A 113728-nucleotide genomic window follows, 5' to 3' on the forward strand; every position below is an offset into this window, starting at 1 on the left:
CCGTGTCCCCCCCCCCCCCCCCCGCCGGCGGGCGCGCCCCCCCCCCCCGCCCCCCCGCGGGCGGGCCCCCCCCCCCGGGGGGGGGGGGGGCCCCCCCCCCCCGCGGCGGCGATGCCCGGCGGGAACGAGCCCGTCGGACGCGTCAGCCGCGGGCGAGGAGCCCCCGGCGCAGGCGGGTGAGGATGCGGGTCAGCAGCCGGGAGACATGCATCTGGGAGATGCCCAGCTCGCCCGCGATCTGAGACTGGGTCATCTCACGGCCGAACCGCATGTGCAGGATCCGGCGGTCCCGCTCCTCCAGTTCGTGCAGCAGGCCGCCCAGTGCGTGGATGTTCTCCACCAGCTCCAGGGCGGGGTCCGTCTCGCCGAGGACGTCCGTGAGGCTGCGGCCCTCGCCGTCCGAGTCGGGACCGTCGTCCGGGGCGTCGAGGGGACCGGCGGTGTAGCCGTTGCTCGCGACGAGCCCCTCGATGACCTCCTCCTCGCTGATGTTCAGCTCGGCCGCGAGCTCGGCGACCGTGGGGTCCCGGTCCAGCGCGTTGACGAGGCGCTCCTTGGCCTGGGCCAGCTCCACGCGCAGTTCCTGAAGGCGCCGCGGGACGTGCACGGCCCACGTCGCGTCGCGGAAGAACCGCTTGATCTCGCCCATGATGTAGGGCACGGCGAAGGTGGGGAACTCCGTGCCCCGCGAGAGGTCGAACCGGTCGATGGCCTTGATCAGACCGATCGTGCCGACCTGGACGATGTCCTCCATCTGCCCGGTGTCCCCGGCGCGGTTGCGGAAGCGCCCCGCCACGAAGCGCACCAGCGCGAGATTCATCTCGATCAAGGTGTTGCGCGCGTACTGGTACTCGCTGGTGCCCTCTTCGAGCTGGGTCAGCCGCTCGAAGAACAGCTTCGACAGTGCCCTGGCGTCCTGCGGCGCCACCTTGGCGGCTTCCTCGACCCACGGCAGTCCGGCGTCCATGGCCAGGGACTCGCCCTCGGCTCCCGCGGTCACCTGTTCCTCGGTATCCATCACCGCCGGCGACGTCGTCATGCTTCCACCCTCCCGAATGTTCATCCTGACCTCAGGTCTCAGCGTCGTCTGCCCGGGCTCAAGGATTCTATGCATCCCTTCGCGAATTCCGATGCACGAATCTGAGTACAGGTATCCGAGGGTGCCCGTCGGCAGCGAGTACGGGTGGTACATGAGATATCTCGTGCGATCGGGGTACAGGTGTGACACCCGCCCGCTCATGACTGAACAGAGGTGCTGTAGTGCTGCTGCCGTCTCCCGAGACACTGCGCAATCTCGTCGCCCGGTACGAGGAACTCCAGGTCCTCCACTCCGAGCAGGGCTCCTACGAGGCGGCCCGGCGCCTGGAGGACATCACCTACACGTTGTGCGTGTCGACCGGCACGCGGACGCCGGAGGACGCCCTCGCCGTGGCCGAACGTCACCTGGCCCGTGCCGAGGTCGCGGCGGCCACGCCCTCCGATGTGGCGCTCACGGCCTGAGTGGTGAGGAGCGGCCGCTCAAGGTGCTACAGTTGATCTTGAGCGCGCCGCAGCGAAACCTCAGGCGGCACGCCTCGCGTCGGTAGTCCAAGGAAAGACGCCCCGCTTCCTGCGGGGAGATGCAGGTGCAAGGCCTGCCCGGCGCTCCGGAACAGCCCGGCCCCCGCCTGAGAGGCGGGGGCCGGCTTCGTTTGCGTGCGGGTTCCGGTCAGTTGCCGCGGTCCGCCGGGCCGCCGTGCTCGACGGTCAGCGGCGCGAAGGCGACCCGGGTGACCGACCCGTCGTCGGCCCACCGGAACGTGATCGCCTCGCCGTCGGAGTCCGCCGACACCACCGACACGACCTCGGCCAACGGCACACCTTCGGCCTGTGCGGACCCGGCTGTCCCGGACAGTGACGCGACGGCCGCCACGACCACCGTCGCGTCCGCCTGCTCGACAGGAGCCGTGCTGAGCCGGGGGATCACCGCCCAGCGCGTGAACGCCGTGCCCTGCGGTGCGCGCGCCTCGTCCCGCTCCGCCCAGCCGTACACACCGTGCAGCTCCGAGACCAACTCCGGTGCCTGCTCCGGGCCCGTCGCCCAGCCCGTCTGGCGTATCCGCGCCCCGTACGGCACTCCCGCGGCCCGGTGCACCCGCAGCTCGTACCGGCCACGCACCACCGTCACGCTGCGGACTTCCAGCCCCGGCACCATCGGCGGCCCTGCCGCGAACACCGGGCGGTGCCAGGAGGCGGCCCAGCCCCACCCGTCGCCGCTGCCGGCGCCCAGCGGCTGGATCCGGCAGCGCAGCGACGCCCGCCCGCCGGCCTCGACCGACAGATGGTTGTCGGGCACGTTCCCGGGAGCGGCGGGCCCGGTGCCCGTCGAGTAGGCGAACCGTCCGTAGAGCACGTCGTGCACGGCGGCGGTGTCGCCCTCGTGCGGACGGACGTGGTCGCTGCCGTGATTGTGCAGCCGCGCGATGCCGTCGGCGCCGGTGGTCTGGATGAGCAGGCCCGGCGCGGGAAGCGCGAGTACCCGGTCCGCACCTTCGGCGGGCGCCGCTTCCTCCGTGGCCGTCCACAGCGGATCGCCGGCCGGCGCGAGGAGTGCCACGAACGCCTTGGACGCCCAGTACGGCGAGCCGGGCCCGGAGTACGTCTGGAGGGAGGCGTCGTGCGGTCCGTGCCAGCCCAGGCTGAGCAGTCCGTCATCGGCCCCGACCCCGCCCCGGGTGACGAAGTAGCGCAGCGCACCGCTCAGCAGCCGACGGGAGACGCCGGGGGCGAGGGGAGTGTGTCCGGTCAGTGCGCCCAGGCCCACCGCGGCCCCGGCGGCGAAGCGGTACGTCAGCGAGCGGCCGAAGTGGATCGGGGCCCCGTCGCCGCCGAAGAGGAGCGAGTAGCCCGCCAGGTGTTCGCCGAGCCGGGGCCCGTAGAGGTCCAGCATGGCCTTGTCGTTCGCGAGGTGGGCGTGCAGCACCGGATAGAGGTGCAGTGCCCAGCCGTTGTAGTGGTCGAATGCGCGGCCGTCGCCGTCCGCGTACCAGCCGTCGCCGCGGTACCACGTCTCCAGCAGGCGCAGGCCGCGCTCGATGGCCCGCCGGGTCTCGGCGTCACCGCGGCCGACCGACTCCAGGAACCCGGCCACGGTGACGGCGAAGAGGTACCAGTTGTTGGGCGCCGGGGTGTGCCGCAGGGCGCCGCGCAGCCATTCCTCGGCACGGTCCTGCACGGTGCTGTCGAGCCGGTCCCAGAGCCACGGCCGGGTCAGCCGCAGGCCGAGCGCGACGGAGGCCGACTCCACCATCGGCTGGCCCTGGACGTGGTGGTCGAGGATCAGCGGCCAGGACTCGGCGTCGGCGCGGCCCGGCGTGCGGGTGCCGGCGGTGAGCCCGTCCGCGTACCTACCGAGGAAGCCGTGCGGATCGGCGCCGCCCGCGCCCGCGACGCGGAACGCCGCTGCCAGGAAGGTACGGGCGTATCCCTCCAGGCCGTCGGAGCGCACCCCGGACCTGGACGGCCGGCCCGGCAGGTCCAGCAGCGCCCCGCCGGGCGTGGCCCAGCGCCAGGCGGCGTCGACCAGCCCGTCGGCGGCGGCCTCCCAGTGGGCGCGGGTGTAACCGGTGTGCGGGCTGAGCGTGCGGTCCTCGGGCGGCAGGTGCGGAAAGTGGCCGGTACGGGCGGATGCGGGGGTGCCGGGAACATCGTTCATGCCAGGAACGCCAGCCTTTCGCGGTGTACGGGATGGGCGAAGCCGTCGCCCGCGGCCCAGCGCGCCACCTCACTCACCGTCAGTTCGGCGAGGCGGCGCCATTCGTTGCCCTGGGAGCCGGCCAGATGCGGGGTCAGCAGGGCGTTCTCGCAGTCCCACAGCGGATGGTCACCGGGCAGGGGATCGGGCTCGGTGACATCCAGGACCGCGTGGACGCGGCCCGAGGCCACCGCGTCGGTCAGTGCGTCCTGGTCGACGACGGCACCCCGCGAGGTGTTGATCAGTGTCGCGCCGGGGCGGAGCCGGTCGATCAGCTCGCGGCTGACCAGACCCCGGGTGGCGGGCAGCAGCGGTGTGTGCACGCTGACGACGTCACTCGCCGCGAACAGCTGCTCAAGATTCACGGTCGGCACGCCCAGCTCCGCGGCCTCGGCCCCGGTGACGTACGGGTCGTAGAGCAGGACCTGGAGGTCGTACGGGCGCAGCAGCTCGATCACCCGCCGCCCGATCAGTGAGGCGGAGCAGATCCCCACCGTCCTGCGGTAGTTGCCGATCGAGCGGTCGGTGTGCAGCCAGTTGTCGCGGCTGCGGGTGGCACGGTAGTCGCGGGCGCGCTCCAGGACGCGCTTGTTCGCCAGCAGGGTCATCGCCACGGTGTACTCGGCCACCGGCAGGGCGTTGGCCGCCGCTGCCGAGGACACCTCGATGCCGCGTTCCCAGCAGGCCTCGGTGAGGTGGTTGCGGACGCTGCCCGCCGAGTGCGCGATGGCCCGCAGCCGGGGCGCGGCGGCGAGCACCGCGTCGTCCACGGGCGGACAGCCCCACCCGGTGACCAGCACCTCCGTCGTGGCGAGGACCGCGCGGGCCCGTTCGGTCGTCAGGTCGTCCAGTACGGGGAAGGGCGCCGGCTCGCACACGGCGGCGAGGGCCGCCGTCTCGTCCGGGCCGAAGACGGCCGTGGCGGCGTCCTGGCTCATGGCGAGCGCGGCACGCGGCCGGCGACGGGCGTCGGGCATGGAACTCCTTCGACTTGTCGTACGCGGGCTTACTTCACCGCTCCGGCGGTCAGCCCCGAGCGCCAGAAGCGCTGCAGCATCATGAAGGCGAGGATCAGCGGCAGTACCGCGAGCAGCGAGCCCATGACGACGACGGGGTAGTACTCGGGGGAGACGGTCGCCGAGCTGTTCCACGTGTACAGCCCCAGGCTCACCGGATACAGATTCTGGTCGGACAGCATGACCATCGGCAGGAAGAAGTTGTTCCAGATGGCGGTGAGCTGAAAGAGGAAGACGGTCACCAGGCCGGGCCCGAGCATGCGCAGGGCGACCTTGAAGTACGTGGCCAGTTCGCCGGCGCCGTCGATGCGGGCCGCCTCCAGCACCTCGTCGGGCACGTACCCCTGGCTGAAGATGCGGCCGAGGTAGACGCCGAAGGGGTTGAAGAGGACGGGGATGAAGACCGCCCAGAAGGTGTTCACCAGCCCCACGCCGGACGCCATCAGGTACAGCGGCAGGGCGAGGACGGTCTGCGGCACCATGACGGCGGCCAGCACCAGGCCGAACAGCTTCTCCTTGTGCCGGAAGCGGTACTTGTCGAAGGCGTAGCCGCAGGCCGTGCTGATCAGCGCGCCGAGCGCCGCGCCCACCACCGCGTACAGCAGGCTGTTGCCGTACCAGCGGCTGTAGAGCCCGCCGTCCATGGAGAACACATCGCCCAGATTGGCGAACAGCGAGAAGTCCCCGAGGGACAGCAGATCGCTGCTGAAGAGCGCCTCACGGTTCTTCGCGGCGGCCAGCACCAGCCACAGCACGGGCAGCAGGGTGTAGAGCACGCACACGCCGACGACGACGTGCACGGCGGTCCGGCCGAGCATCCGGGGACGCAGGGCGGTGGAGGTGGTGGTCATCGGGCAGCCTCCTCCGTGCCGCCGGACCGGTTGGTCCAGCGGGTCACGCCGTAGGACAGGGCGATGGTGCAGATGAGCAGGATCACGGAGGCGGCCGCCGCCAGGCTGTAGTTGTTGCGGTTGAAGGCGGCGTCGTAGATGTACATGCTCGGGGTGAACCGTGAGTTGATCATCGGCGTCTGCTGGCCCAGCAGCATCGGCTCGGTGAACAACTGCAGGCCCCAGATCAGCGTGAACATCGCGACCATGAGGACCGAGGACCGTACGAGCGGGGTCTTGACCTGCAACGCGGTGCGCACCGGCCCCGCCCCGTCGACCACCGACGCCTCGATCACCTCGCGCGGCACCGCCTGGAGCGCGGCGTAGAAAATGATGGTGTTGTAGCCGAGGTTGCTCCACACCGCGATGTTCACGATGGAGGGCAGGACGGTGTGGACACCGAGGAAGTCGACGGTGATGTCACCACGGGCCAGCAGTTCGATCACCGGGCTGATGCCGGGGGTGTAGAGGTACAGCCAGATGATCGCGGCGATGATGCCGGGCACCGCGTGCGGCAGGAACAGCGCCAGCTGCGCCCAGGACCGCAGCCGCACCACCCCCGAGTCCAGCAGCAGTGCGAGACCCAGGGCGCACACCACCATCAGCGGGATGTAGACCAGGCAGTACGCGGCGACGGTGCCGAGGCCGCCGAGGAAGGTCGGGTCGGTGAGGACGGCTGCGTAGCTGCGCAGCCCGACGAACACCGTCCGCTCCGGGCCGAACCCGAGTCCCGGCTGGTCGGCGCCGAAGAAGCTCAGCCATACGGCGGTGCCGACGGGGATGAGGAAGACCGTCACGAGCAGGACGAAGAACGGCGTCATCAGCACGCCGCACGCGCCGAGCCGCCGTCTTCGTGCCCCGCGCCGCTGAGCGGCGGCGGACGGGGCAGCGGCCCGGTCCGGTAGTGCGACGGTGTCCGTGGTGGTTGTGGTCGTGGTCATGGTGTCACCTGCCTCTCTGACGGTCGTCAGCTGCTGCGTGCGGTGGTGGCCAGGCCGAGGGCCTTGAGGTCGGGCATGGTGCCGCGCTGGGCTTCGCGTACGGCGTCGATGATCGTGCCCTGGCCGCCGGCGGCACGGGCGAACCCGTCCTGCATGACTTTCTGTGTCGATGTCATCCGCGGACCCCACGTCCACCGGTCGTCTATCAGCCGGGCCTGGTCGCGGAAGAGCGCGTAGATGTCCTGGCCGGAGTAGTAGCGGCGGTCGAATGCCTTGCGTCCCACCTCGATCAGCCCGGGAGCCGCGGGGAGCTGACTGCTGGTCCCGCTGGAGAGCCGGGCGCGCAGCGCCTCGGGGTGAGTGACCTGCCAGCTGATGAACTCCAGCGCGGCCTCGGGGTTCCGGCAGTCCTTGGTGATGGCGAAGGTGGAACCACCGTGGGTGGCGCTCACCGGTCGTTTGGTGTCCCACTGGGGGAGGGGTGCGATGGCCCACTTGCCCGCCTGCTGCGGGTGGGCGTTCATCTGCGCGCCGGCGTCCCAGGCGCCGCTGAGCCGGGCGAGCAGCCGGCCCTGGCCGACCTGGGCGGTGCCGCGCGTGCCCTCGGTGGGATTCATGAAGATCAGGTCCTGGTCGTACAGCCGCTGCCAGTAGTCGGCCACCCGCCGGCTGGGTGCGTCCGCCATGGAGACGTTCCAGGCGCCGCGCGAGGTGTCGAACCAGCGGCTGCCCGCCTGCCAGGACCAGGCAGCGAACTGCGTCATGCCGTCGGTGGGGAACAGCGCCAGCCTGCGGTCCGGTGCGCGCTTCCGCACCACCCGCGCCGCCTCCTCGAAGTCGTCCCACGTGGCGGGGACGTCCAGGCCGTACTCACGGAAGAGGTCCGTCCGGTAGTGCAGCACCATCGGCTCGACGTCCAGCGGGACGCTGAAGACCCGGCGGTCGAAGGTGGTCAGCCGGAGCGCCTGCGGCAGCAGCTTGCCGCGCAGCTCGTCGTCGACGAGGTCGGTGATGTCGCGGGTGACGCCGTCGATCGCGAAACCCGGGACCTGGGGGTACTCGATGGTGGCGACGTCCGGGGCGTTCCCGGCCCGCGCGGCGTTGCTGAGTTTGGCGTATCCGCCCTGCGCGCCGGACGGGACCTGCTGGAAGTCCACTTGGATGTGATCGTGTGTGCGGTTGAACGCGTCCACCACTTCCTGGCTGCCGCGCAGCGCGGACCAGAAGGTGACGCGAGTGGTGCTCTTGCCAGTGGTGCGCGGCTGTCTGCCGCCGCTGCCGGTGCAGGCGCTCACACCGGACACGGACAGGGCGGCGAGCACAGCGAGTACGGATCTACGGCTCTGTTGACCCGGCATGCGTGCCTCCCGCGGCTCGTTTCGGGACACGGGAATAGTGATCGGCGCAACAGAACCCGGTCAATAGAGCGATCAGAAGGAAATGAAGCGGTCAAACGCTCACTGAGGGAGAGTCAGCGATCACGAAGCCTGACGGCCACTCACTCACCTGCACCGGCCCGTCGCGTGGTCGAGCCGCGGACCTGCAGATCCGGCAGCAGCTCGATCCGCCGTACGGGTGCCGGACGTCCCCCGGAAGACGGCTTCAGCCGGTGCAGCAACAACTCGGCCGCCGCCCGCCCGACCTCCGTCTTGGGTGGTGACACCGCGGTCAGCGGCGTACTGCCCAGCGCCGCGACCACATCGTCGTACGCCACCACCGAGAAGTCCTCCGGCACCCGTATCCCGTCCTCCTGGAACCGCTGGACCAGCATCAACGCGTCCACGTCCCCGTGCAGCAGCGCCGCCGTGGCACCACGGTCACGCACCAGCTCCAGAACATCGGGCGGCTCCTGACCGCCCTGCACCCGGCCATCGTCCCCCGCCCCGGCCCGCTCGCGCTCCGCCGCCTCCGGCACCGCGGTCGGCGAACTCAGCGTCACCGCCCAGTCCTCGACCTCCGTCCGCTCCGCCGCGATCGCGGTGAACGCCGCACGCACCGCCCGGGCCGTCGGGCTGTCGTCCCGCGCGGCCAGAATGATCCTCCGGTGGCCCAGCGCCACCAGATGCTCGACGGCGAGGTGCACGCCGTACCAGTGGTCGGAGCAGACCGAGTCCAGCGCGTGCAGCGCACTGCCCGGCAGCGGACGGCGCTCCATCAGCACGGTCGGTACGTCCAGGGCCCCGAGCCAGCCGTAGTCGGCCTCCTCCGCGCCCCGCCCGCGCCACCGCGGCGCGATCAGCAGCCCCCGCACACCGCTCGCCAACGCCCGCTCCACCATGGGCCGTTCACCACCGGAAACGGCAGGCGCGATGTGCAGCGCGATGCGCATGCCGGCTTCCTCCAGCACCGTTCGGGCACCGTGCAGGGTCTCGAAGAGGTACGAATGCCGCTCGGGCACCACCAGACCGATCGCCGGGGCCGTGTCCTCGCCCGGCCGCCCGCCCGTCGCCACCGCCGCGGCGGCACCCGTACCCGCTTCGTCGACCGGCGCGAGGGAACGTGCCACCCCGTGCCCGCGCCGCAGCTTCCCGGCACGCTCCAGCTCCTCGACGTCCCGGCGGACGGTGACCACCGAGACCTCCAGCTCGGCCGCGAGGTCGGCGACGCGAGCCGAGCCGCGCGACCTCAGAACGGCCAGTATGCGCTGCCGCCGCAGTTCCACCGGTTCCCGCATGCCCCGCCCCCCTGTGTGTGCGTTTGAGCGTTCGGCGGCAGCATAACGATCAGCACCGCTGCGCACGAGACAATCATCGACTCGGCGGCTCGTGCTGTCTCGCCTCGGCCTACCGCGTGCGCCGCTTCAGCATCGCTTTGATGGCGTACACATCGCTGTAGTTGGACGGCCCGCTCCGCGTGTCGTTGTAGAGCGCGTTGGCGGAGAAGTAGCTCATGTTGACCGCCAGCGGATCCTGGACGAGCTCGACGCGGTACGTCCGCCCCTCGCGCAGCCGCGCCGCGGCGTAGGTGGAGCCGCGTACGGCCGTCCAGCTGCCCGTGTTGGGCAGGGCGATGACCTGCTCGGTGACCGGGCGACCGGTGGCGTCGTCGATGACCCGCAGCAACTTCATGCCGCCGGCCACCCCCGTGTTGATCGCGCCGCCGACCGCCGCGTCCGCCTGCAGCAGGTACTCACCACTGGCCTCGGGCCTGATGCGGGCAGTGATCCGGTCGCCCGGCGCGGTGCCCCAGTCCGCGTAGTACACACCGTGCTCACTGTGGGCCCGGCGCCCGCCGACGACGTCGAAGTCCGCGCCGGTGACCTTGATGACCCGCTCGTCGTCCGGCCCCCGGTAACACCGCGGTTCCGCGTGTTGCGAGGTGTTGCCGCTGGAGGTGTAGCGCAGCCGGACGCTGTAGCAGTGCGAGACGTCCGCCGCATCCATGGCGGTGCGATCGGTCCACGTCTGCGTTCCGCCGGTGACGGGCCGGTCCTCGGCGATCACCTTGCCGTCCCGCAACACGTCCATGGTGACGCGGGAAGCGTCCTCCGCACCGATGTCCACGGACAGCCGCATCCGGCCGTCCCCATCGGCCTCCACACCGTCCACGGCCGGTGTCTTCGGCCCGTACAGTGCCTCCTTCGAAGCGGTGTTCACCGGCTCGGGAGCAGGCGTCGCGGAACCTGCCCGCGGCGGACCCAGCTCGATCACGAGCTTCGAGGTGCCCTCACCGAGCATCTTCTCGGTGATCGGAGCGCCGGGGGGCAGCCGCTTCCCGTTCAGCCTCAGCGACCTGACCCGGTACGCACCCTCGGCGGCGGCTCCCTTCGGCAGGTCCAGCGCGATGTCCAGCCGGTGCCCGCGGTAGTTCACGTTCCGCAGCGCGGCCCGGTCACTGTCACGGAAGTACTGGTTGCGCACCTGCGCCGGCAGGAAGGGACGCACATGCAGCCCGTCCGGCCGCGCATCCATGCCAAAAAGACTCTGCTGCACCATCGACAGCATCCCCGAGATGCTCCACAGCTGCCGGTCGGAGTTGATCTCCGTCTTGGTGCCGCCGTCCAGGAGGTTGATGTTCTCCTTGTTCGTGCCGAAGAGTGCGGCTCCGCGCACCAGCGACCGCGCCTGGAGCGCGGCCACCCCGTCGTTCCCGGTCTTCGCGGCCGCGCGCATCAGATACGCGGTGACGAAGGGCCAGATGCCGTTGTTGTGGTACGCCGGTACGCCCTGCTGCTGCGGCCACAGCACGGACGGCCCGTACGGCGTCTGCGGGTAGTTGGCGACGGCCTCCCGGGCCTGCCGCGGCGTGGCGACACCGGTGAGCACGGCCAGCGAGGTGCCCAGTGCGTCGTACCGGTCGGCCGGCGCGGTGTCGAGCTCGGTGGTGAGCATCTGGGAGAACTGTCCCCGCTCCGGCAGCCAGAACTTGCTCCGGATCGCCGAGGCGAGCCGGCCGGCCCAACCGCGGTACTTCGCGGCGGCCGCGGCATCGCCCGCGCCGGCCGCGAGACGCGCCGCGGCGTCGATGGCCGCCCAGTGGGCGACGTTGGTCGACAGCGAGCGCGAGGTGGCGATGGTGGCCACATCGTCCTTCGTCCAGTCCGGGTAGCTCTGCTCGCGCCAGTCGAGGAAGGAGTGCTCGCCCTTGTAGAGCCCGACCGACGGGTCGTAGACGACCTTGCGGTCGTGCTCGACGGTGTTGCGGATCGCGTCGTACGCCTTGGCCGCGAAGGCCGTGCGTTCGCCGTCCGCGTCCGGCAGCCAGTCCAGGATCTCGCTCGCGCCCAGCGCCCACACCACCCGGTCGGTGGAGCTCGGATAGCTGCCGCCGGTACCGGTGTCCTGGATGATCTGCGTGTCCCCGGAACCGTCCCGGCGGTCGCTGAGCTTGAACGCCAGCGTGTTGCGCATCCGCTCCGGATCGGCGGCCGTCAGCCCCAGATCCGCGGAGTAGGAGACATCGCGCGTCCACACGTACGTCCACGACTTGCCGGTGATGTAACAGCCACCCGGGCAGTCGACCGGCTTGCCGTTGTTGTACGAGCCGTCGGTGAGCCGGTCGGTCGCGTTCCGCGCCGCCTCGTCGTGCGCCATCGCGTACAGCCCGTCCAGCAACACCGAACCGGATCGCAGCGTCGGCCGGTCCGCCCGCTCACGGAACGTCCGCTCGGTCCGTCCCTCTTCCGTCTCGTTCGTCGCCCCCGCGCTGACCAGCTTGTACGTCCGCAGGCAGGCGTCCCCCGAACCGGCGACATCGACGATCGTGAGCGTCGCCTTCCCGGTCCCGTCCGCGAACCGACCACTGTCCCCGACCTCCCCGCACCCCTCTGCACCTCCACCGGAGGCCGCCGATGCGGCCCGGTTTGCCGACCCCGCCGCACCGGCCGGGGACACGATGACACCGGAGGACGCCACCACGGCCAAAGCGATCAGCCCGCCGCCGATCGGTCCCGTTCTCATACGCTTTCGCCCACGTATTCGCCCACGCACCATGTATTCACCTTTTGAAGAGAGGGGAGGGGTCGGAGGATCATTCCCCTACGAGAATTTCGGCGAAGTTAGCCCTCGCATGCAGGCCAGTCAAGGGTGTTGACAGCCGTCGATGAATGTCGACTTCAACTTCCGAATCATTAGGGAGGTCAATGCGACACACGACGTACCGAGTACGCTTGCGGCGTGACGATGCACAACGCCGTCGATGTGAATGTCGACGCCATGCTCGAGGACCTCAGGACGCTCGTCGAGATCGAGTCTCCATCGCGTGACGCCAACGCCCTGACGGCATCGGCGAACGCGGTCGCCGCATTCATCGAGAACCGCCTCGGTGGCCGGGCCCGCCTCGTGGAGAGTGACGCCGGACCCCACGTCCACTGGTCGGGTGGCGGCGACCCCAAGGTACTGATCCTCGGACACCACGACACGGTGTTTCCGCTCGGCACCCTCGCCCGTCGCCCCTTCAAGGTCGAGGACGGCCATGCGACGGGGCCCGGGGTCTTCGACATGCTGGGCGGCCTGGTGCAGGCCGTTCACGGCGTGGCATCGCTCGGCGACCGGTCCGGTGTCGAGATCCTGGTGACCGCCGATGAGGAAGTCGGGTCCCACGCCTCGCGCGCGCTCATCGAAGAACGCGCGCTCGCTTGCGGTGCGGTGCTCGTGGCCGAGGGCGCGGCCGACGACGGTGGCCTGAAGACCGGACGCAAGGGCTGCGGCACGTTCCGGGTGACCATCACGGGCCGCGCGTCGCACGCCGGGCTGGAGCCGGCGGCCGGTGTCAACGCCCTGGTCGAGGCGGCACACCAGGTACTGGACATCGCGGCACTCGGCCGCCCCGGCATCGGCACGACGGTGACCCCGACCGTCGCCTCCGCCGGCACCCTGGACAACGTCGTACCTGCGGAGGCCACCGTCATCGTCGACGTGCGGGTCGAGTCGGCCGACGAGAAGGACCGCATCGAGTCGGCCTTCGCGGCACTGGCTCCGCACCTCCCCGAGGCGAAGCTCGCGGTAGAGGGGTCCGTAGGCCGTCCTCCGATGCCCGAGTCGGCATCGGCCGACCTGTTCGCCGTGGCCCAGCGACTCGTACCCGGCCTGCCGGGCAAGGCGGTCGGCGGCGGCAGCGACGGAAACTTCACGGCCGCCCTGGGCGTACCGACGCTCGACGGTCTCGGCGCGGTGGGGGGCGGTGCACACGCCGACCACGAGTACCTGGTGGTCGCGGCCATGACCGAGCGGGCGCAGCTCATCGCCGGCCTGGTGGACGCGATCCAGCAGGCTTGAGCACTGTTTCCACCGTCAGTGCCACGGTGCGGGCCCTTCGCCGACGGACCAGTCAATCAGTTCCGTACCACTGAAGCAGAGGATGCCGCACTGCTCGGCGTACTCCAGGGCGGGATCGGTGAACGTACTGGTGGTGACGAGCGCCGCGACATCCGCACCGTGGACGGTGTAGCAGGTACCGCCGAAGCGCTGGAGGTCCTGCGAGCCGACCCTGTGGGTCTCGGCGTAGCGCTTGCACTGAATGACCACGGTGCGGCCGTCCGGCGCCCTGGCCACGATGTCCGCGCCGAGGTCGTTGGCGCCACCGACGATCTGGACGTCGAAACAGCCGTCCCGCTCGCACAGTGCGGCTACCGCGCTCTCGAACTCGTCGGCGCCCATGGCCGCGTAGTCCATCACGCGCCCGGCTTCTTCGGCTTGGACTTCGGCTTCGGTCTCGCTGTCGGCCTCGTCCACTGCGAGCCCCTCTTCGCCCGATGCACCGCTGCGAGGGACGCGGCCTCCGCGAGGACGGAAGCGCAGCACCCCGAAGACCAGCGCCCCGATTAGCAACACCACGCCGAGGCTCGCCACAGGATGGCGAGCCGCACCGTCGAGGCCTGTTCTCAGCATCAGGCCGATACCGACGATGCCGATGGCGATCAGCCCGAAGCAGACGGTGAGTTGGCGCAGGCTGAAGGCAGGGCGGCGGGTGACGGGGCGGGGCCGGCGAATAGGTGTGACCATGAGGCGCTCTCCAGGGCTGGATGAAGATCGTTTTCTTCAAGTGCCCTGGATGAGCCGAGTTACTGCTGCACTTTCAGTTTCCCGTGGGACGACCGGTGTTCGGACTGCCCACCCTCGCTACCTGTCACCTGCCACCTGCTGTGTCCCCGGGTCGGCGGCCCCGCATCACCGTTGGGGCCGCCGTACGGCGTGGGCCGGGCGTCAGGCCACCGGGGCCGGCGCCGGGTAGGTCGGGTACTCCACCCCGGAGACGTGCTGGACGACGCGGATGACCTGGCAGGAGTAGCCGAACTCGTTGTCGTACCAGAGGTAGAGGATCGCGTTGTCACCGTCGACCTTGGTGGCACCGGCGTCGACGATCGACGCGTGGCGCGAGCCGACGAAGTCCATCGAGACGGCGTCGGGGGCCGTGGTGAAGTCGATCTGGCGCTTCAGCGGCGAGTTGAGCGAGACATCGCGCAGGTAGTCGAGGACCTCGTCGCGGGTGGTCTCGCGGCCCAGGCGCAGGCTGAGGATCGCGATCGAGACGTCCGGGACCGGCACACGGATCGAGCTGCCGGTGATCGGCGCCTTGAGGTCCGGCAGGGCCTTGGCGACGGCCGAGGCGGCACCGGTCTCGGTGATCACCATGTTCAGCGGCGCGGAACGGCCACGGCGGTCGGCCTTGTGGTAGTTGTCCAGCAGGTTCTGGTCGTTGGTGAACGAGTGGACGGTCTCCACGTGACCGCGCTGCACGCCGAACTCGTCGTCCATCGCCTTCAGCGGCGGCACGATCGCGTTGGTGGTGCAGGAGGCGCAGGACAGGACGCGCTCGTCCGGCTTGATCGTGTCGTGGTTGACGCCGTGCACGATGTTGGGCACGTCGCCCTTGCCGGGCGCGGTCAGGACGACCTTGTCGATGCCGGGGCGCAGGTGCTGGGACAGGCCCTCGCGGTCGCGCCACTTGCCGGTGTTGTCGATGAGGATGGCGTCGTTGATGCCGTACGCCGTGTAGTCGATCTCGGAGGGGTCGTTGGCGTAGATCACCTTGATGGTGTTGCCGTTGGCGACGATCGCGCCGTTCTCCTCGTCGACCGTGATCGTGCCCTGGAACTGGCCGTGGATCGAGTCGCGGCGCAGCAGCGAGGCGCGCTTGACGAGGTCCTGGTCGCCGCCGCCGCGTACGACGATGGCGCGCAGCCGCAGGCCGTTGCCGGAGCCGGCCTTCTCGATCAGGAGGCGGGCGACCAGGCGGCCGATGCGCCCGAAGCCGTACAGGACGACGTCACGGCCCTCGCCGCGCTCGATCTTGTTGGCACCGGTGGCCCCGGCGACTGCCTCGGCGGTGAACTGCTCGACGGACAGACCCCGGTCGTCGGCCTTGTAGGTCTCGGCGAGCCTCGCGAGATCGATCTGCGAAGGGCCGAGATCGAGCGTGGTGAGAGCCTGCAGGAACGGCATCGTCTCGGTGACCGAGAGTTCCACACCCGCGATCTGCCGGGCGAACCGGTGCGTCTTGAGGATGCTGACCACCGACTTGTTCACCAAGGAGCGGCTGTGAAGCAGGACGGTGACGTCCCGCTCCCTCTGCAGCTTCCCGATGATCGGGATCATCGACTCCGCGATCTCCTCGCGAGTCTTCCAGTTGGTGAACGAGTCATCGTTGACAGTCACAGGATTTATCTTTCGAGCTAGGCGGTGCTCATATGGTAACCCGACCCCCATTCGATCATCACGCCGGTCCCGTGTGAGAGGCGGGGTGGCTGGTCACCGCGGCTGCGGCCTCCTGCCTCCCGCCTCCTGCGCCTATGCGTTCCTGCCTCCTGCGTCTACTTCTGCTGTGTTCCAGGGGTGAGCCGCTTTTCGAACCAGTGGTGCGCATAGGGCTCGTCGTTGAAGGCGGGGACCTCGGTGTACCCGCTGGAGCGGTAGAGGCGCGTGGCCGCTTCGAGGGCCTTGTTGGTGTCGAGCCGCACCAGGTCGCTGCCGTGCTGGGCAGCGCGTTTCTCAACCTCGGACAGGAGGCGCCGGGCCAGGCCGAGCCCTCGGGCGCGGGGCGAGACCCACAGTCGCTTGATCTCGGCCGGCGCTCCGGCCGGCAGCTTCAGCCCCGCGCAGCCCACCGGCTCGCCGTGCAGCCGGGCGACGAGGAACAGACCGCGAGGCGCGCGCAGCTCGCCCGGGTCGGGCAGCAGGCTGCCTGCCGGGTCGAAGCCGCCTTCGAAGAGCTCTTGCAGCTCGGCGGCGTAGGGCCGCAGGCAGTGCGCGGCGTCCGGGTGGTCGGGGTCGAGCACTTCCACGGTGACCACCGAAGCGGTCAGCAGCCGCTCGACCTCCGCCATGGCCGAGGCCAGCCGGTTCCGCTGCCGGGCGTCGAGCGGGGCGAGGAGCGATGCGGCGAGCGCGTCGCTGCGGTCGTCGAGAAGGGCGCGCTCCGCCCGCCCGGCCTCGGTCAGCCGTACGGTACGTACCCGCCGGTCGCGGGGGTGAGGCTCGACGGCGACGAGGCCGTCACGTTCCAGCGCCCGCAGCAGTCGGCTCAGGTAACCGGAGTCGAGGCCGAGCCGGGCCCGTACGCTGCGGATGTCGTGCGTGCCCGCGCCGTCGATCTCCCAGAGCAGCCGCGCCTGGCCGTAGGGGCGAGCGCCGCCGAGATAGTGGTCGTGCAGTACGCCTACGCGCTCGGCGACCGTCCGATTGAAGCGCCGTACCTGCTCTTTTTGCTCTACCTGCTCTACCTGCTCTGCGTGCTCTACCTGCTCCTGCATATTCTCTGACCTTAGTCAGGTAATGGTGGCGGGACAAGAAACGCTGGCCTCACGTTTCGGTTCTCTCCGCCCCGGCCCTCTCCTCGGCCTCCTCGGTCTCCTCGGCGTTCGCCAGCCAGAAGAACAGGAGCGGCAGCACCAGCTCGATGACCGTCAATACCACCTGGAACCAGTGCGGCCATCCGTGCACGGTGAGTGACAGCAGGCGCCCGATCGCGCCCAGCAGGAACACCCCGGACAGCCATCGCACCGCCGTCGCGGGGATCGGCGACTGCCGCGCCACCCAGAGCCGGGCGAGCCCGTACCCGGCGAAGATCGCGCCGAAGAACCGCCCGAGGCCGTCGACCGTCGGGCCGAGCAGCTCACCGAGGGCCTGGACGCCCATATCGCGTGCTTCGCCGAGAACCGCAACACCGTGCTCGCGGCGAACCGGGTACTGGCCGGCGACCGCCTGATCCAGACGATCATCGCCGGTGAACTCGACGCCCTGCGGGAGCGGTTGGTCAGTGCCCTCGCGCTCACGGATGACCACACCCGAGCGGCGGTGTCGGGCGTACTGAAGAGCTGGCTGGTGTTCGTTCAGGTGCTGTGCGTGGACTGGCTCACCGAGGAGACCTGCACCCGCGCCGAACTGCGCGACGTATGCGTCGGCGCCGTGCTGGACGCCATCCGCCCGCTCCTGGACGAGGACCCCGCCCCGGACTGGCCGCACTGACACTCCATGGACGCGGGGCATGCTGGGCCCGGGGCAGCGGTGCGGTATCGGCGGCCTGTCGGTGGGGGCACCGAGCCGTAGGGAATCTGTCGGCGACTACTGCGATGTTCAGAGCAGATCTTGCTGCCCATTCTTTCCATCGCTATCCCGCTTTTCCCACTCCGAAGTCCCGCACGCGAGGAGCCGCCACATGTCGTCCGTAACCCCATCCCCAGCTCCATCCCAGTCCCAGCAGTGGGACGTCCATCGACTCCCGCGGGCGGAAGGGCGCAACATCCTCGTCACCGGGGGCAACGCGGGTATCGGGTATTTCGTCGCGGAGCAGCTCGCCGGGGCGGGGGCCACGGTCGTCCTCGGCAGCCGGAACACGGACAAGGCCCGGGCCGCCATGGACTCGATTCGCGCCCGCGTACCCGGTGCGCGGCTGCGCCACCTGCGGCTGGACCTGGCGGAGTTGACGTCCTTGCGCAGCTCTGCCGAAGCGCTGGAGCTGGACCGCCTGGACGCGGTGGTGCTCAACGCCGGAGTGGCGCTCGACGACCCGCCGCGGAAGGTCACCGAGGACGGCCACGAGTTCATGTTCGGCATCAACCACCTCGGTCATTTCGCCCTGACCGGATGGCTGGCACCGCTGCTGGCGGCCGCGCCGGCGGGCCGCATCGTGACCGTCGGCAGCTTCGCGGCCAGGTCGGAGCGACTGGACCTGGAAGACTTGCAGTCCACTCGGGACTACCGGCCGAAACGCACCTATGGGCGGTCGAAGCTGGCCCAGATGCACTTCGCCTTCGAGCTCGACCGGCGGCTGCGGGCGGCCGGCAGCACGGTACTGAGCGTGGTGGCCCACCCGGGCGGTGCGCTGGATTCCCTGACACCTTCACGCCCGCCGGTGCACGAGAGGAGCGCCGGCGACCGGCTGCGCGGCCTGCCCGCCGGCCTGCTGGTCCAAGGCAAGGACGCCGGTGCATGGCCCATGGTGCGTGCCGTCCTCGACCCGGAGGTCAGGGGAGGGCAGCTGTGGGAGCCGAGAGTGTTCGGCCTGCGCGGCCGCCCCCGCCTTGCGCCCGTCCAGGGCCACTACACCGACACTGAGGTGGCGGCCCGCCTCTGGGAGGCCAGTCGCGAACTGGTCGGATCGGAGCCGCACTTCGCGGCTCAGGAATCGAGCACGGCGGCGACGGCCTCGATCTCCACGAGCTGATCCGTGTAGCCGAGCACGGTGACGCCCATCAACGTACTGGGGACGTCGTGCGCGCCGAACGCGTCCCGCACCACCTCCCACGCCGTCACGAGGTCTTCCTGCCGGTGGGAGGCGACGAGTACCCGCGTGCTGATGACATCGTCCAGTGCGGCGCCGGCGTCCACCAGGGCGGTCCGCATGTTTTCCACGGCCTTGGCCGCCTGGCCTGCGTAGTCCCCGACGGCCGCCGTGGAGCCGTCCTCGTTCAGCGGGCACGCTCCGGCGAGAAAGATCAGCCGGGACTCGGCGGGAGCGGTGGCCGCGTAGGCGTACTCGGCGACATCGGACAGTGCGGCGGAGCGGATCAACGTCACGGCACGAGGCATGGACATTCCTTTGTCGTCGACATTCCCATGGCGTCTGGTGTCTGTCGTCTTTGGCAGGGCGTGCACGACCCTGCCAAAGACGCGCTCGGCAATCGATGCATTTTCCCCCGGGCCGGCTGCCTCTGCCGGGGCTCGCACCGGCTGCTACGCCGGGGCCGCCAGCAGTGCGCCGTGGTCGGCCAGGGGCCGGTTGCGGCGTGCGGAGGGGCTCAGGCGAAGGCGGTGCGGGTCCCACCACCAGGAGGTGGCGCTGATGTCGAGCGGTTCGGCCCGTGCATCGGTGGGCATCGACGCGAACGTATGCGGCAGTGCCGCCGGATCGTGCGGTGTGGTGTAACGGTGGCTGCTGATGCCCCAGTCCAGCGAGGCGCGTACGAAGTGCCCCAGGCTGTCGAGGTACTGCCGCAGCTGCGGGCCGGCCTGGGCAGTCAGGGCGGTGCACACGCGCTGGAAGTGCACCATCACGCGGTCGCGCTGGGCGATGGCCTCGGTGACGGCCTGCGTGGGGGACAGGCCGTGATGCTGCGTCAGGACCCGGAGTACGTTGAGGTAGTAATCCCCGGTCTGCCCGGCTTCCTGTACTTCCTTGTGCGCCGAGAGCAGGTCGTTGTCCCAGGTGATGATGAAGGAGGCCATCTGGGCCGCGGCGCGAACCGCGGGGTGCGCCCGCTCCTGGGGCGACAGCTCGTACCCGTAGCCCATTTCGAGCAGTGGCAGTACGACGGTGGTGGCGCCGTCGTACAGCCGCATCAGCGTGTAGTCCTCCAGGTCGGGCACGCTGCCGGCCGCGCGGTGCCCGGCCTCCCAGGCCACCGACAGGGCGTACTCCCGCAGTGCGTTGACCCACAGTGCGAGCTGCCCCGCCGTGCCGTATTGCGCCACCCTGGACCGCAGGTCCCGCAGTCCTGCGGCCAGCGGATCATCGGTCAGCAGATCCGCTTCCGGATTCTCGGCCACCCACAACAGGCGCTGCAGCGCGGCGGTGAGCGCGCCCGGCGCCTTGCCGAGCTCTCCCTCCTCGATGACGCCGTCGTCCACCAGGAACAGCCACAGCACGAAATCGCCCAGGAGTTGCGCCACGTCCTCACGGCCGGCCGGGAGGATGCGCGCGGCGAAGACGCCGATGTCCTGCTCGGCGAGCCGCTCGCTCAGCCGGGTGCCGGCCCCGTATTGGCGTGCCCAGGCGGCGGTCCGTGCGTCGATGGCCGAGTGGCGAGGGTGGACGGCGGCCGGGATCGGGGCGTAGAGCGGGGGTATTTCGGGGGTCGGGGTGCTGGCCGGTGGGTCTATCAGCGGACTCATCTGGCGGGCCCTCCTGAGGCGGTTCGGTCACTCCCCCGGGGTGCTTCGCAGGCACCCAGTGTGATCAACAGACCGCATATTATGCGCCACCGCACATTGATCCAATAGGGGAAAGGTCACGCGTAAGCGCCACGTAAACTGGGCAGACCGCCCGGTAGGAAAACGGTGTTGACCGGCAGATTTCCCCCAGGAGGGCAGAGTTGAGCGACCGCCCTAGAACTACTGTTCGTTGAATGAGGTCCTCGACGCAAGTGGCCGATAGGCCAGTTCCTCCTTTTTGCGCCAACCCGAGGGCCGGCCCTCCTGACCTCTCCCGGCCTCTTCAGGCCTCTCTTGACCTCTGTCCTCTATTGGCCTCGCCAGATGTTGTCGAAGGCGGCTGCTTCGATGGTGCGGCGCTGCCGTACGGCTTCCAGTTCCGTCACTGCCCCGTTGACGGCCGCGAGTACGGTCACGATCGCTTCGTTGTCAAAACTCGGGGAGTCGTCCGCCGGAACCGGCACATCGTGGACCCCGGCAGCGGCCGCGAGGGCGGCGAGGACGGGCTCACCGGACGCCAGACGATCGGCTGCGTGGCGGCGAGCGGGCGAGTCGGCCGCCAGCTCCGATCGGCGGTGCCGGAAGGGGAGCCAGCGGCGGCGCTGCCGAGTGACGCCCTCCGGCGCTCCTGCCGCCCCGGTTCCTCCCACTCCTCCCGCTCCAACCGTTCCCTCCGAGCCTCCCGGTTCCGCGGTCCCGTCGGGGCTCTCCATGGCCAGCTCGGCCAGCGCGGTCATATAGGCCGCTGACAGGCCACGGCCCCGGCGCCACAGCCAGTCGTCGACCGACTCGTAGGGCATCTGGCGGACGAGCAGCGAAGCGGCCTCGTTGAGCTGACGGTCTGCCAGGTGTCCCGCGCTGCCCGGCACGATGCGCTCGCCGTCCAGTACGAGCAGCTCGGCGGCGAGCAGGTCGATCAACTCGGCGCCCGCGAGGGCGAGCGACAGGTCGCCCGGATCCACCGGATGGTCGGAAGCCACGTCGAAGGCGACGATCAACAAGTCCCGCGGTGTGGTCATGAACGGCTCCGTGTAAGAGGCGCGGCACCGGCGGCGACACGCTGCCGAGTGGCCGAGTAACCGACGATGAGAATTTCCGCTGATCAGGAGCTGCACTTACGTGCCGACTGTACTCCGGGGCGAGTGCGTGGCGGGGGGAGCGGTGTGCCTTGCGATCGCGGGCGGCGGCGCGCAGTGGTGAACTGGACGATGTCGATCATTCGCGGGCGGCGGGGAGAGCGGAGCGGTCCATGGCCTGGGTGGTACTCATCGTGTCGGGCGTCCTGGAGACGGTCTGGGCGACAGCCCTTGAGGCGTCCAAGAACTTCTCCCGGCTGTGGCCATCCCTCCTCTTCATCGGCGCGCTCGCCCTCAGCATGGGCGGACTGTCGTACGCGGTGAATCACATTCCGCTCGGTACTGCTTACGGCGTGTGGGTGGGCATCGGCGCCGTGGGAACCGCCGTCTACGGGATGGTGGCGCTCGGCGACCCGGCGACGGCCGCGCGCCTGGTCTGCCTGCTGCTGATCATCGGCGGTGTGGTCGGGCTCAAGCTGCTGCACTGACCAACGCCGACCAAGGACCAACGCACCGACCAGTGACGTCCGCGCCTTGTGCCGGTCATCCGGCCTGTCCGTCCGGACGCAAATCCCGGACACCCGGACCTGCCTTTGCATGGAAATGCGTAATCGTGCATACTCTTCCTATGTCTAAGGTCCTCACCTCCCTCCCCGCCGGCGAGCGCGTCGGCATCGCCTTCTCGGGCGGCCTCGACACCTCCGTCGCGGTCGCGTGGATGCGCGACAAGGGTGCGATCCCCTGCACCTACACCGCCGACATCGGCCAGTACGACGAGCCCGACATTGCCTCGGTGCCCGGCCGTGCGAAGACCTACGGTGCCGAGATCGCGCGCCTGGTCGACTGCCGCGAGGCGCTGGTCGAGGAGGGCCTGGCGGCGCTCACCTGCGGCGCGTTCCACATCCGCTCGGGCGGGCGTGCTTACTTCAACACCACGCCGCTCGGCCGTGCCGTCACCGGCACCCTCCTGGTCCGGGCGATGCTGGAGGACAACGTCCAGATCTGGGGCGACGGCTCGACCTTCAAGGGCAACGACATCGAGCGGTTCTACCGCTACGGTCTGCTCGCCAACCCGAACCTGCGGATCTACAAGCCGTGGCTGGACGCGAACTTCGTGACCGAGCTCGGCGGCCGCAAGGAGATGTCGGAGTGGCTGCTCGCCCACGACCTGCCTTACCGCGACAGCACGGAGAAGGCGTACTCCACCGACGCCAACATCTGGGGCGCCACCCACGAGGCGAAGACGCTGGAGCATCTGGACACGGGCGTGGAGACCGTTGAGCCCATCATGGGCGTGCGGTTCTGGGACCCCGAGGTCGAGATCGCCACCGAGGACGTCACCATCGGCTTCGAGCAGGGCCGCCCGGTGAGCATCAACGGCAAGGAGTTCGCCTCCGCCGTCGACCTGGTGATGGAGGCCAACGCCATCGGCGGCCGCCACGGCATGGGCATGTCGGACCAGATCGAGAACCGGATCATCGAGGCCAAGAGCCGCGGCATCTACGAGGCGCCCGGCATGGCCCTCCTGCACGTCGCCTACGAGCGTCTGGTCAACGCGATCCACAACGAGGACACCCTCGCCCAGTACCACAACGAGGGCCGGCGCCTCGGCCGTCTGATGTACGAGGGCCGCTGGCTCGACCCGCAGGCGCTGATGGTGCGCGAGTCGCTGCAGCGCTGGGTCGGCGCGGCCATCACCGGTGAGGTGACGCTGCGGCTGCGGCGCGGTGAGGACTACTCGATCCTGGACACCACGGGCCCGGCGTTCAGCTACCACCCGGACAAGCTGTCCATGGAGCGCACCGAGGACTCGGCCTTCGGCCCGGTGGACCGGATCGGCCAGCTTACGATGCGTAACCTCGACATCGCCGACTCGCGCGCCAAGCTGGAGCAGTACGCGGGTATCGGCCTGATCGGCACCGGCAGCCCCGCCATCGGCGCTGCTCAGGCGGCCGCGACCGGGCTGATCGGCACCATGCCGGAGGGCGGCGCCGAGGCCATCGCCTCCCGCGGCGAGGTCTCCAGCGAGGACGAGGCGCTGGACCGCGCCGCGATGGAGTTCGGCACGGACTGACCATCGCTCTCGGCGAGGTGCCGTCGCTCTCCGCGAGGGCCTGGCGCGTACGCGGAGAACGAGCCATCGGAAGGCCGGCTCGACGTCGAGGACGTCGGGCCGGCTTTTCCGATGCCCGGGATCTCGGACTTCCGAAGTCCGGGGGCGGGTCGTCGCCGCCCGCCGATGCTGGTGGCGGCAGCCGGCCGGTCACTCACAGCTATGCGCTATGAGGTAGAGTTCCAGAGTCCTGTTGTCTCCGATAGAGGTGGACGTTGCGCATCTGAGGTTCGCGATCATCACGCGGTACGGCATCGGCCGTACGCCCGTCACGTCGTATCCGGCCATTCCGCCGTCCGTGACCCCCGCGTGCATGCGACCTCGGTGCCTGAGCTGTCCCTCGCCCTTCGGAGAGCCGCACCCCCTTTTTCCGCCGGTTCGGTCGCCGCGTGGTGTTCGCACACGTAGTCCCCACCCACCGCGTACGACTGCGAGAACACCATGTCAGGACCGACGCCCCACGCTTCTGTGACCTGCTCCGCCCTGTCCTTCCAGTGGCCGGACGGCACCACCGTCTTCGACGGGCTCTCCTTCACCGTCGGCAAGGGCCGCACGGGCCTCGTCGGAGCCAACGGCGCCGGCAAGTCCACTCTCCTCCGCCTGCTGGCCGGCGACCTGCAACCCGCCCGGGGAGCGGTGACCATCGGCGGCCGCCTTGCCTACCTCCCGCAGAACATCACCCTGGACACCTCGCTCCGCGTCGACCAGGCGCTGGGTATCGCCGAACGGCGCACCGCCCTGCGTGCCATCGAGGCGGGCGAGGTGGCCGAGGAACACTTCGAAACGCTCGGAGACGACTGGGACGTCGAAGAGCGAGCCCTGGCCACACTGGGCTCCCTCGGCCTCGGCGACCTCGGCCTCGACCGCACCGTGGGCGAGATGTCCGGCGGCGAGACCGTACTGCTGCGCCTGGCCGCGCTGTTGCTGGAGCGCCCCGACGTCCTGCTGCTCGACGAACCGACCAACAACCTCGACCTGTTCGCGCGCCGCCGTCTGTACGAGGCGGTGGACTCCTGGCGTTCCGGGACCCTTGTCGTCGTCAGCCACGACCGTGACCTGCTGGAACGGGTGGACCGTACCGCCGAGCTGCGGTCGGGGTCGGTGAGTTGGTACGGAGGCGGATGGTCCGCGTACCAGGAGGCACTGACCACACAACAGGAGGCGGCGGGCCGCACACTGCGGGCGGCCGAGGCCGACGTACGCCGACAGCAGCGCGAACTGGAAGAGACCCGCATCAAGGTGGCCCGCCGGCAGCGGCAGAGCAAGAAGCTGGACGCCCAGCGGCGCGCCCCGAGGATCGTCGCCGGCGAACGCAAGCGGTCGGCGCAGGAGTCCGGCGACAAGCTGCGCGGCCTGCATGAAGAACGCCTTCAGGAAGCGCGCGAGCGCCGGGAGGCGGCCGCGGACGCGATCCGTGACGATGCCGAGATCCGGGTGAGCCTGCCCCACACCGCGGTACCGGCCGGCCGCACCGTCCTGAGCCTGCACGAACTGCAACCGTCGTTCGGCAGGCTGCGCGCCGCCACCCTCGATGTGCGGGGGCCCGAGCGCGTCGCACTGGTCGGCCGCAACGGAGCCGGAAAGACAACACTCCTGCGTACCCTCACCGGTGAACTCGCCCCACTGTCCGGTACGGCCACGGCACACGTGCCACTGCGGTTCCTGCCGCAGCGCCTGGACGTACTGGACGACGAATTGAGCGTCGCAGAGAACGTGGCCCGCACCGCTCCGGGCGTCACCGACAACCACATCCGCTCGCAGCTCGCCCGCTTCCTGTTCAAGGGGGCGCGTGCCGAACAGCAGGCGGGCACCCTGTCGGGCGGCGAGCGCTTCCGGGCCGCCCTCGCGGCGACCATGCTCGCCGCACCGGCTCCGCAGCTTCTCCTGCTCGACGAGCCGACCAACAACCTCGACGTGGCGAGCGTACGGCAGCTGACGAGCGCCCTTGAGTCATTCGAGGGGGCCCTGTTGATCGCCAGCCACGACCTGCCGTTCCTGGAAGCGGCCGGCATCACCCGCTGGCTGCTGGTCGACGAAGAACTGCGGGAGACCAGCGAGGACGAGGTCCGTGCCGGCCTGGAATCGCCGCCGATCGACTGAGCCCGTACCACTCTCGTCTTTCATCGGTTTCGAGACAACAGACGAGACAACAGACGAGACAACAGACGAGAAGACACACGAGAAATCCTGCGGGAAGACACAGGAGATACGTACATGAGCAACACACCGTCGTCCGTGCGGAGCGAGGAGAGCGGGTCGAGCGGGGCGGCGGAACTCCGTCCGGTGCGCTTCGCCCCTGAACTGGCTTCCGTGCTGAGCGGCATGGACGACTTGCGGGACGCGTTCCCGTCGGATCCCGCCATGGTTCCCCAATGGCGGAAGCGGCTGGCCGAGATGGTCCCGGACCCCACCCTGGATGAGCTGCGCGCCGATGGAGCCTTCCAGGTGCACGAGAGGAGCGTGCCCGGCCCCGCCGGGGCCCCGGAGGTCTCCCTCCTCGTCGCCCGCCCGGCCGGCCTGGCGGCGGACGCACCGGTGGTCTACCACGTGCACGGCGGTGGGATGATCAGCGGCAGCAACCGTGCCGGACTGGACGTGATCCTGCGCGAATGGGCGGAGCCGCTGGGGCTCATCGTCGTGTCCGTCGCCTATCGCCTCGCGCCCGAACACCCCTACCCGTCAGGCGTCGAGGACTGTTATGCCGGTCTGCGGTGGGTTGCCGGGAATGCCACGCAGCTCGGTGGCGATCCGGCGCGCATCGTCGTCGCCGGTGGCAGTGCGGGCGGCGGCCTCACCGCCGCGCTGGCGCTGATGACACGCGACCGCAACGGCCCCCGTATCCTCGGCCAACTGGCGATGTGTCCGATGCTCGACGACCGCAACGACACGGTCTCCGCCCGGCAGATGGCGGGACATGGGCTGTGGGACCGTCATGACAACGGCGTCGGGTGGGCGGCGCTGCTGGGTACGGCGTACGGTACCCCGGACGTACCGGCGTACGCGGCACCCGCACGGGCGACGGACCTGTCGGGGCTGGCGCCCGCGTACATCGACGCGGGCGCGGCCGAGACCTTCCGCGACGAGGCCGTCACGTACGCCACCCGCATCTGGCAGGCGGGCGGCGATGCCGAACTGCACATCTGGCCGGGCGGCTTCCATGGCTTCGACCAGCTGGCCCCTGATGCCACCATTTCCCGCGACGCCCGCCACGCCCGCGTCCGCTGGCTGCGCCGCATCCTGAACGGATGACATCGGGTGGTGGGGGAGCGGGGGTTCTTCGACGCACGGGCTGGCGAGAGCGAGTCGCTTGCGCCCCCACCACCCGCCCGAACGGTTCCGGCTCAGGCCGCCATCCAAGGCACACGACACACATGAGCCGTCATACCCACTGGACACAAGGACCTGATCACGGTCTTGCGGATCGCGCGCCACGTCCGCAGGGAACACACCAAACGGACGCTCAGCTCGACCGGTTCCCGCGCGCCACTGTCCTGACCGGGGTGTTCCCAGCCCCACTGCTCCGCCAGAAAGTCGTAGGCGTCAGCGGTCGCCATCTTGCTCCCGAAGACCGTTCGCGCAACGGTCCCCTCAACGACCCGAGCGCTCCGGGAAGCCACAGCATCGTCGACGAGCCCCCTGACCCACGCCAGCCCCTCCCCCTCCGCATACAAACCGAACCTCAGGGTCCGCGTCCTCATCACATCGCCTTCCGCACCGCGCACTGCCCAGTGCGCCACACGATAGTTGCCGCATGTCCGTAGGTCCGTAGGGTTACCGCATGGCGGACGAGGAGAACGAGCGGGCGGTGCGAGCGGCCATCGAGGGGGGAACTGCGACTTCTCGACCCCGAGGTGCGAGCTTCACCGGACCGAGTTCTGGCCCTGCTGGACCCGGAGTTCACCGAGATCGGGGTTCCACCAGGGCACCTTGCCGGCTCGGTCGGCTGACAGCCCGGTGACAAGCTCACCGTTACGCCAACGCGGCGAAGTTGCTGGGTGAGGGGTTCGGTTCGAGAAGAGTCCCAGAGGGCGCGGCCGCTGTGGTGGCCGTGCCCGTCAGGAACCGCGTACTGTCACGAATCCGCGTACCGCTTCGCTGCCGCGAGAGTGAGGTGCCGCGATGGCCGAGTCCACGGGTGAGTCTGCAAGCGCCCCTTCCCTTCCTCCGCTGCCGGAGTGGCTCATCCCCAGGCCCCACCTGGTGTCCCGGCTCGCCCGTGGTGTGCTCGGGCCCCTGACCGTGGTGGTGGGGCCGCCGGGCGCCGGCAAGACCGCCCTCGTCACCGAGTGGGCGCACACCTCGGCCCTGCCGGGACCGGTGGTGTGGGTCACCTGCGACGGCGGAAAGGAGGTGCCGGGTGTCTTCTGGCCGCGTGTGGTCGCCAAGCTGCGGGAGGTCGGGGTGGGCCCCGCGTACGCAGGCGGCGCCGCCACCGCGCCGCCCTCCGGCACCACCGGCGCTGCCGGCGGACGCCCTTGGCCTGCCCGGGTGGCGGAGGGCCTGGCGCGGCGCACTGGGCCCGTGGTGATCGTGCTGGACGATTTCGAGCCGGCGCCGGGCTCGGCGGCGGCGGAAGACGTGACACTCCTGCTCAGGCACGCGTTCCCCATGGTTCGGCTGATCGTGGTCGCGCGCAGGGACCCGCCGCTGCACCTCCACCGCCGTCGCCTCGCCGGCGAACTGACCGAACTACGCACCGGCGACCTGGCGTTCACAGAGAAGGAGACCGTGACGCTGCTCGCTCAGCACGATGTCACCCTCACCGGTTCGGCGGTGCGGCGCCTCGCCCGGCGTACGGAGGGCTGGGCGGCGGGGCTGCGGTTGGCGGCCATGTCGATGGCCGGACACCGGGACCCGGCAGCTTTCGTGCGGCGCTTCACCGGCGACGAGGAGGCGGTCGTCAGCTATCTGGCCGAGGAAGTACTCGATGTCCAAGCCGCCCCCATGCGTCATCTGATGCTGGTCACGAGCATTCTGGACCGGGTGAACGCGGAGCTGGCAGCCGCCGTCGCCGGAGCGGACGCCGATGGCCGGTTCGCCGTGCTGGTACGCCAGAACTCCTTCCTGCATCCGCTGGGGGAGGGGTGGTACCGGTACCACCGGATGTTCCGCGATGTGCTTCTGCTGCGACTGCGATACGAAGCTCCGGAACGCGTCGCTCGGCTCCACCGGCGGGCCGCCGACTGGCTGGGTGAGCATGATCTGCTGCCTGAGGCGCTGGGGCATGCCCTGGCCGCCGGCGATCCGGCGTATGTCGCCCAGGTGGCGGTCGAGCGGCTGGCGGTCGGGCGAATCCTCGGGCTCACCGGCGAGACACTGTCCGATGACCTGATCCGACGCCTCTCGCAGAGCGCGGCCACCGCCATGGAAAGGGTTACAGCAACGGGCAGGGGCACTGCCGCCGCCACGGACATGGACAGTGCGCGAGGGTGCGAAGTGCTGTTGCTGGCGGCTGCGGTGACGCTCGCGCAGAGGGACGTTGAGGGGTGTTACGAAGCCCTGCGGAAGGCCGACGCGGTGATTGCCGGGCTGCCCTTCGGAGTCCGGAAGGCGGTTCCCCGCACCACTCGCCTGACGGGATGCGTGATCCGTATGGCAGTGGGGGCAGCCAGGGCAGCCACAGCGGCGATGGTGGCGGAAGGCCCGACCGAGCCTTCGTGGGCGCTGGCTGCGGCGGCCGAGTTCGATGAGTTGTGCGCCGGACTTCCGGGAGAAACCATCGAGCACCGGGCGGAACTGCGGGCCTTCACACACTTCGTACGTGGCAGCGCCGAACTGCGCTGCGGTCGGCTGAAGTCGGCGGAGCGGTCACTGCTCGCGGCGCTGAAGGCCATCGGTCCGCACGAAAGCAGTCCGCTGCGGCGCGACTGCCTCATCGACCTTGCTCTGCTCGCGACGGTGCGCGGACGGACGCGGACCGCCGCCGAGCTGGCGGCGAGCGCGCAACGCCCAGAGGTGCGGGGGTGGGCTCCGGCGGACCGTTCCCGGGCCGCACTCCACGTGGTGCGTGCCTGGTCTCACCTCGCGCGCGGCGAGCCCGCGGTGGCCCGGCACGAACTCGACCGCGCCGACGCGGCGTTGTGCATACCGCCGTACGATCCTCCCGTCGTCGCCCTGCGCCGCCTTGCAGGCGAGACGGCGGACATGAGCGAGGACGGTGCCCCTCCCACGGTCGAGGCGGTGCGCGACCTCTGCGCGGCGGTGCCGGGCCCGTGGCCCACCGAGGGGCTGGAGCGGACGGTACGGCTGGCGTGCACCGCCGCGCACGGACTGCCGAGGCCGGCGGGCACTCCCTGTCGCGCGCCCGTTGCGGTCGAGCCCGGCAGGGTCCCGTCGGAGTCCGCCGGGAGCCGGGGCGCGGCGAAGGGCCAAGTGCTCAGTGGTCGGGAGCGCGACGTGCTGGAATACCTGGCGCGGACCATGACCACCGAGGAGATCGCCGCCGAGATGTATCTGTCGGTCAACACGGTCAAGACGCACCTCAAGAGCGTGTACCGGAAGCTGGACGTGACCCGGCGCTCGGCAGCGGTCCGACGCGCACGCGAGTGGGAACTGCTGTGACGGCATCCGGCCACACCACCAGCCCATGCCCGTCGCTCACCCGCCGCCCGAGGCAGCCCCCGGCTCCTCGGTCGGCGGAAGGCGGCGTACTTCCATGAGTTCGAGGCCCAGCGCCTGGATCCGGTCGAGGATGCCGTAGAGCGCGGCCTGGTCCAGGCGCGTCCCGCGCAGCACCGTCTCAGCACGGTGCCGGGTGACCGTCAGGTCGCCGAACGCCTCCCTGAAGGCCTCGCCGACCGTGCCGCGAATGCGGATCTCGAACCCGGCTCCGCCCCGCGGCCCTTCCGCCTGCTCGGTCCCGCCCATGGCATCACCTCCACCGCGGCCATGCCGTGTTGTGCTGTGCCGTGCTGTGTCGCCCATTCTTCCGGTCCGCGATCCGGCGGACACATCACCTCACGTGGGTGAGGTCACCACCCCACGGCTGCAGAACAAGCCGTCCCGTGCATGGTCCATCGGCTCATCGGCCGGAGGGCGGCGATTGTTCGTGGTCATCCATCGCCGTCACAGAAAGCCCGAGCCGCTGCCCGACCGACCGCTCATGGGCCACCAGGTAGCCGATGGCGATGCCTGCCACCACCGTGGTGCAGAAGAGAATCAGCCAGGACAGGAGGGTGAAGACCGACCCGAGCAGTCCGAACTGGTCCACACTTCGCCGCAGCGTACGCGGCATCCACAAGACCGATGTTGCGGCGAACACCGACGTTCCTGCCCCGGTGAGCAACGCACCGGGAAGGAGCGGCAGCCAGCCGACGCGGCCCGCAAGTAGGAGATGCTGGGTCCACCACCACAACCCCATCGCCGCGGCGACTTGAAGGGGGAAGCCCAGCAACGTACCTGCACCGAACCCATTGCGCAGCACACCCTGGAACACCAATGCGGTGCTCCACACGAGCAACCACAGGAACCACCGCCACACCGAGGTACGCACGGACGTGTGCGGCAGGTGCCAAGAGCGCTCGCACAGTCGCTGAAGTACCCGACTGAGCGCCGTGGCGGAGACCAGCGTCAGCAACGCCCCCACCACTCCCCACACACCCGAGCCCCGCTGGCTGCCCGCATAGACCTGCTCGACCTGCCCCAGAACGACACCCTCGATGCCGAGTACGTCACGCAGCGACGTTCGCAGCTGCTCCCGCACCTCTGGCGGGGAGTAGGCCGCGATGACGAACAGCATGGGCAGTGCGGTCAGGAACACCTGCGCCGCAAGCCGGGTCGACAGGTCGAGGACGCTGACGCTCCGCAACTGCTCGGCGAGACGGCGTACGAGGCGGCGTATGCCGGGCAGCGAACGGCGTATGGCCGAGACCGCAGACACAACAGCCATCTCCGCCGCCCCCTACGCCCACCCGGGTTCCAGAGCCTGTGCGGTCTCCGCCCTCCATTCAGCCGCAGTCCCGTCGGCCCGGCATCCCCCGCAGCGGGTGAACGGACGGCAGCAACAAGACGGCAGCAACAAGCGGCAAGTGGCAAACGACAAGCGGCAAGTGGCAAGTGGCAAGCGGTGACCGGACGCATCCCGCTCAGCAACGTACGCAGATCGCTGGGGAGTTCGCCGGCCGCTGTGCGGTGGTCCCTGCATCCGTTCCCATATCGGCCAGCGCTGCTTCGACAGGACACGCGCAGTCGCCCTCCGCCGCACCGTCGGCCAGGCTCGCGAGCGCCGTGAGAAGCGGCGGTAGCCCGAGTGCGGATCGCGTGCGGGGGCGAGGAAGCCACGCCTCTCGTAGTAGCGCAGGGTGCTCAACGGCACGCCGGCGGCGCGGGCGGCTTCGGCAGGCGTCAACGTCATGGTCGTCGTCATCGGGACACAGTCTCCCGGAAGCGGGGCGTACGTGTGTGGCGCTGCTTCGCCCGGATCAGCTGCCGTCCCTGTGCGAGCAGGAAGCCGGTCTCGACGGCGAGAAACACGGTGAGCACGGTGCTCGCGCCGTTGACCATCGCCACCGCCATCAGCAGGGCGAAGGCCATGCGGCCCGCGGTGTCGGCGGCCGTGGTCACGGCGTCGCCGCGCACCAGGCGGACCACCGCCCACATCGTCACCAGTACGCCGAAGAACGTGACGAACAGCAGGTGTTCCGGTCCGAAGTGGTCGGGTGGGGGACCGGGCAGGCCAAGGGCGGTGTGTACGGAACGCAGTCCTTCGATGGCGAGCCGGGCGGTCCAGGGAGTGGCGAAGACCGGTGCGACGGCGAGGTCGTAGAGGGCGCCGATCCGGGCGGGACCGGTCCACGGGCGGTGGTTCGGGTGTGTCGTGCGCGGGTGTGTCATGCGGGCAACGCTGCACCTTGCACCGCGGTGCAAGGTCAAGCCGACGTACTGCCCGCCACGCGCCCCGGCCGTCGTGCGGGCCGGGCGCAGTGCAGGGCGAAGAGGATCGTGGCGGCCTCGGCGGGGCGCGTGGGACGGTAGCCGGTGAGCTCGGCGAAGCGCGTCAGCCGGTTCAGCACGGTGTTGCGGTGGCAGTACAGCTCACGGGCGGCGGCGGTCGCCGAGCCGGTGTCGCAGTAGGTGGTGACGGCCTCCAGGAGCCGCTCGCGTTCGTGTGCGGGCAGTGGTTCCAGACCGGCCAGAACGGAGTCGGCCAGTACGGCCGCAGTGGGGCCCAGACGGGCGACGGCCACGGGCATCCAGGAGTCCGCGAGGGTCACCGGGCCGGAGGTCGCCGGTTCCAGGACGGCGGCTATCGCCTCGGTGACCCGCACCATGTCGGGTACCTGCGCCAGGCCGTGCGCGACCGGGCCGACGGCACACGGTACGCCCGCCAGCCAGGCCGTCGTGGGCGGCCCGTCGGCGCCGGGCGGGAGCGCGGTGATCAGGACGAACATGCCGTGGTGCTGTTGCAGGTGCGTGCCGCGGTCGGTGGTGTGAGCGGCCATGGCCTCGCGCAGTCGCGCCTGCGACTCCGGTGGCGCGACGACGACGGCGAAGTCGCAGGCGATGTCCACCTGCAAAAGCGTCGCGGTCTGGGCGAGCAACTGAGGGTCGCGGCCGTCGGACGACAACAGGCGGCCGATGAGCGTGGCCTTCTCGCGTGCGCGCTCGCGGGCCAGTACGGCGACCTCGTCGAGGTAGGCGGCGTGGGCATGGACGGTGTGGTACTCCACGGCCTCCCACACCCGTACGGCGCCCTCGGTCAGCTCGGGCATGGCCGGGGCCGGCGTGCGTTCGAGGAAGGCGTTCCACAGCACGCGGAAGTCCATCCGGATCGCCTGCAGCAGCCGGTCCAACGGCACGCCCTGATGGGCGCGGCGGCGGCCGAGCCGTACGGGAGTGAGCAGCAGGTCGTCCGGTACGGGCAGACCGCCGATGAGGCGGAGCAGCATTTCGTAGCAGGTACGGCCGGTGTCGCGCAGGTCCGTCCGGTCGACGACGTCCTCGTAGTTGTCCAGCAGCGCGACCTCGTCGACGTAGCGCTCGACGAGCGTGTCGAGGTCGTCGAGGCAGTCCCGGGCGAGGGTACGGAGCACCGGCGGCACGGGCGCGTGCATGCGGTGATCGGTGGGCCACCCGGATGGATTGTGCATCTGCCCATTATGCGGCGGTGAACCCGAAGCATTCCACCATTGTTCAAGTACGGTTTCACCAGGCATTCTGCTGATCACGCCCGGGATTCACCGACCACGGCAGACGTGATCTTGAGGGGAATTGCCCAATGCATCTGACACCACGCGAGCAGGAGCGTCTGCTGCTGTTCTCCGCTGCCGAGCTGGCCCGCAGGCGGCTGGCCCGCGGTGCGCTGCTGGGCGCCACCGAAGCGACGGCACTGGTGTGTGACGAGGTGCTGGAGATGGCCTGGGACGGCCTGCCGCTGGAGGAGGTCGTCGCCGCGGCGCCGGGTGTCGTACCCCGCGACCGACTGCTGCCGGGCGTGGCCGCTGCGGTGCCCAGCATCCAGGTCGAGGCGCTCTTCCCGCACGGCACCTCACTGGTGCACATCCCCGAACCGTTCGGCCCGGCCGAGCCCGCAGGCCCTGGCGCGGTACTGACCGCCGACGGCGCCGTCGAGCTGGCGCCCGACCGTCCGCGCCGGACACTGACGGTCACCAACCAGGGCCCGCGCACGGTCTGGGTCTCCTCGCACTTCCCGCTGGAGGAGACCAACAACGCCCTCGTCTTCGACCGCGAGGCCGCGCACGGTCACCGGCTGGACATCCCGGCCGGCACCTCGGCCGCGTTCGCGGCGGGCGAGACGCGGGACGTCGAGATCGTGGCACGAGGAGGCAGCCGATGAGCACCCTGGACCGGCGCGCGTACGCGTCGCTGTACGGCCCGACCACCGGTGACCGGGTACGTCTCGCGGACACCGACCTGTGGGTGCGTGTCGAGGCGGACGACACCGAGCCCGGCGAGGAGCTGCTGGGCGGCTGCGGCAAGACCGCCCGCGACGGCCTGCTCGTCGCCTCCCGCGCACCGCGGGAGAGCGCCCTGGACATGGTCGTCCTCGGCGTACTGGTCATGGACCCGCTGATCGGCATCCGCAAGACCAACATCGGCATCAAGGACGGCCGGATCGTCGGAGTGGGCCGCGCGGGCAACCCCGAAACCACCGACGGTGTAGAGCTTGTCGTCGACTCCCACACCGCGATGATCACCGGCGAAGGGCTCATCGCCACCCCCGGTGTGGTCGACTCACACGTACACCTCTCCAGCCCCGAAGTGGTGCCCGCGGCGCTGTCGGCGGGCGTGACCTCGCTGGTGGGCATGGGTATCGGCGGTGTCTGGGACGTGGGCGCGAACCCGGCGTACAACCTGCACAGCCTCATCGAGGGCTGGCGCGACGCACCCATCAACGTCGCCTTCCTGGCCCGCGGCTCCAGCTCCTCGCAGGAGCTGCTGGAGCGCGCCGTACTGGCCGGGGCCGGCGGTTTCAAGATCCATGAGGACTGGGGCGCCACCCCGCGCATCGTGGACACCTGCCTCGGCGTCGCCGAGCAGGCGGACCTGCCCGTCGCCCTGCACACCGACACCCTCAATGAGTCCGGCTACCTCGCCGACACCCTCGACGCGACCGGCGGCCGGACCGTGCACGCGTACCACGTGGAGGGCGGTGGCGGTCACCCCGACCTGCTGGAGATCGTCTCCCAGCCGCACGTGCTGACCTCCTCCACCACCCCCACCCTGCCGCTGACACCGGCGACCGCCGCCGAACTGCTGCCCATGACGCTGACGGTGCACCGCGGCCACCACGACGTACCCAGCGACCTGTCCATCGCACAGAGCCGGCTGCGCGAGCACGCCATCGCCGCCGAGAACGCACTGCACGACCTGGGCGCCATCTCCATCGTCAACTCCGACTCCATGGGCATGGGCCGCATCGCCGAGACCGCCCGCCGCACCTGGCAACTCGCCCACGTGCAGGCCATGCTGGCGGGGGAGACGGGCCCCGACGTCAACAACAACGCACGGGTGCTGCGCTACCTCGCGAAGATCACCCTGAATCCGGCGATCGCCCACGGCATGGCCGCCGACGTCGGCTCACTGCGCCCCGGCAGCCTCGCCGACGTGGTGCTCTGGCGCCCCGCAACCTTCGGCGCGCAGCCCGAACTGGTCTTGAAGTCCGGCTTCGTCGCCTGGGGCGTGACCGGCTCGGGCTCCGGTTCCACCCGGCTCACTCAGCCGCGTGTGATGAAGCCGTACTTCGGCGGCCTGGGTGCCGCACCGCGCCGCCTGTCCACGGTGTTCGTCTCGCAGCAGTGCCTCGACGACAAGCAGTCCTTCGAGGCCCTGCCGCGCGGCGTGCGCTACGCCCCGCTGCGCAACTCCCGCGGCCTGAGCCGGGCCGACATGATCGCCAACACCGCCGTGCCCGACGTACAGGTGCCCACCACACCCGACTCCGTCCTCGTCGACGGCCGCCCCGTCGACATTCACCGCGCCGCCGAACTCCCCCTCACACGGCTGCAGAACCTGGCCTGAAGGACGCATGCTCGACCTGAAACTCACCCACGCCCGCATCCGCACCGTCGACGACGAGCGGCCCACCGCACACACGCTCGGCGTGCTGGCCGGCCGCATCGTCGGCCTCGACGAGGACATCGCACACCTGCCGGCGCGCACCACACTGGACTGCCGCGGCGCGACCGTCGTCCCCGGCTTCGCCGACGCGCACAACCACATGGCCTGGTACGGACAGTCGCTGGACGAACTGGACCTCTCCGCCGCGGCCACCCTGGACGCGCTGTACGACGCGGTCGCCGCCCGCGCCGCCACCCTCCCCGCCGACGCATGGGTGATCGGCGCCGGCTACGACGACACCGTCATGGGCGGCCACCCGCACCGCATCGCACTGGACCGGGCCGGCGGCGGCCGACCCGTCTGGCTGAAGCACCGCTCCGGCCACATGTGCACCGTCAGCAGCGCCGTACTCGACCGGACCGGGGCACTGAACGGCACCGCGCCCGAGCCGGAGGGCGGCGTCGTCGTACGCGAGGCCGACGGCACCCCCACGGGACTGCTGCAGGAACGGGCACAGAACCTCGTCACCTCGCTCACCCTGCCCGTCTCCCTCGACAACCTCGCCGGCGCCCTCGGCAAGGCAGCCACCGCGTACACCGCCGAGGGCCTCACCCACGTCACCGAGGCAGGCATCGGGCTCGGCCTCATCGGGCGCAGCCCCGTCGAGGCCGCCGCCTACCAGCTGGCCCGCGAGCGCGGCACCCTGCCCGTCCGCGTCGAGCTGATGGTCGCCGGCGACAACCTCCACCCGCTCGCCGCACACGCCGACGACCACACCACCACCGGCCTCGACCTGGGCCTGCGCACCGGCTTCGGTGACGACCGGCTCCGCATCGGTCCGGTGAAACTGTGGCTCGACGGCTCCCTGATCGGCCGCACCGCCGCCGTCACCGAGCCCCTGTGCGGCCACGACCACGGCGGTGTCTACCAGGACAACCCCGACGACATGCGCGCCCTGATGGTCGCCGCACACCGCGCCGGATGGCGCATCGCCGCCCACGCCATCGGCGACGAAGCCATCGACCTCGCCCTGGACACCTTCGCCGAGGCCCAGACCGCCGCGCCCCGACCCGACGTACGACACCGCATCGAGCACTCCGGCGTCGTACGCGCCGACCAGCTCGAACGCTACGCCGCACTCGGCGTCGTGCCCGTACCGCAAGCCCACTTCCTGCACGCCGTGGGCGACACCATGGCCGAGGCACTGGGCCCCGAACGCATCGGCTGGCTCTACCGGCACCGCTCCTTCCTGAACCACGGGCTGCGCGTCCCCGGCAGTTCGGACCGCCCGGTCGCCCCCGGCGCCCCCCTGCTCGGCATGCAGTCGATGGTGCAGCGGCTCAGCCGCGACGGCCTGCTGCTCGGCGCCGACGAGCGGGTGACCGCCGAACAGGCGCTCCGCGCCTACACACTGGACGCCGCCTGGACGAGCCACGAGGAGGACCGCCGCGGCAGCCTGGCACCCGGAAAACACGCCGACTTCGTGCTGCTGGCCGAGGACCCCACCACCGTGGACGCCGGCCGCATCGGCGCCATCGACGTACTGGCCACCTTCGTGGCGGGCGCCTGCGTGCACGGCGCCGGCACCCTGACGGACCACACCTCCGTCACCGGACCTCCCCCCGCACCCGCCCCCGCACGCTCCGCCGCGTGACCGTCTCCAAGGAGCCCCTCATGAACCACCTCGACGAGACCGGCCACCCCCCACCGGGTGCCGCCGACGGCACCGGCAAGCCGTCACGGAGCACAGCCGGCGCCACCGGCGAGCCTGCCTCCGGCACCACGACCGCCGTCGTCACCGGCAAGGACGCCGGACGCGTGGCCTTCGCCGCCTTCGTCGGCACGACGCTGGAGTGGTACGACTACTTCCTCTTCGGCACCGCCGCCGCCATCGTCTTCGACCGGCTCTTCTTCACCTCCCTCAACCCCGCGACCGCCACCCTGGCCGCCTTCGCCACCTTCGGCGTCGGCTTCGCGGCCCGCCCCGTCGGCGCCGTACTGTTCGGCTGGCTCGGCGACCGCATCGGACGACGCCCCGCGCTGCTCATCACCGTGATCGGCATCGGCATCGCCACCGGCCTCATCGGCGCACTCCCCGGCTACGCCACCATCGGCATCGCCGCGCCGCTCCTGCTGGTCCTGCTGCGCCTCCTCCAGGGCATCGCCGTCGGCGGCGAGTGGGGCGGCGCGGTCACCCTGGCCGTCGAGCACGCGCCGCCGGAGAAGCGTGGCCGCTACGCCGTACTCCCGCAGGTGGGCTCCCCGGTCGGCACACTGATGTCCTCCGGCGCCTTCGCGCTCGTACTGATGCTGCCGTCCGCCTCCTTCGACTCCTGGGGCTGGCGCCTGCCCTTCCTGCTCGCCTTCCCCCTGACCGCCATCGCCTTCTACATCCGGCGCAAGGTCGAGGAATCACCGCTGTTCGACGAACTCCTCCGGCAGGACCAGCGCGCCAAGGTGCCCGCACTGGAGGTGTTCCGGAAGGCGTGGGGCCGGCTGCTGGTGGCCATCGCCTCCGCACTGCTCGGCGTCGGCGGCTTCTACCTGCTCACCACCTTCGTCATCAGCTACGGCACCGGCACCCTGGGCCTGCCCAAGAGCCTGATGGTCAACGCGACGCTGGTCGCGGCCGGGGTGGAGATTGTCGTCATCCTCGCCATGGGCCGACTGGCCGAGCGCATCGGCCCCGGCCGGGTCACCGTGTGGGGCGGCCTCATCACGGCCGTGTGCGCCTTCCCGCTGTACTGGCTGATCGACACGGAGAACCCGGGGGTGGTCGTCCTCGCCATCGCACTCGGCATCGGTCTCATCGCGGTGACGTACGCGGTCTCCGGCGCACTGCTGACCGAACTGTTCCCGGCGAACCTGCGCTACAGCGGCGTGGCCCTGGCCTACAACCTCGCGGGCGCGCTGACGGGCTTCCTCCCCTTCCTCGCCACCGCACTGCTGGACGCGGCCGGCGGATCCACCTCCTGGCCCGCGGCCCTCCTGCTGGTGATCATCTCCCTGCTCACCGCACTGGGCGGCCTCCTGGGCGAGCGACTGCGCGTACGGGACGACGTGGTGAGTACGTCACCCACCGAGTGACGTACTCCGGGGCCGGGCTACCCACCACCTGCCACCTGCCCCGTTGGCACGCCGACAGCCGGCTGCGCATTTGCACTGCACTGCTCTGCAGTGCTCTGTACCGCACTGCATTGCTTGCGCAGCCGGCTGCCGTGTTCTGTTACGAAGACGACGGCGAGGGGGCAGAGCCATAGGGGCGGCGTTAGGGGGACGACCGCCACGGGTAACGGGACTCGAAGCTCAGGCCCGACAGCTCCTGCTCGGTAGTCTGCAGCGCGGTGGCCAGCGTCCGCTGGAAGAAGCGCATCGACTCCTTGCGGCGGAGCCGTTTCGTCGGGAACCACCACCGCAGGTGGGCGAGTTCGTGGGGCGTCGTGCGGCAGTACTTGACGATCTGCGTGCGCTCGTGCAGCGTCAACTCCAGCTGATGCACCAGGAGAGAGTTCACGTCGTCGATGGAACCGGCGAACCCTTCCATCGCAGCCATGATCACGCAGGCGTCGGTGAAGGCCCGCGAGTAGTCGGCCTTGTGGAGCCGTGCAGGCGGCAGTACGACCGTCAGCCGGGTCTGCAGACCGTGCTGGGTGATCTGCTCGATCTCCCACTTGAGAGCTTCCCGGATGCCCTGCCCGGGCGGCAGGATCAGCACGATCGAGTGGGCCCGGCGGATGAGCGTACGCACCGCGGTCTGCCATTGGTCGTGCGGCGAACGCATCCACCGGGGCCCCGGTGGCGCGAGCCGGCGGTCCTGGTCGACCAGGGCGTACGTCTGCATCTTCAGGCTCTTGCGGGTGGCCCGGGCGACGATCTGCTCCATGGTCGAGGCGCCGAACCACGCGTGGGGGAGTACGACCTCGCCGTCGCTGCCGAACGGCCGCAGGACGAGGCAGTATTCCTCCCGCGAGCCCACCAGTGGTCCGACGACCTCGTGGTACGGCTTCGTCTCCGCGGACCGCCGGTAGCGCCCCCAGGTCAGCGCGATCGGAATCGCGACCCAAGCCAGGAAGATCAGCGGGCGGCCGAAGGTCATCGGGTCGAAGTAGAAGCCGTTCCGCTGGTGCAGGATCAGCAGCTGAATGCCCAAGTACACGAGCACCCCGACGCCGACGAGAAGAAAGACGCCGTGCCCCCGTAACCCCCGCCACAGCTTTCGCCCACGCATGAGCGTGAACATAGCGCGCTCACGCAACGCCGGTCCACCAACTACGTTCCCGCCAGCTCCGGTTACGGCATCTACTGCCCCCGATACTGCCTCCGATGGTTCACGTGGCGACGATCGCGGCGAAGGCCACGAGATACGACACCGAGAAGATGGCAGGGACCCATTGCTCGACATGGGTCAGCGGCACGTACTTCCGCCAGTCCCGCCCTTCCCCCAGGGCTCCCCACTCGGCCCGGGAGTACGCGTAGGCCGGCAGTTTCTCCTCGAAGGCACCGATCACCGCGTATTTGGCGGCGTTGAGCTGCCGGTACGAGCGGACCATGACCCACCACGCCGCGCACTGGGCGAGCAGGATGAGCAGCCCGGAGAGCAGCACCCAGTCCGACATCCGAGCCAGCCGACTGGTCGGAACCATCGCCACGATCGCCACGACAGCGCTGTTCAAGGACAGAAAGAAGGTGTTGGTGAGGTTGCGCCGCGCACTGACCCGATCGGCCATCTCCACGCAGAGCTTGTACTGCTCGAGTATCGCCTGCCGGTAGTGCTCTTTGGCCTGGCTGTAGTCGGACGTACTCACATCCGCGTTCCACAGTGCGTCCCCGATGTCACTCATGCCCCCAGCATGCCGAACAGCCGCCCCCCGGCTCTCCCGTTTCCGAGATCTTGTCGGGGGACGTCGGAGGTCAGCGGTGTTGAGCCGGGGGCTCGGTTCATGTGCTCGATCCGGATGAGGTTGCCGCAGGTGTCGTCCAGTACCGCGGTGGTGGCCGGCCCCATCTCGGTCGGTTCCTGGGTGAACTCCACCCCCAGCTCGCGCAGGCGGGCGTACTCCCTGTGGACGTCCTCCACGGCGAAGGAGGTGAAGGGGATGCCGTCCTTGGCCAGCGCCTCCTTGTACGGCCGAACGGCGGGGTGGACGTCCGGCTCCAGTACGAGCTCGGTGCCGTCGGGGTCCTCGGGCGAGACCACGGGCAGCCACTGGTACTCGCCGACCTCGCCGAGGCCCTCGGTGTGGGCCGTTCGACCGTGCGGGAGGCGCTGCGCGCCCTGGCCGGGGCCGGTCTGGTGCGGGCGCGGCAGGGCGCCGGCGTCTTCGTCATCGCCACTGAGCCCGAAGAGGACTGGCCCACCCGGCTCCGTCGGGCAGCCATCGCCGATGTCTACGAAGTCCGGATGCTCATCGAAGTCGAAGCCGCCCAGACGGCCGCGGAGCGCCGCACCGACGACGACCTCGCCGCTCTCGACGCGGCCCTGCCCCAACGCCGCCGGGCCGCGAACGCCAGAAACGCCGAATTCGTCGATGCCGACATCGCCCTGCACGGAGCTGTGGTCGCCGCGGCCCACAACCCCGTACTCACCGGCCTGTTCGACGAGTTCGCCCCCGTACTGCGGCAGGGTCTGGTCGACTTGGTGGAGCTGCTCGACCTGCGGTCCGGCGACTCGAATCATGGCGACGAAGGGCACGCCGCCCTGGTGGCCGCCATCGCCAGGGGAGACGCCGAAGCGGCTGGGCGGACGCTGCGCGAAGAGCTGAAGCAGACGCTGGCCCAGCTCCAGGCGATGTGACCGCGGGCCCGTGTCAATCGCGGGCCCGGGCCTGCCGCCTCCCCCTCAGCACGGTGATGGTGCGTTCGCACCACTCACGATTGCCCTGCTCAAAGGCCAGACCGCGCAAGCACGTCAGATACGGCCCGATGCGGTCGCCGTCCCGCAGGAACTCCTCCTCCGTACGGTCCTGGCGCATACCGCGCAACAGCTTGCCGAAGAGGTCGATCTTGGCCTGGGCGAAGGTGGCGCGCTCGGAGAGCTGCCCGATCAGCGCATCGGTGTCGACATGGTCGGCAGCCTGCACCTTGACGAGCAGGTCGTCACGGACGAAGGAGGGCTTCGCCGACGCGGCCGTGAAGCCTTCCAGCTCAGCCAGCCCTGCCTCGGTGACGTGGAACAGGCGCTTGTTCGGCCGGGCCTCCTGAACCACCTCGCGGCCGGCGATCAGCCCGTCCCTTTCCAGGCGGGTGAGCTCGGCGTACAGCTGCTGCGGCTGTGCGTGCCAGAAGTTCGCCACGCCGAGATCGAATGCCTTCGCCAGCTGGTAACCACTGAGCTCCTCGTCGAGCAGTGCCACCAGCACGGCGTGCCTGAGCGCCATCGGATCGCCTTCTTCATCCCACTGTTTCGACTGTCCCGTCCCTCTGTCCCGGGCTCAGGATCCATGATACTCATGAAAATGACTAATCCTAATCATGAGTAGGTACGAAGAGTGAGGGTGGAGAGTATGGAGGGCGAGCACGCCATGACCCCTGCCGACCGTTTCCGTGCTGCTGTGGACCGCCGTGACCACGCGGCGCTGGATGACCTGTTCACGGACGACATCCGCTTCTACAGCCCGGTGAAGTTCACCCCCTTCGAGGGCAAGCCGATGGTGCTGGGCCTCTTCGGCGTCCTGCTGCGTACGTTCGAGGACTTCCGCTACATCGGCGACTACACGGGCACCGCGCAGACCAGCACCGACGGCTCGTCCGCCGACTCCGCCGTACTGCTCTTCCGCGCCAAGGCGGGCGGGAAGGAGATCCACGGCGTGGATCTGCTGCACTTCGACGACGACGGCCGGATCAAGGAGTTCACCGTCATGGTGCGCCCCCAGTCCGCCGTGCACGCACTCAGCGAGGCCGTCCTCGCCGGCCTGGTCGAGGACGGACTCGTACCGGCACCCTCTGGGCAGTAGGCAGCGACCGACCGCCCCGCCGCTCAGGCCGCGTCGGGGCACCGGTCGACGCGGCTAGGCACCGATCGACGCGGCGGTGAACACCCACTCGGTATCTCTGGGGTGAAAAGCAACTCAGTACGGAGTGCTGTGGCGAAGCCGCCGTATCGCTCCCCTCACCGCGCCACGACCGCGTACGGTTTACAGCGACGCCTGCCTGGAGGACATGAGGACATCATGAGCGCCCAGCCCGAACACCCCGCTGATCCCAGGGTCCGCCCGCTCCCGCACACCATCGACGCCGTGGCCGACGCTCTCGCCGGTGCCAAGCGCATGGCCTTCTATGCCGAGATCGGTCAGGCGGAGGAGGGCGAGCCCCTCAACGCCACCCTGCGGAAGTGGTGGATGGAAGCGATGTTCGACCAGCAGCCCGGTCGCCAACAGCGCTTGGCCGACGCCGCCGCCGGCCACGGCCTGGTCTCGCTGCCCCACCCGGTCGGCGGTGACGAGTGAGCAGTCCCGCACCGGGCTGGAGTGTGTCGCTCACCCAGGAAGCCGCGGGCGTCCTGGACGCGATGCGCACGGGCGGCAATCACGAGCTGCACGACCAGCTCGTGCGATTCGTTCGCGCGCTCGCGCTTGAGGCCGGCGCCGCAGCCGATGCGGACAAGCCGCTTCCCGGCCTGCCGATGGGGGACGGCCGCCACAACGTCGACGTACACCGCCTACCGGTCTTGATCAGCTACGCCATGCACCCCGAGCTGCGTGAGCTGCGCGTAACGGACCTCCTCTGGCTCGGCTGACCGGCTGCCGGCCATCGGCCGCCTGCCTGACCGGCTACCTGCTGACTGCTTGATCGGCTCCTTCGCGGTTCACTCACGCGGTTCAGCCACGCGGGTCACTCACACGGATCGCTCACGCGGGAGAAGTGGCAGCTCCGGCTGCTTCATCCCGAGAGGCGGCAGGATGATCCGTCGCCTCCTCCAGGAGGCCGTTGATCCATGCGTGGTCGGAGAACTCGCGGATCAGAACAGCGATCTTGTCGCGCCGGTACTGGAGTTTGTCCGCGCCGGTACGGCGATTGAGGAGGCCGCCGTCATGCGTCATGGCGGCGTCCTCCTGATGCGCCGCGAGCCACTCCTGGACCTTTTCAAGAGTCTCCGCGCGCTGCTGTTTGAGGCGTACGGCGATGCCGACGAACGCAGGGAAGTCGGCGGTGCCGGCGCCCGCGAGTTCCAGAGGCTCCGCCGCCATGGTGATCTCCAGCGGCTTGAAGACGTGCTTCTCCAGCGTTCGCAGCTGCTCGCTGTTCCCGGCACTGTTACGCGCCTGGTCGAGCGACCTCATGAACCTCTGGAGCTGCGTCTGCGCCAGCCCGGTGTAGATCCGGAGGGTGTACGCGGCCTCCTGTCCCGGGCCCATGTGGAGGGGGCGGCTGCGGAACGCCGCGATGCGGGCATCGCTCATGTCGTGCGCGGAGACAGCGGTCTCCTGGCTGAGTACCTCCCAACCCGCCGGGCCGTTCCACAGCATGTTCGTCGTCTCGAACAGCCCCTCCTGCTCGGGGCTCTCGTACTCCTCCGTACCGAACCAGTCCGAAGGCCGGCGGTCGCGGCGGAAGTCGCGGGCGTGGTCGCGGTTGCCCAGGCTGGAGGGGGACTGGTAATGCCATGCGGTGAAGCGGTCGTCCTGGGCGTCACCGGTGAGGGCGAAGGCGCAACCGTTCATTGTGGCGGTGAACACGAACTCCGAACCGTGCCCCTGCTTCCCGGCGTCCTTGGGAATCTGCGAATGGCCCACGGAAGTGTCCGGGGCCGCGGTCCGCCCGCTCAGGTAGGGGATGTAGAACGACGACAGGTAGGCCTGATCGGGCAGCACCGGGGGCAGATCCCGGTGTCCGGAGAGCGGGGCGAGCAGATCATCGGTGTCACCGAAGGCCTGCACGTACTTCTCCACGGCCGGAGTCAGCAGATACGAGGGCCTGCCCTCCTTCGCGCGCCGAGCGTCCGGTACGAGAACGAACCAGTGCCGATTCCACTTGCCCATCCGGCTGACGAAGGCGTGGTGGTCCAGGGGCAGCCCACCTGTCCGGCTCTGCATACCCAGCGTGAAATCCAGGGCGAGGGCGGAGGTCGACAGGAACGCCTTCGGGTCGTGCACCAGGTCGTCCGCGGGAGCACGCTGCACCACGGGGCCCGCGGAGCGCGGGGCGTGCGCAGTGGCCTCCGAGCGGCCCCGTGGCTCCCGTGCGGCGGTCTCCGAACGGCCCCGCAACCCTCCTACGAACCGGCTCACGGCAGCATTGCCCGCCGTACGCTGCAGCGCCGTGAGCGCGACCACCGAGGGGCTCCCGCCACGCGACGAGACCGGTGCGGACTCCTGAGCCGGCACGCCACGGGCTGCCGCCCGACGGTTCGGAACGGCTGCCTTGCCGGCGCCTTCCTGCTCCTGGTGCCGGTGCACGGCAGGCCCCTCCCTCAACCAGCGCTCCGCTCCCGTACGCGCAGCTCACTCCATCCCCACATCTACACGACAACGCCCCCGCGCGGAACGAACGAAGGGGCACCCCTGAGGGCATGCTCATCACGCCGCATGGCCAGGGCCCCCGCCGAAGCGAATGCGCATGTGCCTGTCCATGGAACCTCTCTACCCCTTACCTCAGGCCATGCGCCCCATGGCATTCGTCCGGCGGCGGAAGACCGTCAGGTTGGCGGCCAGGGTCGCGGCGACGGCCAGCCCAATACCCAGCACGGCGCCGCCCAGGCCGACAGCCGGCGCACTGAACCCAAGCGCCAGCACCACGAGCACGCCCGCCACCACCAGAAGCCCATGGCCCACCGCACCGGTACCGGTCGTCCAATGCAGGAAGCCGAGCACGAGCACCACGATCGCCGTGGGGACGGCCACGGCGAGCCCGGCGGTCTGGGCGGACAGATGTCCGTGGTGCTCGGCGGCATCCAGCGCGGCTTCCAGCCCGGCCCCGAGCGCCGCCAGCGCTGCGAAGACGACGTAGTGTCCGTACCCCCAGGTCAGGGCGGTGCGGAGAGTGCCGAGGTGGGCGTCGCTACCGGTGAAGTAGATCCACCACAGTGCGAAGACCAGGATCAGTCCGCCGAGTGCGATCAGCAGTACGGAGGTGGTCAGACCATGAGCGGACACGGCCGACTGCACGGCCGCGAGCGAGGCGAGAATGACCTCGCCGAGCACGATGATCGTGAACAGGCTGTACCGCTCGGTGATGTGTTCCGGGTGCCAGCGAGTGGCTCTCCCGTGATACTCGGCCCAGGCCGGTACGGCGAGTTCCGCCGCGACGAGCACCGCGAACGTGACAGGGGCCCAGACTCCCGGCGCCCAGAGCCGGGCGATCCATCCGGCCTGCACCACGACGATGCCGGCGGCGTAGCGCAGGGCGGCTTGCCGGCCGCCCGGGTGCTCGGCGGCGGCCCGGAGCCACTGCGTGATCATGGCGATGCGCATGATGACGTAACCGATCACGACGACAGCGAAGTCGCCGTGCTGGAACGCGGCGGGGACCCCCGCGGCCAGTACGAGTACGCCGGCCATCTGCAACAACGTCAGAAGCCGGTAGAGGACGTCGTCGGTGTCATAGGCGGAGGCGAACCACGTGAAGTTCATCCACGCCCACCAGATCGCGAAGAACACCGCCGCGTACCCGACCAGGCCGGCACCGACATGCCCCTCGACCAGGGCGTGGTGAAGCTGCGCGGCGGCCTGGGAGACCGCGACCACGAACGTCAGGTCGAACAACAGCTCCAAGGGCGTCGACGCCCGATGCTCCTCCTCCGGATCCCGCCCGCGCATCACCCGCCGCAGCGGTCCGATCCGCTCCACGGCGCCGTCGCTTCCGCTCATATCCGTCTCTCCCGAAGTGTTTTCTGCACACATGGCTTCCCCTACGCCGTGCGCCCTGCCCGGCACGAACGCCGAAAACCCTCACACGGTCAGGCCGCCGAACGCCGAGGTAAGCCTCCCGCACGCCACGGTAATCACCGACCGCGTACACACCCACAGCCCCCTCCGGCAGAACGACGACAGCCATCCGCAGGGCCACCCGTATGGCCGGTGAGTGACCCCTCTGAGCCCTCTCTGGGGGAGTTACCGGGCTCCCCAACTCCGCGTGAGCGGACACGCCGCGGAATCCGAGGTCTGATTCCCGCCGGTTTCGCGTCGCGGGGGCGATCAGGATGAAGCCATGGACACGAACGAATTCGCAGGGAAGACAGCGCTTGTGACCGGCGGAAGCCGGGGTATCGGCGCGGCGGTGGCCGTACGGCTGGCGGCCGGCGGCGCCGATGTCGCCTTCACCTATCAGCAGGATGAGAAGAGCGCTGCTCTGGTGACGAAGCAGATCGCGGACCTGGGCCGTCGCGCACTCGCCATCCGCGCCGACAACGCGGACCCGAAGGCCGCCGCCGGGGCCGTGGAACGGACCGTTGCCGAATTGGGCCGGTTGGACATCGTCGTGAACAACGTGGGGGCCTTCCTCGTCGGTCCCCTGGAGGATCTGGGCGAGGAGGAGTTCGACCACGCGGTCGCGGTGAATGTCCGTGCGCCGTACCTCGCGGCCCGGGCGGCGTCCCGACACATGCAGGACGGCGGACGCATCATCAGCATCGGCAGCAACATAGCCGAGCGCGCGGTCTTCCCCGGCTTCACCCTGTACGCGCTGACCAAGACGGCACTGGCCGGCCTGACCAAGGGGCTGGCCAGGGACCTGGGGCCCCGCGGCATCACGGTCAACCTCGTACACCCCGGACCCACCGACACCGCGGCCAACCCCGCGGACGGCCCCAACGCCGAGGCCATCCGGGGCTTCACCGCCCTCGGCCGCTATGCGGCACCCTCCGAGATCGCGCACGTGGTGGCACACCTCGCCGGCCCGGCTGCGGGCTTCGTCACCGGTGCCACGGTGGCCGCGGACGGCGGCTTCGCGGCCTGATGCGCCGAGGAGGCAGGAGGGGAATTCTTTGACAACATCGGTGAGAGCGGTGGCGCCCCCCGAACGTAATTGCATTGTGGTGCCTGAAGGGCGTCCATAAAGTCACCGGCATGTCTCTACGTCTCCGTATGCGTCAAGCACTGCCGGAAGCGATGCGCGCCCGCGACAAGACAGCGGTGAGCGCCCTGCGCGCCACGCTCGCCGCGCTGGACAACGCTGAAGCGGCGCCGGTCGACGAAGCGGAGCTTCGCGGCGTGGCCCTTGAGCATTCGCCGGCAGGGGCCGGCGCCACAGAGGCAGAACGCCGCGAGTTGAGCGAGCGCGGCGTGGTGGACGTCGTACGCGCCGAGGCGGCTGAACGCCTGGATGCCGCAGCGCAGTTGACCGCCCCCGCGCATGCGGACCGAGCAGCGCAACTCCGCGGGGAGGCCGCGGTACTGCTCGGCTTCTTGGACAGCCCTGGGATCAGGTAGGGCATGGCGCCTTGGTCGGCAGCACGGTGCTGACCAAGGTGCCGTACCTGCCCCGCCCCGGCTACAGGTAGGGGCGGGTGATCAGCTCGATTGCGTGGCCTGCTGGGTCTTTGAAGTACACGCCGCGGCCGCCGTGGTCGTTGTTGATTTCGCCCGGGCGTTGCATCTGCGGGTCGGCCCAGTGCTCGACGCCGTGGTCACACAGCCGCTGGTACGCCCGGTCGAACAGGTCGTCATCGACCAGGAACGCGTAGTGCTGCATCTGTATCTCGACCGGCGGCTCGGCGAACTGGAGCAGCACGCCGTCGGTGAGCTGGATGTTGGTGAAGATGCCCCAGGACGGCGCTTCCGGCACTTCCAGCAACTCGCGGAAGAAGCGGGCGGACTCGTTGCGGTCCTTGGCGGCGATGATGGTGTGGTTGAACGTGGCTGTCACTCAGCTGTCCTCAGTGTGGTTCGGCAATGACTCGGACTCGTCTGGTGCAGGAGCACTGGGAGGTCCGCGTGCCGAACTGAGGGGGTGCTTGTGCACCCGCTGTGCGATCAGCCGTCCACCGGGTGGCCGATCCGTGAGTGGCTTGACGCCGGTCCGGTGTTCACGTCGGTAACGGTACTCGTTCGGAGTCTCCGTGACAACGTCGTATTCACGGGCCGAGGGGGCGGCTGCGGCCGTCGAGTGCGAGGGTTTCGCGCAGGGACTGGAGGGTGCGGTCGTGGCGCAGGCGGGCCGTGGCTGCCGTGTCGGGGGTGTGCCCGGAAGCGTCGCTGAGGAGGGTCCAGGGCAACTTCTTGGCGAGCGCGCGGGCGACCAGGGCCGCGCTGTCCTGGTAGCTGGTGACTTCGTCGTTCTCGCCGTGGAGGATGGTGATGCGCTGCCGCGGTGTCGTCGTCGTGAGGTGCGCCGGGTCGAAGGCGCGCTCCGCGGGGGTCGCGGCGGTGAGGGAGTAGCGTTCGGCGAACCATGCGGGGTAGTGCGGGGAGGCTTCGCCGGCGCGTGCCGCTTGCCGGACGATGTCGGCCATGGGAGCGGACGCGACGGCGCCGGCGAGCGAGGGTTCGAGTACGCATCCGAGAAGGGCGAGCGATCCGCCGAAGCTGCCGCCGAGCAGGGCCGTGCGGTGTGGTGGGATACCGCGTTCTCGGGTCAGGGCGAGGCAGGACGCCAGATCGGCTGCGAAGCTCTTGGACCAGCGACGCCACGGCGCTCGCAGGTGCTCGGCGCCGTAGCCGGTGGAACCTGTGTAGTTGAGGGCGATGACGAGGGTGTCATCGTGCAGGAGGTGTCGGTAGAGGCCGTCCCAGCGCAGTTCGTCGCGCTCCAGGGACTCCGGTCCGCCGTGCAGGCTGATGACGGCTGAGGTGGGATGTGACGTGGGTGGTGAAGTGGGGTGTGCGGGCGGGTTGTGGATGAGTGCGGGAACGGCACCCGGCAAGGTGTGAGTATCCGGCGAGGTGTGGGTGCCCAGCCAGGTGTGGGTGATGGGCGGTAGGTCCGGATCGGGTGGGACGGCACCGGGGCACTGTTGGGCGTCGCCGTCGGGGCCTATCCACCAGGTCCGGGTGCCGCCCGTGGTCGACAGACCGTGCAGGCCGATGCCGTGCGGCGCGGTGGTACGCATCTGCAGCCGGCCGGAGCCCGGAGTGGGGATTTCGGTGACGGCATTGCGGGTGAGGTCCAGGCGGTGGGCTCGGTCGATTCCCTGACGGGTTGTGATGAGGAGCGCGTGGTCGGGGGTGTCGAGGAAGAAGCGCGCGTCGGACACCGGTGCGTGGCCGAGGTCCCGGAGGCCGCCCGAGACAAGGTCCCAGACGGCGAGGCTGGGCTTTTCGGGGACGTTGCCGGCGATCAGGGCCTGGTGTGCGGTGCCGTCGAGCCATGTGGCGCGGTGGGGGCTGCCGTTGATTGTGGTGCCTCGGGCCCCCGTGGTGCTGAATGGACGGACCGTCGTGCTGAACGGCTCGGCGTGGAGGAGCGGCGGCCACGGACCCTGGTCCTCGCGCAGAACGACCACGTCGGCCGCATCGGCCCAGTGCACCACCTCGCCGGGGTTCAGAGGGCTGTGGACGCGTACGGCTGCTCCGCGGGCTGCCCGGATCAGTAGTACGGCCTCGTCCGCATCCTGCACCGTGAGGAGGTAACAGGTGGAGCCGGTCTCGGTGCGCGCGGCCAGGACATCGGTGAGCGTCCAGGAGGAAGCGCCGTCCGGCAAGGCCACCTGCCAGGCGTCCTCCTTCCCGTCGAGATGGTGTTCCTCCACGGTCAGGGATGGCGGGTCGAGGTGGAAGCAGGTGAATGCTTCGTCCGCTTGCGTGTAGAGCGCCGCGTCGCCGTCGAGAGCGATGCGTAGGGTGCTCATTTCCTGGTCACCGTGTCGACCGGGCGGCCACCCGTCCGCTGATGGCCGCTTGACCTGGACCACTCCGTCGTCTTGGAGCAGGCCGAGAACCGGCCCGTTGTCCCAGGTGAGGAGGGTGTGTTGGCGTTCGTCGAAGAGAAGCTCGGGCAGAGGAGGTGTTGGGGCCGCCTCCCTCCCGGAGAAGGCTGCTGATGAGCCCGGCAGGGGTGACGAGTGCCGCTGGGGCGTCGAAGGCTCAGGCCGGGACATCTACGGCCGTCCCGGTGGTGACGTCACTGGTGGGATGCTTCTTCACCGAGCGATAGAAGGCGGGCACCAGGACGGCGTTGGCGACGGTCAGTGCCGTGGCGATGAGAACGGTGTGCGAGCTGCCCAGCGAGTGGTAGAGCCAGCCGCCGAGGGCACCACCGAGGGAGTCGCCTGCGAGGAACGCGCTCTGCACGAGGCCGAAGAACACTCCGGCGAGGGCTGTGGGGAAGGCGTTGAGCTGGAGCAGCTCCTGCGAAACGGTGGCCCCGAGGAGGAACGCGCCGCGCAGCGCCAGTGCCAGGGCGGCGATCCACGGGCTGGTGACCAGGGCGAGGCACAGCGTGGTCAGGGCGCAGCAGGCTTCGGCGCCGAGGAAGAGGGCCAAGGGGTTGCGCCGGCGGAGATAGCGCCCGGCGAGCGAGGCGGCCAGCAGGCGTACCAGGCTGGCGACAGCGAGGACCGTACCGACCCACGCGAGCGGTACGCCCCGGTCGGCCAGCAGCAGCGGAAGGTATGGAGTCAGCAGGCTGACGTAGAAGCCCATGAGCAGCCCGAGGCCGGTGACGCCGATGGCCATGCCGCGGTGGTGGGTGAACACGTCCGTGAGTCGTGGACGCGAGGCGTTTTTACCTTCGGGACCTTCGGGGCCGTCGGACGCCGTGTGCGGGGAGGGCTTCGTCGGGGGGATGAAGAGCAGCGTTGCCAGTACGCAGCCGGCGGCGAGGAGCAGTACGGCGACGTAGCCGCGGTCGCCGGTGCCGATGAAGGCCGCGAGTGCGCCGGCCGAACCGGTCCCGATCGCCATGCCCGCCTGGTTCATGAATTCGCGGCGGGAGACGATGCCGGTCCGCTGGTCCTCGCCGGTGTTGTAGAGAATCCAGACACGCAGTGCGATGAAGACCGAGCAGGCACCGAAGCCGGCAACTACTCCGGAGAGCACGGCCACGAGCGGGCTGGCGTGCACCACGCGCAGGGCCATGCCCGTCGCGTAGAGCACTCCGCCTGCGGCCATGAGCAGACGCGGGCCCGAGCGGTCGGCCAGCCGGCCGATGGCCACCGACGTCGTACCCGCGATGGCCATGGCGGTGTACGACAGCCCGAACTGGACCAGGTGGTCGTGGCGTTCGAAGTACAGGGGGTGGACCGTCTTGGACAGCCACATCCCGGTGAAGAAGAGGAAGGTGAAGGCGGCGAGACGGCGGGCTCCCCGTACGCGCGTGGTGGGGAGGGCTGCTGAAGTCGGTTTCATCGTCAGGGGCATGCCTTGCTCACGCCATGGCTTCGACGACCAGGTCGAGGTTGGTGCGTGCGTCGGGATGGTCGGGAGTCAGCCGGAGGACGTGTTCGAGTGCGTCGCGTGCCTCGGCCCAGTTCCCCAGGAGGGTGTGCTGTTCCGCCACCAACGTCAAGAGGCTGCCGTGCTGTTCGGGAGTGAGATCGTGCGTGGGCCGGCCAGTGGCAACGGCCAGCACCTCCGCACTGCGTCCGGCCTCGGCGAGGGCGTACACGTAGTCGTAGAAGGTGTCGTAGGACCGAGGCGCACAGAGGTGAGCTTGGTGGTACGAGGCGACGGCTTCCTCCGCAAGGCCCAGCTGCAGGTGGGTGTAGCCGAGGAGGGAGTGCACCTCGGTGATGGAGGGGCCCAGCTCACGCGCTGTGTTCAGGGCGTCGAGCGCCGATTCGAAGGCCTCGGAGTCGAGGTGGCAGTGTGCGAGTTCCATGTGGTACTCGGGCATGTTCCCGTCGACAGCCAGCAGCTTCTCGTACGTTTCGATGGCCATCGGGAGATTCCCGGAACGGCGGTAGCACTGTGCCAGATTGTAGATCAGAACGGTTTGATGCATGTGATGCTTGCCCGAGCCGGAACGTAGTTTCTCGATTCCCTCGGTAAGGTGCTGGATTGCTTCCTGCACGCGCCCTCGCCTGAATTCTACTAGGGCGTAACCATTCCGGTTGAAAACCCGATGAAATTCGAGATCCGGCGTATCGGACGGTGCCTTCTGGAGAATCTCGTACCCGAATTCGAGGTGTTGTGCCGTGCGGTCCAGGGACCGGAGGTGGGCGGGGTGGTGGCGGGCGTAGAGCATCGAGAGCCCGTAATGGGCGCCCGCCGCGCTGGCGGGATCGGCATCCTCGCACCAGCGCAAGTAGCAGAACTCCGCCTCCAGGGTGCGGCCGAGCATGGCGTGGGCCAGACCGAGGCGTCCCCACACGGCCGGTGTGTTCCGGTGCCGCAGGAGTGCTTCGAGAATGCGTACGGCGCTCCAGCTGTCGCCCACGCCGAGCAGGTCCACTGCCTGCTCGTACAGGAAGTCCTGTTCCGCCGCGTCGAGCGCGGGCGCCTGGGCGAGAGCGTCGATGCGGGTCTCCGTTGCCGTGGGGCGCCAGGCCTGGCCCCCTTCATTGCCGGCTTCGTCGCCGCCGACTGCACCTTCGTCTCCCGCGGCGCCCAGCCGGAGGGTGACGCGGACATCCGGCACGTTGCCCATGACCTCGAAAAAGGCCCGGCTGCCCGCATCGAGGTGCTCGGCGTTCGTGACCTCGACAATGGGTGCGCCGCCTGAGTCGAGGTAGGCGCGTGCGACATCACGGAAGTTGCGGTTGAGCCGGTCCCTCAGGAAGAAGCGGATGCGCTCATGGGCCTGAGCGGCGTCCGTCAGACTTGCTTCGCTTCTGACTGCGCTGCCGGCGGGATTCTCGGGTGAGATGAGGCGAAGACCGATCAGGGCCTCGCGCGGCCAGATGGATGTATCCACCGTGCCGATCAGAGCTTTGACCGGGCCGAAACCCACAATAGAACGGTCGGCCGCAACTGTAATGCGATCCATTTTCCCGCCTCTCCGGAATCCATTCACACTCTTGCGGGGGGCGCATTCAGTGCGACCCCCGCAAGTGTTCGGCGCTGCCGAATCAGGAAGCGTTGTACATCACGGAGAACTTGACCTTCTTGGGCTTCGGGGCGGCCTTGATGAGCTTCATTCAAACCTCCTCTTTTTGGCCGACAGTCATTGTCGGACGTCTGGAGATTAAACGCGTTCTATCGAGCCGAGCAACCGGAAGTTTACATTCCCGAGTGTGATGTGGATCACAGTAGGGATATTGTTGAAGTAAGATCTAATTGCGATAGTAAAAAACGCGCGTTTGGTGAAACGCTTCTGGGAAAGTAAAGCAGTTATAAAGCCGCTGGTCACCTCCGGGCTGTGGGTGCGCTCCGATGTGACACGGCCAAGTCGGTGGGGAACGGGAACTCGCGTTGCAGGCACCGCAGTTCGCGAGGGTGACGGGAGAGGGCGCCGGGGTGGCGAGGGCAGCGCCCGGGTTGTGGGGACCGCTGACTGCGGCGCAGTTACGGATTTCCGGCAGGCGAATCAGCGCATGGCCGACCGCGGGCAGGTCGGGGGCGGGACCTTGGCCCAGAGGGTGATGGCGACGGGCCAGCCGCCGAGGGGGCGGGCGAAGTCACAGCGGAACCGCAGGACGTGAACATGCGGGGGCCGGGGGAGAGCCCGCCCCAGGCCATACCTCGCTGGCCATGGCGGTTGAGGCGGCGAGCGACGGTGACCGGGTCCACCCCGAGGGCGCGGCCGAGTTCGGTCCATGAGGCTCTTGGCCGCAGTTGCAGAGCGTGGATCAGTGCAAGGTCGTCCTCGCTCAGCGGAGTCGCATCTTCCCGCATCAGTATCGAGCTCCAGGCGAGAATCCTGCGTCTTACCTCTTCCTGGTGGCCAGTCTTGCACTGTGGGGTACAAGGGTTCGCATGTGGCGGGCGAGGGAGCAGGAGGGCGGACGGATCATGGCGTATGCCGACTACCAGAACGAGATCTACTTCCACGGGCTGCACGGGGTGGTGCCGCGGCTGCCGATGACCTACGCCGAGCTGGAGCCGCTGGCCCATGCCGCGATGCCCCCGTCCGTGCGGTCCTATGTAGCCGGCGGCGCCGGGGACGAGCACACTCAGCGGGCCAACGCCACCGCCTTCGAGCAGTGGGGACTCGTCCCGCGCATGCTGGTCGGCGCGAGTGAAAGAGACCTGTCCGTCGACCTGTTCGGGATGCGCCTGCCCTCGCCGCTGTTCATGGCACCGGTGGGCGTCATCGGACTGTGCGCTCAGGACGGCCACGGCGACCTCGCCACCGCGCGTGCCGCGGCCCGAACCGGCGTGCCGATGGTCGCCTCCACCCTGACCGTCGACCCGATGGAGCAGGTGGCCGCCGAGTTCGACGACACTCCCGGCTTCTTCCAGCTCTACACACCGACCGACCGGGAGCTGGCCGAGAGCTTGGTCAACCGGGCCGAGGCCGCCGGCTTCAAGGGCATCGTCGTCACCCTCGACACCTGGATCACCGGCTGGCGCCCCCGTGACCTGGCCGTCAGCAACTTCCCCCAGCTGCGCGGACACTGTCTGACCAACTACACCAGCGACCCGGTCTTCCGTTCGCGCCTGGCCAAGTCGCCCGAGGACGACCCGGCTGCCGCGGTGATGCACTGGGCGAAGATCTTCGGCAACCCTCTTACCTGGGACGACCTGCCCTGGCTGCGGTCGATCACCAACCTGCCGCTGATCCTCAAGGGCATCTGCCACCCCGACGACGCCCGCCGTGCGAAGGACGCGGGCGTGGACGGAATCTACTGCTCCAATCACGGCGGCCGGCAGGCCAACGGTGGACTGCCGGCGCTGCACTGCCTGCCCGGCGTGGCCGAGGCCGCCGGGGACCTGCCCGTACTCTTCGATTCCGGTATCCGCACCGGTGCCGACGTCATCAAGGCCCTCGCCCTGGGCGCGGCCGCGGTGGGAATCGGCCGCCCGTACGCCTACGGCCTGGCCCTCGACGGTGCCGACGGCATCGTCCACGTACTGCGCGCCCTGCTCGCCGAGGCCGACCTCCTCATGGCCGTCGATGGGTACCCGACCTTGGCGGACCTTACGGTGGACGCCTTGCGGCGGATTGGGGGCTGAGAACTCCGCAGGTGGGGCCTGGATACAGGTGGAGGCCTGGAATTCAGGAGGAGGCCTGGCATCAGAAGGGGGCCCGACGTCCTCTGCGGCCGTCGGCCGTCGGCCCTCGGTCACAGGCTCGTGAGGAGATCGTCGAGTGGGGCCGGCACCTGGCCGGGGTCGAGGGCTTCGACGAGGAGGCGGCCATAGCGGATCTTGCGGCCCTTCTTCGTACCGAGGAAGCGGCGCAATTGCTGCTGCCGGGGACGGCCGTGCTGCGCGGGCTGGTGCAGAAAGGTCTGCCAGGCGCGGTGGTCGTTCTCCGCCTGGACGATCTCCTCGACTCTTGCTGTGCCCAGCGCGCGGATGAGCTCGTCCTCCAGGTCCTTCACGCACACGAAGATGTGCCCGTGCGGTGCTGGTGCTGCCTGACCTGGCTGACCTGCCTGAGCTCGCTGAGTCCGCTCCAGAGCGCGGTCGTAGAAGCGCTGCTCGTTCTCGTCGCACAGCCCAACCAGGCGCAGGTCGAGGCCGGTTGGCCCGAGGAGTTCGGCGTAGCGGCCGACGCTCATCGCCCCGCCCATCGGTACGACGCACACCCCCTCGGCGTCCAGGTCCCGGCCGCGCCGTTCGGCCAGCGCCCCGACGGCCGCGACATCACTCGGGCCTTCCAGCAGTACGGCCGTCCGCACTCCCAGTTGCACCGCCAGATCACTCGCCGGCCCACCGGGACCGCCGGCCGCCCAACCAGTAACCGCGTCCCGGAACGCTCGCATATCCGCCATGGGACGAGTCTGCCCCTCGGCCGACGGCACGGCACCGGAATATCCGCCGACCCCACTTGTACGTACCCGACGCCCGTGCCGCCCGGCCGCCACCGTCGTCACGACCCGCTGAGGGGCGACGGTACGCAGCACAGGAACACCTATTTGCGCGCAGCGTGGACCAGTCCGTTCCCTTTGTGCCGTTCCGGCGCCGCATCTGACGCCTTAGCAACGATGTGAGCACTCCGTTGCCCTGTGCCGAGCGAACTGCCTACCTTCCGTGGGGAATCCCTTCACCGGATGGTGCGGAAATCGCACTGTCGGACTGTGGCTACGGGGGTACCACATGAAGCAATCGACGCGCACGAAGCAACCGACACGTATGAAGCGACTGACACGCACCGTGCTGCTGACAGGAGCGGTAACGGCCCTGGTGCTGGGCAATGCCGGGCTCGGCGCGGCCCGGTCGGCCGCGCCGAAAGCCCCTGTGACGTGCGGAGAAGGTACGGACGTGACCACCGTGTACCCACCCGGCTGGAATGAGGACGGGAGTGGGAACGTCTCCGGCATCAGCTGGCGCACCGGCGACGGCTCACAGATGGTCATCGTCTCGATCTACCGCGTCGTGGCGTGGGGCCCGGATGAGGAGATCACTCGCGTCACCGGCCGCAACGACGGGGCCCGCCTGCAGCCGACCGTCAAATCGCCCGCACACGGCAAGTACTACACCGAGTCGAGCCGCCCGTGGGGCGACTGCGCAAGCCAGGTGGTCGACATCTGACGGAAAGGCGTGCGGCGGAGTGACGCGGGGCGTCCGGCGGGGGAGGGGGCCGGCCGCCCCGACGTCATCCGGCACGGCGTGCGGCCCCCGAGCGCGTGACGCATGGCCGACCCCGTGCAGGGCGCGAGTGCCCACTGCTGCCGGAATCAGATGCACCCGAGCGGGTGATTTGCCGCGACTGTCGCACAACGCTCGCTGATTCAGTAGGACTACGTGCCCATTCGATGATCATGCTTGCCTGTCAGTGGGTAGGCGGCGCCACGACCCATGTCCTCAAGAAACGGAGTCCGCAGTGCCGACGCCCCACCCACCTGCTCAGTCAGCCCTGGATGCAGGTACGACTCTGGCCGCCCCGTGGTCCGGCTGGATGCAAGAACACACCGCAGACCTGGTCGGAATACCGCTGCGCATCGCACTGATCATTCTTGTCCTCGCGCTGATTCGCTGGGTGGCCAGGCGGGCCATTTCCCGGGTCGTGCAGCACGTGCTGGAGCCGGCCGCCGAGGAATCCAGTTCCAGGCCGTCGCGGTCGTCGGGGCGCGGCCCTCTGGTCCTGCACCGTGACCGCTCCCGCGCTCCGCAACGGCGCGAGCAGCGGGCCCGCACCATCGGCGCGGTGCTCAGCAGCGCTGTCACCATCATCCTGGCTCTGCTCGGCGTCGCCATGGTCCTCGACCAGGTGGGCATCGCGCTCGGCCCGCTGCTGGCCAGTGCCGGCGTAGTCGGTCTGGCGATCGGCTTCGGTGCGCAGAGCCTGGTCGCCGACTACCTGTCCGGCCTCCTGATCATGATCGAGGACCAGTACGGCGTCGGCGACTCGGTCGATCTCGGTGAGGCCATCGGAGAGGTGGAACACATCGGTCTGCGGCTGACGCACGTACGGGACCTCAACGGCGGCCTCTGGCACATCCGCAACGGCGAGATCCTCCGCGTCCGGAACGACAGCCAGGACTGGGCACGTGCCGTGCTGGACGTCCCCGTTGCCTACGAAGCCAACCTTGACGTCGTCTACCGGGTCCTTGAGGACACCGCGCAGGCCATGCGCCAGGACGAGGCCTTCACCGACCTTCTGCTCGAGGACCCCTCCGTGTGGGGCGTCCAGTCGCTGGACGCTGACGGTGTCGTCGTACGGCTCGCCGTGAAGACGGTTCCCTTGCAGCAGTGGGCAGTCACCCGCGAGCTGCGCCGTCGGGTCAAGAAGGCCCTCGACGAGGCCGGGATCGACATCCACTTCCCGCAGCGCACCATCCGACTGCTCACGGACGATGCGGACAACGGCGCCCTGCCGTCGCAGCGTTGACCGTCGACCGTCCGGTCATCCTCGCCGCAGTTCCTCACAGCTGCGGCGATCGCTGCTCGTCGGACCGGTCCTCGCACGGGCGAGAAGCCGGTCCTCCGGGCTGCCGTGGGCCCATCGCGGGCGTTGTCCACACGCCGAACCACTGCTCGGCGCCGTACTCCTCGAACCGTTCAGTCTCGGTGAACCCCAGCTTCGCCGCGAGGCGCATCGCGCGGTCGTTGGCGGTCTGGGTGCAGAGCACCACCGGCTCGCCAGGACGCGCGTCGGCGAACCACTCCAGCGCCGCTGCGCACGCCTCGGCGGCGTACCCACGCCCCCACGCCTCGGGCAGGAACATGTAACCGAGTTCGGTCTCCCGTGCATCAGGGCGAACGCGACCCGGACGCCCTGCGTCGCGCCGATCGAGCGTGACCATGCCGATCATCGCGCGCGGGCGACGCCGTCCGGCGAGGTCGACCACGAAAAGACCGGGACGTCGCCCGGGGACCTCGGGCGCCGCGCGTTCGAGCTCATCACGCGGTCGAGGGCCGCCGATGTAGGTGCCCACCTCCGGCGAGGCGAACAGCTCGATGAACGCCGAACGGTCCCTGGCCTCGGACTCGCGAAGCACGAGCCGTTCGGTCCGTATCGGGGCAGGCGGCCAGGCGACGAACCCGAGTTCAGTCATGGCGGGCAAACTACCGCACGCTGCGGCGATGTCGGGTCGCGCGCAGCGCCTGGGAATGCCTGCTCGCCTGACGCAACGCATGGCTGTGACGCGTTCGGGCAGGGGAGAGGGCGGAGATCGAGACGCGAGGGGTGAGGTCATGAACCTGGGTAACGGGCAGTGGGTGAGGACTCGGAGGCCCGAGGACGCCGAGAATTTCCTGGCGGAAAAGCGCATGGAGCAAGAGCGGGTCGGCAGGGTCGGCGTGGGCAGTGTTGTCCTCGGGGTTCTGGCGGTGGTGGCGCTCGTGGCTTGGGGCGTTTGGGCCTTTGTGAGTTGACCTGCGGCCGAGCGGTTTCCGCGACCGTCGGTGTCAGCGGGGGCCGGTACCGTGATCGGCGTGACGGTAGGCACTGAGGAAACCCGGCTCGTGTTTCTGCGTGGCAACAGCGCATCGGGCAAGTCGTCGGTCGCGGCCGGCCTCCGAGAGGAGTTCGGACGCGGTTTGGCCCTGGTCGCGCAGGACAACCTCCGCCGTGTCGTCCTGCGCGAGCGCGACCGGCCGGGAGCGGCGAACGTCGGCCTGATCGACCTGACGGCCCGCTACGCCCTGGACGCCGGGTACCACGTTGTCGTCGAGGGCATCCTGTACGCCGACCACTACGGCGACATGCTCGCCCAGCTGCGTGCGGACCATCGCGGCCCGACCCACGGCTTCTATCTGGACGTGCCTTTCGAGGAGACGCTGGCGCGGCACCACACCAAGCCGCCGATGAGCAAGTTCGGCGAAGCGGAGCTGCGTGACTGGTACCGGCCGCTCGACCTCCTGCCCGGTGGCATCGAAACCGTCATCGACGCCGACAGCACCCTCCACGAGACCGTCGGCCGCATCATGCTCGATACCGGCCTGGCCCACCTCCCTGCGCTGGATCGCTGACATCGAGCGTCGGTGCCGGGAGTCAGCCTGTCACTGCCGGGATGGCGCAGGCGTCGGCGATCGCGCGTGTGTCCCAGTAGAACGGGCGGACCTCGGTGATCTGTCCTTCCTTGACCTTGATGGTTTGAAGGATCGGGAAGCTGAGTTCACGGCCGGTGGCGCGGGCGCGAGCGTGTACCTGTGTGAGTACGACCGCAGTCTCACCGGTGGCAAGAAACTCTTGTTCCACCATGTCGAATGACTCCCACACCGTCCCCATCGTGCGGAAGAACTGCCGCATGCCGCTGTGGCCACGCCACGTACCGCCATACGGCAGGCCGTCCGCCTGGTGCAGCTCGACGTTGGGTGCGAAGTAGGGCGCGAGCAGGTCGAAAGAGGCCTTGTCGGGGCCTCCGGCGGCCAGGTACTGCGCCTCAGCCGCGTACATGTGGGTAAGGACGGTCACTGACTCGGTGCTGGAGGAGATCGTCATGCCGTCAGCGTGCTCGGTGAGAGGCGAGCGTGCTGGCAGCAATCGGACCTCGTTGTTCGCACCTCGATGTTCGGACCTTGTTGTTCAGACCTCGTTGTGCGGGCCTCGTTGTGCGGGCCTCGTTGTATGGGGGTGTTGGGTGATCACCGCTGACCTGGGCGACTCCCCGCGGGAATCGCAGTAGTGGGGACCGGTACGGCGTAGCCCGATACGCGTACCCGGGCGTCGTCCGGGGCCACGTCGACGGTGAGGTCGCTGGGGCGTCCCATGTCCTCACCCTGGCGGATGGTGATCGCATCGGCTGTGGGCGCCAGGCCGAGCGTACGCAGGTAGCCACCGAACGCGGCGGCCGCCGCTCCCGTGGCGGGGTCTTCGGGGACGCCGCCGATGGGGAACGGGTCACGCGCGTGGAAGTGGCTGTCGCTCTCGCGCCAGACCAGGTGCACCGTCGTCCAGCCGTAGGCCCGCATCACCTCTGCGAGCGCTTCGAAGTCGTAGTCGAGGTCGGCCAGCCGGGCTCGCGAGCCGGTGGCGAGGATGAGGTGCTCGTTACCGGCGAAGGCGACGTGCGGCGGCAGTGCCGGGTCGAGGTCGGCTGTGTCCCACCGCAGAGCCGAGAGTGTGGCGTCCACCTCGGCGGCCCGCGCTGGACGGGAACGGGTGGGGACGCTGGTGAGCGTTGCCCGTACGGCACCGTCGCTGTCGGCCACGGTGGCCACGCCGATTTCGCCGGCCGGGGTGTCGAAGGACAGGTCACCGGGGCCTATGCGTCCGGCGAGAGCCACCGCCGTGGCAACGGTGGCGTGCCCGCAGAACGCGACCTCGGCGAGAGGGCTGAAGTAGCGCAGCGTGAACCGGCGCCGCTGGTCGTCCCGGGAGGTGACGAATGCGGTCTCGGAGTACCCGACCTCGGCGGCGATCGCCAGCATCTGTTCCTCACGGAGCGAGGCGGCGTCGAGGACAACGCCGGCCGGGTTCCCGCCGTCCGGGTGGGAGGTGAAAGCCGTGTAGCGCAGGACAGCGGCATCGGTGGTGACGTCGATAGTGACATCGGTAGCTACACCGGTAGCTACATCGGTCGCGGAGGTCGTGCCTTCAGGGTGAGTCATGGCTTCAGGAGCAGTCATGGCTCCATGCTCCCGCCCGGGAGGCATTAATACCAACGATAGTTATGGATCGAACCGATCGTGTTCTTCGATGGCTTGCTAGCCTCCGGGCATGGACACTCGACTGCTGCAGACCTTCACCGCGCTCGCCAGGACGGGGAGTTTCACGGGGGTCGCTGCTGAGCTGCAGCTCGCGCAGTCCACGGTCACAGCGCAGATCAAGGCTCTGGAGAAAGCGCTGGGGGCCCGGCTCTTCGACCGATTTGCCAGAGGCGCGCTGCTTACCGACGCCGGGCGGCGGTTGCTCACTCTGGCCGAAGAGGTCCTGGAGGCCGAGGCGCGTCTGCTCGCGGCCGCCGCTGAGGACGGGCCGGTCACCGGGACGGTGGTGGTGGGCGCGGGGGAGACCCTGTGCTCGGCCCATCTGCCGAGTGTGATTGCGGCGCTGCGCAGCTCCCACCCGGACGTGGAGGTGCACCTGCAGCCGTGCAGCACGGCGTCCGCCGTGGAAGGACTGCGGGCAGGACGGCTGGACTGTGCTCTCCTGCTGGAGGACCAGGTCGGCCACCCGGATCTCACGGCCGAGCGCATCGCCGGCCAGCCCCTGGCCCTGCTGTGCGCCCCGAGCCATCCCCTCGCCGGCCGCGAACGGCCCGTTTCCTGGCAGGAATTGGCACAGGAGAGCTTCTTCCTCCACGAGCAGGGCTGTTCCTACAGCGACTGGCTTGCGCAACGTCTATTGGCGGTCCCCGGCACCCAGCCCCGTCTGACGCGATTCGGCAGCATCGAAGCGGCTCGCGCCTGCGTTGCGGCCGGGCTGGGGCTGACCGTTCTCCCGCGCGCCAATGTGGCCGAGTCGCTACGCGATGGCTGCCTCACCGCAGTACACGGCCCCGCTCTTCCTGACGTTTCCGTGCACCTGGCGCGCCATCGCCGCCGCCACCCCTCCCGCGCGACGCGCGCCGTCGCAGCCCAGGTCGTACGTCATTTCCGTGGGTAGGGGGTATCCGTGTGCGGTGCCTGGGGCACGTGGAGCACTTTGGGCACTTAGCATTCGGTGCATGACAGAGCGACGTGCGGTTCTCAGCGGATCGACCTTTGAGGAACAGATCGGGTACGCCCGTGCCGTGGTCGACGGCGAGTGGGTGCATGTGTCCGGGACGACCGGCTTCGACTACGCCACCATGACCATCTCCGACGATGTGGTGGAGCAGGCCGAGCAGTGCCTGCGCAATATCGAGGCCGCGCTCACCGAGGCAGGGTGCAGTTTCGCCGACGTGGTGAGGGTGCGCTATCTGCTGCCCGACCGTGAGGAATTCGAGCCTTGCTGGCCGGTGCTGCGCCGCTGCTTCGGTGATGTGCGGCCGGCTGCCACGATGCTGGTGTGCGGGCTCGCCGACCCCCGCATGAAGATCGAGATCGAGGTGTACGCGCGGCGGGCCACTGCATGACAGCCGCGCCCGATGAGGCAGAGAATTCCTCAGAACTCCCTGTAACTCCCTAGTTACCTTCGTCTGGCTCGGGATGGTGCTGGCGATCTCGTTCCTGGGTCGGTGTGCCGACCGCCGTGGCTGTGCTCCTGCTGGCAGCGCAGCCAGTGGTGATCCGTCCCGTTCTCAATCGGCGGCCCGACCGGGTGCTCGCGGGAGATACACTCCCGTGCTCCCGCGCCCACCTCTTCTATGTGGCCGCCGAAGTAACCAAGACTGTGGCCCTGTTCGTCCTTGGGATCAGTGCCTTGGCGGCGGCGGTCTGAGGTCCCTGGAACGGCGACGCTCGGGCCGGTCCGGGAAGGGATCGGCCCGAGCGCACGTCCTTGCGCGTCAGCGTCAGGCGCTTGCGGTTACGGTCGGACGAGAAGAATCGAGTTGATCGGTGTCAGGTCCTTGTCCACGTAGTACCCGGGCTGGATGAAGCCCTGGCAGTCCCCCGTTCCGTTGTAGCCAGTGCAGGTGCGGGCCGTCGCGCCGCCCGTCTGGTTGTTCAGGACGTAGTGCTGACCGACCTGGTTGCTGAGGTTGTGGGCCCCGTAGCTGTAGAAGACCAGCGACGGGCGGTCGTTGTTCCACCCGGCGTTCTGCGGATAGACGCAGACGGCCCCCGAGGGGCAGCCGCGCAGGCTGCCCGCTGCCGGGGCGGCGTTGGCGGTGGACATCCCGACCGTGGCAAGAGCACCCACTGCGAAGGTCAGAGCAGCGGCCTTGACGATCTTTCGCATGTTTCCCCCTGGTTCTCCCCTGACGCGATGTGCCGCGCCGCCCCGTTGGGACGACGCGACAACTGCGTCTCTGTCGCAACAAGAATGCTGCATGACATACCGCGCCTACAACGCTTACTCGACCTTTAGTGAAAGTGGGGGTATAGCGGTGTGACTACTGGTATAAGCGGGATCGGCGGTGGGGGTGGCCGCCGGTCAGGCGGTCAGGCGGAGGTGTGGGACAGGCCGCGGTGTGTCAGGCGCGGCGGCGGAAGGCCTTGCGCACGAAGCGGACGAGCAGCCAGATCAGCAGCGCCACGACCACGATGAAGAGGATCAGGAGCACGATCAGGAAGATGCCGAGCTTCTTGAAGAACCCGCGCTTCTTCTTCGTCGGCTTCTCCTTGCTCACCGACACCTTGTGGACCGTCTTGGTCGTGGGGCGGTGGACGATGGAGCCCGAGTGCTTGTGGACGTGCGAGCCATAGGGCGAGGAGGCTTCGGCGATGGTGTGCGCGGTGCTCACCGACTGCCTTTGAGCGGTGGGCTGTTGCGCGGCTATCGCCGTTGTGGGCGCGGCCAGCAGCAGCGTCGTGCCGAGCAGTGCGCTCAGGATGGCGGTCAGCCAGCGGCTGGGTGTCATGTGGGCTCCCAAAGAGGTGCATCGGTGCGGTGGTGATCACCTCATTATCCCGATCCGCTGGAGTGGTTGACCTTGACGCAGGGGCAACCTCGCAGGGTGGCCGGTATGACGATGACGAAGGACAACGACGCGACCGCCGTTGCCGGTCGGCGCTCTACCGTTCGCCACGATGGCGTCACGATCCCGGTCACTCGCGGTGGGCGGGGACGCCCGTTGGTGCTGTGTCCTGGGCTGAACTCGACACAGTCCGACCTGCATGAGTTGGTTACGCTCCTTCGGCGGGAGCACGACGTGGTGACCTTCGACCTCAGAGGGCACGGTCTCGCTTCGACCGCCGACCGGTACTCGTTCGACGCGTTCCTCAGCGATCTCATTGCTGTGATGGCGGAGGTCGACCTGCCCGCGGCGCCTGTGCTCGTGGGGTACTCACTGGGCGCGGACCTGGCTGTGCACTACGCCGCCGAGTTTCCCGAAGCCGTCGCCGGGCTTGTCCTCATCGACGGGGCGAATCCACTGCCCGAACCGTTCCTCACCGACATCGACCTGCCGGAATTCCGCGCCATGGCGGAGGACAGGCATGGCCCTCAGATGCGGCTCACCGCAACAGACATCCTCCGCCTCAATCTGGAGATCGATGTGGTGCGTTCCGCCCTCCTGGATCAGTACCGGGGGATCAACCACCCCATCAGCATGATCATGTCGACTGCCATTGCGGGCGACAGCAGCGAGGGCCGTGCACCACGGCACAACCGGCTCTGGCGGGCCGGCATCGAGCGGCTTCTCCGCGAGCGTCCGTGCACCTCCGCGTTCTGGCTCGACGCCGACCACCGGCTGGTCTTCACTCACGCCCCGGAGATCGCGGCACTGATCAAGGAACGGACCGTGGAACTCATGCGGAGTACAGACCGGAGCACACGCCGCCCAGCCGACCAGCCAGCCTCTTCCTGAGCCGCTCCTGGGACACTGGAGCGATGCTGACCATCGGCGAGCTGGCGTCGTACGCCGGAGTGACGGTACGCGCGGTGCGGCACTACCACGCCAAAGGGCTGCTGCCGGAGCCGGAGCGGGATCACTCCGGCTACCGGAGGTACGACGGACGTGCCGTGGTCGAGCTTGTCAAGATCAGGACTCTGGCAGAGGCCGGGGTCCCGTTGGCGCGCGTACGGGAGCTGCTGCAGGCCGGCGAGGGGGAGTTCGCCGCGGCGGTCGCGGACATCGACAGGCGGTTGAGGGAGGAGATCCGCGAGCGGCAGCGGTATCGGAAGCGGGTCGCCCGCCTCGCGGCCGGGGACAATCTGGTGCTGCCTCCGGAGGTCGTCGAGTATCTCGACCTGCTGCGTGTGCTCGGGGTCGACGAGCGGATCGTCCAGGTCGAGCGCGACGGCTGGATCCCGCTGGCCGCGCACTCGTCCGAGCGAGTACCGGAGTGGGTGGCACGCAAGCGGGAGCAGATCGCCGACCCGCGGCTCGTCGGCTTCTACCTCACTCTGGGGCAGGCACTCGACAGTACTGACAATGACCCGCAGCTGGTCGGGCTGGCCGACAAACTGGCCGCCTACGTCACGGAGGTGGCCGACGAACGGGGCGAGGGGTACGTCGACGACGCTGACATCGAGGCTCCGCTCGTCGAGCTGATGGACACCCTGGCGTTCGACACCGTGCCACCGGCCCGCCGACTGATCGAGCTGCTGGCAGAACGCGGTTGGACCGGCTGGACCAGGCTGGGGCGAGTGGGGCCGGGGAGAAACCGGCGGGGGTAGGTGCGGTGGGCTGTCGGTGGGAGCGGGAGTGGTGGCTGTGGGGCGCGGCCCGGTGCGGCGCCCCATAGAGTGCTCCCGTGCAGAGGCCAGGGTCAGGACGTGACGAAGCGATGGGTGCCGGACCCGGCCCGGAACACCGCGCGGTCCTCCGCCATCCGGAGGAAGCGGGTGCCGTCGTGGGTCACGTCCTCGGCACGGGCCGCGGGGACCCACACCTCCGCTGTGGTGTTGACCGGTACGGAGACGGTGAGTGTGAAGCGGCCCGTGCCGTCGAGCGTCCAGCGCGTCCGCACCGGACCGTACGGTCCGTCGAAGCGCGCACTGACGGTGCGTACGCCGCCACCTGGGCGCGGGCGCACCACGACGGTGCGGAAGCCCGGCTCACCCGCCGTGATGCCGGCGAGGTTCTGGTACATCCACTCGCCCACGCAGCCATAGGCGTAGTGGTTGAAGGAGTTCATGCCGACGTCCTGGAAGCTGCCGTCCGGCTCGATGGAGTCCCAGCGCTCCCACATGGTGGTGGCGCCCTTGTCGATCTGATAGCCCCAGGAGGGGAAGGTCCGCTGGTGCAGCAGCCGGTGGGCGACGTCCGCATGGCCGGCCTCGGTGAGCGCGGGCAGCAGCCGTGGCGTACCGAGAAAGCCGGTGGACAGGTGTTCCTTCCGGGCCTCGATCAGTTCCACGAGCCGGGCGGCCGCGGCGCGCCGGGCGGCCGCCGACGGCAGCAGGCTCATGGACAGCGCCAGGACGTACGCGGTCTGGGTGTCGCCCTTGATTCTGGTGCCGTCCGACACATAGGCGTCGTTGAACACCTGCCGGATGCGGGTCAGGAGTGTGTCGTACGGCCCGCTGTCCTTCCCCAGTACCTTCGCGATGCGTGCGACGAGGTCGGTGGCATGGGCGAAGTACGCGGTGCCGATGACGTCCTTCGGTGTCTCGTCGTCGACGTTCAGCCAGTCGCCGTAGCCCTCGGCCGGGCGCAGCAGGCCGTTGCTGTGTGCCTCCAGGTAGGAGATCCACTTCTGCATCGCGGGCCAGTTCTCCGCCAGCACTCCCTCGTCGCCGTAGGCCTGGTACAGCGCCCACGGCACGGTGACCCCGGCGTCTCCCCAGCCCGCGACGCCCGAGCCGACCGGACCGACGAGCGGCGCGACGTCGGGGAAGGCCCCGTCCTCGCTCTGCCCATCACGCAGATCGCGCAGCCACTTGGTGAGGAAGCGGGCGGAGTCCATGGTGTAGGCGGCGGTGGGCGCGAAGACGTTGATGTCGCCGGACCAGCCGAGCCGCTCGTCCCGGGCCGGGGTGTCGGTCGGCACGGCGAGGAAGTTGCCGCGCTGTCCCCAAGTGATGTTGCTGTGCAGCTGGTTGAGCATGGCGTCGTCGGTGGAGAAGTCGAGGGTGAAGGGCACCGCGGTGTGGAGCACCCGCCCGACGACGGCATCCTTCGGCGGCGTGCCGGGGTACCCCGTCACCTCGACGTACCGGAAGCCGTGGAACGTGAAGCGCGGCTCGTAGCTCTCCTCGCCGGCGCCCTTGAGTGTGTAGGTGTCGACCGGGCGTGCCGTGCGGAAGTTGGCGACGTAGAGCGCACCGTCCTGGTCGAGGACTTCGCCGTGCCGCACGGTGATCTTCCGGCCCGCCTCGCCGCCGCGGACGGTGAGCCGTACGACGCCGACCATGTTCTGCCCGAGGTCGTAGAGGAAGACGCCGGGACGTTGCTCGGTGACCTTCACCGGCTCGACCTCCCGCATCATGCGGGTCGGCGCCTCGGTCGTTGCTACGACCGTGGCGGTGATCTCCTGTTGTGCCGTGGCGGCCCGCCAGCCCGAGTCGTCGAAGCCGGGGGCCGTCCAGCCGGGCGTCTCGGCGCGCGCGTCGTACTGCTCGCCCATCATCAGGTCGGCCGTCACCAGTGGCCCGGCGGCGGCCCGCCACTGTTCGTCGGTCGTGATCCGGTCGGTGCTGCCGTCCGTGTACCGGACCTCCAGCTGGGCCAGGAGCGCCGGGTGTGCGCCGTATGTGTCCTGCCCGAACCAGCCGACATTGCCCGCGTACCAGCCGGTGGCGAGGGTGACGCCGAGCGCGTTGTCGCCGCGCCGCACCGCGTCGGTGACGTCGTACGCCTGGTAGGGAACGCGCTTCTTGTAGTCCGTCCAGCCGGGGGCGAGGCGGTCCTCGCCGACGCGCTCGCCGTTGAGGTGCGCCTCGTAGAGCCCGAGCGCGGTTACGTAGAGCCGGGCACTGGCCACCCGCTTGCGGGCGAGCGAGAAGGACCGGCGCAACTGGGCCGGTGACTGCTCGGCCCGTACCTTGCCCCACGGATCCGCGCCCCAGGCGGCGACGGTGCGGGCGGGCTGCCAGCCGCTGTCGTCCGCTCCCGGCTCCTGCCAGCCGTCACCGGGCTTCCGGTCGGTGCTCAGCCAGCCGTCGCCCGTGGTGTGGCGGGTGGTGCCGGCGTCCGTGGTGATCTCCAGCACGGCGATCAGCCCCGCCGGGCTCGCGTCGATGTTCTCCGCACTCACGGCGAGGGTGTTGGTGCCGGCGCGGAGGTCGTGGGTGAGGTCGAGGAGGGCGGGCCGGCTCCAGCTCTTCTGCACGTCGAGCGCGCCGCGGTGGGTGAGTTCGGTGCCGTTCACGTACGTGGTGAAACCATTGTCGGCGGTGATGACGAGCCGCGCCCGGCGCACCCCGCCGGGAATCTCGACGGAACGCCGGAACCAGCGGGTGCCCGCGGGGGCATTGCCGCCCGGCGCTTCCTCGGGGAACCAGATCCAGGAGGCGCCCTCCAGGGACGGAGCCGCGACGAGCGCGGCGGGTGCCGCGATCCAGTCCCCGTGCCATTGCTCACTGCCCGTCAAACCGGTCTCCCACCACGTGGGTTCGCTCCATGCCGAAGGCCGGCCCGCGCCGTCCCACACCCGTACCGACCAGTGGTACCGGGTGCCGGGCTGCGGCGTGGGCCCGTCGAAGGGCACGAGCAGAGACTGCCGCGAGGCGCGCCGCCCGCTGTCCCACACATCGGGGTCGGCCAGCCGTGCCGGGCTGGTGGCGACCCGTATCTGATAGGCGTGCTGCACCTGGTCGGGAGCGGAGGCGCCGAGCTGCCAGCTGAACCGCGGGCGCGGTGTGTCCAGCCCCATCGGCCGGTCGGCGTACTCCGTCGTGGTGGACTCCACACGCAACACACCACCACCGCCGCTGTGTTCGCCCTCCCCGCCACGGTCACTGACTGCAACGGCGGTGGGCGCGGAGAGCGAGAGCGCGGCGCTGGACGCACCGGTAGCGGCTGCGGTGGCGAGCAGATGACGGCGGCTGATCATGTGCACCTCCAGAGGGGGATGGCGGCCGTGGCCACCCCGGGAGAGTAAAACGATTCAAGTCGCGCGCCAGGAAGGTAGAGCCGAGCGCTGCTCGACGTCAAGGGATGTTTCCACTTGAGCTCTGGAGATCCGTACGCGAGCCGGCTGCCGAATTGAAAAGATTCAATCATGAGCTCGTCTTGACCCGAGTGTGCGCGGACTCGCGTGCACCCCTCAGGAGCTCCGATGCGAGTTGAGGCGGGCGGCCCGGAGCGTCAGGTGGTTGCGTTCGGCGAGGTTGGGGGCCTTGTGGGCTGCTTCGGCGTACAGGTGGGCTGCTGTTGCCAGGTCGCCGTTGCGTTCGTGGAGGTAGGCCGCTACCGCGGTGTGGCGGGGGAGGGTGTCGTCGTTCAGGGCCGCGAGGGCTGCCAGGCCGGCGCGGGGGCCGTCGGCCTCGCCCACGGCGACCGCGCGGTTGAGGCGGACGACGGGGCTGTCGGTCAGCCGCGTGAGCTCGTCGTACCACTCGACGATCTGCACCCAGTCGGTCTCCTCGGCGGTGGGCGCGTCGGCGTGGAGCGCCGCGATGGCGGCCTGGGCCTGGAACTCGCCCAGCCGGTCGCGGGCGAGCGCGGCCTGGAGGATGCCGATGCCCTCGGCGATCGATGTGGTGTCCCAGCGGCTGCGGTCCTGCTCGGCGAGCGGTACCAGGCTGCCGTCGGGCGCGGTCCGGGTGGCGCGCCGGGCGTGGTGGAGCAGCATGAGGGCGAGCAGTCCCGCCACCTCGGGGTGGTCGATCGCGGCTGCGAGCTGCCGGGCGAGGCGGATGGCCTCGGCGGCGAGGTCGACGTCGCCGGAGTAGCCCTCGTTGAAGACGAGGTAGAGGGTGCGGAGGACGGTCGCGACATCGCCAGGGCGGTCGAAGTGGACACCGGAGACGGTGCGTTTGGCGCGGCTGATGCGCTGCGCCATGGTCGCCTCGGGCACCAGGTAGGCCTGGGCGATCTGGCGGGTGGTGAGCCCGCCGACGGCGCGGAGTGTGAGCGCGACGGCGGAGGACGGTGTCAGTGACGGGTGGGCGCACAGGAAGTAGAGCTGGAGTGTGTCGTCCACCGAGACCGCAGGGCCTGGCGGCGGCTCCTCGTCGACGAGATCCTCGCGCCGGCGGCGGGCGGTGTCCGCCCGGGTCGCGTCGAGGAACTTGCGCCAGGCCACGGTGATCAGCCAGCCCTTCGCATCGCGCGGAGGGCCGGTGGGCCACACGCGGACCGCCTCGACCAGCGCGTCCTGCACGGCGTCCTCGGCCGCCGCGAAGTCGGCTCCGCGGCGGACGAGGACGGTGAGGACGCTCGGCGTGAGGCTCCTGAGCAGGACCTCGTCCAGCTGAGAGTCCTGAGAGGAGTCCTGAGCAGAGCCCTGAGGAGAGTCCTGAGGAGACTCCTGAGAGAAGTCCTGAGGAGACAGCTGATCAGACACCTGAGGGGTTACTCCGTGATGGTGGGCGGCGCGGTCAGGAACGGGCGCACCTCCAGCCACTCGTGGATCGGCTTGCCGCCCGCGCCGGGGGCGGCCGACAGCTCCCCGGCCAGCTCGACGGCGCGCTCGTAGCTGTCGACGTCGATGATCATCCAGCCGGCGATGAGGTCCTTGGTCTCCGCGAACGGTCCGTCGGTGACCGGCGGGCGCCCTTCGCCGTCGTAGCGGACCCATGCGCCCTCGGGGGCGAGCGCCTGCCCGTCGACGAACTCGCCGGTCTTCTCCAGCCGGGCCGCGAAGTCGTCCATGTACTGCACATGCGCCGAGATCTCCTCCGGGCTCCACTGGTCCATCGGCACGTCGTTGACCGGAGCCGGGGCGCCGCGGTAGTGCTTCAGCAGCAGATACTTGGCCATGATGCTTCTCCTAGGTGCTGGGTGCGACCCATTGTGGTCGCGTTCACCTCGGGGACGGAGCCGGTCACGCGTTCTCGACATCGTGTCGTCCGAATTCCAAAAAATTCGGGGGTGAAGGTGGGGGCGGAGCGGGGAAGCCGCTCTCCCGCGTGGCGTCGGGCCGCCTCGTGCCTGGGGCCCGCTCGTGCGGGGCCCAGGCAGGCCGGGTCAACGTGGGGAGACCCTGTCAGCGCAGGGAGACCGGGAGGCGTTCGATGCCCCACATGAAGTTCGAGCGCTGGCGCTCCACGGGGCCGACGAGTTCCAGGTGGGTCACCTTCTCGGCGAGCACTTCGAGCAGCACCTTCAGCTCGGCGCGGGCGAGCGGTGCGCCGAGGCAGAAGTGCGGGCCGATGCCGAAGGTCAGGTGGCGGTTCGGGGTACGGCCCAGGTCGAAGCGGTCCGGGTCGGGGAATGCCGTCTCGTCCCGGTTGACGGACGAGTTCCAGATGGCGACGGCCTGCCCGGCACGCACCTGCTGCCCGCCGACCTCGACGTCCTTCTTGGCGACCCGGACGACGTGCAGGGCCGGGCTGGTGTACCGCAGGATCTCGTCGACGGCCGTGTCGATGGCGACCGAGCCCTCGCGCAGCCGCTGCCACTGGTCGGGGTTCTCGATGAGTGCCAGGAGCCCGGCCGCCGAGGCGTGGCGGGTGGTCTCGTTCGCGCCGGTCAGCAGCCCGTCGCAGTTGAGGAGTACCTCTTCGTCGGTCAAGGAGCGGCCGCCCAGATCGCCCTGGATGAGGGCGCTGACCACGTCGTCACCGGGGTTGCGTCGCCGTTCCTCCACCAGCTCGGTGTAGTAGAGGAAGATCTCCGAGTGGGCCTCGGTCTTCTCCAGGGCGCTCACCGGGCACTTTCCGTCGCCGCCCACCGAGGCGCCGAAGGCCGTGCTGGTGAGGTCGATCATCATCGCGCGCTCCGCCTGCGGCACGTTCATGATGTCGCAGATGATCGCCGCCGGCAGCACCGCGGCGACCTCGCTGACGAAGTCCACGGTGTCCTTGCCCAGCGCCTGCTCCACCAGCGGTTCGATGATCCGGCGCATGGACGCCTCCAGGCCGGAAACGACCTTCGGCAGGAACGCCGAGTTCATCAGCTGGCGCAGCCGCGGGTGGGTCGGCGGATCCGTGACGATCAGCTGTTTCCCTGCCGCGGCCTGCACCGCCGCCGGATCCGAGTCGATGCGCATGCCGCGCTCGGAGGTGAAGGCGTCGGTGTTGCGGTAGACCTCCAGCGCGGGCCGGTACGACATGACGGCCCAGAAGCCGGGGCCCGGCGGGTGGTTGTTCCAGAAGACGGGCGTCGTGGCGCGCAGCCGCGCCCACAGCGCCACCGGGTCCCCGCCCTCGTACAGGGCCGGGTCCGCCACATCGACGGTGGTCGGATCGAGTGTGTCCGGCACCCTCATCCCGCCTCACCAGCCTTTCGTACGGCGAAGACCTCGTAGATCTCCGTTTCGGCGAGCAGTGCGTCCTGTTCCACGGCCACACCGAACCCGTGCTTCTCAAGCAGCGAGGTGAAGGCCTTCAACGTGCCGTCCAGGTCGTGGACCTCGGCGACGACCTGCCGGACCTTCGGCCAGTCCGCCTCGCCCAGCCCGCGCAACACCTCCAGCTCGCTCTTCTCCACATCCACCTTCAGCAGGTCGATCGAGGTCACTCCGCGCTCCGCGATCACCTCCGACAGGGTGCGCACCGGGCACTCGATCTCCAGTACCTCGTGGCGGCCCGCCAGCATGTCCTCCACATCCTCCTCGTCGAAGCCGCTGCGCAGCAGGAAGGACCTGGTCAGGGCGGCTTCCGACGCGGCGTCCGCGTGGAAGCCGGACATCACGGTGGAGTCGGGGTAGTACGTCAGCCGGCCCGTGCCGGAGTAATCGGACAGCGCACACCTCGTCGCCGTCCCCTGGATGCCGTGCGTCTGCAGGTTGGTGCTCAGCGCGGTGTAGGGGATGGGTGCCGGCTCGAAGCAGTGGAACGTCAGGCCCGCACACTCCGTGTGGAAGAACAGCGCCGACATGCCGATGTTGGCGCCGACGTCGAACACCGTGCCCCCCGGCGACAGTGTGATCCCGTGCTGCATGTAGCAGCGCTCGGCGAAGATGTCCCGGTAGAGCAGGGCCGTCTCGCCCGAGCTGATGTGGGACACCATGAGCCCGTTGGGCAGGTTCATCTGCTGCACGCGCTAGGCCGCCGATCCGTCCGCGAGGGCCTGCCGCAGGCTCAGCGGGCGCATGTCGGTCCAGTGCTCGTCTACGTAAGCGACGCACTCCTCCTCGGTGCCGCTGAAGCCGGCCGGATGCCAGCCACCGGGGGTGGGGAGCTCGGCCGGGAACAGGCCGTACTGTTCCTCGGCGTTGATCAGGACGGTCCAGCGCTCGGGGCCGTTGTCGCTCATGTTCGGTTCCTTCGGTGTGGTGGTGGTCTCGTGTGGTGATGTCGTGTGGTGGAGTGTTGGTGGGTGGGGCGGCCGTGACAGGGCCCGTTACCCGGCCGCTTCAGCCGCTTCAGCCGCTTCGGACAGGGCCAGGGCCAGCTTCCTGACGGTCGGGTTGCGGTAGAGCTGGCGTACGGGGGCGTCGATCCCCTGCTCGCGCAGGCGCACCATGACGCGGATCGCCAGCAGGGAGTTCCCGCCGGACAGGAAGAAGTTGTCGTCCGCGGTGACCGGTGAGCCCAGTACGTCCTGCCAGGTGCGGGAGATCCGTGTCGCAAGATCGGTGCCGGTGCCGGTGCGCGTGTCGGTGTCGGTGCCGTGTGTCGGTTCGGCCGGGGCCGGTGGCGTCCCTGGTTCCGGAAGGCGGGCGGCATCCAGCTTCCCGTTCCCGGTCACCGGCAGCCGCTCGATCCGGGTGAGGGTGCTGGGCACCATGTACGCGGGCAGCACCCGCTCCAGATGTGCGCGCAGCGCGTCCTCGTCGGCCTGCGGGCCCACCACGTACGCGTCCAGATGCGCGTCCTCGGCGACGCCGCGGTGGCGCAGGACGACGGCAGCCGCACGGACCTCCGGGGCTTCGAGCAGCAGGTTCCTGATCTCGTCCAGCTCGATCCGGTACCCGCGTACCTTCACCTGCCCGTCGAGCCGGCCCAGGTGTTCCAGCCGGCCGTCGTGGCGCAGCCGCCCCCGGTCCCCGCTTCGGTAGAGCCGCGCTCCGGGCCGCGGCGCGAGGTGGTCCGGGCGGAACCGCTGGGCCGTCAGACCGGGACGGCCCAGGTAACCACGCGCTACTCCGGCGCCGCCGACATGAATCTCGCCCGGTACGCCGGCCGGGAGGGGCCGTCCGTACGGGTCCAGGACGTGGACCGACCAGCCGGGCAGCGGGGTCCCGATGGACCGGCTCCCTGCCAGGGCGTCGCGGCGGGTCAGTGTGGCCCAGGTACAGTGCACGGTGGTCTCGGTGATCCCGTACATGTTGACCACCCGGCACCGCTCCTCGGGGTGCGCGTCGAACCACGGCAGCAGGAGACGCGAGTCCAGGGGCTCACCGCCGAAGACCAGCAGCCGTACGGTGAGCGAGGACGCGCCGGGGCCTTCGGTGGACAGCAGTTGCACGAAGGCCGAGGGGGTCTGGCTGAGTACGGTCACGCGCTGGGTGTGCAGCAGCTCCCGGAACTCGTCCGGTACCCGGGCGACATCCTCCGGCACGACGACCAGCCGGCCCCCGGTCGCCAGGCAGGCCCAGATCTCCCAGACCGAGAAGTCGAAGGCGAAGGAGTGGAAGAAGGTCCACACATCGCTGCCGGACAGATGGAACTCGTCCCTGGTCGCGGTCAGCAGGGCGGCGAAGTTGCGGTGCTCCACCACCACGCCCTTGGGCCGGCCCGTCGACCCCGAGGTGTAGATGACGTAGGCGGGATCCGCCGGTCCGGCGGCCGGCGTCCCGTCCGCTTCGTCGTTGTCGGGCCGCGCCGAATCCTCGGCGGGCGGTGGCGGTGCGACGTGCGGCACCCCCGCGAAGGCCGGCCGCCGGTCGTCGGCGAGCACCAGGGTCAGCCCCGCGTCCTCCGCCATGTACCGCAGCCGGTCCTCGGGGTACGACGGGTCGATCGGCACGTATGCGGCGCCCGACATCAGCACGCCGAGCAGGGCGGCGATCAGTTCGGTGCCGCGTGGCAGGCAGACACCCACGAGCCGGCCCGGACCGGCTCCCCGGGCACGCAGCAGGGTCGAGATCTCCGTGGCTCGTTCGATGAGCCGGCGGTACGTCAGCTCTTCCTTGCCGGGTGCGGTGACCGCCACGGCATCCGGCTGTTCCCCGGCCCTGGCGGCCACCAGCTCGTGGATGGTGGCCGGTGTCGTTGTCGGTCCCGGTGTCGTTGTCGGTCCCGGTGCCGCCGTGGCAACAGACGTCGTGGCCTCGTACGTCGTCCCGCCGACCCGGTCGCGGACCTCGGCGAGCAACGACCGCACGGCCTCGGCCGCCACGATGTCGGCGCGGTAGTCGCAGCTGAGGCGCCAGCTGTCGGTCTCGTCGGGCTTGTCGGTCTCACTGGTCCCGTTGGGTTCGTGGTCCAGGGAGAACGCCAGCGTCGCGGTGGTCGGCGCGGGCGACCGAAGGAGCAGCCGCAGGCCCGCCGCTGCCAGCCGTTTCCGCGTGGCGGGGGGAGTGGGCAACCGCAGCTCCAGCCCCTGGTCAGGCGTTGGCTCGCGCCGCTGTCCCGGATCGGCGGCAGTGGTGGTGACGGCGTCCGTGTCCGGTCCTGGACGACGCACCGTCAGGTGCACGGCCACGCCCTCGGTTCTGCGGGCCAGCGCCACCGACAGCGCGGCGGTGACGGCGGCCCCCATGCCCTCGACGCCCTCAGTGTCCGCCCCGTCCTCGGCACCCTCCGCCCCCACCCGCACGGTGAGCACCTCCCGGGCACCGGGTAGCGCGGACAGTCCACCCGCCGCCCACTCCAGCGGGAGATCGGCCGCCTCCCGGGCAGGCGGCGGCGATGGCGGCTGCGGCCACCCCACCGCCGTAGGCGGCACGCGCTCCTCGCTGGCCAACAGGCAGGCCAATTCGGCGAGTCCGCTCTCGCCCAGTGTGTCAGGGAGCGCGCTCACCACCAGGTCCTGGACGCCGTCGGCGTACGTCAGCAGGGCGATCCGGACCGGTGCGCCCTGCGTGGCGATCGGGCGGGACGCGGTGCGTCGGCGCATCGCATCGGCCCGCGCGTCGTCGTTCGCGTACGGCAGGGTCTCCGTCCACAGCGCCGGGTCGCGCGAGCCGGGCCGGACGGTCCCGAGCGCGCCGAGCCGGGCCTCGACGCCGACGGCGGGGAGGGGCCGCAGGGCCCGCAGGACGAGGGAGGCGGCCCGGTTCACGGGCGCTCCGCCACGGCACGTGGCGTGAGGAGATCGGCCATCGCGTGCAGCACCGGCTGCGGGTCCTCGGCGAGGTACATGTGGCCGCCGGGGAATTCGACCGTGGCGCAGTCCGCCGTCGTCATGTCCGCCCAGCCGCGGCAGTCCTCCGGTGTGACCAGGTGGTCCCGGGCGCCCCGGAAGACCGTGATCGGTACGGGCAGCGGCGGGCCGTCGGCGAGCCGGTAGGACTCGTGCAGGGCGACGTCTGCGCGCAGCACGGGAAGTACCACTTCGCGCAGGTCCGGGTCGGCGAGCGCGGGGTGCACATAGCCGGCGAGCTGTTCGACCTGGGCCACGAACGCGTCGTCCTCCAGGCCGGCGGAGTCCCGCCCGAGCGCGACACTCGGCGCGGTGGAGCCGCTGACCATCAGCCGGACCGGCCCGGGGACACCGTTGGCACATGCGTGCCGGGCCAGTTCCAGGGCGAGTATCGCGCCGAAGCTGTGGCCGAACAGGGCGTAGGGGCCGCTGCGGGCGCAGGCGGCGACCGCCTGCGACAGGTCGTCGACCGCCGCTGCCAGGCTGGTGTACGGGTCCTCGTGGTACCGCTCCTCGCGGCCGGCGGGCTGCAGCGGTTCGATGCTGATGCCCGCGGGCGGCTCCGGCCAGCCCCGGTAGAAGGTGGCGCCCGCGCCTGCGTACGGCAGGCACAGGATCGGGATCGAGGTCATGGACACTCCAGTGATCTCAGGAGCGGGCAGGTTCACGAGGAGGCGAGGCGTTCGCGGATGGTGTCTTCGATGTAGGCCGCCAGATCCCGCAGTACGGGGTTCTCGAAGACCGCTGTCATCGGGATGACCAGCCGGGCCTGGCGCTTGAGCCGGGCGACCACCCGGATGGCCAGCAGCGAATGCCCGCCGGACTCGAAGAAGTGGTCCGTGGGCCGCAGGCCCTCCACTCCCAGGACCTCCTGGCAGATGCGGATCAGCAGCTCCTCGGTCGCGGTGCGCGGTGCCTCCTGCTCCGGCCCGGCCGGCTCGGCGGTGCCCGGTGCCGACGGCCTCAGCTCGGTGAGCGCCCTGCGATCCACCTTGCCCGCGGGGGTCAGCGGCATGTCGTCCAGCACCGTGTACGTCGAGGGGCGCATCCACTCCGGCAGGCGGGTTTCGGCGTGTTCGCGCAGCCGCTTCACCGGCGTGTCCGGCGTGGTGCGCACGAACGCCGCGAGCACGGCCTCGCCGTCCTGCTCCCTGCGTACCACCGCACAGTCCAGGATGTCGGGCAGCTCGGCCAGGACCGATTCGACCTCGCCCGGTTCGATCCGGTAGCCGCGGATCTTCACCTGCTCGTCGCTCCGCCCGAGGTACTCCAGCCGGCCGTCCCAGGTCCAGCGGGCCCGGTCGCCGGTCCGGTACATCCGCGAACCGTCCGCAGCCCACGGGTCCGGCAGGAAACGGGCTGCCGTGAGGCCCGAACGGCCCAGGTAGCCACGGGCCAACGACGGGCCGGACACGTACAGTTCGCCGGGGGTGCCCACCGCGACGGGCTGCAGCGCGGCGTCCAGGAGCCGTACCTGCTGGCCGGGCAGTGCACTGCCGAGATGCGGCTCCCCGGCGCCTGTCACGAGTGCCCATGTGGTGTCGACGGCCGACTCGGTCGTGCCGTAGACGTTCACCGCATCCAGCACACCCGTGTCGCTCAGTGCGCTCAGCTTCTGCCACAGCGCGGCGGGGAGGGGCTCGCCGCCGATCCACAGGCGCAGGCCGCTGTCCGGCGCCAGCGCTTTGGCCAACGGGTCCAGCAGGTGCGCCGCGTGCGACGGCGTCAGGTCGAGGTCCGTGAGGCCCTGCCCCACCATGGCTTCGGCCAGGCGCTCGGGGGAGCGGCGCAGGCCCTCGTCGAGGATGACCACGGTGTCGCCGCGACACACCCGTACCCACTGCTGGACGGAGGCGTCGAAGGAGGGGCTTGCGTTCCAGCCGACGCGGCCGCCCGGCGCGCGGATCACCCCGGCCTGTTCGAGCCCGGCCAGCAGCCCGGCCAGGGCGCGACGGCCGACCTGGACCCCTTTGGGGCGCCCGGTGGAACCGGAGGTGTAGATGACGTACGCGGCCCGGTCCGGGTGTGCCGACGCGGCGGGCAGTGGTGTGTCGTCCGCGAGTACGGCACTGCCGAGCGGTACGGCACTGTCGAGCGGGACGACGGCCGCCGCGTCTGTCAGTGCCTCCGCCGCCGTACCCGCGTCCGCGGTGAGCACCAGCCCGGCACCGCTGTCCCGGACCATGTGGACCAGGCGCTCGGCCGGATGGCCGGGGTCCAGCGGCAGATAGGCGGCACCGGCGCGCAGCACGCCGAGAATCGCGGCGAGCAGTCCCGCCGAACGCGGCAGGCACAGGCCCACCACCGTGTCGTCGGCCGCCCCGTGTGCTGCCACGAGGCGGGCGACCGCCTCGGCCCTGGCGTCCAGCTCGGCGAACGACAGCGTGGTCGCCCCGTCGATGACCGCCGCCGCGTCCGGGTTCGCCGCCACCGCGGCCCGGAAGCGCTCCAGCACCGGGACCGACTCGCCGGCCGAGGGCGCGCCCGTGCCCAGGGCGTGCGTACGGGCCTCGTCCTCGGCGTCCTGGACGGGCAGCTGGGCCAGCGGGGTGTCCGGCCGGGCGGTCACCGTACGCAGCAGGAACGCGAAGCGCCCGGCCAGCGCGTCGATGCTGCGCTGCTCGAACAGGTCGCTCGCGTAGTAGAAGTCGAAACGCAGCGCTCCGGACGGCTGCACGATGTAGTCCACCGCGAGGTCGTAGCGTGTGATGTCCGGCTGGACGTCGAGGGCCGCCACCCGCACGCCGTCGATGGCCGGCCGCGGCTGCTTCTCCATGTTGAAGGCGATCTGCACCAGCGGGTTGTGGGCCAGGGTCCGCTCCGGCGCGATCTCCTCCACCAGCCGGTCGAAGGACAGCGCCTGGTGGTCGTACGCGTCCAGTGACGACTCACGCGCCGCCGCCACCAGATCACGGAACGTCCCGGCCAGGTCGACGCGGGCACGCAGGGGCAGCAGGTTCATGAAGAACCCGACCAGCTCCTCCGTCTCGGACGTCTCCCGGTTCGCCGCCGGCATGCCGACGACGAAGTCGTTCCGGCCCGACCAGCGGGCGATCAGCAGCTGGAACGCGGCGAGCAGGACCATGTGCGTCGAGGCACCGGACTCCTTCGCCAGCGCGCCGAGGGCAGCGGCGGCCTCGGCCGGTACCTCGTACGACCGGCAGCGCCCGGCGAACGACTGGACATCGGGACGCGGCCGGTCCACGGGCAGGGCCAGCACGTCCGGGCAGCCGTCCAGGTGCGCCCGCCAGAACTTCAGGTCCTCGGCGAACTCACCGGCCGCGAAGCGCGCTCGCTCCCAGGACGCGAAGTCGGCGAACTGGACGGGCAGCGGTGGGAATTCCGGTGCGTTGCCCGCGCTCAGTGCCGCGTACGCCGTGCTCAGCTCCCGGAAGACCACGTCCATCGACCAGCCGTCGGTGGCGATGTGATGGATGACCAGCAGGAACACATGCTCCTCGGCACCGAGGCGGAACAGCCGGGCCCGCAGCACCGGCCCCCGCACGAGGTCGAACGGCAGGTCCACCGCGGCGCGGATCTCCCGGTCCAGCGCCGCATCGGCGCTCTCGTCCGCACCGGGCTCGACGGGCGTCACCGCGAGGCCGAGCGAGAACGGCTCGTGCACCAGCTGGAACGGCTCGCCGTCCCGGGAGGTGAAGGTGGTGCGCAGCGTCTCGTGCCGCGCGACCACCGCGTCGAGGGCGCCGGCCAGTGCGTCGACATCCAGGGGCCCGCTCATCCGCAGCGCGTACGGGTAGACGAACTCCAGGCCGCGCCGGCCCATCTTGTCCGCGAACCACAGGCGCGCCTGCGAGAAGGAGGCCGGTGTCGGGCCGTCCCGGTCGACGCGGGTCAGGACGGCGGGCTGCGCATGCTGATCACTCACGAGGCGGTTCCTTGGTTGCTCGGTAGCGGACGGACCTGTGCGGTCTCGTGACGTACAGCCGCGGCGAAGCCGCGAAGGGTCGGGTTCTCGAAGAGCGCCCTGGGCCGCATGCGCACCCCGAGACGCTCCCGGCACCGGTTGAGGACGCGGCCGACCGCCAGCGAGTCACCGCCGAGGTCGAAGAAGTCGTCGGTGACCCCGATTCGCTGCCGGCCCAGAACCTCGGCCCAGATCAGCGCGATCTCTTTCGCCACCGGCTCCTGCGGCTCGGAGAACCCCGCGGTGGGGTCGGCGACCTGCGCGGGCAACGGCAGCGCAGCGTGATCCACCTTGCCGTTGACGCCCACGGGGAGCGCGTCGAGCACCACGACGGTGGCCGGGACCAGGTGCGTGGGCAGCAGATCGCGCAGCCGGTCGCGCAGCCCCGGCCCGGACAGGGTCCTCCCGGGCGCGGGTACCGCGTAACCGACCAGGCCGGGTCCGGCCGGCAGGTCCTCGCGCAGCACGACCGCAGTCCCCGCCACCCCGGGCAGGGCTGCCAACGCCGCCTCGACTTCGCCGAGTTCGACCCGGTGGCCGCGCACCTTCACCTGGCGGTCCCGGCGCCGTACGAACTCCAGCAGGCCGTCCGGGTACCGCCGGACCAGGTCTCCGGTGCGGTACATCCGGCCGCCGTCGCCGGACAGCGGGTCGGGCAGGAACGCGGCCGCGGTGCGGCCGGGCAGGCGCCGGTAACCGCGCCCGACGCCCGGTCCTGCGAGGTACAGCTCGCCGACCTCGCCCGCCGGCACCGGCCGCAACCGCGAGTCCAGGACGTGGCACCGCACCCCGGGCAGCGGGTCCCCGAGGTGCGGCAGGTCGCCGTCGACCGGTGCGGTCGTGGCGTCGACGGTGCACTCGGTCGGCCCGTACATGTTCCAGGACCGCAGTCCCTGGGTGTCCGCGAGGCGCCGCAGCTCGGCCCACAGCGCGTGCGGAATCGGCTCGCCGCCGACCAGCAGGCGCAGGGGCAGGCGGGCGGCGGCCAGCGGCGCGGTCAGCTGGGCGAGGTGGGAGGGGACCACGTCCAGGTCGGTCACGGCGTGCCGGACGAGGTGGTCGACCAGGGCCTGCGGGTCGGTGCGCGTCTCCTCGTCCAGCAGGACCAGGGTGTCGCCGCGGCACAGACGGATCCACTGCTGGACGGAGGCGTCGAAGGACGCGCTCGCGTTCCAGGCGACCCGGGACGGCCCGACGCCCCGCAGCACCGTCGCCTCCAGACCGCGCAGCAGATGTCCGGCGTTGCCGTGGGTGATCTCGACCGCCTTGGGCCGGCCGGTGGTGCCCGAGGTGTACAGCACGTACGCCGTCTCCTCGGGCCGCACGCTCCGCGCATCCGCGGTGCCCGCCGGCGGCTGCGGCTGTGCCACGTCCACCCCGGCGCAGGGCACCGGGGTCGCGGGCGGTTGCAGGCCGGGCCCCGTCAGTACCAGGCGCGCACCGGAGTCCGCCAGCATGTGGCGCAGCCGGTCGGCCGGGTGGCGCGGATCGAGCGGCAGGTAGGCGCACCCCGCTTTGAGAACCGCGAGGAGCGCCACCACCAGCTCGGCTCCCCGGTTGAAGTGCAGACCGACCACGGACTGCCGGGGTGTGCCGTCGCGCACGAGCCGCGTGCAGAGCCGGTCGGACAGGTCCTCCAGCTCCCGGTAGGACAGCTCGACGGTGTCGGTGACGACGGCCGGGCGGTCCGGGTGGGCGCGGGCCGCCGCACTGATGACGGTGTGGACGCCGCAGCTCACGAGGCGTTCCAGGAGAAGCGCGCGGGGGCCATGTCGAGGGCCGCCACGTCCCTGGCCAGCCGTTCGTTCAGCGCGGCGAGCCGGCCGGCATCCGGGTGTTGCCCGTCGCGCTCGCGCATCAGCTCCTGGGAGGTGCGCAGCAGTGGAACGAGCTGGTCGACGCCGAGGCCCTTGCCGTCCAGGTACGGCAGCGACCAGAAGTCGAAGTCGTACAGCGGCAGCCACACCGACTCGGTCACGCGGTCGAACATCGTGTCGCACCAGGCGGCCGCCTCGGCCGAGGTCATCGTCGCGTGCGACCAGTCGTACGCGGCGCCCTCGATGCCGTAGACCTCCTTGTTGCGGTACACGGGGGAGCGCGGGTTGCCCCACCAGGGCTGGGCGCGCCAGAACGTCGGGCCCGTCTCGTTGACGAAGTCGATGGTGTTCTGCATCGTGCGCTCGTTCTCGCCGGGGAACCCGACGATGATCGAGGCGAAGGTCGTGATGTCACGTTCCTTCAGCCGGGCGATACCGGCCCGGTACTGCGAGTCCTGCGCCAGCTTGTTCATGTTGGCGAGGATGTCGGCGTCCCCGGACTCGATGCCGAGGAAGACACCGCGGCAGCCGCTCGCCGCCGCCAGGTCGAAGGTCTCCTCGTCCCGCGCGTTGGAGCAGCGGAAGTAGGAGTACCAGTCGAGGCCGAGGTCCTCCTCGATCATCATGCGGCACAGTTCCTTGAACCGCTTCGGCGGCACGTTGAACGTGTCGTCGACGAACACCACGTTGCGCACGCCGAGTTCGGCCATCGCCCGCAGTTCCTTGCGTACGGTCTCCACCGAAGCGGTCGTCAGCGCGCCGGCCCGGGTGGGGTAGTCGCAGAAGCTGCACTTGAAGGCGCAGCTGCGGGCCGTGCGGGTCTGCGCGGTCGTCCCGATCTGCTCGGGTGTGAAGGCGCCCCAGTCGATCGCGCAGGCGTCCAGGTCGTTGGTCTCGGGCTTGCGGGCATTCGCGGCCCAGTCGTCCTCGGGGCAGGTGATCAGGTTCGGCACGCCGTCGAGCGGCTTTCCGCCGAGGACCGCCCGGCACAGCTCCGCCAGGGCGTGCTCGCCCTGCGACTCGCGGACGTAGCTGTCCGCGCCCATCCCGTGGAAGAGGTCCTGGACCTCGTCGGTGATGCCGTCGAGGCAGAGATTGTCGACGAGCGGGCCGCCCACGACGATGTGCGAGGTGGGCGAGTGCTTGCGGACGAATTCGACGACCGGGATGACCGAGAGGATGTTGACGTAGAAGGTGGTGGTGACGGCCACCACGGCCGGCCGCCCGGCGAGCAGCTCCGCGAGCCGTTCCTGCTCGGCGCCGAACAGCGAGACCGTCTCGGTGCGGATGGCGTGCCGGCGCAGGAAGTTGGTCAGATACAGGCTGGCGAGGTTGAAGACCTCACCCACGTGATAGCGGTCGTTGCGTCCGGTGGCCCGGTTGCGGAGTGTGCTGAGGGCGTCCATCCAGGGCATCGGACGGCCGTCGATCTCAAGGTGTTCCTTGCGGTAGATCTGCCACTCGGGCGAGTTCTTCCCGCTCCGCTCGCACATCAGACGGTAGTCCTGGAAGTCGCCCTCGTTGTAGCCGATGACGACGCAGTCGAGTTCCGGCATCTGGTGGATGCTCCAAGGGTCGTGGGGCCGGCGTTCAGGCGACGGCGTGGGGCGTGGGCGGCACGGTCGGTGCGCACGAGTCGAGCGCGACGGGCTCTCCCATGGCGACGAGGATCTTCCGCTCGCCTTCGTAGGCGTCGCGTCCATGGGCGGACAGCACGTTGTCGACGAGCATCAGGTCGCCCACCTGCCAGCGCTCGCGGCGGGTGGCCGCCTCGTAGGCCGCGTTGAGCGTGTGGACGTCGTCCTCGGTCAGTGCGGTGCCGTCCCCGAATGCCGTGTCGAACGGCAGGGCGTCCTCGCCGTACGTCATCTCCAGTACGTCGAGGACCTCCTCGTCCAGGGACCAGCGGCTCCAGAACGCGGCGTGGTTGAACCACACCTCTTCCCCGGTCACCGGGTGGCGGACCAGGGCCGACCGGCGCTGAGCGGTGCGCAGCGCAGACTCGCCCACCCACTCGCAGCCGATCAGGTTGCGCGCGCAGTACTCCTCGACGTCCTCGCGGCGGTCGGTGGCGAAGGCCGTGGGCCACGGGAGTCCGACGTGCTCGTGGTAGTGGCGCGTCAGCAGCCATCCGTGCGTCCGGAAGCGCTCGACGAGCGGCGCCGGCAGGGCGGCGAGGACCTCACGTACGTCGGCCACGGTGGTGGCGCCGCCCTCGTCGGGGGCCTGGAGGCAGCCGAACAGCAGCAGGCCGGGGAAGTCCAGTGTGTAGCTGTTCTCGTTGTGCAGGTGGATGGCCTGCTGGCGCGGCAGGTCGGTGGAGGAGTACACGTCCTCGCCGTAGGAGCTGCGGGGCGTGGCCTTCTCCCGGTACGCGGCCCGCTCCTGGACCAGCACGTCCCGCAGCCGGGCGAACTCCTCCGGCCGGCGCATCGGCAGCCCGCGGAGGAGCAGCTGCCCGTGCCGCAGCAGCTCCGCACGGATCGCCGTGCGGTGCTCGGCCAGCCAGGCGCGCGCCGCGTCGGCATCGTCCAGCGAGGGCGTGGTCAGCACAGGGGGCTTGCCGGGGTCCAGCCGGACCGGCAGGCCGGTGGGGGCGAGGGCGTCGGGCTTCATCAGAGGGGTCTCCGCTCCTTCAGGTGCTGACGCACCACCGCCGTGACGGTGGCCATGTGGTCGTGGAGGTAGAAGTGGCCACCGGAAAGGACATGGATCTCGCACGTGCCGGTGGCCAGCTCCCGCCAGCGCTCCAGCCGCTCGACGGGGACGGCCGAGTCACGGTCGCCGCCGAAGGCGACGACCGGGCAGTCCAGCCGCCGGTGCGCGTCGCCGTAGGAGTAGCTGTCGGTGACGGCCATGTCCGTGCGGCAGGCGTCCATGACGAGATCCATCAGGTCGGGCTCCAGGAAGATGTCGTCCGGCACCCCGCCCCGCTCCTTGAGCAGCGCCAGGAGTTCGTCGTCGGTGAGCTCGGCGGGGGACGTTGATGCTGCGCGGTGCACATGTGCCGCCGCCGCGGCGGACGGGTGGAACGCGGCGGCCGGGCGGCCGGCACGCTGCAACCGCCAGCACACCTCGAAGCCGACCAGCGCGCCCAGGCTGTGGCCGAAGACATGGACCGGGGTGTCCAGCCCGGCCAGTACCTCAGCGAGCGGGTCCGCCAGGGCCGCGATGTCGGTGGCGGGCGGCTGGCCGTAGCGCGCCCCGCGCCCGGGGTACTGCGCGGCGACCACGCGTACGTCGCTGGGGAGCCAGCGTGCCCAGTCGCCGTAACCCTGCGCGGAGCCGCCGGAGTGCGGCAGGAGGACAAGGGTGGCGGTGGCCGCCGCGGTACGGGGACGGGTGTCCCACAGCCACCGCTGTTCCTGCCTGCTCTCCGCCGCCTCGCCGGGCGGCGCGCTCACGCGCCGGCTCCCGGACCCGCTGCTGTCCGGGGACCGTCCGCCGGTGGACCGGCGGCCGTTTCTCGGATGAGTGCGGTCAGGTGCTCCGCCAACGCCGCGAGTCCGCTGTGCTTGAAGATCGTACGGACCGGGACGCGGAGCCCGGTCTCCTCCGAGAGGCGGTTGGCGACCCGGGTCGCCGTGAGCGAAGTGCCGCCGCACAGGAAGAAGTTGGCCTCGCGGTGCAGTGGACCGGAGCCGAGCAGCTCGCTCCAGACCTCGGCGACCAGCTCCTCCACCGGGCCCTTGGGGGCGGTACCCGCACCTGCCTCGGCTGCGGTCCCGGGAACGGGCTCGCCGGTGCGGTGCGTCGCGCCCGGTACGGCGGCCTCGTCCGTCAGCTCCCGCAGAGTGCGGTTGGGGTGCGCGGCGGCCGTGTCGAGGAGCCGCAGATACGCCCGGCCCAGCTCGTCGATCGTGGACCGGTCGAACAGGTCCGTACGAAAGGCCAGATGGACCCGTACGTCCTGGTCGCCGGAGGTCAGATAGAGGGTCAGGTCCTCCTGCACGTCCAGGTCCTCCGCCGGCAGATGCTCGACGGTCACGCCGGGCAGTGCCAGGGGCGTGGTGAGTTCCTGATGGGAGGCGACCGTGACCTGGACGAGCGGATTGTGGCCGGCGGAGCGCGGCAGGTCCAGTTTCTCCAGCAGCAGCTCGAACGGCAGGTCATCGTGCTTGTAGGCGTCGATGAGGCCGCGTCCGGTCCGGGCCAGGAACTCCGTGAAGGGTTCGTCGGGAGCGCATGCGGCCCGGATCGGCAGGACGTTGACGAAGAACCCGATCAGCGGCTCCGTCTCGGGCAGCGCACGGTTCGCGGTGGTGATGCCCGTGACCAGGTCGTACTGGCCGGACCAGGCAGCGAGCAGCGCCTGGAAGGCGGCGAACTGCACGGCGAAACGCGTCGTGCCCTGCGCGAGGGCCAGGTCCGCGACCGCCGCTGAGGTGGCGCGCGGCACCGCGTGCTCGACCCGGCCGCCGATGCTGGAGCGGAACGGCGGACGCGGCCGATCGGTGGGCAGGCTGAGCAGGGCGGGAGCGCCGGAGAGCCGCTCACGCCAGTGGTCCAGCGCGGCCTTGTGCTCACCCTCGTCGTCGGCGAGCGCGCGCTGCCACGCGGCGTAATCCGGGTACTGGACGGCCAGTTCGGGGAGCTCGGCGACGTCCGCGAGGACGTCGGGGTCGGTGACCGAGGGCAGGCTCACCGCCGCGGCGTAGAGCGCCGCCAGCTCGCGGTGGAAGATGTCCATCGACCAGCCGTCGTTGGCGATGTGGTGGAAGACCGCGACCAGTACGTGGTCGTCCGGTGCGAGGCGGAGCAGCCGGGCCCGCAGCAGCGGGTCGCGTGCCAGGTCGAACGGTTCCCGGGTGAAGGCGCGCCGGGCCTCGGCCAGTTCGGACTCGTCGGCGACCTCATCCGGAACGAGGGAGAAGGCGCTCGGGGCGGCGATGGCCTGGCGTAACTGCCCCTGATCCAGAACGAAGCGGGTACGCAGAACCTCGTGCCGGGCGAGTACGGCGCCGAACGCCGCCGCCAGGGCGTCCACGTCGAGGGGACCGGTGAGCCGGTAGCCGTGCGGGGCCGTCAGCGCGCGGTCGTCGTCCCCGGCGACCTCGTGGGCCAGCCACATGCCCTGCTGGGCGTGTGAGGCACGCAAGGGCGCGGTCCGGTCCGCGAGCGGCACGACAGCGGTGGGTGGTGCGTCCTCCGTGTGGTCCAGCCACGTCTGAAGGAGGTCGCCCGGCGATGCCGGCGGTTGGTCAGTCAAGATGAAGCTACCCTTCCCCCGCAACTCCCGGCCGCCTTATGGGCGGACGGAAGTGTCACAAGCTCAGTTTGTGAGCGCTGGGGCTCAGTATCATCATCGAGTCGGGGGATGACTAGTCTTGTATGTCCTCTACGCCCGGCATAATCTGCGGGGTGCTCCGCCCCCGATCTGGCGTTTCCGCAGGCGGCCCGCCGGGGCAGCGCATTCTCCGGCAAGTTCCTGCTGCTCCGGAAAGTCGGTTCGGCTCCGAGCGCACCAGTCCGGGACTCCGGTTTCGTTTCCGCACCACCCAGGGGAAGAGGATCCGCATGAGCTCGTCCCAGCAACCGGCCGGCGACACGGACGCCCGGACGCGGCTTCTGCAGCGCTGGCTCGCGGACCGGCGCGGGCCGGGCGACGGCCCCGCCATCCCCGCCGCCGACCGTTCCGGCCCTCTGCGCACGTCCTCCGGGCAGCGCAGACTCTGGTTCCAGGACCAGGCGGAAGAGGTCACCGGCGATCGCAACATCCCGTTCGCCTGGCGGCTCACCGGCGAACTCGACGTGCCGGCCCTGTTCGGAGCGCTCGACCTGCTGGTACGACGCCACGAGGCACTGCGCACCGCATTCCACGAGGACGGCTCGGACCTGCTGCAGACGGTCGGTGAACCGTATGTCTTCGACCGTACGGTGACCGACGCAGCCGGCTCCGCCTCCGACGAGGGCGATGCGGCGACGCTGATCGAGGCCGCGGCGTACGAGCCCTTCGACTGGACCGAGGGGCGTCTGCTGCGGGCCCGGCTGTTCCGGCTCGCGCCCGACGAGCACGTGCTGCTGCTGGTCGTCCCGCACCTGGTGATGGACGACTGGTCCGCCGACGTACTGCTGGGCGAACTCACCGCCGGATACGCCGCACTGCACGAGGACACCGACCCGGAGCTGCCCGAACTGCGCGTGCAGTACCCCGATTTCGCCGCATGGCAGCGCGCTCGATTGGACAACGGTGCCCTGCAGCCCGGCATCGACCACTGGCTGCGCGCCCTGGACGGTGCGCCCACGGTGCTCGACCTGCCCACCGACCGCCCCCGCCCGGCCCTGAGCAGCCACCGGGCCGGCTGGACGCCCCTGCGGGTGGACGCCGCGACGGTACGGGCCGTGCAAGAGCTGAGCGCACGCGAAAAGGCCACGCCGTTCATGACGTTGCTGGCCGCGTACTGCGTCCTGCTCTCCCGCCGCTCCGGCCGGCACGACCTGGTGGTCGGCAGCCCGGTGGCGGGGCGGGCACTGTCCGAGCTCGAACCGCTCATCGGCTTCTTCGTGAACACGCTTCCCCTGCGGGTCCGGACCGATCCGCAACGCTCCTTCGGCGACCTGCTGGGGCAGGTACGGGAGACGGTGCTCTCCGCCATGGAGCACCAGGACGTGCCCTTCGACCACCTGGTGCAGCTGCTCGCCCCGGAGCGCTCCACCGCGGCCAACCCCCTGGTCCAGGTCGCTTTCTCGCTGAACAACTCCGCCGCGCCGGGACGCCGGCTGCCGGGGCTGGCCATGGAACCCCACCAGGTCACCGGCCGCTCAAGCCGATACGACCTCGTCCTCGCCGTCGCTCCGGAAGGCGACGAGCTGCACGGCGAACTCGTCTACGACAGCGACCTGTTCGACGCCGAAACCGCCCGGCAGCTCGCCGCCGACTACCTCGCGACCCTGACCGCACTCGTCGCCGAACCGGACACCCCGATGGCCCGCCTGACCGGGCACACTCCGGACGAGTCGGTGCTCGACGGCCCCGCCGTCACCTACGACACGGACCTGAACGTGGCCGCCCTCGTGGCCGAGACCGCGCTCCGTACCCCGGACCGCCTCGCGGTGCGCGCCCCCGACGGTGACTACGACTTCGGCGAGCTGGACCGGCGCGCGAACGTACTGGCGGCCGCGCTCCGCGAACACGGCGCGGGCCCCGAGCGGTCGGTCGGCGTCCACCTGGGCCGCTCCCGCCACCTGGTCACGGCCCTGCTCGCGGTGTGGAAGACGGGCGCGGCCTTTGTACCGCTCGACCCCACGCACCCCCAGGAACGCCTCAGCGGCATCGTCCGCGACGCCGACGTCTCCGTACTGGTCGCCGACGCCGCCTCGCCCCTGGCCGGTGAACGCCTTCCGGTGGTCGACCCGGCGTCCCCGGCGCTCTCCGACCACACCGAAGCGCGGCCGGCCCGTCACCTTCCCGACGCGCTCGCCTACACCATCTACACGTCCGGTACGACCGGCGAGCCCAAGGGTGTCGGCATCACCTACCGCAACGTCGCCAACCTCGTCACCGCACTGGCCGGGCTGACCCCGCCGGAGGACGGGCTCGGCGCGAACGTGCTGGCCCCCGCGTTCGACGGCTGGCTGTGGTCCACGCTCCTGCCGCTCGCCCACGGGCGGGGCGTCGTCCTCGCCGACCCGCTGGACGACGCGGACGGTGTCTTCGGCGGCTGGGCCGACCTGGTCACCACGACGCCGTCGCTGCTGGCAGCACGCCCGAAGCCGGCAGCGGGGACCGGGCCGAAGACCGTGATCGTCGCTGGTGAAGCGTGCCCGAAGGCGCTCGTCGACCGCTGGTCGGACGGCCGGCGTTTCCTCAACGCGTACGGCCCCACCGAGACGACCATCTGCGCCACCTGGGCCGACTCCCAGGCGGGCGACGACCCGGTCACGATCGGGCGGCCGCTGCCCAATTACCGGATCCGGGTACTGGACCGCTACCTCCAGCCCGTCCCGGCGGGCACCCCGGGCGAGCTGTTCATCGCGGGGGAGGGCGTCGGACGCGGCTACCGCAACCTGCCCGGACAGACCGCCGCCCGCTTCCTGCCGGACCCGTACGGCGGTGGCCGGATGTACCGGACCGGCGACCTGGTGCGGGTACGGGCCGACCGGACGGTGGAGTTCGTCGGCCGGGCCGACCAGCAGATCAAGGTCCGTGGCTTCCGCGTGGAGCCGGCGGGCATCGAACGGCGCGCCGCCGCCGTACCGGGCGTGCGCAGTGCGGCCGTGTTCACCGTGCCCGACCCGCTCGCGCCCACTCTCGGACTGGCCCTCGTCCCCGACGAAACGGCGGGCGACGACCTCCAGGCCCAGGTGCGTACGGTGCTGAAGGCCGAGCTGCCGGACTTCATGGTGCCCACGCACCTCGTCCGCGTGGACCGGCTGCCGCTCACCCCCACCGGAAAGGTCGACGAGGCCGCCCTCGTGCAGCTGGTCGAGGAGAGCACCGACGACGAGGCCGAGTCCGGGGCGGCGCCGGAGACCCCCTCCGAGCGGCTGGTCGCTGACATCTGGAGCAAGGTCCTGGAACGCCCCGTGCGCACGGTGGACGACAACTTCTTCGAGCTGGGCGGCCATTCACTGGTCGCCACGCAGATGGTGTCGCTGCTGCGCAAGGAAACCGGCCTGCGGCTGCGGATGCGTCTGCTGTACGCCCAGCCGACGGTGGGCGCACTCGCCACCGAACTGGACCGGCTCGCGGCGGAGGCGGCGCAGGCCTGACCGGCCGTCGGGCCGGGAGCAATCCGGCCCACCAACCTCCGTTCCTGACAACCGCCCGACACCGCACGGCTGAACCACCCGACACCGCACAGCGAGGAAGACAGCAGCATGCCGGAGTTCGCAGCAGCCGACGGGACCGGGCTCGCCTACCAGGTGCACGGCGACGGCCCACCGCTGGTCCTCGTGCCCGGGGGACCGGGCCGTGCGGGCACGTACCTCGCGGGTCTCGCCGGTGCGGTGGGGCGGCGCTCCACGGTGATCCTGGACAACCGGGGGACCGGTGCGTCCCAGGCACCGGCCGACCCCGACTCGTACCGTTTCGAGCGGCTCGTGGACGACATCGAGGCGCTGCGCGTGCACCTGAAGCTGGAGCGCATCGACCTGCTGGGCCACTCGTCGGCCGGCAACACCGCCCTGCTGTACGCGGTCCGCCACCCGGAGCGGGTCGCACGGCTGGTCCTCATGTGCCCGAGCACGAGAGCCGTCGGCATCGGCGTCGAGGACTTCGAGGAGGCCCTGTCCCGGCGTTCTCACGAGGAGTGGTACTCCGGCGCCCGCAGTGCGCTGGAGGCATGGACCGGCTCCGCCACCATCGAGGAGAGCGTTCCCCACCGCGAGCGGGCGGCCCCGTTCTTCTACGGCCGCTGGGACGAGGCCGCCGAAACACACGCCCGGGCGGAGGCGCACGAGCTCTCCCCGCCCGCGGCGGCGGGCTTCTACGCCGGCAGCACGGTCGACCCGGACGGCATCAGGACGGCAGCGGCGAAGCTGCCCACGCCGGTCCTGGTGGTGACCGGAGAGCTGGACCCGTTCCCCACCCCTGCCACGGGGGCGAAACTCGCGGCACTCTTCCCGCACGGCGAAAGCTTCGTCCAGCCGGGAGCGGGCCACTACCCGTGGCTGGACGACAAGGAGACGCTCGCCGAGGCACTGCAGCGCTTCCTCGCCCGCCCGGTCTACGAAGCACCTGCATCGGATCAGCCCGCGATCGGCCTGCGGTAGCGGACGAACTCGTTCCGGCGCTGAAACCCCCCACTCTCGTAGAGGTCGTAGGACCGGTGCGGATTCGCCGTCCCGGTGTACAACCGAGCGGTCTGCGCACCGCGCTTGCGAAGACACCGCAACCCGTCCAGCAGCAGGGCCCGCCCAAGTCCCGTCCGTCGTGACTCTGCCCGCACGCTCGGCCGGCTCGGCCGTGGCAAGGAAGCTCTCGAACGTCACCCTTCTGTGAGGGCGGCATCCGCGTACGAATCGACGACCGTCTTCCAGGTCGCGCGGTAGCTGCCCGGAACGACGGCACCGACTCGGATGCCGGCCGGCGGCCTGCCGTCGGGGAGCTGCCGGAGATCGGCCAGCTCCAGCTCCACCAGGCTGAAGACACGCCGGTACCCGCTTCGCGCAGCAAGTAGACGCGGTGCAGGTACCACCACGTGTCGTCCCGTTCCTGCCACCATCTGATCGGCGCGTGGCCGACGACGCCACCGGCGTGCTTCACCAGGACCTGGTTCTCGTACGGGTCGTCCAGCTCGGCGCAGGATTCGGCGATCTCGGCTGCCGTCGCTCGCGCCCACATCAAGCCCCCGTTGTCCGGCTCCGCGCGTAAGCACCTGTCCTTCGCGGGCCCTAGTCGATCCCCTCCCCGGCCGCCATGGCCGCGCTGATCACCGATTCCTCCACTTCGTGGGCGAGGCTTTCCAGTACCGGGTGGTCGAATACGGCGCGGAGCGGCAGTCGACAGCCGGTGGCGTCGGAGAGCCGGGACAGTACCCGCGTTGCGAGCAGCGAATGGCCGCCGATGCGGAAGAAGTCGTCGTCCGCGCCGACCCGGTCCAGCCCCAGCACCTCCTGCCACACCTCGGCGACCAGCTCCTGCACCGGGCCGGAGGGCGGCCGGTAGGCCGCGGCGGTGCGGAATTCGGGTTGCGGCAGGGCCGCGCGGTCGACCTTGCCGTTGGCCGTCAGCGGCAGCTCCGGCAGCACGGTGTAGGCCGCCGGACGCATCCAGGCAGGCAGCGCCCGCTCGGCATGCTCACGGACGGCCGCCACGGCCACGCCGGCGCGCAGGCTGACGTAGGCGCACAGCGCGGCCTCGCCGTCGGGGGCCGTACGCGGCTCCACCGCGGCCTCCCGCACGCCCGGGTGGCCGCTCAGCACCGCCTCGATCTCACCGGGTTCGATGCGGTGGCCGCGGATCTTCAGCTGTGCGTCGGTGCGGCCCAGGTACTCCAGCCGGCCGTCGGCGCACCGGCGCGCCCGGTCACCGGTCCGGTAGATCCTGCTGCCGTCCGCTGCCCAGGGGTCGGGCAGGAAGCGGGTCGCGGTGAGTCCGGGGCGGCCGAGGTAGCCCAGCGCGATGCCGGGGCCGGCGAGGAACAGTTCCCCCGGCGTGCCCACGGGAACGGGCCGGAGCCGGTCGTCCAGTACCCGTGCCCGCATGCCGCGGAGCGGACCGCCGATGTGCACCGGCCGTCCCGGTTCCAGCCGGCCGCTGGTGGCGGCGATGGTCGACTCGGTGGGCCCGTAGAGGTTGTCCAGTGTGAACGGCAGGCCCGCCGGCACATGGGCGAGGCTGTCGCCACCGGTCTGTACGGCGCGCAGGCCGGTCCCGGCGGGCGGCTCCGCCGCCGCTGCCGCGAACAGCGGGGTCGTCAGGAACGCCACCGTGACGCCCGCTTCCTCCAGCCGCGACCACAGGCCGCCCGGATCGAGGCGGACCTCGTCCGGCAGGACCGTCAGCCCCGCCCCGGCCGCCAGCGCGGGCAGTGTGTCCAGCAGGCTCGCATCGAAGCCGGGGCTTGCGAGCTGGGGGAGTCGGTCGTCCGGGGTGAGGCCGTAGTGGTCGACGTACCAGGAGACGAAGTTGCCGATGCCCTCGTGCGTCACCAGGACGCCCTTCGGCTGCCCGGTGGAGCCGGACGTGTAGATCAAGTAGGCGGGCTGCCCTAGCCGTACGGGCGCGATCCCGGCGGGCGCGTCGGCCGGGGCGGCGGTGGAGACGTCCAGCAGGTCGACGTGTGCGGGCCGGGGGAGGTCGGGCGTGTGGGCATCGGTGAGGACGAGCGGGCAGCCCGCGTCCCGGAGCAGGTACGTCAGGCGATCGGCCGGGTACGCGGGATCCAGTGGGAGGTAGACGGCTCCGGCGCGCAGTACGCCGAGCAGGGCCGCGACCTGGGACGCCGAGCGCGTCAGGCACACTCCCACCGGCGTGGCCGGGGCGAGCCCGCGGGACGCGATCAGCCGGGCGATGCGCTCCACCTCCGCCCCGAGCTCCGCGTACGAGAGCCGGACCGTGCCGTCGGCCACCGCTTCACGGTGCGGCCGCTCCCGTACCTGCCGCTCGAAGAGGTCGAGCACGGTCGGTGCGGTGGGTCCCGTACCGGGCGCGCCGGTGGCGAAGCGCTCCAGCTCGGCGGCCTCCTCGGCGGTGACCGTCGCGAACCGCGACAGCGGCTCGTCCGGGCGTCGCGACACCTCGTCCAGCAGCGCCACGAAGCGACGGGCCAGCCGCTCGACCGAGTCGAGAGGCAACAGGTCGGCGGCGAAGTGGGCGTCGACCAGCAGACCCCCCGAACCATCGGGACCGGCGGCGAAGGACAGGTCGAACTGGGTACGGGTGGTGTCGCGGAACTCCATGCGCTCGCCCCACCCGGACGCGGCTCCGGGCACCGCCTCGGCCAGTGTGAACACCGTCTGGACGAGCGGGCTGTGACCGGCCTGGCGGGCCGGTGCCACCGCCTCGACGATCCGGTCGAAGGACACCCCCTGGTGGTCGTAGGCGTCCAGCACGGTGTCCCGGGTACGGCCGGCCAGCCGGGCGAACGACTCCGACTCGTCGATGTGCCCGCGCACCGGAAGCACGTTGGCGAAGAGCCCGACGATCGGCTCGGTCGCCGCGGAACGGCGGTTGGCCGCCACCGAGCCGACGATCAGGTCGGGCCGTCCGGTCCAGCGGGCCAGCAGCAACTGGTAGGCGGCGAGGAGCACCTGGAACGTCGAGGCCTCGCAGTCCCGGGCGACCTGCTCGATCCGTGACAGGACAGCCGGCGGGACGGCGAAGCGATGGCACCCACCGGCGTAGGTGCGCTCGGCCGTCCTGAGCACGTCGGTCGGCAGGTCGATCACCTGCGGCACCTCGGCGAGCTGTTCCCGCCAGTACGCCAGATCCTCGGCCAAGGCACCATCGTCGGCATCCGACCGTTCCCAGGCAGCGAAGTCCGCGTACTGGTATGCCAGTTCGCGAAGCTCGGCGGGGCGCTGTCGCGCATGTGCCTCGTACAGCTCGGCGAGTTCCTGGTGGAGCAGATCCATGGACCAGCCGTCGGTCACGATGTGGTGGATCACCAGTAACAGCACGTGGTCGCGCGGAGCGGTGCTGAACAGTCCCGCCCGCAGCAACGGCCCGCGCTCCAGGTCGAACTCCGCGGCGAAGAACTCCGCCATCCGCGCCCGCCGCGTGCCGGGCGCGTCCGTCAGATCCTCGATGTGCAGCTCCACCGTCCCGGCGTCGTCCACGAGCTGGCGCAGCTCGCCCTCCGGAGTGAGGGAAAAGCGGCTGCGCAGCGCCTCGTGCCGGCCGGTCACTGCCGTCAACGCCGCACGCAGAGCCGTGACGTCGATGTTCTCGCGCAGCCGCAGTGCCAGCGTGGAGTGGTAGACGGTCCCGCCGTCCGTGGCCTTCTGGGACCGCAGTTGGTGGTCGAACCAGAGCCGGCGCTGCGCACTCGACACGAGCAGCGGACGGGACCGGTCGGCGTACGGCAGGGCGGCCTTGCGCGGGCGCGTGCGCAGCCAGGCAGTGATGTCTTCATAGGTGTCGTCGCGCGACATGATGCCCTCCGGTTGCACAGCTCAGGCGGGGCCGGACAGACGGCTGTTGCCCACAAGGGCCTCCACAGTGGATCAACCTCCGCCCGCCGCGGCAAGCCCGCTTCACAGTGACCTGCGCCACTGTGCCCCCTGAGGCCGGTGATGGCCTTTTTCCCCTGTGATGCGCGGCTGTTGTGGCAGGGTCGGCTGCTGTGACCAGAAACGAAGACCGGGCCACAAGCCCGCTGCCGCGTTCCTACTATGTCTGGCTCTCGGGGGCACTCACCTCGATCCTCGGCGACGCGGTCCTGTACTTCGCCCTCGGCTGGGCGGCGGCCACCCACGGCGGCACCGTGGCCGGCCTGGTGCTCACCGCGATCAACCTGCCCCGCGTCCTGCTCCTCATCGTCGGGGGAACGGTCGGGGACCGCTTCGGCGCCCGGCGCGTGATGATCGCCGGGGACGGCGTGATGCTCGTCGGCACGGTCGCCCTCGCGGTGTTCGCCCATCAGTCCGGGCCCGCCGTCTGGCTGCTGGTCGTCGCCGGGGTGCTGGTGGGGATCAACGATGCCTTCTACCTCCCGGCCTCCGGCTCCATGCCGCTGCGCCTTGTGGGCAAGGAGTCGCTGCCGCGCGCGCTGGCGATGCGTCAGGGCGGCGCCCAGCTGGTCACCTTCATCGCCGGCCCGCTGGGCGGCTTCCTGGTCGCCACCGGCGGGCTCACCGGCACCGCACTGCTGAACGCCGCCACGTTCACGGTGGTCCTCGTCATCGTCATCGCCATCCGCCCGGTCCACGACATCCCGCCGGCCAAGGGCAGCGGCAGCTTCCTGCACGACGCGCTGGACGGGATCGCCGTCGGCTGGAAGAACCCCGTCCTGCGGCCCGCGCTGATCGCCACCGGCGGAGTGGCAGGTTTCCTGCTGCCCGTCATCCCTCTGTTGCTGCCACTGCTCGCCCGGGACCAGGGCTGGGGCGCGGGACGGACCGGAGTCGTCTTCGGTGTGCAGAGCCTGGGACTCCTCGCCGTCAGCCTCTTCGTCATGGTCCGCGGGACCCTGCCGCGCCCCGGGCTGGCCGCCGCCGCGGGCATGCTGGTCTCCGCGGCGGGCACCGCCACGTTCGTCGTCTCACCTGCCGTGGCCATCCCCGCGGCCCTCCTGGTCGGCGCCGGCACGGGCCTGTTCGCCTCGCACATCGGCCCCCTCGTGCTGATGAGCGCTCCGCACTCGCATCTGTCCCGGATGCAGGCGCTGCTCACCTTGGTGCAGAGCGTGTCCCTGCTCGCCATGAACAACGTCCTCGGCAATCTGGCCCGGCTCACCACGGCAACCACGGCGGTCCTGGTGTGCGCGGCAGCCATGACCGCGACCGGCGCGGCCGCCCTGTGCTCCCGCGCTTTGCGCACCACGACCACCGCGGCGCCGGAACCGCAGCCGGTGGCACAGCAGGGTGTCGGCGCCGCCGAGGGGCCCTGACAGCCCACCGCTACGCGCCCTCGGCGCACGGCGAATCCACCCTCAGCGAGTGGTGAACCCACCGTCAGCGAGCGGTGAATCCCCCGTCCACCGGCACCACGGCCCCGGTGACCTGCCGGGAGTCGTCGCCGGCCAGCCAGACCGCGGTGGACGCCACATCGGTGGCCTCCACCAGGCGGTTCATCGGCTGGTCCGTGACGAAGGTGCGCTCGTGGTCGGCGGCCGGTACGTCGAGACAACGGGCGATCTCGACCAGCATGCGCCCCTCCAGGGCCGGTTCGTCCCGCACGGAGCCGGGGCAGAGTGCGTTCACCCGGATGCCGTGCGGCGCGTAATCGAGCGCCGCCGCGCGCGTGAGGCCGATCAGCCCGTGCTTGGCGGCCACGTACGCCGCGAAGTAGCGGTACCCCACCATGCCCGCTGTCGACGAGACATTGATGACGCTCCCCGAGCGCTGGGCCACCATCGCCGGCAGCACCGCCCGCATCGCCCGCCAGGAGCCGGACAGGTCGATGTCCAGCATCAGACTCCACTCGTCCTCGGCGATCTCGTGCACCGGCCGCCCCGAGGGCGCCGCGATACCGGCGTTGTTCACCAGCACGTCGATCGCACCGAAACGGTCCAGCGCCTTGTCCGCGGTGCTCTGCAGCTCCGCACCGTCCCGTACGTCACCGACGACATCGAGCACCGAGGCACCCGCCACACGGCACTCCTCGGCGGTGGCCGAGAGCTGACTCCTCGTGCCCAGCGGATACGGGCAGCCGGGCACGTCCTCGGCGACATCGAGCAGCACCAGATCCGCCCCCTCCCGTGCGAACGCGATCGCCGTGGCACGGCCTATGCCCCGCGCCGCTCCCGTGATGAGTGCCGTCTTGCCTGCCAGTCGCATACCCAGCCCCTTGCGGACGTCGCGTAGGAAGATAGGAAGATCACCGGAATCCTAGGACGCAAGGTGATGCCTACGGGGCTGTTCGGACGGATGGGGTGCCCCTCGGCGCTTCGGCGACCGCCTTGAGGTCGCGAAGCCACGCTTCGAGGCCCTGCCGCAGAATCCTGGTCGCGGTGGGAACATCCGATTCGACCTCGGCGCCGGTGTGGGTCTCTTCGGTGCTCACGTGGACCCCGCCCTTGACCTCGGTGAAGTTCCATACGTGGACGCCGTTGATGCGCAGTCCTTCGCCGACCGCGGGTCCGGTCCAGCGGATGCAGGAGTGGCGCTTCAGCTGCTCGACGGTCGAGGTGATCTCCAGGCTGGTGGCCGGCGTCGCGGGGTTGGGCGGGACCGGCGTCGTCCACCGGAACGCCGAACCCTGCCGGAACGGGCCGTGGCCGAGGCGCTCCATGGTTGTGATCGTGTCCTGCCAGGACGGCCAGCGCTCCACGTCGGTCTGCAGCTTCCAGATCGTGCGCAGCGGTGCGTGGATCACGGTCTCGGTCCGGTGGCGGACGAGAGCGTTGGGGTCGACGCCTTGCCCGCGGCAGGTAAGGGACTTGACGGGATGTGCGGCAGTGGCGCCGGCCGGTGCGGCACCCGTGCCGAGTAGGCCGACGGCTGCGAACGGGACGGTGAACAGGGCGCTGCGTGCACGAGCGCGGCGGCTGCCGGGCATGGTGCGGGATTTCCGGGAGGCCTACCGAAGCCTCGCCGAGACCCTGCGCGGGCCTCCGCCGACGGCGCCGACCTGGCCGGACTGGCGCACGCCCTGCGCGACTGGGCCCTGGCGGACCCCCAGCGGTATCTCCTCATCTACGGCACCCCCGTCCCCGGCTACCGCGCCCCCGACGACATCACCGGCATCTCCGACGAGATCATGACCATGCTGCTCGACGCGTGCGCGACGGCGGCACCGGACGCCCCGGCCTCGTCCTTCAGCGCCCATCTGGAAGACCACCGGGACTGGGCCGCCGAGCACCCGGCCCCGCCCGCGGCCCTCCACCGGGCCCTGGCCTTCTGGACCCGGCTGCACGGCGTACTGTCCCTGGAACTCGCCGGCCACTTCGCCAACATGGGCCTCGACCCCGCCCTGTTGTTCACAGCCGAACTGGATGACCTACTGGCAGCCCCCGGCCGGGGAACCGCTCGCTGACCCGAGAAGGACACGGGGCTGATCCGGGCGGGGCCCCGGGTGTGGTCTTCAGCGGGGGAGGACGGCTTCGATGGCCGAAGTGACCTCGGCGGCCTCGGGCTCCGTCTGCGGAGCGAAGCGTGCGGCGACGGTGCCGTCGGGGGCGATGAGGAACTTCTCGAAGTTCCAGCGGATGTCACCGCTGTGGCCGTCGGCGTCGGCGGTGTCGACGAGCTCGGTGTAGAGCGGGTGCCGGTCGTCGCCGTTCACGTCGGTCTTCTGCGTCATCGGGAAGGTGGTGCCGTACGTGGTGGAGCAGAACGTGGCGATCTCCTCGGGCGTACCCGGCTCCTGGCCCATGAACTGGTTGCACGGGACTCCCAGCACGGTGAAACCACGCGAAGCGTAGTCCTGCTGAAGCCGTTCCAGGGCCGCGTACTGCGGGGTCAGACCGCATCGGGACGCGACGTTGACGATCAGCACGGCCGACCCCTCGTACTGGGCGAGGTCGGCGGAGCCGCCGGTGAGGGCATCGATTTTGATGTCGAAGACGGACATGAGACTCCTTGGCACGTGAGTGTGCGATGTGTGGTGTGTGACGTGCGGTGAGGGAAGATCCCGGCGGTCCACCCTAGTGCGCCGCTACCGCCCTGGGCGGGTCGCACGTCCGGGATATTGGGCCGGTGGGGATGCGGATAGCGGTGCTCGGCCCGGTTCGAGCCTTTGACGACGACGGGACGCCGGTCGGCATCCGGGGCCCCAGGCCGCGCATGTTGCTCGGACGGCTGGCGCTGGCGGCGGGCGACAGCGTCTCGTGCGACGCGCTCAACGACGGCCTGTGGGGCACCCGCGCTGGCCGCGTTCGAGGACATACGCGGCAGACTCGCCGACGAGCTGGGGGCCGACCCCTCGGCCGGGCTTCGGGAGGCCCACCTCGCCGTGCTGCGCGGCGAAGAACGGCCGCCCGTCCCGACGGCCGGTCCGGCACCTGGCCGGCTGCCTGCCCGACTGGCCTCGAGCAGGTCGACCGCCTGCTTCAGCGGCTCCTTGGGACTGTCGCCGGGAGGCCGCGGTAGTACCTCGCCGATGCCGTCGCCGAATTCGCGGAGGCGAAGTCGTTGTACACACTCATCTTCGCCACGCCCGCCTCGGCGGTGATCGTGTCGATGCCCGTTGCCACCACGCCGTCCGCGTAGAAACGGTGCGCCGCGGCGTCGAGCAGCCGCTCGTGGGCGGGCACCCGGCGCTTGCGGGGTGGTGTGGTGGCGGTGCCGGCGTCGTCGCTCATCGAGCTCCCTTCAGATATCAGGTAGGTCAGTCCGTCCAATACTGGCCCGCCCCTGCGTTTGAGGTGTGCAGCTCAAGCTGTCGCAGCACGTCGGCGACGTGTGCGCGGTCTTCGGCGGTCAGGCCGCGTAGCGGCAGGGGAAGGTTGTCGGGCGCGGTGAGGCCCAGCTGGGCGGCCGCGGCGGCGATGACGCGCAGCGAGCCGTGTTGCGCGAAGAGGTCCCAGAGCGGCTGCAGCCGCTGCGATTCCGCGTGGGCCCGGTCGGGCTCGCCGGCCTGCGCGGCCCGTGTGATGGCGAGGGCCGGCCCGGGGAAGGTGCCTGCGATCACCGAGTACCAGGCGTCGCAGCCGGCATTCAGTCCGGTCGCCGCGAAGGCGTCGCCGCTCACCCCCACGGTCACCGTCTCGGGCAGGATCTGCCGCAGCTGCCGGACGCGGGCGTGCGCTGCCTCGGGGTCGGCCGGCACACCGGGGATCTTGATGGACGCCACGTGCGGGAGCTCCGCCACCCGCGCGTACAGCTCGTCGGTGAAGGTGAAGTGGGTCGTGCCCGGGTTGTCGTAGACCACCACCGGCACGGAGAGGTTGGCTGTCACGTCCTTGAAGAGCCCGAACACGTCGTCCTCGGTGAGCCGTTGGTACGACATCGGCGCCAGCAGCACGCCGGCGGCCCCCGCGTTCTGCGCGTCCTCGGCCGCTTCGAGCACGTGCCGAGTACGGAGCGCGCCGATCCCCACGATGACCGGGGTCCGCTCGGCGTGTTCGACGGCGAGGCGGGCGGCGCGGGCCCGTTCCTCGCGGGTGAGGTAGGCGTACGACCCGGTGGAGCCCAGCGCCCCGATCGAGTCGACCCCGGCAGCGGCGAGCCGGCCGACCAGCGCGGTGAACGCCTTCTCGTCGATGCCGTCGTCGGTGATCGGGGTGAGCGGGAAGGCACTCAGGCCGGTGAACATGGACTCTCCCTGGTGGCGTGGGAAGCGGGCCCAGCGCCTCGGCCAGGCTCCGCGTGGGGTCGGGCAGCATCTCGAAGGGAGGTGGAGCCGTTCGACGACTTCGCGCTGGTCCCGTACGAGCCGTACGGCATGCTCGTTGTAGTCCTGGTAGCCGGAGAGGCCTCAGAAGGTGGCCTGGGGATGTGCTGGGCTGAGGTAGTGCACGGTGGTCCGGGCGGTGTGCGGGGTGAGCAGGTTCTGCAACTCGTCGGCTGCGGCCTTGAGGTGGTGGCCGTCCCGGGGTGCGTGGAGCGTTTCGAGGGCGAAGACGACGTACGTGGAGTCCTCGGTGACGCGGGTGCGGTGGGCGTCGCGGTGGTTCCAGTGGCGGGTGAGAACGCCGGTGGCGTCCGCATAGATGATCTCGCCGGACTTGGGGTGCTCGACGGTGTCCGGTTCGCCGAGCGGGGTGAAGGATTCGGTGCCGTCCGCGTACCGGATGTCGACGTCGCCGGTGACGTGGTCCAGGTCGAAGGCGCCGGCCGGCAGGCCGTGACGGACGGATACGGCGTTGTAGGAATCGACGGCCGCGTTGATGCGCGGCAGCGTGCCCTTCTTCGCCAGGCGGCGGCCGAGCGCGTCGACGCTGGGGCGGATGCGGCGGGGGTTGGTGCCGAAGAAGCGGTACGCGGTGTGCCAGGCCTCGATGCGGGGGTCGGTCTCGTCGGCGGGCTGCCAGGTGCCGTCGGCGAGCTGCTGCTCCAGCTCCTCCAGCGCGTTGGCGGTGTACGGCCAGGGCTCGTGGCCGCGCAGTCCGGCGGCGGTGACCAGTGCGATGAGGGTGTCGGGGAAGGCGTCGGCGACGGTGGGGGAGAGGCGGAAGGCGGGCATGGGCGACTTTCCGTTTCCTGTCTGTGCTGAGGGGCGGGGTGCTTTCGGTGGGGCGGGTTGGGGTGAGCCGCGGATGGGATCGGCTCAGGTCAGGGCCAGGAGGCTGACGGCGACGGCGGCGGTGCCCAGGCCGACCAGCTGGCCGCGGTGGATGCGTTCGGCGAGGACACCGCGGGCGAGCAGGACCGTGCCGGCCGGGTAGAGGGCGGTGATCACGGCGACGACGGCGAGGTCACCGCTGCGGGCGGCGAGCAGGAACAGGAGGTTCGCCACCGAGTCCAGCACACCCGCGGCCGCCGACATCGCGTACGCGGGCCGTTCGGAGCCCAGCCTGCGGTACATCACACCGGCCGCGGCCAGGGTGACCGCCGAGGAGACCGACCGGCCGATGATCAGGGGAGCCACCCCGCTGTCGGACGGCGCCTGGTGCAGACAGACCAACTGCAGGGCGATGGCGGCACCCGCGCCGAAGGCCAGCAGCAGCGCCGTACGGGCGGGCCGCACGGCGCCCGCACCGTGCCCGGCGCTGACCAGTACGACGGCGACGAGCGCGAGCGGCAGGCCTATCAGCCCGGCGGTGGCGAGATGCTCGCCCTGGAGCAGGCCCACGCCGACGGGCAGTGCGGCGGAGACCAGGGCGGTCACGGGCGAGAGCACGTTCATCGGGCCGATCGCCAGGGTGCGGTAGAGCAGGACGAACGCGGTGGCCGAGGCGACTCCGGACGCGGCGCCCCAGCCGAGGGCGCCGGGGCTGAAGGAGGCGCCGAGTACCGGCCACAGCAGCAGCTCGACCACCAGGCTCGCCGGGGCGGCGATCAACACGGTCCGCAGCACATGCGCTTTTCGGGCGCCGAGGCCGCCGAAGAAGTCGGCGCACCCGTAGGCGAGGGAGCTGCCAAGGGCCAGCAGCAGAGCGATCACGATACATCCCTTACTATAACAGTGGAACGACCAGACAGTACAATGGAGCGACCGGGCGGTGTCAACCAACCGACCGGAAGGTCCATTGCACTGACCCACTCGCGAGGATGGTGATCGGATGGCCGAGGCAGAGGCCGCCCTGCGGACACTGGCGCACAACGTCAGAGCGGCCCGGACCCGCGCAGGCCTGTCCCTGGATGAACTCGGCCGCCGCGCCAAGGTCAGCAAGGGGGCCCTGGTGGCGCTGGAGAAAGCCCAGGGCAACCCGAACTTCGCCACCCTGGTCCGGCTGGCCGACACCCTCGGCATCTCGGTATCGGCACTGATGGAGGGGCCCGCCGAGGGTCGCGTACGCGTCGTGGCTGCCGATACGGTCATGCCGCTGTGGGCCGGATCGCAGGGCAGCGAGGCCCGGCTCATGCTGACGACGTCCGGCCCGGCGCCGGTCGAGGTCTGGCGCTGGCAACTGGCACCGGGGGAGGAATACCCCAGCCACCCGCACCAGGCCGGTGTGGTGGAAACCGTCAGCGTCACCGCGGGGCGGATGACACTGATCGTCGACGGCACCGAGCACACCGTCGAAGCCGGCCAGACCGCCACCTTCGACGGCGACGCCCCGCACGCCTACCGCGGGGCGGGCACCGGGACCTGCCACTTGATCATGACGGTCCACCTGCCGCCGGGACCCGCTTCAACGACCTGACCCGTGTGACTTGCGTGACCTGCCTGACCTATGCGGCTCGCTCGCCTGACCTGCGTCAGTGGCTCAGACCGGTCCGTCAGCGGCTGCTCACCAAGCCTTCGTCGATGGCGTCGGCGTGTGCCTTCAGCCAGTCGATCTCCAGGTGCAGCCAGGAGCCGGGGGCGATGACGCGGCCGGCCCGTACGCGGAAGTCGCGTTCGGCCTCGACCCGGGCGACGATGCGACCGCCGAAGCCCCGGCGGTCCTCGTCCGGAAGCCGAGATCTCGCGGCCCTTGGCGTCGAAGCCGAGGAGCCTTGGCGCGGCGTGGCAGCCGACGTCCTCCAGGTGCCGGAGCAGGCGGTGCATGAACGGTGAGTGCGGCCCGACCGGCCGTCGCACCGTGTCCCCGACCCGCACGACCCCCTCGGTGATCCGGCCCCCGGTCAACGGGATCTCCAGCTCTTGCCCAGAGGCCAACTCCTGCCCAGGCGTCAGTTCCTGCTCCAGTTCCATGCGCGTCAGCGTAGGCAGCGGGGCATCGTGACATCGGGACGCCCCGTCGGCCTCACGGCCAACGACCAGAGGAATCAGGCGTGCCCAGCAGTGCTGTTGGGCGACGACGGCTGCGGGCACAGGACATGCCGTGAGGTGAGCCGCGGCCGGTCACGAGATCGACGGCTCGCCGTAAGACTGCGAAGGGCACGGCAAGAACGGTACGTGTGTGCACAGTTCTCCAATTCAAGGGGCGGGTGGGACGGGCCAAGGGAGCATCCCGGAGCCGGAGCGATGCGGCTGCTGGTGAGATGCGGCTGCTGGTGAGGTCCCGGCAGCCACTGCTCCAGCAAGGCCGGTAACGCCGGTAACTCCGGTAACGGCGGGAGCACTCGCCACTGGTCCTGACGCACTACAGCGAAGCGGCGATCGTTTGCCCCGCACAACGGGTCGACAGCCGCCCGGGCAGGGAACCGGCCACCCCGGAGAAACCACCTTCCGCAACACCGGGACCAGGCCCCTGGTCAGCCCATGCGCCGCCCAACAGAGCACCGGTCGCCAAGTGACCGATCATGCGTCACTCCAACCGGTGAACCGGCACCTTCAAACACAAGCCCGATCAATGGCAGATTCCCTGGCGTCCCTCCCTCTCATAGAGTGCCGAAGGCATGACGGTACTCACATCCTTCACCTTCGTGCGCCACATCGACGGCCTCCGTTACGTCTTCGAGCGCGACGGCGAACGCAACGGCCTTCCCGCTTACCGCCGGGTCGACGGAAACGTGTGGTGTGTCTGGTCCTCGGCGGACGGCTGGCACTGTGAGATTGCCGGTGGCCTCGTCACTGCCCACCCCCTCGACAGCCACGTTGACGAACCGGAGCCTCCGGCCACCGTGTGGCGCAGCTTCAAGAACGACCGCTCGTACCTCTACGACCTGCGATCCCACGGCCGGCCGTAAGCCGGGGATGGCGCATACCAAGTAGCGCGATGGCCGAAGATGGGCCCATGGCAGGGGAGACAAGTGAGATTGCTCTGAGCAAGCAGGATCTTCGTGCGGTCACCGCGTTCGCCGCGGCGTGCGCGGCGGCGGTGCTCGACATCTTCGAGGCCGATCAGCCGGACGACTCACGGCCGCGGGACGCGATCGATACCGCGTGGGACTTCGCTCGGGGCGGCGAGCGGGGGAAAGCTCTGCGCGACACCGCATGGGCGGCCCTGAAGGCAGCCAAGTGCGTCGACACCGCGGCCGCACGTGAGGCGGCGAGGGCAGCGATGTCGGCGGCAGGCGCCGCCTACTTGCACCCGCTGGCCAAGGCCACTCAGGTCAAGCACATCCTCGGAGCAGCAGCTCACGCGGCCAGGGCGGCCGAGCTCGCCGCCAATGACGACCGGACCGTTGGTGCCGCACACCTTGAGCAGGCGATGTCTCGCGCTGCACCGGCCGTCGTGGGCGTACTCGCGCGCTTCCCGGCGGCACCGGGCGGCGGCGGTCGAGTCGGCGAGCTGTTCCGCACGCTGGACGCTGGCCTTCGCACCCGGGCGGTCGCCACGCCAGAGGACCACTGAATCGCTCAACCCCAACCCCAACTGCGCTGCTGGCGTCGCGCATTGAGGGTGGGACGAGGGGAGAGGGGAGAGGGGAGAGGGGAGGAGTGACTGGAGAGGGGAGACGAGAGCGCGTGACATCGGCGACCGTGTTCCGTATCGGCGGGGATCTGGAAGTACGGCGCGTTCCTGCCGTGGCGCACTGTCGCCAGGGGGGAGTCGGGGGCGGGAGCCGAGGTTGCGGCCGTGGCGGCCGAGCTCGACGCCACGCCCACGCAGGTCGCGCTCGCCTGGCTCCTCGGCCACTCACCGGTCATGCTCCCGATCCCGGACACCGCCCGGATCGCTCACCTGGAGGAAAACCTCGCTGCGGAACACCTCCCCTTGCCTCGTCACATCGAGAACGCCTCGATCGTCTGGATGGCCTGGACCGCCCGAACGAGCCGGCTTGAAGCCCCGCTGATTGAAGCGTTGAATGCGCCTGGCAGAGCAGAGCGAAGTAATTTGAGGGGGGCGGAGCACATGGTGTCCACGGAGAGCGTTCTCGCGTTCGCGGCGATGTCGCTGCTGGTGATCGCGATCCCGGGGCCGAGCGTGTTGTTCGTCGTCGGCAGGGCCCTCGCGCACGGCCGCCGGACGGCGCTGGAGACCGTCCTCGGCAACCTGATCGGTTCCTACGTTCTGGTGGTCGCGGTGGCTTGGGGCCTCGGCGCGCTGGTGGCGACCTCGGTGGCAGTGTTCACGGGCGTGAAACTGGCAGGCGCGGCGTACCTCGTCCACCTGGGCGTACAGGCGATCCGGCACCGCAAGGAGATGCGCGCGGCCGGTATGGCGGCGCCGGCCGGTGAACGGCACGGCGATCTCCGCACGATCCTGGACGGCGTTCTCGTAGGGGTCACGAACCCGAAGGGTGTCGTCTTCTTCGCCGCGGTGCTGCCGCAGTTCGTGGACCACTCGGCAGGCAGTGTTCCGCTCCAGATGATGGTGCTGGTCCTGGTCCCGATCACCATCGGGCTGATCACCGACACCCTGTGGGGACTCGGCGCCTCGGCGGCCCGTGCCTGGTTCGCCCGCTCGGATCGGCGTCTGTCGATGGTCGGCGGGGCAGGCGGCCTCGCGATGATCGGTCTGGGAGTGACGGTGGCGACAACGGGGCGTACCGACTGACCGCGGTCCAAGGTGCCGAATTAGGCGAGCCGTTGAGCACTGCCTGCGTATATCTTCGAGCGCATGGCTGACGAGGAATACGGACACCCGCGGCTGGCCGCGGTCTATGACTCGCTCTATCCCGACCGCAGCGATCTCGACACGTACCTCGGTGTGGCGAAGGACCTCCACGCTCGCCGGGTACTCGACATCGGCTGCGGTACGGGGGCGTTCGCTCTCCTGCTGGCTGAGCGCGGCATCGAAGTCATCGGGCTCGATCCGGCCCGGGCCTCCGTGGACGTGGCCAAGGCCAAGCCGGGGAGCGACCGCGTGCAGTGGATCTGCGGTGATGTGACGGCGCTCCCGCCGCTGCAGGTCGACCTCGTGACCATGACGGCGAACGTCGCCCCCGCCATCGACGACCCGCAGGAGTGGCAGAAGACCCTGAGCGGCGCATACGACGCCCTCCGGCCGGGCGGACATCTCGTATTCGAGATCCGGAATCCGGCGAAGCGGATCTGGGAGACCTGGAATCGGGAGGCGTCGCACCGCGTGACGGAGGTTCCGGGGGTCGGGCCGGTCGAGACCTGGATCGACCTGATCGACGTCAGCGGGCCCCTGGTGACCGTCCGATGGACCTATGTGTTCCCACCGGGCGACGGCCCGAACGACGAGCCGAGCGACGGTCCGAGCGGTGCGGGCGACGGCCCGAGCGATGCCCCGCGCGATGACGTGCTGACCTCCACTTCGACGATGCGCTTTGCCGAGCGGGAGGAAGTGGAGGCGGAACTCGCCGCCCAGGGATACGTCGTCGAGGAGGTCCGGGACGCTCCGGACCGGCCGGGACGAGAGTTCGTCTTCCTCGCCCGGCGGCCCGCGTGAGCACACAACGGCGCGTGACCATTCGCGATGTCGCCTCCCGTGCGGGGGTGTCCCGCGCGGCGGTCTCCCTCGCCTTCAACAACAAGCCCGGTGTCTCCGACACCACCCGCGCCCGCATACTCGAAGTCGCCCAAACGATGGGGTGGGAGCCCAACCGTTCCGCGCGGGCGCTCAACCGGCACGGCACAGGGGCCGTGGGACTCGCGATCTGCCGTCCGGCCCGCCAGCTCGGTCTGGAGCCCTTCTACATGGAGTTCATCTCGGGCATCGAAAGCGTCCTCAGCGAGCACTCCAGCGCATTGCTGCTGCGTCTCGTACGGGACATGGACGAGGAGATCGAGCTGCAGCGCCACTGGTGGCAGTCGGGCCAGACCGTCGGCTCCGTCCTGGTCGACTTCCAGGAGCAAGACCCGCGGGTGCCCGCACTGTCCCGGCTCGGCCTGCCCGCGGTGGCAGTTGCCCACCCCTCGCTCGCCGGGCCGTTCCCCGCGTTGTGGACCGACGACGGCGGCGCCGTCACCGAAGCGGTGCGCTACCTGCACACCCTTGGGCACACTGCCATCGCCCGGGTCGGTGGCAGGGCCGACCTGGGGCACAGCGCCCTCCGCGGCGCTGCGTTCGCGCGCACCATGGCGGACCTCGGCCTGCCGCCCGGGCGGCAGATCGATACGGATTTCTCCGGCGAGGACGGGGCACGCGCCACCCGTTCCCTGCTGGCCGGCGCCGCTCGCCCCACGGCGATCATGTACGACAACGACCTCATGGCGGTCGCCGGGATCGCGGTGGCCAGTGAGATGGGGCTTCGCGTACCGCACGACGTCTCGCTGCTCGCGTGGGACGACTCGCAGCTGTGCAGGCTGACCCATCCGACGTTGTCGACGATGGGACATGACGTGCACAGTTTTGGCGCGGACGTCGCGCGCACCCTCCTCGGGCTGCTCGCCAGGGAGACGCAGCCTTCACACGCGGTACGGACGCCGGTGTTGACGCCGCGCGCGTCCACGGGGCCCGCGCCGCATCGAGCCGACTGAGGCCGGGGGAGTGCGCGGGGTGCGCGGGGTGCCGAAGTCAGGGAGACACCCCGCGGCCTGTCGCTGTGCTGAACGGAAGAAAATGCCGTGCTTCTGTCAAGTGAGGTGACAGTAAAGCGAGTTGCAGGCGCCGTCAACGGATCGGGTCGGAAGTGGTACATCGTTTTCCCGATCCCGTTGAGTTAAGTAAAAGTTCAGCTGTGACAAGTGTCTGTGCCAGCATGTCCCAGTCCACATATCTGGACCGGTCCATGGACGTGCAGTGGATGGCGCACTACCGTGGGCCCGCGGTCGACCGGCGGTGTCAGGGCTGACGGATGTCCGTGCGGGAGACGCATGCCGTGCCCACCACGATGGGAAGAGGCACCCGTGCGCACACCACGACGCGGCAGACTGCTCGTCTGCTTCACCGCCGCAGCGGCAACAACGACCGTACTGGCCCTGACCGTGGCCTCCGAAGCCGCGGCCGGCCCGGCACACAACGGCAGCAAGACCAGTAGCAGCAACGATGGCAGCACCAGTAACAGCGCCAAGAGCAGCAAGCAGGACGTGCTCGGCTATCTGAACTCCCTCAAGGGCTCGTACATCGTCTCCGGCCAGCACAACAAGGAACCCGCGAACCAGCCCTCCCAGTACACGCAACAGGTCAAGGACATCACCGGGCAGTACCCGGGGCTGTGGGGCGGCGACCTGATGTTCCGCGCTGAGGACGTGGCCAACCGGCAGCGGGTCGTCGATCAGGCCAAGACCGAGTGGGCCAACGGCTCGCTGGTCGCGCTGACGTGGCACGTGTGCACGCCCACCGGCGGCAGTACGTGCGAGTTCGACGGGGGCGTCAAAACGCAGATCTCCGACCAGCAGTTCCAGCAGATCGTCACCGACGGCACCGCACTCAACAGCGACTGGAAGCGCCGCCTCGACGAGGCCGTACCGTATCTCCAGCAACTCAAGAACGCGGGTGTGCCGGTGTTGTTCCGGCCGCTGCACGAGATGAACGAGACGTGGAACTGGTGGGGCCACCGGCCCGGCTCGGAGGGTGGCGCCAAGCTCTACCGGATGACCCACGACTACCTCGCCGGCAAGGGCCTCGACAACCTGATCTGGGTGTGGAACGTCCAGGACAATCCGGAAGGCGGCTGGTCCCGCTATTACCCGGGGGACAGCTACGTGGACATCGTCTCGCTGGACGCCTGGTACAAGAACTACCCGAGCCAGTCGGACTACCAGCAGCTCAAGGGCATCGCGAAGAGCAAGCCGATCGCGCTGGCGGAGATGGGGAAGGTGCCCGACAACACGCTGCTGACGGGCCAGCCGGACTGGACGTACTTCATGATGTGGTCCGAGCAGCTGCGCGGCAACAACACCAACGCCGAGATCCAGAACACGTACTTCCACCCGCGGGTTCTCAACCAGGGTGAGGTGAAGGTGCCGGGCGCGAAGGCCGCGTCCGCCGACCGGTAGCGCCTCCGCCGTTCGCTTCGCGCACGTGTGAGCCGGGTCGGGCGTACACCCGGCCCGGCTCATGCGGCCCAATACGGTTACCAACGCGGCATTACACGTGCGGCCTTACGCGTCGCGTTGTGCCACCACCACACCGTACGGCCCAAGGGTGATGTCGGTCAGGGCGGTGCCGTCGTCCAGGCTGGTGAGTGCTCCCTTGCCGACCCGGGGCACAACGGTCAGCTCCTCGGGATGCTGGCTGAGGAACCACACGAACCGGCGGCCGTCCTCGTGTGCCATCTCGCCGGTGACGACCCGGCCGTCGTCGACCGTGACCGGCGGAGTGGCGCCGGCCTCGGCGGCGAGGGCCGCGTACAGCCGCCAGGTGGGTTCCGGATTGACGGCCGGAGTGCGGGCGGCCATGTGCTCCAACGGGTAGGTGGACAGGATCAGCTGGCCGGCGCCGGTGCGGTGCCGTACGAGGGCGGGGCGGCCGTGGGCATCGGTGGCGACGACCTCCGCACCGTTGGGGACGACGGGCAGGTAGCTGCGGGAGTGGGCGTTGCCCGCGACGGGGAACACCAGCTCCGTGCCGGCCGCCAGGGTGCCGAAGTCGCGCTGGAAGACCATGCGCAGCTCGCTGTCCGCGATGGTGTCGACCAAGCCGTAGCGCAGTTGCTTGGTCACGCCGAAGGTCTCGTCCAGCTTCGGCCACCAGGCACCGCGTTGTGTGGCGTGGGAACCGGCGAAGTACGAGGCGTACACGGTGGCGCCGCGCTCGGCGTGCGCGCGCAGGGCACGCCAGGTGGGAGCGGTGAGCTGCTTGGTGCTGGGCAGTAGGTACAGGGCGCTGTCGGCGGGCAGCCCGTCCGCTTCGCGGGCCACGCCGACGGGCAGGTCGGCCTCGCGGGCGGCGACGTACGCCTGGCGGGTGGTGGCGAGGACATCGGTGGCGTCCTCGCGCTGGGTGAAGGGGTACTGCTTCTCCAGGTATGAGGAGATGACCAGGGTGATGTCGGTGTCGGGGCGGGAGAGCCGGGTGAACTCCGTACGCTCCAGGATGTCGGTGAAGGCGCGGACCTCGCGGAGCTGCGCCTTGGGCCGGCCCTGGTCGTCGGTGAGGCCGAAGTGCATCTCGAACGGGTGGTGGGAGTACGGCTCCTGGTCGGCGAGCGCGTCGTAGTCGGTGTTGTTCCAGGGGATCCAGCCCGTCGCGCCGGCCAGCAGGGAGTGGTGGAGTGTCTGGCGGTAGTAGTGCGCTGCGTTCTCTTCGGAGGTGTAGTCGGAGGAGACGCCGAACTCCTCCATGATGACCGGCTTGCCGCCGATGTCGAGGAGTTCGCAGACGAACGCGGCACCGAGGTTCTGGCGGACGGGGTCGTCCTCCATGCGGTAGACGTGCGGGCCGTGGAAGTCGACCAGCGGCTCCAGGTCGCGGACCCGGAAGCCGTTGTCCTCGCCGCTCATCTCCAGACCCCAGGCGCCGTCACCGAGGGAGACGGGCTGGCGGGCCCCGGCCTGGCGCAATGCGGTGGTGAGCGTGCGGGCCCAGGCGGTGACGTGCCGGTGGTCCACGGTGCCGATGCCGCGTGACTGCCAGTCGGCATAGATGGGGACCTCGTTGGTCAGCAGCCATCCGGCGACGGCCGCGTGGTCCTTCCAGCGGGCCGCACACTCGCGTACGTACCAGGCCTGCCGCTCGACGAACCACGGGTCGGCAAACACATCGCGGCCTTCGCGCCAGGCCGGGTCCCAGTTCTGGCCGGACATGTGGCCGACGAGGAAGGTCGGGATCGTCGTCATTCCGAGGGCGTGGTGGCGGCCGAGGAAGTCGTCGAAGCGCTCCAGCATCGCCTCGTCGAGCCGCTCGGGTTCCGGCATGAAGTCGGGCCAGTACAGAAAGCTCCTGGTGAGGGTGATGCCGTGGTCGCGCAGGGTGCGCAGCTCCTCATCGATGACGGCGCCGTCGTAGTGACGCCACATCAGCGGGCCACCGGTCCGCGACCAGAAGTTGACGCCGATCCAGGCGGTGGGCCGGTCTGCCGGGCCGAGCTTGGCTGCGTTGCGGTGCATGGGGCTCCGATCGGTCGAGTGGAGTGGCGTGGAGTCCAGGGGACGGGCGGTCGGTGAGTTGTCAGCGCATACGGAGTCAGTACTTACGGAGTCAGCGCATGCCGAGTCGGCACACGCCGAGTCACCGCACGGGATTCCCGAAGCGCCGACAGCGGGCCTGCCGCCAGTAGGTATATCGATTGACTCGACAACTGTCGAGGGATTGCGAGGAGTTGACGGCGCTGTTAATGTCCGGCGCGATCACAGGTAAATCGTTTTCTCGCTCGCGGCGGATGGCGTGGACGCTCATGACGTGGCCGCTCGAAACGGATGACCTGGACAGGAGCGCCGATGAAACGATGGCTGACCGTGGCGGCAGGGGGCGT

Annotated in this window: 95 protein-coding genes and 8 pseudogenes (1 of these 103 only partly in view); 42 read left to right on the plus strand and 61 right to left on the minus strand. The window is 70.1% G+C overall.

The genetic code is table 11. The annotated features are described in order from the left end of the window. Window positions 1–142: 142 nt before the first annotated feature. Window positions 143–1039 (minus strand): RNA polymerase sigma factor SigF, encoded by an 897-nt coding sequence (locus tag ACIGQF_RS29135; protein ID WP_399716148.1) that lies wholly within the window; start codon window positions 1037–1039, stop codon window positions 143–145. Window positions 1040–1260: 221 nt separating this feature from the next. Here ACIGQF_RS29135 and ACIGQF_RS29140 point away from each other — a divergent pair, with 221 nt between their 5' ends. Next, window positions 1261–1500 carry a DUF5133 domain-containing protein gene (locus ACIGQF_RS29140; protein WP_399716150.1) on the plus strand — a complete coding sequence of 80 codons (240 nt, stop codon included), beginning with the start codon at window positions 1261–1263 and terminating at the stop codon, window positions 1498–1500. Window positions 1501–1708: 208 nt separating this feature from the next. On the opposite strand, the gene ACIGQF_RS29145 is transcribed toward ACIGQF_RS29140, so the two are convergent. The 7 genes from ACIGQF_RS29145 to ACIGQF_RS29175 form a co-directional block, all read right to left on the minus strand. Next, window positions 1709–3694: a DUF2264 domain-containing protein gene (locus ACIGQF_RS29145; RefSeq protein ID WP_399716153.1), complete on the minus strand. Its 1986-nt coding sequence runs from the start codon at window positions 3692–3694 to the stop codon at window positions 1709–1711. Continuing rightward, on the minus strand, window positions 3691–4710 hold the full coding sequence (locus ACIGQF_RS29150) for a hydroxyacid dehydrogenase (protein ID WP_399716156.1): 1020 nt from the start codon (window positions 4708–4710) through the stop codon (window positions 3691–3693). The genes ACIGQF_RS29145 and ACIGQF_RS29150 overlap by 4 nt, the downstream gene beginning before the upstream one ends. A 29-nt stretch (window positions 4711–4739) precedes the next feature. Then, on the minus strand, window positions 4740–5600 hold the full coding sequence (locus tag ACIGQF_RS29155) for a carbohydrate ABC transporter permease (protein ID WP_399716159.1): 861 nt from the start codon (window positions 5598–5600) through the stop codon (window positions 4740–4742). Further along, window positions 5597–6580: a carbohydrate ABC transporter permease gene (locus ACIGQF_RS29160; protein ID WP_399716161.1), complete on the minus strand. Its 984-nt coding sequence runs from the start codon at window positions 6578–6580 to the stop codon at window positions 5597–5599. The genes ACIGQF_RS29155 and ACIGQF_RS29160 overlap by 4 nt, the downstream gene beginning before the upstream one ends. Window positions 6581–6606: 26 nt before the next feature. Continuing rightward, complete coding sequence (locus tag ACIGQF_RS29165; protein WP_399716163.1) at window positions 6607–7938, minus strand: ABC transporter substrate-binding protein; 1332 nt, start codon at window positions 7936–7938, stop codon at window positions 6607–6609. Window positions 7939–8078: 140 nt separating this feature from the next. Then, window positions 8079–9254 carry a substrate-binding domain-containing protein gene (locus ACIGQF_RS29170; RefSeq protein ID WP_399716165.1) on the minus strand — a complete coding sequence of 392 codons (1176 nt, stop codon included), beginning with the start codon at window positions 9252–9254 and terminating at the stop codon, window positions 8079–8081. A gap of 109 nt (window positions 9255–9363) precedes the next feature. Next, window positions 9364–11979, minus strand: a complete 2616-nt coding sequence (locus ACIGQF_RS29175; protein WP_399716168.1) for a hypothetical protein — start codon at window positions 11977–11979, stop codon at window positions 9364–9366. A gap of 222 nt (window positions 11980–12201) precedes the next feature. On the opposite strand from ACIGQF_RS29175, the gene ACIGQF_RS29180 reads away from it, so the two are divergent. Continuing rightward, a complete protein-coding gene (locus ACIGQF_RS29180; RefSeq protein ID WP_399716511.1) occupies window positions 12202–13296 on the plus strand; it encodes a M20 family metallopeptidase in 1095 nt (364 codons plus the stop codon). A gap of 15 nt (window positions 13297–13311) precedes the next feature. On the opposite strand, the gene ACIGQF_RS29185 is transcribed toward ACIGQF_RS29180, so the two are convergent. From ACIGQF_RS29185 to ACIGQF_RS29200, 4 genes are all read right to left on the minus strand, one after another. Beyond that, entirely contained in the window at window positions 13312–14022 is a 711-nt protein-coding gene (locus ACIGQF_RS29185) for a restriction endonuclease (protein WP_399716171.1), read from the minus strand. Window positions 14023–14223: 201 nt separating this feature from the next. Next, window positions 14224–15675: a glyceraldehyde-3-phosphate dehydrogenase gene (locus ACIGQF_RS29190; protein ID WP_361551187.1), complete on the minus strand. Its 1452-nt coding sequence runs from the start codon at window positions 15673–15675 to the stop codon at window positions 14224–14226. Window positions 15676–15830: 155 nt separating this feature from the next. Then, the gene (locus tag ACIGQF_RS29195) at window positions 15831–16769 is read right to left on the minus strand and encodes a GNAT family N-acetyltransferase (RefSeq protein WP_399716174.1); all 939 of its coding nucleotides are present in this window, start codon (window positions 16767–16769) and stop codon (window positions 15831–15833) included. 49 nt (window positions 16770–16818) lie between these two features. Then, window positions 16819–17154, minus strand: a complete 336-nt coding sequence (locus ACIGQF_RS29200) for a DUF4345 domain-containing protein (protein WP_399716177.1) — start codon at window positions 17152–17154, stop codon at window positions 16819–16821. Between ACIGQF_RS29200 and ACIGQF_RS29205 the strand changes: the two are divergent. Together ACIGQF_RS29205 and ACIGQF_RS29210 are read left to right on the plus strand one after the other, a co-directional pair. After that, window positions 17119–17484: pseudogene (locus tag ACIGQF_RS29205) on the plus strand (TetR/AcrR family transcriptional regulator); the annotation flags it as partial. The gene ACIGQF_RS29200 and the pseudogene ACIGQF_RS29205 overlap by 36 nt on opposite strands. 190 nt (window positions 17485–17674) lie before the next feature. Then, complete coding sequence (locus ACIGQF_RS29210; RefSeq protein WP_399716181.1) at window positions 17675–18682, plus strand: SDR family NAD(P)-dependent oxidoreductase; 1008 nt, start codon at window positions 17675–17677, stop codon at window positions 18680–18682. Here the strand turns inward: ACIGQF_RS29210 and ACIGQF_RS29215 are convergent. The 3 genes from ACIGQF_RS29215 to ACIGQF_RS29225 all read right to left on the minus strand — a co-directional run bounded on the left by ACIGQF_RS29215 (window position 18637) and on the right by ACIGQF_RS29225 (window position 21407). Further along, the gene (locus ACIGQF_RS29215) at window positions 18637–19047 is read right to left on the minus strand and encodes a RidA family protein (protein ID WP_399716184.1); all 411 of its coding nucleotides are present in this window, start codon (window positions 19045–19047) and stop codon (window positions 18637–18639) included. The two genes, ACIGQF_RS29210 and ACIGQF_RS29215, sit on opposite strands and share 46 nt — an antisense overlap. A gap of 144 nt (window positions 19048–19191) precedes the next feature. After that, window positions 19192–20349 carry a selina-4(15),7(11)-diene synthase gene (locus ACIGQF_RS29220; protein WP_399716186.1) on the minus strand — a complete coding sequence of 386 codons (1158 nt, stop codon included), beginning with the start codon at window positions 20347–20349 and terminating at the stop codon, window positions 19192–19194. 347 nt (window positions 20350–20696) lie between these two features. Beyond that, the gene (locus tag ACIGQF_RS29225) at window positions 20697–21407 is read right to left on the minus strand and encodes a GPP34 family phosphoprotein (RefSeq protein WP_399716190.1); all 711 of its coding nucleotides are present in this window, start codon (window positions 21405–21407) and stop codon (window positions 20697–20699) included. Between the two features lie 230 nt (window positions 21408–21637). Here ACIGQF_RS29225 and ACIGQF_RS29230 point away from each other — a divergent pair, with 230 nt between their 5' ends. From ACIGQF_RS29230 to ACIGQF_RS29255, 6 genes and pseudogenes are all read left to right on the plus strand, one after another. Next, window positions 21638–21952: a DMT family transporter gene (locus ACIGQF_RS29230; protein WP_399716193.1), complete on the plus strand. Its 315-nt coding sequence runs from the start codon at window positions 21638–21640 to the stop codon at window positions 21950–21952. Between the two features lie 140 nt (window positions 21953–22092). Beyond that, a complete protein-coding gene (gene argG, locus ACIGQF_RS29235; protein WP_399716196.1) occupies window positions 22093–23538 on the plus strand; it encodes an argininosuccinate synthase in 1446 nt (481 codons plus the stop codon). Window positions 23539–24018: 480 nt separating this feature from the next. Continuing rightward, window positions 24019–25677, plus strand: a complete 1659-nt coding sequence (locus ACIGQF_RS29240) for an ABC-F family ATP-binding cassette domain-containing protein (protein WP_399716199.1) — start codon at window positions 24019–24021, stop codon at window positions 25675–25677. Between the two features lie 183 nt (window positions 25678–25860). After that, entirely contained in the window at window positions 25861–26826 is a 966-nt protein-coding gene (locus tag ACIGQF_RS29245) for an alpha/beta hydrolase (protein ID WP_399716514.1), read from the plus strand. Window positions 26827–27355: 529 nt separating this feature from the next. After that, window positions 27356–27488: pseudogene (locus tag ACIGQF_RS29250) on the plus strand (DUF4440 domain-containing protein); the annotation flags it as partial. Between the two features lie 208 nt (window positions 27489–27696). Beyond that, window positions 27697–30138, plus strand: a complete 2442-nt coding sequence (locus tag ACIGQF_RS29255; protein ID WP_399716201.1) for a LuxR C-terminal-related transcriptional regulator — start codon at window positions 27697–27699, stop codon at window positions 30136–30138. Window positions 30139–30174: 36 nt separating this feature from the next. On the opposite strand, the gene ACIGQF_RS29260 is transcribed toward ACIGQF_RS29255, so the two are convergent. The 5 genes from ACIGQF_RS29260 to ACIGQF_RS29280 all read right to left on the minus strand — a co-directional run bounded on the left by ACIGQF_RS29260 (window position 30175) and on the right by ACIGQF_RS29280 (window position 33665). After that, window positions 30175–30444: a hypothetical protein gene (locus ACIGQF_RS29260; protein WP_399716203.1), complete on the minus strand. Its 270-nt coding sequence runs from the start codon at window positions 30442–30444 to the stop codon at window positions 30175–30177. Between the two features lie 154 nt (window positions 30445–30598). Continuing rightward, window positions 30599–31465, minus strand: a complete 867-nt coding sequence (locus ACIGQF_RS29265; RefSeq protein ID WP_399716206.1) for a ribonuclease BN — start codon at window positions 31463–31465, stop codon at window positions 30599–30601. Between the two features lie 12 nt (window positions 31466–31477). Then, complete coding sequence (locus ACIGQF_RS29270) at window positions 31478–31942, minus strand: MerR family DNA-binding transcriptional regulator (RefSeq protein WP_399716208.1); 465 nt, start codon at window positions 31940–31942, stop codon at window positions 31478–31480. Continuing rightward, a complete protein-coding gene (locus ACIGQF_RS29275) occupies window positions 31939–32409 on the minus strand; it encodes a hypothetical protein (RefSeq protein WP_399716211.1) in 471 nt (156 codons plus the stop codon). The genes ACIGQF_RS29270 and ACIGQF_RS29275 overlap by 4 nt, the downstream gene beginning before the upstream one ends. 35 nt (window positions 32410–32444) lie before the next feature. Continuing rightward, window positions 32445–33665 (minus strand): PucR family transcriptional regulator, encoded by a 1221-nt coding sequence (locus ACIGQF_RS29280; RefSeq protein WP_399716214.1) that lies wholly within the window; start codon window positions 33663–33665, stop codon window positions 32445–32447. A gap of 128 nt (window positions 33666–33793) precedes the next feature. Between ACIGQF_RS29280 and ACIGQF_RS29285 the strand changes: the two genes are divergently transcribed. The 4 genes from ACIGQF_RS29285 to ACIGQF_RS29300 are packed head-to-tail and all read left to right on the plus strand — an operon-like array spanning window position 33794 to window position 39183. Beyond that, window positions 33794–34372: an urease subunit gamma gene (locus tag ACIGQF_RS29285; RefSeq protein ID WP_361551133.1), complete on the plus strand. Its 579-nt coding sequence runs from the start codon at window positions 33794–33796 to the stop codon at window positions 34370–34372. After that, complete coding sequence (locus ACIGQF_RS29290) at window positions 34369–36057, plus strand: urease subunit alpha (RefSeq protein ID WP_399716217.1); 1689 nt, start codon at window positions 34369–34371, stop codon at window positions 36055–36057. Before ACIGQF_RS29285 ends, ACIGQF_RS29290 begins: the two co-directional genes overlap by 4 nt. 7 nt (window positions 36058–36064) lie before the next feature. Next, window positions 36065–37750: an amidohydrolase gene (locus ACIGQF_RS29295; RefSeq protein ID WP_399716221.1), complete on the plus strand. Its 1686-nt coding sequence runs from the start codon at window positions 36065–36067 to the stop codon at window positions 37748–37750. Then, window positions 37747–39183, plus strand: coding sequence for an MFS transporter (locus ACIGQF_RS29300; RefSeq protein ID WP_399716223.1), 1437 nt, complete (start codon window positions 37747–37749; stop codon window positions 39181–39183). The genes ACIGQF_RS29295 and ACIGQF_RS29300 overlap by 4 nt, the downstream gene beginning before the upstream one ends. 181 nt (window positions 39184–39364) lie before the next feature. Here the strand turns inward: ACIGQF_RS29300 and ACIGQF_RS29305 are convergent, their stop codons facing one another. The 3 genes and pseudogenes from ACIGQF_RS29305 to ACIGQF_RS29315 all read right to left on the minus strand — a co-directional run. After that, the gene (locus tag ACIGQF_RS29305) at window positions 39365–40324 is read right to left on the minus strand and encodes a hypothetical protein (protein WP_399716225.1); all 960 of its coding nucleotides are present in this window, start codon (window positions 40322–40324) and stop codon (window positions 39365–39367) included. Between the two features lie 100 nt (window positions 40325–40424). Further along, window positions 40425–40937 carry a hypothetical protein gene (locus ACIGQF_RS29310; protein WP_399716228.1) on the minus strand — a complete coding sequence of 171 codons (513 nt, stop codon included), beginning with the start codon at window positions 40935–40937 and terminating at the stop codon, window positions 40425–40427. A gap of 101 nt (window positions 40938–41038) precedes the next feature. Then, window positions 41039–41338: pseudogene (locus ACIGQF_RS29315) on the minus strand (VOC family protein); the annotation flags it as partial. On the opposite strand from ACIGQF_RS29315, the pseudogene ACIGQF_RS29320 reads away from it, so the two are divergent. Further along, window positions 41318–41890: pseudogene (locus tag ACIGQF_RS29320) on the plus strand (FadR/GntR family transcriptional regulator); the annotation flags it as partial. The pseudogenes ACIGQF_RS29315 and ACIGQF_RS29320 sit on opposite strands and share 21 nt — an antisense overlap. 13 nt (window positions 41891–41903) lie before the next feature. On the opposite strand, the gene ACIGQF_RS29325 reads toward ACIGQF_RS29320, so the two are convergent. Beyond that, the gene (locus tag ACIGQF_RS29325; RefSeq protein WP_399716230.1) at window positions 41904–42473 is read right to left on the minus strand and encodes a PadR family transcriptional regulator; all 570 of its coding nucleotides are present in this window, start codon (window positions 42471–42473) and stop codon (window positions 41904–41906) included. A 144-nt stretch (window positions 42474–42617) separates the two neighbouring features. Here ACIGQF_RS29325 and ACIGQF_RS29330 point away from each other — a divergent pair, with 144 nt between their 5' ends. The 3 genes from ACIGQF_RS29330 (at window position 42618) to ACIGQF_RS29340 (ending at window position 43831) form a co-directional block, all read left to right on the plus strand. Further along, the gene (locus ACIGQF_RS29330; RefSeq protein ID WP_399716517.1) at window positions 42618–43049 is read left to right on the plus strand and encodes a nuclear transport factor 2 family protein; all 432 of its coding nucleotides are present in this window, start codon (window positions 42618–42620) and stop codon (window positions 43047–43049) included. A 216-nt stretch (window positions 43050–43265) separates the two neighbouring features. Next, window positions 43266–43541, plus strand: coding sequence for a hypothetical protein (locus ACIGQF_RS29335; RefSeq protein WP_361551103.1), 276 nt, complete (start codon window positions 43266–43268; stop codon window positions 43539–43541). 23 nt (window positions 43542–43564) lie between these two features. Beyond that, on the plus strand, window positions 43565–43831 hold the full coding sequence (locus tag ACIGQF_RS29340; RefSeq protein ID WP_399716233.1) for a hypothetical protein: 267 nt from the start codon (window positions 43565–43567) through the stop codon (window positions 43829–43831). Between the two features lie 112 nt (window positions 43832–43943). Here the strand turns inward: ACIGQF_RS29340 and ACIGQF_RS29345 are convergent, their stop codons facing one another. Both ACIGQF_RS29345 and ACIGQF_RS29350 read right to left on the minus strand, forming a co-directional pair. Beyond that, window positions 43944–45218 carry a hypothetical protein gene (locus tag ACIGQF_RS29345; protein WP_399716236.1) on the minus strand — a complete coding sequence of 425 codons (1275 nt, stop codon included), beginning with the start codon at window positions 45216–45218 and terminating at the stop codon, window positions 43944–43946. 468 nt (window positions 45219–45686) lie between these two features. Next, window positions 45687–46901: a low temperature requirement protein A gene (locus tag ACIGQF_RS29350; protein ID WP_399716237.1), complete on the minus strand. Its 1215-nt coding sequence runs from the start codon at window positions 46899–46901 to the stop codon at window positions 45687–45689. Window positions 46902–47241: 340 nt separating this feature from the next. On the opposite strand from ACIGQF_RS29350, the gene ACIGQF_RS29355 reads away from it, so the two are divergent. Next, the gene (locus ACIGQF_RS29355) at window positions 47242–47988 is read left to right on the plus strand and encodes an SDR family NAD(P)-dependent oxidoreductase (RefSeq protein WP_399716241.1); all 747 of its coding nucleotides are present in this window, start codon (window positions 47242–47244) and stop codon (window positions 47986–47988) included. Between the two features lie 152 nt (window positions 47989–48140). Beyond that, on the plus strand, window positions 48141–48461 hold the full coding sequence (locus ACIGQF_RS29360; protein WP_399716520.1) for a hypothetical protein: 321 nt from the start codon (window positions 48141–48143) through the stop codon (window positions 48459–48461). 61 nt (window positions 48462–48522) lie between these two features. Here the strand turns inward: ACIGQF_RS29360 and ACIGQF_RS29365 are convergent, their stop codons facing one another. The 5 genes from ACIGQF_RS29365 to ACIGQF_RS29385 form a co-directional block, all read right to left on the minus strand. Then, window positions 48523–48897 carry a VOC family protein gene (locus tag ACIGQF_RS29365; RefSeq protein WP_399716243.1) on the minus strand — a complete coding sequence of 125 codons (375 nt, stop codon included), beginning with the start codon at window positions 48895–48897 and terminating at the stop codon, window positions 48523–48525. Window positions 48898–49105: 208 nt separating this feature from the next. After that, a complete protein-coding gene (locus ACIGQF_RS29370; RefSeq protein WP_399716246.1) occupies window positions 49106–50818 on the minus strand; it encodes an alpha/beta hydrolase family protein in 1713 nt (570 codons plus the stop codon). 235 nt (window positions 50819–51053) lie between these two features. Then, complete coding sequence (locus tag ACIGQF_RS29375; protein WP_399716249.1) at window positions 51054–52316, minus strand: MFS transporter; 1263 nt, start codon at window positions 52314–52316, stop codon at window positions 51054–51056. A gap of 19 nt (window positions 52317–52335) precedes the next feature. Then, window positions 52336–53895, minus strand: a complete 1560-nt coding sequence (locus ACIGQF_RS29380) for a tetratricopeptide repeat protein (RefSeq protein ID WP_399716252.1) — start codon at window positions 53893–53895, stop codon at window positions 52336–52338. 518 nt (window positions 53896–54413) lie between these two features. Further along, window positions 54414–54962, minus strand: coding sequence for an AsnC family protein (locus ACIGQF_RS29385; RefSeq protein ID WP_399716254.1), 549 nt, complete (start codon window positions 54960–54962; stop codon window positions 54414–54416). On the opposite strand from ACIGQF_RS29385, the gene ACIGQF_RS29390 reads away from it, so the two are divergent. Next, window positions 54861–56024 carry an alpha-hydroxy-acid oxidizing protein gene (locus ACIGQF_RS29390; protein ID WP_399716257.1) on the plus strand — a complete coding sequence of 388 codons (1164 nt, stop codon included), beginning with the start codon at window positions 54861–54863 and terminating at the stop codon, window positions 56022–56024. The genes ACIGQF_RS29385 and ACIGQF_RS29390 overlap by 102 nt on opposite strands. Before the next feature lie 110 nt (window positions 56025–56134). On the opposite strand, the gene ACIGQF_RS29395 is transcribed toward ACIGQF_RS29390, so the two are convergent. Then, a complete protein-coding gene (locus ACIGQF_RS29395; RefSeq protein WP_399716259.1) occupies window positions 56135–56788 on the minus strand; it encodes a TOPRIM nucleotidyl transferase/hydrolase domain-containing protein in 654 nt (217 codons plus the stop codon). 490 nt (window positions 56789–57278) lie between these two features. Between ACIGQF_RS29395 and ACIGQF_RS29400 the strand changes: the two genes are divergently transcribed. Both ACIGQF_RS29400 and ACIGQF_RS29405 read left to right on the plus strand, forming a co-directional pair. Then, window positions 57279–57548 (plus strand): hypothetical protein, encoded by a 270-nt coding sequence (locus ACIGQF_RS29400; RefSeq protein ID WP_399716261.1) that lies wholly within the window; start codon window positions 57279–57281, stop codon window positions 57546–57548. A 367-nt stretch (window positions 57549–57915) separates the two neighbouring features. Beyond that, window positions 57916–58848 carry a mechanosensitive ion channel family protein gene (locus ACIGQF_RS29405; RefSeq protein WP_399716265.1) on the plus strand — a complete coding sequence of 311 codons (933 nt, stop codon included), beginning with the start codon at window positions 57916–57918 and terminating at the stop codon, window positions 58846–58848. Window positions 58849–58882: 34 nt separating this feature from the next. On the opposite strand, the gene ACIGQF_RS29410 is transcribed toward ACIGQF_RS29405, so the two are convergent. Beyond that, a complete protein-coding gene (locus ACIGQF_RS29410) occupies window positions 58883–59515 on the minus strand; it encodes a GNAT family N-acetyltransferase (protein WP_399716268.1) in 633 nt (210 codons plus the stop codon). 370 nt (window positions 59516–59885) lie between these two features. On the opposite strand from ACIGQF_RS29410, the gene ACIGQF_RS29415 reads away from it, so the two are divergent. Further along, window positions 59886–60431: an AAA family ATPase gene (locus ACIGQF_RS29415; RefSeq protein ID WP_399716270.1), complete on the plus strand. Its 546-nt coding sequence runs from the start codon at window positions 59886–59888 to the stop codon at window positions 60429–60431. A gap of 22 nt (window positions 60432–60453) precedes the next feature. Here ACIGQF_RS29415 and ACIGQF_RS29420 read toward each other — a convergent pair whose 3' ends face one another. Beyond that, window positions 60454–60903: a nuclear transport factor 2 family protein gene (locus ACIGQF_RS29420; protein WP_399716273.1), complete on the minus strand. Its 450-nt coding sequence runs from the start codon at window positions 60901–60903 to the stop codon at window positions 60454–60456. 143 nt (window positions 60904–61046) lie between these two features. Beyond that, window positions 61047–62012, minus strand: coding sequence for a PhzF family phenazine biosynthesis isomerase (locus ACIGQF_RS29425; RefSeq protein WP_399716276.1), 966 nt, complete (start codon window positions 62010–62012; stop codon window positions 61047–61049). 109 nt (window positions 62013–62121) lie between these two features. Here ACIGQF_RS29425 and ACIGQF_RS29430 point away from each other — a divergent pair, with 109 nt between their 5' ends. Next, the gene (locus ACIGQF_RS29430) at window positions 62122–63009 is read left to right on the plus strand and encodes a LysR family transcriptional regulator (protein WP_399716279.1); all 888 of its coding nucleotides are present in this window, start codon (window positions 62122–62124) and stop codon (window positions 63007–63009) included. Between the two features lie 61 nt (window positions 63010–63070). Next, a complete protein-coding gene (locus tag ACIGQF_RS29435) occupies window positions 63071–63460 on the plus strand; it encodes a RidA family protein (protein ID WP_399716282.1) in 390 nt (129 codons plus the stop codon). A 392-nt stretch (window positions 63461–63852) separates the two neighbouring features. Here the strand turns inward: ACIGQF_RS29435 and ACIGQF_RS29440 are convergent, their stop codons facing one another. Both ACIGQF_RS29440 and ACIGQF_RS29445 read right to left on the minus strand, forming a co-directional pair. Next, window positions 63853–64227, minus strand: a complete 375-nt coding sequence (locus tag ACIGQF_RS29440) for a hypothetical protein (protein ID WP_399716284.1) — start codon at window positions 64225–64227, stop codon at window positions 63853–63855. A 235-nt stretch (window positions 64228–64462) separates the two neighbouring features. Further along, window positions 64463–64849: a hypothetical protein gene (locus tag ACIGQF_RS29445; RefSeq protein ID WP_399716286.1), complete on the minus strand. Its 387-nt coding sequence runs from the start codon at window positions 64847–64849 to the stop codon at window positions 64463–64465. Window positions 64850–64954: 105 nt separating this feature from the next. Between ACIGQF_RS29445 and ACIGQF_RS29450 the strand changes: the two genes are divergently transcribed. Further along, window positions 64955–65797 (plus strand): alpha/beta fold hydrolase, encoded by an 843-nt coding sequence (locus ACIGQF_RS29450; RefSeq protein WP_399716289.1) that lies wholly within the window; start codon window positions 64955–64957, stop codon window positions 65795–65797. A gap of 23 nt (window positions 65798–65820) precedes the next feature. Continuing rightward, on the plus strand, window positions 65821–66609 hold the full coding sequence (locus ACIGQF_RS29455) for a MerR family transcriptional regulator (protein ID WP_399716291.1): 789 nt from the start codon (window positions 65821–65823) through the stop codon (window positions 66607–66609). A 92-nt stretch (window positions 66610–66701) separates the two neighbouring features. Here ACIGQF_RS29455 and ACIGQF_RS29460 read toward each other — a convergent pair whose 3' ends face one another. From ACIGQF_RS29460 to ACIGQF_RS29525, 14 genes are all read right to left on the minus strand, one after another. Beyond that, entirely contained in the window at window positions 66702–69929 is a 3228-nt protein-coding gene (locus ACIGQF_RS29460) for an alpha-L-rhamnosidase (protein WP_399716294.1), read from the minus strand. A gap of 213 nt (window positions 69930–70142) precedes the next feature. Then, complete coding sequence (locus ACIGQF_RS29465) at window positions 70143–71291, minus strand: RNA polymerase sigma factor (RefSeq protein ID WP_399716523.1); 1149 nt, start codon at window positions 71289–71291, stop codon at window positions 70143–70145. Between the two features lie 101 nt (window positions 71292–71392). After that, window positions 71393–71800: a YciI family protein gene (locus ACIGQF_RS29470; protein ID WP_399716296.1), complete on the minus strand. Its 408-nt coding sequence runs from the start codon at window positions 71798–71800 to the stop codon at window positions 71393–71395. 226 nt (window positions 71801–72026) lie between these two features. Continuing rightward, window positions 72027–73244: a cytochrome P450 gene (locus ACIGQF_RS29475; protein WP_399716298.1), complete on the minus strand. Its 1218-nt coding sequence runs from the start codon at window positions 73242–73244 to the stop codon at window positions 72027–72029. Window positions 73245–73246: 2 nt separating this feature from the next. After that, window positions 73247–74014, minus strand: coding sequence for an FkbM family methyltransferase (locus ACIGQF_RS29480; RefSeq protein WP_399716526.1), 768 nt, complete (start codon window positions 74012–74014; stop codon window positions 73247–73249). Window positions 74015–74026: 12 nt separating this feature from the next. After that, window positions 74027–74239, minus strand: coding sequence for an MbtH family protein (locus ACIGQF_RS29485; RefSeq protein ID WP_399716301.1), 213 nt, complete (start codon window positions 74237–74239; stop codon window positions 74027–74029). A gap of 87 nt (window positions 74240–74326) precedes the next feature. Then, window positions 74327–77152: an amino acid adenylation domain-containing protein gene (locus ACIGQF_RS29490; protein WP_399716304.1), complete on the minus strand. Its 2826-nt coding sequence runs from the start codon at window positions 77150–77152 to the stop codon at window positions 74327–74329. Beyond that, on the minus strand, window positions 77149–77865 hold the full coding sequence (locus tag ACIGQF_RS29495; RefSeq protein WP_399716306.1) for a thioesterase II family protein: 717 nt from the start codon (window positions 77863–77865) through the stop codon (window positions 77149–77151). The genes ACIGQF_RS29490 and ACIGQF_RS29495 overlap by 4 nt, the downstream gene beginning before the upstream one ends. Window positions 77866–77897: 32 nt before the next feature. Next, the gene (locus ACIGQF_RS29500) at window positions 77898–81119 is read right to left on the minus strand and encodes an amino acid adenylation domain-containing protein (protein WP_399716308.1); all 3222 of its coding nucleotides are present in this window, start codon (window positions 81117–81119) and stop codon (window positions 77898–77900) included. After that, window positions 81116–82897 (minus strand): non-ribosomal peptide synthetase, encoded by a 1782-nt coding sequence (locus ACIGQF_RS29505; RefSeq protein ID WP_399716311.1) that lies wholly within the window; start codon window positions 82895–82897, stop codon window positions 81116–81118. The genes ACIGQF_RS29500 and ACIGQF_RS29505 overlap by 4 nt, the downstream gene beginning before the upstream one ends. After that, window positions 82894–84531 (minus strand): PhpK family radical SAM P-methyltransferase, encoded by a 1638-nt coding sequence (locus ACIGQF_RS29510; RefSeq protein ID WP_399716314.1) that lies wholly within the window; start codon window positions 84529–84531, stop codon window positions 82894–82896. Before ACIGQF_RS29510 ends, ACIGQF_RS29505 begins: the two co-directional genes overlap by 4 nt. Window positions 84532–84565: 34 nt before the next feature. Beyond that, window positions 84566–85591 carry a TauD/TfdA family dioxygenase gene (locus ACIGQF_RS29515; protein WP_399716317.1) on the minus strand — a complete coding sequence of 342 codons (1026 nt, stop codon included), beginning with the start codon at window positions 85589–85591 and terminating at the stop codon, window positions 84566–84568. Continuing rightward, on the minus strand, window positions 85591–86379 hold the full coding sequence (locus tag ACIGQF_RS29520; RefSeq protein ID WP_399716320.1) for a thioesterase II family protein: 789 nt from the start codon (window positions 86377–86379) through the stop codon (window positions 85591–85593). Before ACIGQF_RS29520 ends, ACIGQF_RS29515 begins: the two co-directional genes overlap by 1 nt. Then, entirely contained in the window at window positions 86376–88184 is a 1809-nt protein-coding gene (locus ACIGQF_RS29525) for a condensation domain-containing protein (protein WP_399716322.1), read from the minus strand. Before ACIGQF_RS29525 ends, ACIGQF_RS29520 begins: the two co-directional genes overlap by 4 nt. A 308-nt stretch (window positions 88185–88492) precedes the next feature. On the opposite strand from ACIGQF_RS29525, the gene ACIGQF_RS29530 reads away from it, so the two are divergent. Both ACIGQF_RS29530 and ACIGQF_RS29535 read left to right on the plus strand, forming a co-directional pair. Further along, window positions 88493–91687: an amino acid adenylation domain-containing protein gene (locus tag ACIGQF_RS29530; RefSeq protein WP_399716325.1), complete on the plus strand. Its 3195-nt coding sequence runs from the start codon at window positions 88493–88495 to the stop codon at window positions 91685–91687. Window positions 91688–91795: 108 nt separating this feature from the next. Continuing rightward, complete coding sequence (locus ACIGQF_RS29535; protein ID WP_399716327.1) at window positions 91796–92689, plus strand: alpha/beta fold hydrolase; 894 nt, start codon at window positions 91796–91798, stop codon at window positions 92687–92689. Here ACIGQF_RS29535 and ACIGQF_RS29540 read toward each other — a convergent pair. Both ACIGQF_RS29540 and ACIGQF_RS29545 read right to left on the minus strand, forming a co-directional pair. Continuing rightward, window positions 92665–93356 (minus strand): annotated as a pseudogene (locus tag ACIGQF_RS29540) (GNAT family N-acetyltransferase). The gene ACIGQF_RS29535 and the pseudogene ACIGQF_RS29540 overlap by 25 nt on opposite strands. Further along, window positions 93311–96514 (minus strand): amino acid adenylation domain-containing protein, encoded by a 3204-nt coding sequence (locus ACIGQF_RS29545; protein ID WP_399716328.1) that lies wholly within the window; start codon window positions 96512–96514, stop codon window positions 93311–93313. The pseudogene ACIGQF_RS29540 and the gene ACIGQF_RS29545 overlap by 46 nt, the downstream one beginning before the upstream one ends. Window positions 96515–96705: 191 nt before the next feature. On the opposite strand from ACIGQF_RS29545, the gene ACIGQF_RS29550 reads away from it, so the two are divergent. Then, a complete protein-coding gene (locus ACIGQF_RS29550; RefSeq protein WP_399716330.1) occupies window positions 96706–97971 on the plus strand; it encodes an MFS transporter in 1266 nt (421 codons plus the stop codon). Between the two features lie 64 nt (window positions 97972–98035). On the opposite strand, the gene ACIGQF_RS29555 is transcribed toward ACIGQF_RS29550, so the two are convergent. Then, a complete protein-coding gene (locus ACIGQF_RS29555; RefSeq protein ID WP_399716333.1) occupies window positions 98036–98860 on the minus strand; it encodes an SDR family oxidoreductase in 825 nt (274 codons plus the stop codon). Between the two features lie 70 nt (window positions 98861–98930). After that, complete coding sequence (locus tag ACIGQF_RS29560; RefSeq protein ID WP_399716337.1) at window positions 98931–99581, minus strand: SRPBCC family protein; 651 nt, start codon at window positions 99579–99581, stop codon at window positions 98931–98933. A gap of 13 nt (window positions 99582–99594) precedes the next feature. Between ACIGQF_RS29560 and ACIGQF_RS29565 the strand changes: the two are divergent. After that, window positions 99595–100058, plus strand: a pseudogene (locus ACIGQF_RS29565) (TetR-like C-terminal domain-containing protein); the annotation flags it as partial. A 48-nt stretch (window positions 100059–100106) separates the two neighbouring features. Here ACIGQF_RS29565 and ACIGQF_RS29570 read toward each other — a convergent pair. After that, window positions 100107–100595 carry a glutathione peroxidase gene (locus tag ACIGQF_RS29570; protein WP_399716339.1) on the minus strand — a complete coding sequence of 163 codons (489 nt, stop codon included), beginning with the start codon at window positions 100593–100595 and terminating at the stop codon, window positions 100107–100109. Window positions 100596–100760: 165 nt separating this feature from the next. Here ACIGQF_RS29570 and ACIGQF_RS29575 point away from each other — a divergent pair, with 165 nt between their 5' ends. After that, window positions 100761–101195 carry a BTAD domain-containing putative transcriptional regulator gene (locus ACIGQF_RS29575; RefSeq protein ID WP_399716342.1) on the plus strand — a complete coding sequence of 145 codons (435 nt, stop codon included), beginning with the start codon at window positions 100761–100763 and terminating at the stop codon, window positions 101193–101195. Here the strand turns inward: ACIGQF_RS29575 and ACIGQF_RS29580 are convergent. The 4 genes and pseudogenes from ACIGQF_RS29580 to ACIGQF_RS29595 all read right to left on the minus strand — a co-directional run. Beyond that, window positions 101143–101325: pseudogene (locus ACIGQF_RS29580) on the minus strand (TetR/AcrR family transcriptional regulator); the annotation flags it as partial. The gene ACIGQF_RS29575 and the pseudogene ACIGQF_RS29580 overlap by 53 nt on opposite strands. A 26-nt stretch (window positions 101326–101351) precedes the next feature. Further along, window positions 101352–102278, minus strand: a complete 927-nt coding sequence (locus ACIGQF_RS29585) for a dihydrodipicolinate synthase family protein (protein ID WP_399716345.1) — start codon at window positions 102276–102278, stop codon at window positions 101352–101354. Between the two features lie 162 nt (window positions 102279–102440). Continuing rightward, window positions 102441–103148, minus strand: a complete 708-nt coding sequence (locus tag ACIGQF_RS29590) for a B3/4 domain-containing protein (RefSeq protein WP_399716347.1) — start codon at window positions 103146–103148, stop codon at window positions 102441–102443. An 84-nt stretch (window positions 103149–103232) separates the two neighbouring features. Next, complete coding sequence (locus tag ACIGQF_RS29595) at window positions 103233–104069, minus strand: EamA family transporter (protein WP_399716350.1); 837 nt, start codon at window positions 104067–104069, stop codon at window positions 103233–103235. Window positions 104070–104187: 118 nt separating this feature from the next. Here ACIGQF_RS29595 and ACIGQF_RS29600 point away from each other — a divergent pair, with 118 nt between their 5' ends. The 8 genes and pseudogenes from ACIGQF_RS29600 to ACIGQF_RS29635 all read left to right on the plus strand — a co-directional run bounded on the left by ACIGQF_RS29600 (window position 104188) and on the right by ACIGQF_RS29635 (window position 111311). After that, a complete protein-coding gene (locus tag ACIGQF_RS29600; protein WP_399716352.1) occupies window positions 104188–104772 on the plus strand; it encodes a helix-turn-helix domain-containing protein in 585 nt (194 codons plus the stop codon). Window positions 104773–105913: 1141 nt separating this feature from the next. Then, window positions 105914–106204 carry a hypothetical protein gene (locus tag ACIGQF_RS29605; RefSeq protein WP_399716355.1) on the plus strand — a complete coding sequence of 97 codons (291 nt, stop codon included), beginning with the start codon at window positions 105914–105916 and terminating at the stop codon, window positions 106202–106204. 47 nt (window positions 106205–106251) lie between these two features. After that, window positions 106252–106812 carry a putative immunity protein gene (locus tag ACIGQF_RS29610; RefSeq protein WP_399716358.1) on the plus strand — a complete coding sequence of 187 codons (561 nt, stop codon included), beginning with the start codon at window positions 106252–106254 and terminating at the stop codon, window positions 106810–106812. A 138-nt stretch (window positions 106813–106950) separates the two neighbouring features. After that, a pseudogene (locus ACIGQF_RS29615) lies at window positions 106951–107243 on the plus strand (aldo/keto reductase); the annotation flags it as partial. A gap of 70 nt (window positions 107244–107313) precedes the next feature. Next, on the plus strand, window positions 107314–107958 hold the full coding sequence (locus tag ACIGQF_RS29620) for a LysE family translocator (RefSeq protein WP_399716361.1): 645 nt from the start codon (window positions 107314–107316) through the stop codon (window positions 107956–107958). Window positions 107959–108021: 63 nt separating this feature from the next. Beyond that, entirely contained in the window at window positions 108022–108819 is a 798-nt protein-coding gene (locus ACIGQF_RS29625) for a class I SAM-dependent methyltransferase (protein ID WP_399716363.1), read from the plus strand. Continuing rightward, window positions 108816–109850, plus strand: coding sequence for a LacI family DNA-binding transcriptional regulator (locus tag ACIGQF_RS29630; RefSeq protein ID WP_399716365.1), 1035 nt, complete (start codon window positions 108816–108818; stop codon window positions 109848–109850). Before ACIGQF_RS29625 ends, ACIGQF_RS29630 begins: the two co-directional genes overlap by 4 nt. Before the next feature lie 369 nt (window positions 109851–110219). Then, window positions 110220–111311, plus strand: coding sequence for a glycosyl hydrolase (locus tag ACIGQF_RS29635; protein ID WP_399716368.1), 1092 nt, complete (start codon window positions 110220–110222; stop codon window positions 111309–111311). Between the two features lie 105 nt (window positions 111312–111416). Here ACIGQF_RS29635 and ACIGQF_RS29640 read toward each other — a convergent pair whose 3' ends face one another. Then, window positions 111417–113363, minus strand: coding sequence for a cellulase family glycosylhydrolase (locus ACIGQF_RS29640; protein ID WP_399716370.1), 1947 nt, complete (start codon window positions 113361–113363; stop codon window positions 111417–111419). Window positions 113364–113693: 330 nt separating this feature from the next. Between ACIGQF_RS29640 and ACIGQF_RS29645 the strand changes: the two genes are divergently transcribed. After that, window positions 113694–113728, plus strand: partial view of an ABC transporter substrate-binding protein gene (locus tag ACIGQF_RS29645; RefSeq protein WP_399716374.1) — the 5' portion only. Its footprint extends 1246 nt past the window's final position; 35 of the gene's 1281 nt are visible here — the first part of the coding sequence; it begins with the start codon at window positions 113694–113696; the stop codon falls past the right edge of the window.

The organism is Streptomyces sp. NPDC053560 (genome assembly GCF_044544605.1).
Taxonomy (GTDB): domain Bacteria; phylum Actinomycetota; class Actinomycetes; order Streptomycetales; family Streptomycetaceae; genus Streptomyces.

Bases quoted from the DNA above. Each gene is read 5' to 3' on its own strand.
- ACIGQF_RS29305 (WP_399716225.1), bottom strand. From the start codon at position 40,324: ATGCGTGGGCGAAAGCTGTGGCGGGGGTTACGGGGGCACGGCGTCTTT.
- ACIGQF_RS29515 (WP_399716317.1), bottom strand. From the start codon at position 85,591: ATGAAGCCCGACGCCCTCGCCCCCACCGGCCTGCCGGTCCGGCTGGAC.
- ACIGQF_RS29270 (WP_399716208.1), bottom strand. From the start codon at position 31,942: ATGACGACGACCATGACGTTGACGCCTGCCGAAGCCGCCCGCGCCGCC.
- ACIGQF_RS29420 (WP_399716273.1), bottom strand. From the start codon at position 60,903: ATGACGATCTCCTCCAGCACCGAGTCAGTGACCGTCCTTACCCACATG.
- ACIGQF_RS29455 (WP_399716291.1), top strand. From the start codon at position 65,821: ATGCTGACCATCGGCGAGCTGGCGTCGTACGCCGGAGTGACGGTACGC.
- ACIGQF_RS29180 (WP_399716511.1), top strand. From the start codon at position 12,202: ATGCACAACGCCGTCGATGTGAATGTCGACGCCATGCTCGAGGACCTC.
- ACIGQF_RS29150 (WP_399716156.1), bottom strand. From the start codon at position 4,710: ATGCCCGACGCCCGTCGCCGGCCGCGTGCCGCGCTCGCCATGAGCCAG.
- ACIGQF_RS29470 (WP_399716296.1), bottom strand. From the start codon at position 71,800: ATGGCCAAGTATCTGCTGCTGAAGCACTACCGCGGCGCCCCGGCTCCG.
- ACIGQF_RS29220 (WP_399716186.1), bottom strand. From the start codon at position 20,349: ATGAGTCCGCTGATAGACCCACCGGCCAGCACCCCGACCCCCGAAATA.
- ACIGQF_RS29590 (WP_399716347.1), bottom strand. From the start codon at position 103,148: ATGCCCGCCTTCCGCCTCTCCCCCACCGTCGCCGACGCCTTCCCCGAC.
- ACIGQF_RS29555 (WP_399716333.1), bottom strand. From the start codon at position 98,860: ATGCGACTGGCAGGCAAGACGGCACTCATCACGGGAGCGGCGCGGGGC.
- ACIGQF_RS29215 (WP_399716184.1), bottom strand. From the start codon at position 19,047: ATGCCTCGTGCCGTGACGTTGATCCGCTCCGCCGCACTGTCCGATGTC.
- ACIGQF_RS29435 (WP_399716282.1), top strand. From the start codon at position 63,071: ATGACAGAGCGACGTGCGGTTCTCAGCGGATCGACCTTTGAGGAACAG.
- ACIGQF_RS29395 (WP_399716259.1), bottom strand. From the start codon at position 56,788: ATGGCGGATATGCGAGCGTTCCGGGACGCGGTTACTGGTTGGGCGGCC.
- ACIGQF_RS29450 (WP_399716289.1), top strand. From the start codon at position 64,955: ATGACGATGACGAAGGACAACGACGCGACCGCCGTTGCCGGTCGGCGC.
- ACIGQF_RS29605 (WP_399716355.1), top strand. From the start codon at position 105,914: ATGACGGTACTCACATCCTTCACCTTCGTGCGCCACATCGACGGCCTC.
- ACIGQF_RS29510 (WP_399716314.1), bottom strand. From the start codon at position 84,531: ATGCCGGAACTCGACTGCGTCGTCATCGGCTACAACGAGGGCGACTTC.
- ACIGQF_RS29275 (WP_399716211.1), bottom strand. From the start codon at position 32,409: ATGACACACCCGCGCACGACACACCCGAACCACCGCCCGTGGACCGGT.
- ACIGQF_RS29445 (WP_399716286.1), bottom strand. From the start codon at position 64,849: ATGACACCCAGCCGCTGGCTGACCGCCATCCTGAGCGCACTGCTCGGC.
- ACIGQF_RS29145 (WP_399716153.1), bottom strand. From the start codon at position 3,694: ATGAACGATGTTCCCGGCACCCCCGCATCCGCCCGTACCGGCCACTTT.
- ACIGQF_RS29585 (WP_399716345.1), bottom strand. From the start codon at position 102,278: ATGTTCACCGGCCTGAGTGCCTTCCCGCTCACCCCGATCACCGACGAC.
- ACIGQF_RS29410 (WP_399716268.1), bottom strand. From the start codon at position 59,515: ATGACTGAACTCGGGTTCGTCGCCTGGCCGCCTGCCCCGATACGGACC.
- ACIGQF_RS29255 (WP_399716201.1), top strand. From the start codon at position 27,697: ATGGCCGAGTCCACGGGTGAGTCTGCAAGCGCCCCTTCCCTTCCTCCG.
- ACIGQF_RS29175 (WP_399716168.1), bottom strand. From the start codon at position 11,979: ATGAGAACGGGACCGATCGGCGGCGGGCTGATCGCTTTGGCCGTGGTG.
- ACIGQF_RS29480 (WP_399716526.1), bottom strand. From the start codon at position 74,014: ATGAACCTGCCCAACGGGCTCATGGTGTCCCACATCAGCTCGGGCGAG.
- ACIGQF_RS29265 (WP_399716206.1), bottom strand. From the start codon at position 31,465: ATGGCTGTTGTGTCTGCGGTCTCGGCCATACGCCGTTCGCTGCCCGGC.
- ACIGQF_RS29560 (WP_399716337.1), bottom strand. From the start codon at position 99,581: ATGCCCGGCAGCCGCCGCGCTCGTGCACGCAGCGCCCTGTTCACCGTC.
- ACIGQF_RS29290 (WP_399716217.1), top strand. From the start codon at position 34,369: ATGAGCACCCTGGACCGGCGCGCGTACGCGTCGCTGTACGGCCCGACC.
- ACIGQF_RS29600 (WP_399716352.1), top strand. From the start codon at position 104,188: ATGGCCGAGGCAGAGGCCGCCCTGCGGACACTGGCGCACAACGTCAGA.
- ACIGQF_RS29210 (WP_399716181.1), top strand. From the start codon at position 17,675: ATGTCGTCCGTAACCCCATCCCCAGCTCCATCCCAGTCCCAGCAGTGG.
- ACIGQF_RS29195 (WP_399716174.1), bottom strand. From the start codon at position 16,769: ATGCAGGAGCAGGTAGAGCACGCAGAGCAGGTAGAGCAGGTAGAGCAA.
- ACIGQF_RS29295 (WP_399716221.1), top strand. From the start codon at position 36,065: ATGCTCGACCTGAAACTCACCCACGCCCGCATCCGCACCGTCGACGAC.
- ACIGQF_RS29360 (WP_399716520.1), top strand. From the start codon at position 48,141: ATGCGCGCCCGCGACAAGACAGCGGTGAGCGCCCTGCGCGCCACGCTC.
- ACIGQF_RS29165 (WP_399716163.1), bottom strand. From the start codon at position 7,938: ATGCCGGGTCAACAGAGCCGTAGATCCGTACTCGCTGTGCTCGCCGCC.
- ACIGQF_RS29385 (WP_399716254.1), bottom strand. From the start codon at position 54,962: ATGGGCCAGCGGCTCCAGCTCGGCGTAGGTCATCGGCAGCCGCGGCAC.
- ACIGQF_RS29335 (WP_361551103.1), top strand. From the start codon at position 43,266: ATGAGCGCCCAGCCCGAACACCCCGCTGATCCCAGGGTCCGCCCGCTC.
- ACIGQF_RS29425 (WP_399716276.1), bottom strand. From the start codon at position 62,012: ATGACTCACCCTGAAGGCACGACCTCCGCGACCGATGTAGCTACCGGT.
- ACIGQF_RS29355 (WP_399716241.1), top strand. From the start codon at position 47,242: ATGGACACGAACGAATTCGCAGGGAAGACAGCGCTTGTGACCGGCGGA.
- argG (WP_399716196.1), top strand. From the start codon at position 22,093: ATGTCTAAGGTCCTCACCTCCCTCCCCGCCGGCGAGCGCGTCGGCATC.
- ACIGQF_RS29535 (WP_399716327.1), top strand. From the start codon at position 91,796: ATGCCGGAGTTCGCAGCAGCCGACGGGACCGGGCTCGCCTACCAGGTG.
- ACIGQF_RS29375 (WP_399716249.1), bottom strand. From the start codon at position 52,316: ATGAAACCGACTTCAGCAGCCCTCCCCACCACGCGCGTACGGGGAGCC.
- ACIGQF_RS29185 (WP_399716171.1), bottom strand. From the start codon at position 14,022: ATGGTCACACCTATTCGCCGGCCCCGCCCCGTCACCCGCCGCCCTGCC.
- ACIGQF_RS29310 (WP_399716228.1), bottom strand. From the start codon at position 40,937: ATGAGTGACATCGGGGACGCACTGTGGAACGCGGATGTGAGTACGTCC.
- ACIGQF_RS29225 (WP_399716190.1), bottom strand. From the start codon at position 21,407: ATGACCACACCGCGGGACTTGTTGATCGTCGCCTTCGACGTGGCTTCC.
- ACIGQF_RS29350 (WP_399716237.1), bottom strand. From the start codon at position 46,901: ATGAGCGGAAGCGACGGCGCCGTGGAGCGGATCGGACCGCTGCGGCGG.
- ACIGQF_RS29260 (WP_399716203.1), bottom strand. From the start codon at position 30,444: ATGGGCGGGACCGAGCAGGCGGAAGGGCCGCGGGGCGGAGCCGGGTTC.
- ACIGQF_RS29485 (WP_399716301.1), bottom strand. From the start codon at position 74,239: ATGAGCGACAACGGCCCCGAGCGCTGGACCGTCCTGATCAACGCCGAG.
- ACIGQF_RS29640 (WP_399716370.1), bottom strand. From the start codon at position 113,363: ATGCACCGCAACGCAGCCAAGCTCGGCCCGGCAGACCGGCCCACCGCC.
- ACIGQF_RS29625 (WP_399716363.1), top strand. From the start codon at position 108,022: ATGGCTGACGAGGAATACGGACACCCGCGGCTGGCCGCGGTCTATGAC.
- ACIGQF_RS29405 (WP_399716265.1), top strand. From the start codon at position 57,916: ATGCAAGAACACACCGCAGACCTGGTCGGAATACCGCTGCGCATCGCA.
- ACIGQF_RS29160 (WP_399716161.1), bottom strand. From the start codon at position 6,580: ATGACCACGACCACAACCACCACGGACACCGTCGCACTACCGGACCGG.
- ACIGQF_RS29325 (WP_399716230.1), bottom strand. From the start codon at position 42,473: ATGGCGCTCAGGCACGCCGTGCTGGTGGCACTGCTCGACGAGGAGCTC.
- ACIGQF_RS29570 (WP_399716339.1), bottom strand. From the start codon at position 100,595: ATGTCCGTCTTCGACATCAAAATCGATGCCCTCACCGGCGGCTCCGCC.
- ACIGQF_RS29240 (WP_399716199.1), top strand. From the start codon at position 24,019: ATGTCAGGACCGACGCCCCACGCTTCTGTGACCTGCTCCGCCCTGTCC.
- ACIGQF_RS29610 (WP_399716358.1), top strand. From the start codon at position 106,252: ATGGCAGGGGAGACAAGTGAGATTGCTCTGAGCAAGCAGGATCTTCGT.
- ACIGQF_RS29230 (WP_399716193.1), top strand. From the start codon at position 21,638: ATGGCCTGGGTGGTACTCATCGTGTCGGGCGTCCTGGAGACGGTCTGG.
- ACIGQF_RS29200 (WP_399716177.1), bottom strand. From the start codon at position 17,154: ATGGGCGTCCAGGCCCTCGGTGAGCTGCTCGGCCCGACGGTCGACGGC.
- ACIGQF_RS29620 (WP_399716361.1), top strand. From the start codon at position 107,314: ATGGTGTCCACGGAGAGCGTTCTCGCGTTCGCGGCGATGTCGCTGCTG.
- ACIGQF_RS29440 (WP_399716284.1), bottom strand. From the start codon at position 64,227: ATGCGAAAGATCGTCAAGGCCGCTGCTCTGACCTTCGCAGTGGGTGCT.
- ACIGQF_RS29280 (WP_399716214.1), bottom strand. From the start codon at position 33,665: ATGCACAATCCATCCGGGTGGCCCACCGATCACCGCATGCACGCGCCC.
- ACIGQF_RS29460 (WP_399716294.1), bottom strand. From the start codon at position 69,929: ATGATCAGCCGCCGTCATCTGCTCGCCACCGCAGCCGCTACCGGTGCG.
- ACIGQF_RS29530 (WP_399716325.1), top strand. From the start codon at position 88,493: ATGAGCTCGTCCCAGCAACCGGCCGGCGACACGGACGCCCGGACGCGG.
- ACIGQF_RS29135 (WP_399716148.1), bottom strand. From the start codon at position 1,039: ATGACGACGTCGCCGGCGGTGATGGATACCGAGGAACAGGTGACCGCG.
- ACIGQF_RS29495 (WP_399716306.1), bottom strand. From the start codon at position 77,865: ATGACCTCGATCCCGATCCTGTGCCTGCCGTACGCAGGCGCGGGCGCC.
- ACIGQF_RS29155 (WP_399716159.1), bottom strand. From the start codon at position 5,600: ATGACCACCACCTCCACCGCCCTGCGTCCCCGGATGCTCGGCCGGACC.
- ACIGQF_RS29370 (WP_399716246.1), bottom strand. From the start codon at position 50,818: ATGAGCACCCTACGCATCGCTCTCGACGGCGACGCGGCGCTCTACACG.
- ACIGQF_RS29545 (WP_399716328.1), bottom strand. From the start codon at position 96,514: ATGTCGCGCGACGACACCTATGAAGACATCACTGCCTGGCTGCGCACG.
- ACIGQF_RS29170 (WP_399716165.1), bottom strand. From the start codon at position 9,254: ATGCGGGAACCGGTGGAACTGCGGCGGCAGCGCATACTGGCCGTTCTG.
- ACIGQF_RS29390 (WP_399716257.1), top strand. From the start codon at position 54,861: ATGGCGTATGCCGACTACCAGAACGAGATCTACTTCCACGGGCTGCAC.
- ACIGQF_RS29285 (WP_361551133.1), top strand. From the start codon at position 33,794: ATGCATCTGACACCACGCGAGCAGGAGCGTCTGCTGCTGTTCTCCGCT.
- ACIGQF_RS29380 (WP_399716252.1), bottom strand. From the start codon at position 53,895: ATGGATCGCATTACAGTTGCGGCCGACCGTTCTATTGTGGGTTTCGGC.
- ACIGQF_RS29430 (WP_399716279.1), top strand. From the start codon at position 62,122: ATGGACACTCGACTGCTGCAGACCTTCACCGCGCTCGCCAGGACGGGG.
- ACIGQF_RS29330 (WP_399716517.1), top strand. From the start codon at position 42,618: ATGACCCCTGCCGACCGTTTCCGTGCTGCTGTGGACCGCCGTGACCAC.